Origin of the sequence: Curtobacterium sp. RIT-PI-V (assembly GCF_025642935.1) — a bacterium.
GTDB lineage: Bacteria > Actinomycetota > Actinomycetes > Actinomycetales > Microbacteriaceae > Curtobacterium.
The window spans coordinates 56,392-168,940 of sequence record NZ_JANZKM010000005.1 but is presented as its reverse complement, the minus strand read 5'-3'; the positions used below and the strand labels follow the sequence as shown (position 1 = coordinate 168,940).

Annotated in this window: 105 protein-coding genes and 2 tRNA genes (1 of these 107 cut by a window edge); 80 read left to right on the top strand and 27 right to left on the bottom strand. The window is 71.0% G+C overall.

Annotated features, from left to right (window positions below; all coding sequences use genetic code 11):
- From OGL88_RS05950 to OGL88_RS05915, 8 genes are all read left to right on the top strand, one after another.
- On the top strand, positions 1-1,227 hold a 1,227-nt coding region (locus OGL88_RS05950), incomplete at its 5' end, for a hypothetical protein (RefSeq protein WP_263090506.1).
- 132 nt (positions 1,228-1,359) lie between these two features.
- Positions 1,360-1,734, top strand: coding sequence for a ribosome silencing factor (gene rsfS / locus OGL88_RS05945; RefSeq protein WP_263090504.1), 375 nt, complete (start codon positions 1,360-1,362; stop codon positions 1,732-1,734).
- Positions 1,735-1,842: 108 nt separating this feature from the next.
- Positions 1,843-1,918, top strand: a tRNA-Ala gene (locus tag OGL88_RS05940).
- A 78-nt stretch (positions 1,919-1,996) separates the two neighbouring features.
- A complete protein-coding gene (locus OGL88_RS05935) occupies positions 1,997-2,920 on the top strand; it encodes an aldose 1-epimerase family protein (RefSeq protein WP_263090503.1) in 924 nt (307 codons plus the stop codon).
- A complete protein-coding gene (locus OGL88_RS05930) occupies positions 2,899-4,440 on the top strand; it encodes an anthranilate synthase component I family protein (protein WP_263090501.1) in 1,542 nt (513 codons plus the stop codon). Before OGL88_RS05935 ends, OGL88_RS05930 begins: the two co-directional genes overlap by 22 nt.
- Positions 4,441-4,506: 66 nt before the next feature.
- Positions 4,507-5,361, top strand: a complete 855-nt coding sequence (locus OGL88_RS05925) for a hypothetical protein (RefSeq protein WP_263090499.1) — start codon at positions 4,507-4,509, stop codon at positions 5,359-5,361.
- Positions 5,362-5,439: 78 nt separating this feature from the next.
- Positions 5,440-7,062 carry a DNA polymerase Y family protein gene (locus OGL88_RS05920; RefSeq protein WP_308202605.1) on the top strand — a complete coding sequence of 541 codons (1,623 nt, stop codon included), beginning with the start codon at positions 5,440-5,442 and terminating at the stop codon, positions 7,060-7,062.
- A gap of 22 nt (positions 7,063-7,084) precedes the next feature.
- A complete protein-coding gene (locus OGL88_RS05915) occupies positions 7,085-10,501 on the top strand; it encodes an error-prone DNA polymerase (RefSeq protein ID WP_263090496.1) in 3,417 nt (1,138 codons plus the stop codon).
- Positions 10,502-10,537: 36 nt separating this feature from the next.
- Here OGL88_RS05915 and OGL88_RS05910 read toward each other — a convergent pair whose 3' ends face one another.
- Both OGL88_RS05910 and OGL88_RS05905 read right to left on the bottom strand, forming a co-directional pair.
- Complete coding sequence (locus tag OGL88_RS05910) at positions 10,538-12,049, bottom strand: sensor histidine kinase (protein WP_263090495.1); 1,512 nt, start codon at positions 12,047-12,049, stop codon at positions 10,538-10,540.
- Complete coding sequence (locus OGL88_RS05905; RefSeq protein WP_111084549.1) at positions 12,046-12,723, bottom strand: response regulator transcription factor; 678 nt, start codon at positions 12,721-12,723, stop codon at positions 12,046-12,048. Before OGL88_RS05905 ends, OGL88_RS05910 begins: the two co-directional genes overlap by 4 nt.
- 225 nt (positions 12,724-12,948) lie before the next feature.
- On the opposite strand from OGL88_RS05905, the gene OGL88_RS05900 reads away from it, so the two are divergent.
- The gene (locus OGL88_RS05900) at positions 12,949-13,302 is read left to right on the top strand and encodes a hypothetical protein (RefSeq protein WP_263090492.1); all 354 of its coding nucleotides are present in this window, start codon (positions 12,949-12,951) and stop codon (positions 13,300-13,302) included.
- Positions 13,303-13,332: 30 nt separating this feature from the next.
- On the opposite strand, the gene OGL88_RS05895 is transcribed toward OGL88_RS05900, so the two are convergent.
- The gene (locus tag OGL88_RS05895) at positions 13,333-14,406 is read right to left on the bottom strand and encodes an FUSC family protein (protein ID WP_263090490.1); all 1,074 of its coding nucleotides are present in this window, start codon (positions 14,404-14,406) and stop codon (positions 13,333-13,335) included.
- Positions 14,407-14,486: 80 nt separating this feature from the next.
- On the opposite strand from OGL88_RS05895, the gene OGL88_RS05890 reads away from it, so the two are divergent.
- Positions 14,487-15,731, top strand: a complete 1,245-nt coding sequence (locus OGL88_RS05890; RefSeq protein ID WP_263090488.1) for a phosphotransferase — start codon at positions 14,487-14,489, stop codon at positions 15,729-15,731.
- A gap of 682 nt (positions 15,732-16,413) precedes the next feature.
- Positions 16,414-18,540: a DEAD/DEAH box helicase gene (locus OGL88_RS05885; RefSeq protein ID WP_165901102.1), complete on the top strand. Its 2,127-nt coding sequence runs from the start codon at positions 16,414-16,416 to the stop codon at positions 18,538-18,540.
- A 167-nt stretch (positions 18,541-18,707) separates the two neighbouring features.
- On the opposite strand, the gene OGL88_RS05880 is transcribed toward OGL88_RS05885, so the two are convergent.
- Positions 18,708-18,980 carry a mycoredoxin gene (locus OGL88_RS05880; protein WP_123293947.1) on the bottom strand — a complete coding sequence of 91 codons (273 nt, stop codon included), beginning with the start codon at positions 18,978-18,980 and terminating at the stop codon, positions 18,708-18,710.
- Positions 18,981-19,039: 59 nt separating this feature from the next.
- On the opposite strand from OGL88_RS05880, the gene OGL88_RS05875 reads away from it, so the two are divergent.
- A complete protein-coding gene (locus tag OGL88_RS05875) occupies positions 19,040-20,575 on the top strand; it encodes a CYTH domain-containing protein (RefSeq protein WP_263090486.1) in 1,536 nt (511 codons plus the stop codon).
- Between the two features lie 76 nt (positions 20,576-20,651).
- Here OGL88_RS05875 and OGL88_RS05870 read toward each other — a convergent pair whose 3' ends face one another.
- Together OGL88_RS05870 and OGL88_RS05865 are read right to left on the bottom strand one after the other, a co-directional pair.
- Positions 20,652-22,796 (bottom strand): S9 family peptidase, encoded by a 2,145-nt coding sequence (locus OGL88_RS05870; RefSeq protein WP_263090485.1) that lies wholly within the window; start codon positions 22,794-22,796, stop codon positions 20,652-20,654.
- Positions 22,797-22,836: 40 nt separating this feature from the next.
- Positions 22,837-24,147 carry a Fic family protein gene (locus OGL88_RS05865; protein WP_263090482.1) on the bottom strand — a complete coding sequence of 437 codons (1,311 nt, stop codon included), beginning with the start codon at positions 24,145-24,147 and terminating at the stop codon, positions 22,837-22,839.
- 73 nt (positions 24,148-24,220) lie between these two features.
- Between OGL88_RS05865 and OGL88_RS05860 the strand changes: the two genes are divergently transcribed.
- Positions 24,221-25,420, top strand: a complete 1,200-nt coding sequence (locus OGL88_RS05860; protein ID WP_263090480.1) for an amidohydrolase — start codon at positions 24,221-24,223, stop codon at positions 25,418-25,420.
- Positions 25,421-25,531: 111 nt separating this feature from the next.
- Here OGL88_RS05860 and OGL88_RS05855 read toward each other — a convergent pair whose 3' ends face one another.
- Complete coding sequence (locus OGL88_RS05855) at positions 25,532-26,422, bottom strand: aminodeoxychorismate lyase (RefSeq protein ID WP_263090478.1); 891 nt, start codon at positions 26,420-26,422, stop codon at positions 25,532-25,534.
- Positions 26,423-26,468: 46 nt separating this feature from the next.
- Positions 26,469-26,819, bottom strand: coding sequence for a tryptophan synthase subunit alpha (locus OGL88_RS05850; RefSeq protein WP_263090476.1), 351 nt, complete (start codon positions 26,817-26,819; stop codon positions 26,469-26,471).
- A 64-nt stretch (positions 26,820-26,883) separates the two neighbouring features.
- On the opposite strand from OGL88_RS05850, the gene OGL88_RS05845 reads away from it, so the two are divergent.
- Complete coding sequence (locus tag OGL88_RS05845; RefSeq protein ID WP_263090475.1) at positions 26,884-27,402, top strand: 8-oxo-dGTP diphosphatase; 519 nt, start codon at positions 26,884-26,886, stop codon at positions 27,400-27,402.
- A gap of 30 nt (positions 27,403-27,432) precedes the next feature.
- Here the strand turns inward: OGL88_RS05845 and OGL88_RS05840 are convergent, their stop codons facing one another.
- Genes OGL88_RS05840 through OGL88_RS05830 form a run of 3 tightly spaced genes read right to left on the bottom strand, consistent with a single transcriptional unit; the run spans position 27,433 to position 31,076 of the window.
- The gene (locus OGL88_RS05840) at positions 27,433-27,720 is read right to left on the bottom strand and encodes a hypothetical protein (RefSeq protein ID WP_263090472.1); all 288 of its coding nucleotides are present in this window, start codon (positions 27,718-27,720) and stop codon (positions 27,433-27,435) included.
- 28 nt (positions 27,721-27,748) lie between these two features.
- A complete protein-coding gene (locus tag OGL88_RS05835) occupies positions 27,749-29,335 on the bottom strand; it encodes an ABC transporter permease (RefSeq protein ID WP_263090470.1) in 1,587 nt (528 codons plus the stop codon).
- Positions 29,336-29,387: 52 nt separating this feature from the next.
- Positions 29,388-31,076 carry a cation:proton antiporter gene (locus OGL88_RS05830; protein WP_263090468.1) on the bottom strand — a complete coding sequence of 563 codons (1,689 nt, stop codon included), beginning with the start codon at positions 31,074-31,076 and terminating at the stop codon, positions 29,388-29,390.
- Positions 31,077-31,193: 117 nt separating this feature from the next.
- Between OGL88_RS05830 and OGL88_RS05825 the strand changes: the two genes are divergently transcribed.
- The 3 genes from OGL88_RS05825 to OGL88_RS05815 all read left to right on the top strand — a co-directional run bounded on the left by OGL88_RS05825 (position 31,194) and on the right by OGL88_RS05815 (position 34,412).
- Positions 31,194-32,450, top strand: coding sequence for an inorganic phosphate transporter (locus OGL88_RS05825; RefSeq protein ID WP_123673409.1), 1,257 nt, complete (start codon positions 31,194-31,196; stop codon positions 32,448-32,450).
- Complete coding sequence (locus OGL88_RS05820; protein ID WP_205464249.1) at positions 32,450-32,746, top strand: hypothetical protein; 297 nt, start codon at positions 32,450-32,452, stop codon at positions 32,744-32,746. The genes OGL88_RS05825 and OGL88_RS05820 overlap by 1 nt, the downstream gene beginning before the upstream one ends.
- Positions 32,747-32,921: 175 nt before the next feature.
- Positions 32,922-34,412: an aspartate ammonia-lyase gene (locus tag OGL88_RS05815; RefSeq protein WP_263090464.1), complete on the top strand. Its 1,491-nt coding sequence runs from the start codon at positions 32,922-32,924 to the stop codon at positions 34,410-34,412.
- 21 nt (positions 34,413-34,433) lie between these two features.
- On the opposite strand, the gene OGL88_RS05810 is transcribed toward OGL88_RS05815, so the two are convergent.
- Both OGL88_RS05810 and OGL88_RS05805 read right to left on the bottom strand, forming a co-directional pair.
- Positions 34,434-35,519 (bottom strand): YihY/virulence factor BrkB family protein, encoded by a 1,086-nt coding sequence (locus OGL88_RS05810; RefSeq protein WP_263090462.1) that lies wholly within the window; start codon positions 35,517-35,519, stop codon positions 34,434-34,436.
- Between the two features lie 191 nt (positions 35,520-35,710).
- The gene (locus OGL88_RS05805; protein WP_263090460.1) at positions 35,711-37,030 is read right to left on the bottom strand and encodes an MFS transporter; all 1,320 of its coding nucleotides are present in this window, start codon (positions 37,028-37,030) and stop codon (positions 35,711-35,713) included.
- Positions 37,031-37,099: 69 nt separating this feature from the next.
- Between OGL88_RS05805 and OGL88_RS05800 the strand changes: the two genes are divergently transcribed.
- The 3 genes from OGL88_RS05800 (at position 37,100) to OGL88_RS05790 (ending at position 40,624) form a co-directional block, all read left to right on the top strand.
- A complete protein-coding gene (locus OGL88_RS05800) occupies positions 37,100-37,471 on the top strand; it encodes an FKBP-type peptidyl-prolyl cis-trans isomerase (protein ID WP_111084569.1) in 372 nt (123 codons plus the stop codon).
- Positions 37,471-38,307, top strand: a complete 837-nt coding sequence (locus tag OGL88_RS05795) for an aldo/keto reductase (RefSeq protein WP_263090457.1) — start codon at positions 37,471-37,473, stop codon at positions 38,305-38,307. The genes OGL88_RS05800 and OGL88_RS05795 overlap by 1 nt, the downstream gene beginning before the upstream one ends.
- A 73-nt stretch (positions 38,308-38,380) precedes the next feature.
- Positions 38,381-40,624, top strand: coding sequence for a HelD family protein (locus OGL88_RS05790; RefSeq protein WP_263090455.1), 2,244 nt, complete (start codon positions 38,381-38,383; stop codon positions 40,622-40,624).
- A 151-nt stretch (positions 40,625-40,775) separates the two neighbouring features.
- On the opposite strand, the gene OGL88_RS05785 is transcribed toward OGL88_RS05790, so the two are convergent.
- From OGL88_RS05785 to OGL88_RS05775, 3 genes are read right to left on the bottom strand one after another with little or no spacing between them, the layout of a single operon-like run.
- Positions 40,776-41,051 (bottom strand): protealysin inhibitor emfourin, encoded by a 276-nt coding sequence (locus OGL88_RS05785; RefSeq protein WP_194648099.1) that lies wholly within the window; start codon positions 41,049-41,051, stop codon positions 40,776-40,778.
- 28 nt (positions 41,052-41,079) lie between these two features.
- Complete coding sequence (locus OGL88_RS05780; protein ID WP_263090454.1) at positions 41,080-42,129, bottom strand: M4 family metallopeptidase; 1,050 nt, start codon at positions 42,127-42,129, stop codon at positions 41,080-41,082.
- A gap of 41 nt (positions 42,130-42,170) precedes the next feature.
- Complete coding sequence (locus OGL88_RS05775; RefSeq protein WP_263090452.1) at positions 42,171-43,226, bottom strand: glycoside hydrolase family 6 protein; 1,056 nt, start codon at positions 43,224-43,226, stop codon at positions 42,171-42,173.
- A 143-nt stretch (positions 43,227-43,369) separates the two neighbouring features.
- Here OGL88_RS05775 and OGL88_RS05770 point away from each other — a divergent pair, with 143 nt between their 5' ends.
- The 8 genes from OGL88_RS05770 to OGL88_RS05735 all read left to right on the top strand — a co-directional run bounded on the left by OGL88_RS05770 (position 43,370) and on the right by OGL88_RS05735 (position 48,513).
- Positions 43,370-43,816, top strand: coding sequence for a VanZ family protein (locus tag OGL88_RS05770; protein ID WP_205464257.1), 447 nt, complete (start codon positions 43,370-43,372; stop codon positions 43,814-43,816).
- Between the two features lie 102 nt (positions 43,817-43,918).
- Complete coding sequence (gene rpsO, locus OGL88_RS05765; protein ID WP_070416523.1) at positions 43,919-44,188, top strand: 30S ribosomal protein S15; 270 nt, start codon at positions 43,919-43,921, stop codon at positions 44,186-44,188.
- Positions 44,189-44,341: 153 nt separating this feature from the next.
- Positions 44,342-44,959, top strand: coding sequence for a CE1759 family FMN reductase (locus OGL88_RS05760; RefSeq protein WP_263090445.1), 618 nt, complete (start codon positions 44,342-44,344; stop codon positions 44,957-44,959).
- A 126-nt stretch (positions 44,960-45,085) separates the two neighbouring features.
- A complete protein-coding gene (locus tag OGL88_RS05755; RefSeq protein ID WP_263090443.1) occupies positions 45,086-45,439 on the top strand; it encodes a hypothetical protein in 354 nt (117 codons plus the stop codon).
- Complete coding sequence (locus tag OGL88_RS05750; protein WP_263090441.1) at positions 45,436-46,383, top strand: FAD:protein FMN transferase; 948 nt, start codon at positions 45,436-45,438, stop codon at positions 46,381-46,383. Before OGL88_RS05755 ends, OGL88_RS05750 begins: the two co-directional genes overlap by 4 nt.
- Entirely contained in the window at positions 46,383-46,973 is a 591-nt protein-coding gene (locus tag OGL88_RS05745) for a ferric reductase-like transmembrane domain-containing protein (RefSeq protein ID WP_263090440.1), read from the top strand. Before OGL88_RS05750 ends, OGL88_RS05745 begins: the two co-directional genes overlap by 1 nt.
- Entirely contained in the window at positions 46,970-48,265 is a 1,296-nt protein-coding gene (locus OGL88_RS05740) for an NADH-ubiquinone oxidoreductase-F iron-sulfur binding region domain-containing protein (RefSeq protein ID WP_263090439.1), read from the top strand. Before OGL88_RS05745 ends, OGL88_RS05740 begins: the two co-directional genes overlap by 4 nt.
- Positions 48,262-48,513 carry a ferredoxin gene (locus OGL88_RS05735; RefSeq protein ID WP_263090436.1) on the top strand — a complete coding sequence of 84 codons (252 nt, stop codon included), beginning with the start codon at positions 48,262-48,264 and terminating at the stop codon, positions 48,511-48,513. The genes OGL88_RS05740 and OGL88_RS05735 overlap by 4 nt, the downstream gene beginning before the upstream one ends.
- Before the next feature lie 10 nt (positions 48,514-48,523).
- On the opposite strand, the gene OGL88_RS05730 is transcribed toward OGL88_RS05735, so the two are convergent.
- Positions 48,524-49,738: a coiled-coil domain-containing protein gene (locus OGL88_RS05730; RefSeq protein ID WP_263090434.1), complete on the bottom strand. Its 1,215-nt coding sequence runs from the start codon at positions 49,736-49,738 to the stop codon at positions 48,524-48,526.
- A 281-nt stretch (positions 49,739-50,019) separates the two neighbouring features.
- On the opposite strand from OGL88_RS05730, the gene OGL88_RS05725 reads away from it, so the two are divergent.
- Positions 50,020-52,287 carry a polyribonucleotide nucleotidyltransferase gene (locus OGL88_RS05725; RefSeq protein WP_205464264.1) on the top strand — a complete coding sequence of 756 codons (2,268 nt, stop codon included), beginning with the start codon at positions 50,020-50,022 and terminating at the stop codon, positions 52,285-52,287.
- A 164-nt stretch (positions 52,288-52,451) separates the two neighbouring features.
- On the opposite strand, the gene OGL88_RS05720 is transcribed toward OGL88_RS05725, so the two are convergent.
- Positions 52,452-52,979, bottom strand: coding sequence for a YbhB/YbcL family Raf kinase inhibitor-like protein (locus OGL88_RS05720; RefSeq protein ID WP_263090430.1), 528 nt, complete (start codon positions 52,977-52,979; stop codon positions 52,452-52,454).
- 308 nt (positions 52,980-53,287) lie between these two features.
- Entirely contained in the window at positions 53,288-53,935 is a 648-nt protein-coding gene (locus OGL88_RS05715; RefSeq protein WP_263090428.1) for a TetR/AcrR family transcriptional regulator, read from the bottom strand.
- A 246-nt stretch (positions 53,936-54,181) separates the two neighbouring features.
- Here OGL88_RS05715 and OGL88_RS05710 point away from each other — a divergent pair, with 246 nt between their 5' ends.
- Entirely contained in the window at positions 54,182-55,516 is a 1,335-nt protein-coding gene (locus OGL88_RS05710; RefSeq protein ID WP_263090426.1) for a M16 family metallopeptidase, read from the top strand.
- Positions 55,517-55,524: 8 nt separating this feature from the next.
- On the top strand, positions 55,525-56,127 hold the full coding sequence (locus OGL88_RS05705) for a histidine phosphatase family protein (protein ID WP_111084585.1): 603 nt from the start codon (positions 55,525-55,527) through the stop codon (positions 56,125-56,127).
- Here OGL88_RS05705 and OGL88_RS05700 read toward each other — a convergent pair.
- Positions 56,124-56,603: a GNAT family N-acetyltransferase gene (locus OGL88_RS05700; protein WP_263090422.1), complete on the bottom strand. Its 480-nt coding sequence runs from the start codon at positions 56,601-56,603 to the stop codon at positions 56,124-56,126. The genes OGL88_RS05705 and OGL88_RS05700 overlap by 4 nt on opposite strands.
- A gap of 23 nt (positions 56,604-56,626) precedes the next feature.
- Between OGL88_RS05700 and OGL88_RS05695 the strand changes: the two genes are divergently transcribed.
- Together OGL88_RS05695 and OGL88_RS05690 are read left to right on the top strand one after the other, a co-directional pair.
- Complete coding sequence (locus tag OGL88_RS05695; RefSeq protein ID WP_263090420.1) at positions 56,627-57,373, top strand: 4-hydroxy-tetrahydrodipicolinate reductase; 747 nt, start codon at positions 56,627-56,629, stop codon at positions 57,371-57,373.
- 4 nt (positions 57,374-57,377) lie between these two features.
- On the top strand, positions 57,378-57,848 hold the full coding sequence (locus OGL88_RS05690; protein WP_374114422.1) for a tetratricopeptide repeat protein: 471 nt from the start codon (positions 57,378-57,380) through the stop codon (positions 57,846-57,848).
- 7 nt (positions 57,849-57,855) lie between these two features.
- Here OGL88_RS05690 and OGL88_RS05685 read toward each other — a convergent pair whose 3' ends face one another.
- Positions 57,856-58,776 (bottom strand): TIGR01777 family oxidoreductase, encoded by a 921-nt coding sequence (locus OGL88_RS05685; RefSeq protein ID WP_263090418.1) that lies wholly within the window; start codon positions 58,774-58,776, stop codon positions 57,856-57,858.
- Positions 58,777-58,813: 37 nt separating this feature from the next.
- Between OGL88_RS05685 and OGL88_RS05680 the strand changes: the two genes are divergently transcribed.
- The 14 genes from OGL88_RS05680 to dapF all read left to right on the top strand — a co-directional run bounded on the left by OGL88_RS05680 (position 58,814) and on the right by dapF (position 73,616).
- Positions 58,814-59,644 (top strand): thymidylate synthase, encoded by an 831-nt coding sequence (locus OGL88_RS05680; RefSeq protein ID WP_111084589.1) that lies wholly within the window; start codon positions 58,814-58,816, stop codon positions 59,642-59,644.
- Positions 59,644-60,144 carry a dihydrofolate reductase gene (locus OGL88_RS05675; RefSeq protein WP_263090414.1) on the top strand — a complete coding sequence of 167 codons (501 nt, stop codon included), beginning with the start codon at positions 59,644-59,646 and terminating at the stop codon, positions 60,142-60,144. Before OGL88_RS05680 ends, OGL88_RS05675 begins: the two co-directional genes overlap by 1 nt.
- A 237-nt stretch (positions 60,145-60,381) precedes the next feature.
- Complete coding sequence (dapA, locus tag OGL88_RS05670) at positions 60,382-61,359, top strand: 4-hydroxy-tetrahydrodipicolinate synthase (RefSeq protein WP_111084638.1); 978 nt, start codon at positions 60,382-60,384, stop codon at positions 61,357-61,359.
- A gap of 49 nt (positions 61,360-61,408) precedes the next feature.
- Entirely contained in the window at positions 61,409-63,085 is a 1,677-nt protein-coding gene (locus OGL88_RS05665; protein WP_111084591.1) for a ribonuclease J, read from the top strand.
- Between the two features lie 119 nt (positions 63,086-63,204).
- On the top strand, positions 63,205-66,111 hold the full coding sequence (locus OGL88_RS05660; RefSeq protein ID WP_263090410.1) for an FtsK/SpoIIIE family DNA translocase: 2,907 nt from the start codon (positions 63,205-63,207) through the stop codon (positions 66,109-66,111).
- A gap of 5 nt (positions 66,112-66,116) precedes the next feature.
- On the top strand, positions 66,117-66,761 hold the full coding sequence (gene pgsA / locus OGL88_RS05655) for a CDP-diacylglycerol--glycerol-3-phosphate 3-phosphatidyltransferase (RefSeq protein ID WP_263090408.1): 645 nt from the start codon (positions 66,117-66,119) through the stop codon (positions 66,759-66,761).
- Positions 66,758-67,303, top strand: coding sequence for a CinA family protein (locus OGL88_RS05650; RefSeq protein WP_263090405.1), 546 nt, complete (start codon positions 66,758-66,760; stop codon positions 67,301-67,303). Before pgsA ends, OGL88_RS05650 begins: the two co-directional genes overlap by 4 nt.
- A gap of 154 nt (positions 67,304-67,457) precedes the next feature.
- The gene (locus tag OGL88_RS05645; protein ID WP_027464765.1) at positions 67,458-67,766 is read left to right on the top strand and encodes a helix-turn-helix domain-containing protein; all 309 of its coding nucleotides are present in this window, start codon (positions 67,458-67,460) and stop codon (positions 67,764-67,766) included.
- Positions 67,767-67,843: 77 nt separating this feature from the next.
- A complete protein-coding gene (locus tag OGL88_RS05640) occupies positions 67,844-68,068 on the top strand; it encodes a DUF3046 domain-containing protein (protein ID WP_111084594.1) in 225 nt (74 codons plus the stop codon).
- A gap of 282 nt (positions 68,069-68,350) precedes the next feature.
- Positions 68,351-69,412, top strand: coding sequence for a recombinase RecA (gene recA / locus OGL88_RS05635; protein WP_205464271.1), 1,062 nt, complete (start codon positions 68,351-68,353; stop codon positions 69,410-69,412).
- Positions 69,409-70,275, top strand: a complete 867-nt coding sequence (locus tag OGL88_RS17995; RefSeq protein WP_263090401.1) for a regulatory protein RecX — start codon at positions 69,409-69,411, stop codon at positions 70,273-70,275. Before recA ends, OGL88_RS17995 begins: the two co-directional genes overlap by 4 nt.
- A 26-nt stretch (positions 70,276-70,301) precedes the next feature.
- Positions 70,302-71,795 carry a tRNA (N6-isopentenyl adenosine(37)-C2)-methylthiotransferase MiaB gene (gene miaB / locus OGL88_RS05625; protein WP_263090399.1) on the top strand — a complete coding sequence of 498 codons (1,494 nt, stop codon included), beginning with the start codon at positions 70,302-70,304 and terminating at the stop codon, positions 71,793-71,795.
- On the top strand, positions 71,782-72,729 hold the full coding sequence (gene miaA / locus OGL88_RS05620; protein WP_263090397.1) for a tRNA (adenosine(37)-N6)-dimethylallyltransferase MiaA: 948 nt from the start codon (positions 71,782-71,784) through the stop codon (positions 72,727-72,729). Before miaB ends, miaA begins: the two co-directional genes overlap by 14 nt.
- Positions 72,726-73,616, top strand: a complete 891-nt coding sequence (gene dapF / locus OGL88_RS05615) for a diaminopimelate epimerase (RefSeq protein WP_263090395.1) — start codon at positions 72,726-72,728, stop codon at positions 73,614-73,616. Before miaA ends, dapF begins: the two co-directional genes overlap by 4 nt.
- A 160-nt stretch (positions 73,617-73,776) precedes the next feature.
- On the opposite strand, the gene OGL88_RS05610 is transcribed toward dapF, so the two are convergent.
- Entirely contained in the window at positions 73,777-74,388 is a 612-nt protein-coding gene (locus OGL88_RS05610; protein WP_263090393.1) for a class I SAM-dependent methyltransferase, read from the bottom strand.
- Positions 74,389-74,449: 61 nt separating this feature from the next.
- Between OGL88_RS05610 and hflX the strand changes: the two genes are divergently transcribed.
- Positions 74,450-75,988: a GTPase HflX gene (gene hflX, locus OGL88_RS05605; RefSeq protein WP_111084601.1), complete on the top strand. Its 1,539-nt coding sequence runs from the start codon at positions 74,450-74,452 to the stop codon at positions 75,986-75,988.
- Between the two features lie 164 nt (positions 75,989-76,152).
- Here hflX and lexA read toward each other — a convergent pair whose 3' ends face one another.
- Positions 76,153-76,797, bottom strand: a complete 645-nt coding sequence (gene lexA, locus OGL88_RS05600) for a transcriptional repressor LexA (RefSeq protein WP_111084602.1) — start codon at positions 76,795-76,797, stop codon at positions 76,153-76,155.
- A gap of 235 nt (positions 76,798-77,032) precedes the next feature.
- On the opposite strand from lexA, the gene OGL88_RS05595 reads away from it, so the two are divergent.
- The 15 genes from OGL88_RS05595 to OGL88_RS05525 all read left to right on the top strand — a co-directional run bounded on the left by OGL88_RS05595 (position 77,033) and on the right by OGL88_RS05525 (position 91,193).
- Positions 77,033-77,410, top strand: coding sequence for a LysM peptidoglycan-binding domain-containing protein (locus tag OGL88_RS05595; protein ID WP_263090368.1), 378 nt, complete (start codon positions 77,033-77,035; stop codon positions 77,408-77,410).
- A 75-nt stretch (positions 77,411-77,485) separates the two neighbouring features.
- Positions 77,486-78,592: a histidinol-phosphate transaminase gene (locus OGL88_RS05590; RefSeq protein WP_263090366.1), complete on the top strand. Its 1,107-nt coding sequence runs from the start codon at positions 77,486-77,488 to the stop codon at positions 78,590-78,592.
- Positions 78,589-79,191: an imidazoleglycerol-phosphate dehydratase HisB gene (gene hisB, locus OGL88_RS05585; RefSeq protein ID WP_111084605.1), complete on the top strand. Its 603-nt coding sequence runs from the start codon at positions 78,589-78,591 to the stop codon at positions 79,189-79,191. Before OGL88_RS05590 ends, hisB begins: the two co-directional genes overlap by 4 nt.
- Positions 79,188-79,823, top strand: a complete 636-nt coding sequence (hisH, locus tag OGL88_RS05580) for an imidazole glycerol phosphate synthase subunit HisH (protein WP_205464276.1) — start codon at positions 79,188-79,190, stop codon at positions 79,821-79,823. Before hisB ends, hisH begins: the two co-directional genes overlap by 4 nt.
- Before the next feature lie 111 nt (positions 79,824-79,934).
- Positions 79,935-80,681 (top strand): bifunctional 1-(5-phosphoribosyl)-5-((5-phosphoribosylamino)methylideneamino)imidazole-4-carboxamide isomerase/phosphoribosylanthranilate isomerase PriA, encoded by a 747-nt coding sequence (priA, locus tag OGL88_RS05575; RefSeq protein ID WP_111084607.1) that lies wholly within the window; start codon positions 79,935-79,937, stop codon positions 80,679-80,681.
- 4 nt (positions 80,682-80,685) lie between these two features.
- On the top strand, positions 80,686-81,513 hold the full coding sequence (locus OGL88_RS05570; RefSeq protein ID WP_263090361.1) for an SseB family protein: 828 nt from the start codon (positions 80,686-80,688) through the stop codon (positions 81,511-81,513).
- 90 nt (positions 81,514-81,603) lie between these two features.
- A complete protein-coding gene (locus OGL88_RS05565; RefSeq protein ID WP_111084609.1) occupies positions 81,604-82,479 on the top strand; it encodes a ParA family protein in 876 nt (291 codons plus the stop codon).
- The gene (locus tag OGL88_RS05560) at positions 82,463-83,266 is read left to right on the top strand and encodes a segregation and condensation protein A (RefSeq protein ID WP_263090356.1); all 804 of its coding nucleotides are present in this window, start codon (positions 82,463-82,465) and stop codon (positions 83,264-83,266) included. Before OGL88_RS05565 ends, OGL88_RS05560 begins: the two co-directional genes overlap by 17 nt.
- Complete coding sequence (gene scpB, locus OGL88_RS05555) at positions 83,256-83,957, top strand: SMC-Scp complex subunit ScpB (protein ID WP_263090355.1); 702 nt, start codon at positions 83,256-83,258, stop codon at positions 83,955-83,957. The genes OGL88_RS05560 and scpB overlap by 11 nt, the downstream gene beginning before the upstream one ends.
- Positions 83,958-85,230: 1,273 nt before the next feature.
- Entirely contained in the window at positions 85,231-86,022 is a 792-nt protein-coding gene (locus OGL88_RS05550; RefSeq protein ID WP_240347709.1) for a pseudouridine synthase, read from the top strand.
- A gap of 126 nt (positions 86,023-86,148) precedes the next feature.
- Positions 86,149-87,261, top strand: a complete 1,113-nt coding sequence (locus tag OGL88_RS05545; protein WP_263090353.1) for a prephenate dehydrogenase — start codon at positions 86,149-86,151, stop codon at positions 87,259-87,261.
- Positions 87,262-87,500: 239 nt separating this feature from the next.
- A complete protein-coding gene (gene cmk, locus OGL88_RS05540; RefSeq protein WP_111084641.1) occupies positions 87,501-88,157 on the top strand; it encodes a (d)CMP kinase in 657 nt (218 codons plus the stop codon).
- 108 nt (positions 88,158-88,265) lie between these two features.
- Positions 88,266-89,786: a ribosome biogenesis GTPase Der gene (gene der / locus OGL88_RS05535; protein WP_111084613.1), complete on the top strand. Its 1,521-nt coding sequence runs from the start codon at positions 88,266-88,268 to the stop codon at positions 89,784-89,786.
- A gap of 113 nt (positions 89,787-89,899) precedes the next feature.
- On the top strand, positions 89,900-90,535 hold the full coding sequence (locus tag OGL88_RS05530; protein ID WP_263090350.1) for a hypothetical protein: 636 nt from the start codon (positions 89,900-89,902) through the stop codon (positions 90,533-90,535).
- Between the two features lie 136 nt (positions 90,536-90,671).
- Positions 90,672-91,193 carry a hypothetical protein gene (locus tag OGL88_RS05525; RefSeq protein WP_123293894.1) on the top strand — a complete coding sequence of 174 codons (522 nt, stop codon included), beginning with the start codon at positions 90,672-90,674 and terminating at the stop codon, positions 91,191-91,193.
- Positions 91,194-91,300: 107 nt separating this feature from the next.
- Here the strand turns inward: OGL88_RS05525 and OGL88_RS05520 are convergent, their stop codons facing one another.
- Positions 91,301-93,448 carry a RecQ family ATP-dependent DNA helicase gene (locus OGL88_RS05520; protein ID WP_263090349.1) on the bottom strand — a complete coding sequence of 716 codons (2,148 nt, stop codon included), beginning with the start codon at positions 93,446-93,448 and terminating at the stop codon, positions 91,301-91,303.
- Between the two features lie 135 nt (positions 93,449-93,583).
- Positions 93,584-95,065: a hypothetical protein gene (locus OGL88_RS05515; protein WP_263090348.1), complete on the bottom strand. Its 1,482-nt coding sequence runs from the start codon at positions 95,063-95,065 to the stop codon at positions 93,584-93,586.
- Positions 95,066-95,135: 70 nt separating this feature from the next.
- Here OGL88_RS05515 and OGL88_RS05510 point away from each other — a divergent pair, with 70 nt between their 5' ends.
- The 4 genes from OGL88_RS05510 (at position 95,136) to OGL88_RS05495 (ending at position 98,685) form a co-directional block, all read left to right on the top strand.
- Positions 95,136-95,966, top strand: coding sequence for an endonuclease/exonuclease/phosphatase family protein (locus OGL88_RS05510; RefSeq protein ID WP_263090346.1), 831 nt, complete (start codon positions 95,136-95,138; stop codon positions 95,964-95,966).
- The gene (locus OGL88_RS05505; RefSeq protein WP_263090345.1) at positions 95,963-96,544 is read left to right on the top strand and encodes a hypothetical protein; all 582 of its coding nucleotides are present in this window, start codon (positions 95,963-95,965) and stop codon (positions 96,542-96,544) included. Before OGL88_RS05510 ends, OGL88_RS05505 begins: the two co-directional genes overlap by 4 nt.
- A gap of 158 nt (positions 96,545-96,702) precedes the next feature.
- A tRNA-Pro gene (locus OGL88_RS05500) sits at positions 96,703-96,776 on the top strand.
- A 160-nt stretch (positions 96,777-96,936) separates the two neighbouring features.
- Positions 96,937-98,685, top strand: a complete 1,749-nt coding sequence (locus OGL88_RS05495) for an IS30 family transposase (RefSeq protein WP_263090343.1) — start codon at positions 96,937-96,939, stop codon at positions 98,683-98,685.
- Between the two features lie 283 nt (positions 98,686-98,968).
- On the opposite strand, the gene OGL88_RS05490 is transcribed toward OGL88_RS05495, so the two are convergent.
- Positions 98,969-100,441, bottom strand: a complete 1,473-nt coding sequence (locus OGL88_RS05490) for a GH32 C-terminal domain-containing protein (protein WP_263090342.1) — start codon at positions 100,439-100,441, stop codon at positions 98,969-98,971.
- A complete protein-coding gene (locus tag OGL88_RS05485; protein ID WP_263090341.1) occupies positions 100,442-101,491 on the bottom strand; it encodes a LacI family DNA-binding transcriptional regulator in 1,050 nt (349 codons plus the stop codon). It abuts the gene before it with no gap.
- Positions 101,492-101,628: 137 nt separating this feature from the next.
- Between OGL88_RS05485 and OGL88_RS05480 the strand changes: the two genes are divergently transcribed.
- The 13 genes from OGL88_RS05480 to OGL88_RS05420 form a co-directional block, all read left to right on the top strand.
- A complete protein-coding gene (locus tag OGL88_RS05480; protein WP_131847228.1) occupies positions 101,629-103,035 on the top strand; it encodes an ABC transporter substrate-binding protein in 1,407 nt (468 codons plus the stop codon).
- The gene (locus OGL88_RS05475; RefSeq protein WP_263090340.1) at positions 103,035-103,982 is read left to right on the top strand and encodes a carbohydrate ABC transporter permease; all 948 of its coding nucleotides are present in this window, start codon (positions 103,035-103,037) and stop codon (positions 103,980-103,982) included. Before OGL88_RS05480 ends, OGL88_RS05475 begins: the two co-directional genes overlap by 1 nt.
- Positions 103,979-104,887 (top strand): carbohydrate ABC transporter permease, encoded by a 909-nt coding sequence (locus OGL88_RS05470; protein ID WP_131847224.1) that lies wholly within the window; start codon positions 103,979-103,981, stop codon positions 104,885-104,887. The genes OGL88_RS05475 and OGL88_RS05470 overlap by 4 nt, the downstream gene beginning before the upstream one ends.
- 47 nt (positions 104,888-104,934) lie before the next feature.
- Positions 104,935-106,311 (top strand): glycoside hydrolase family 32 protein, encoded by a 1,377-nt coding sequence (locus OGL88_RS05465; RefSeq protein ID WP_263090339.1) that lies wholly within the window; start codon positions 104,935-104,937, stop codon positions 106,309-106,311.
- A 61-nt stretch (positions 106,312-106,372) separates the two neighbouring features.
- Positions 106,373-107,275, top strand: a complete 903-nt coding sequence (locus tag OGL88_RS05460; RefSeq protein WP_263090337.1) for a carbohydrate kinase family protein — start codon at positions 106,373-106,375, stop codon at positions 107,273-107,275.
- The gene (gene tatC, locus OGL88_RS05455) at positions 107,272-108,087 is read left to right on the top strand and encodes a twin-arginine translocase subunit TatC (RefSeq protein WP_263090335.1); all 816 of its coding nucleotides are present in this window, start codon (positions 107,272-107,274) and stop codon (positions 108,085-108,087) included. Before OGL88_RS05460 ends, tatC begins: the two co-directional genes overlap by 4 nt.
- A gap of 40 nt (positions 108,088-108,127) precedes the next feature.
- Positions 108,128-108,340, top strand: coding sequence for a twin-arginine translocase TatA/TatE family subunit (locus OGL88_RS05450; RefSeq protein ID WP_263090332.1), 213 nt, complete (start codon positions 108,128-108,130; stop codon positions 108,338-108,340).
- A gap of 35 nt (positions 108,341-108,375) precedes the next feature.
- Positions 108,376-108,702 (top strand): hypothetical protein, encoded by a 327-nt coding sequence (locus OGL88_RS05445; RefSeq protein WP_131847214.1) that lies wholly within the window; start codon positions 108,376-108,378, stop codon positions 108,700-108,702.
- Positions 108,692-110,281 carry a glycoside hydrolase family 32 protein gene (locus OGL88_RS05440; protein ID WP_263090327.1) on the top strand — a complete coding sequence of 530 codons (1,590 nt, stop codon included), beginning with the start codon at positions 108,692-108,694 and terminating at the stop codon, positions 110,279-110,281. Before OGL88_RS05445 ends, OGL88_RS05440 begins: the two co-directional genes overlap by 11 nt.
- A gap of 245 nt (positions 110,282-110,526) precedes the next feature.
- Positions 110,527-111,117, top strand: coding sequence for a universal stress protein (locus OGL88_RS05435; protein ID WP_228506158.1), 591 nt, complete (start codon positions 110,527-110,529; stop codon positions 111,115-111,117).
- Positions 111,102-111,857 (top strand): 2,3-bisphosphoglycerate-dependent phosphoglycerate mutase, encoded by a 756-nt coding sequence (locus OGL88_RS05430; protein WP_171907745.1) that lies wholly within the window; start codon positions 111,102-111,104, stop codon positions 111,855-111,857. The genes OGL88_RS05435 and OGL88_RS05430 overlap by 16 nt, the downstream gene beginning before the upstream one ends.
- Positions 111,858-111,946: 89 nt before the next feature.
- Entirely contained in the window at positions 111,947-112,357 is a 411-nt protein-coding gene (locus OGL88_RS05425) for a CrcB family protein (protein WP_055962328.1), read from the top strand.
- Positions 112,354-112,549, top strand: the 5' portion of a protein-coding gene (locus OGL88_RS05420) for a fluoride efflux transporter FluC (RefSeq protein ID WP_055960823.1). 176 nt of this gene lie beyond the right edge of the window; 196 of the gene's 372 nt are visible here — the first part of the coding sequence; its start codon is at positions 112,354-112,356; its stop codon lies off the right edge, out of view. Before OGL88_RS05425 ends, OGL88_RS05420 begins: the two co-directional genes overlap by 4 nt.

Genomic DNA, 112,549 nt, shown 5'->3' with positions numbered 1-112,549 from the left:
GTCCCCGCAGCCGGGGTGTCGCCGTTCCCGCCCGCCTCGGCGACCGAGATCGTGCCCGGCAGCGGTGGCCTCACCCGCCGTCAGATCCGCCAGCAGCGCGCCGCCCAGAACCAGGCGGTCCTGCCGGTCCCGCTGCAGAACCCCACGCCGCAGTCCTCCGACCGCACCGTCGAGGACGTCCTCGGCTCGGTCGACACCATCGAGCCCGCCTCGGCGCCGCGCGCCACGGACGAGCCGTCCGGTTCCGAGACCCCCACGGTGCTCGACGAGGCAGCGGTCGCCCAGGCCACCGAGGCCGACGGTTCCCCCGACGCCCTCGAGCCGCTCGACGAAGCCGCTGCGCACGCCGAGGAGCCCCGGCGCCACCGGTCGACCTGGTCGCCGCCCGCCGACGGCGGCGACGACACACCGGACGCACAGCCCGCAGCCGACTCCACGGACGAGGGCTCCGCAGGGACGCCCAGCGACCAGGCGCGCACCGGCCAGGCGAGCACCGACCAGACGGGCACCGACGCGATCGCCACGGACGCACCGGTCGACGTCTCCGCGCCCGAGCGCCCCTCGGGCACGCCGCTCCCCGGGATCCCCGACGGTGCACCGTCGACACCGGCGGTGTTCCCGCTGTCCCTCGACCCCGAGGACGACGACACCAACGAGGTCCCCATCCCGGAGCCCGCACGGACCGAGCCCCCGAAGGTCCCCGCGTCCTTCCAGCGGCCGGCCGAGCCGAAGCCGGTGACGACGGCCTTCGAGCCGCCCGTCGGGCACTGGTCGCAGCAGGCGCACGGCTCGAACGACGCCGAGGTGCACGACGACTCGACCGGCACCCGCCGGATCGCGGTGACCGACACCAACGCGATCATCCTGCCGAACTCGGCCCTGGCCGACCCGACCGGAGCACTGAACGCGACGGGCGAGGTGATCCTCACGGGGTCCATCGACCTGCCCGCGTCGCTGTCCTCGACGGGGTCGCACCGACCGATCGACGGTGCCGAGGTCGACCGCCTGCTCGAGCAGCACGACGAGCAGCCGGAGACCGACGCGAGCCCGGTGCGCGCCAGCCGCGCGGTGTCCAGTCACACCTCGACCCGCCAGGTCGTCCTCGCCGCCGCGAAGCCGAAGGAGTCGCGCACGCCGCTCATCCTCGGTGTCACGGTCGGCGCGGTCGGACTGGCAGCGGCAGGTGTCATCATCACCGCCCTGCTCACCACCCACATGGGCGGCTGACCGCTGCCGTCCCTGACGTCCGTCCTGCACCACCCCGCCGCCCCCGGCCTGGCCGCTGTCGGCGGGGTGGCTTATGATCGTGACCCATCAAGCGATCCGGCTCCCTGCCGGGTCGACGACCGGAAGGAATCCGTGACCGCCTCCACTCGCGCACTGGAACTCGTGCAGGCCGCCGCTCTCGCGGCGGACGCCAAGCAGGCCGAGGACCTCGTCGCGCTCGATGTGACCGGGCCGTTGCAGCTCACGGACGTGTTCCTGCTCGCAACCGGTCGGAACGAGCGCAACGTGCAGTCCATCGCCGATGCGGTCGAGGAGCGCCTCCTCGAGCTCGGTGCCAAGACCCTCCGCCGCGAAGGCCGGAGCGAGGGCCGCTGGGTCCTCATCGACGTCGGCGACATCGTGGTGCACGTCTTCCACGACGAGGACCGTCAGTACTACTCGCTCGAGCGGCTCTGGGCAGACTGCCCGACCGTCCCGCTCGAGCTCCCGGTGGACCACACCGCCTGATCAGCGACGCGCCCGGGTGACGGCTTCGATTTCGTTGCCCGGCGTTCGCATGGTGTACGCTTCTATGGTGCCTCCGGGGAACCGGTCGGCACAGAAGCAACACAATCTGGGTCTGTGGCGCAGCTGGTAGCGCACCTGCATGGCATGCAGGGGGTCAGGGGTTCGAGTCCCCTCAGATCCACCAACAACCCCCGTCGTTCCCCGGAACGGCGGGGGTTTTCTCGTGGTGCGGGTGGCCACGCGTGCCCGATACGCTGAGCGCATGAGCAACGATGCGCCGCTGTCCGGAACCCCGCTGACGATCTCCGCCGCCGGGTACACGGCCGACATCGCCACGGTCGGTGCGACGCTGCGGACCCTGCAGTACGAGGGTCGCGACCTGATCGTGCCGTTCGCCGCCGACGAGGTCCGACCGGCGTTCCGCGGTGCCGTCCTCGCTCCGTGGCCGAACCGCGTCGTCGACGGCGAGTACTCGTTCGGTGGCGTCGACCACGAGCTCGCGCTCACCGAACCGGCACGGCACCACGCCCTGCACGGACTGGTCGCCTGGACCGACTTCCGGGTCGAGGCGCAGGAGTCCGACCGCGTGGTGCTCGCCACCACCGTGCAGGCCCAGGCGGGCTACCCGTACCGTGTCCAGGTCCTGGTCGAGTACCGGTTGGACGACGCCGGCCTGCACACGACGATCACCGGCACGAACTCCGGCGCGGACGACGCCCCGTGGGGGACCGGCCCGCACCCGTACCTGGTCGCCGGCGACGGCACGGTGGACGACTGGACGCTCACCCTGCCCGCGGCCGAGGTGCTCGAGGTCACGCCGGACCGGCTGATCCCGACCGACCTGGTCCCCGTGCACGACGAGTTCGACCTGCGCACCGCCACACGCATCGGCGACCGGTTCATCGACCACGCCTTCACGGGCTTCGACCGCGACGCCGACGGGGTCGCGGCCATCGCCCTGACCGCGACGGACGGCCGGGGTGTCCGCGCGGCCTTCGGTCCGGAGTGCCCGTGGGTGCAGGTGCACACGGCCGACCACGTGGTCCCCGAGTACCACCGCGCCGGGTTGGCGGTCGAGCCGATGACGTGCGCCCCCGACGCCTTCAACGACGGTGCCGACCGCGGTCTCGTGGTGCTCGCCCCCGGTGCGTCCCACGCCGCCGCATGGACGATCTCGGCGATCTGACCGGTCCGTCGGCCGGCGTCCGCATCGAGGTCCGCCGGCTCGATCCGGTCCCCGACCTCGTCGCGCTGGCCGCCGCGGTCGACGGTGACCTGGTGTGGCTCGACTCCGCGCTGCCGGACGGTGCACCGGACCGAGCCCGGCCGCGTGCCCGCTGGTCCGTGCTGGCGTGGACGGACGGGCCGTTCCGGGCCCGGTTCCGTCACCAGGACCGGCAGGCGTCCGTCGAGGTCGCCGCGCCCGCTGCCGGCTGGTTCGGTCGGTCCTCCACCGACGACCGTCCCGCCTTCGCTGTGCTGGCGGAGCTGCTGGACCGAACGCCGCAGCTGCCCGAGCCGATCGCCGGCTGCGGCTTCGCGCTCGGCTGGATGGGGTTCCTCGGGTACGAGCTCGGTCGCGAGTCCGGCGGCCCGGACCGGACCGCCGACGGTCACGCCGACGCCGACCTGCGGTTCGTGGACCGCGCCGTGGTCGTCGACCACACCGGCGGCGCCTGGGCGCTGACGCTCGTCGCCGACGCGGAACCGGCGGCCAGTGCGCAGAACCGGGTGTGGCTCGAGACGGTGACCGGGGCGCCGTCGCGGGCCGACGTGGCGGACGCGGCCACGGGCCTCCCGGCCGGGGTGTCGTCAGCGGTCGGACGCGTGTCGCGTGCCGACCACGAACGCGCGGTCGACGCGTGCCGCGCCGAGATCCGCGAGGGGAACGCGTTCCAGGTCTGCCTCACCACCTCCTTCTCCGTGCCGGATGGGGACCGGGAGGCCCGGGTCGGCCCCGGCGCGGACCCGCACCTGGACGACCCGCACCTGTCCGACTACTTGCGGATGCGGGCGTCGGACCCCGTCCCGTTCGGTGCGTACCTGCGGCTCGGCCCGCTGCGCGTGGCGAGCCGGTCGCCGGAACGGTTCCTGCGGATCGACGCGGACGGGAGCGTGCTCGCCGAGCCGATCAAGGGCACGCGGCGCCGCCTCGCCGACGCTGCCGCCGACGCGGCCGTGCGGGTCGAACTCGCGCTGAGCGCCAAGGACCGTGCCGAGAACGTGATGATCGTCGACCTGCTGCGGAACGACCTGCTGCGGACGGCGACCCCCGGGTCGGTGCACGTCGATCGGCTGTGCGCGATCGAGACGTACACGAGCGTGCACCAGATGGTGTCCACGATCGGTGCCGTGCTGCCGTCGGGGACGTCGCCGGCGGACGTGGTGCGGGCGGCGTTCCCGCCGGGGTCGATGACCGGTGCGCCGAAGATCAGCGCGATGGCGATCGCCGACCGGCTCGAGGGTGCGCCGCGCGGGGTGTACTCGGGGGCGATCGGGTACTTCTCGGCGAGCGGGGCGGTCGACCTGTCGGTGGTGATCCGGACACTGGTGACGGTGGTGGACGCCTCGGGCCGGGTCCGGTCGCGGACGCTCGGGGCCGGGGGAGCGGTGACGTGGTCGTCGGTGGCGGCGGACGAGGCGGACGAGGTCGTGACGAAGACACGGTCGGTGCTGGGTGCGGTCGGGGCGACGACGACGTGGTGAGCTGACCGAACACGCGTTCGACCCGATTGTCCACGGATGTCGGACGCGATTGACATCATCGAACACATGTTCGAATATGAGGGCATGCAGACGGCGGCGGCACTCCGGTCGCCCGGCCCGGACCGGGTCGGGCGGGGCGGTGCTGCACGCGGGGGTGCGGGTGCGGCGCGCGGGAACGGCGTGGGTACTGCGCGCGGGGGCGGCGCCGACCACCTCGGAGACGCTCGGGCGGCGCTCGACCGGATCACGTCCCTGCGGTCCCGGGTCACCGACATGGAGTCCACCCGCGTCGACACCGCTGGGCTCCCGACCGCCTCTGCTCTCGAACCGCTGCTGCCCGGCGGGGCGATCCGGGTCGGCGGCACCTACGCCGTCCCCGAGTCGGTGCTGCTCGCGATCACCATGCTGCAGGCGGCCTCGGCGGCCGGTGCGTGGTGTGCGGTCATCGGGGTGCCCTCCTTCGGGATCGAGGCGGCCGCCGCCGCGGGCATCGACCTCGAGCGGCTCGTGCTCGTCCCCGACCCGGGCGACCAGTGGCTCGCGGTGACCGCGGCGATGGCCGACGTCGCCCAGATCGTGCTCACCCGGCCGCTCGGCCGGGTGGTCCCGGGTGACGTTGCCCGGCTGTCTGCACGGCTCCGGCAACGCGGCGGTGCCCTCGTCGCGCTCGGGTCCTGGCCCGGTGCCGATGTCACGTTGCGGATCACGTCGTCGGTGTGGAGCGGCATCGGACAGGGCCACGGGCACCTGACCGAGCGTCGCGCCACCGTGACGGCGACCGGTCGCGCGGGTGCGGTGCGCCCCACGAGCGCCGAACTGCTCCTGCCCGCGGCCGACGGCACGGTCCGGGCAGCCACCCCGGTGCCGAAGGTGGGCTCCGGCGACACCCGGGTGCTGCGGCCCGTCGCGGTGGCGTCGTGATCGCCGCGGTGCTGCGGCCCGTGGCGGTGGCGTCGTGATCGCCGTGGTGCTGCTGTGCGTGGCGGTGGCGTCGTGATCGTGCCGGGGCGTGTCCGGGCCGACGCGATCGCCCGCGGCGGGGCGCTGCCCGAGCCGCCACCGACCCGGACCATCGTGCTCTGGTGCCCGGACTGGCCGGTGATCGCGGCGGCCCGCGCGGCCGGTGCGCCGCCGGATCAGCCCTTCGCCGTGGTCGCGAAGGGCCTGGTGTTCGCGAGCTCCGCGTCCGCACGGCAGCACGGCGTCGTCCGGGGCCTCCGGGTGCGCGAGGCACAGGCGCGCTGTCCGGAGCTCGTCGTCCAGCCCTACGACGACGCGCTCGACCACCGTGCGTTCGAACCCGTCATCCGCGCGGTCGAGGCGGCCGTCCCCGGGGTCGAGGTACTCCGTCCCGGCACCCTCGCCCTGCGTGCCCGGGGGCCGGCGCGGTACTACGGCGGCGAGCGGGCGGCAGCGGCGACCCTGGCGGGGATCGCGGCCGACCACGGTGCCCCGGCGGTGCGGGCCGGCGTGGCGGACACCCCGTTCGCAGCGGAGCAGGCAGCACGGGCCCGGCCGGTGCGTCCCGGCGAACGGGTACGGATCGTGCCGGTCTCCGGCTCGTCGGACTTCCTGGCGGCCCTGCCCCTCGGTGTGCTCGGCGACCCTGAGCTCGCGACCGTGCTCGACCGGCTCGGCATCACCACGCTGGGCGCGTTCGCGTCGCTCAGCGACGAGCAGGTCCGCGACCGGTTCGGGGTCGCCGGGGCGTTCCTGCACCGGCTGGCGGGCGGACGCGATCCGCGGGAGATCTCGGCGCGCGCGATCCCGCCCGAGCTCCGGATCGAGGCCGCCTTCGAGCCCCCGCTCGACCGTGCCGACCAGATCGCGTTCGCGTTCCGGCGCTCCGCCGACGACTTCGCCGCACGCCTCCGTGCCGCGGGGTTGGTCGCGACCACCATCCGGGTGGGGATCGTCGACGAGCGGGACATCCTGCTCGAACGCACGTGGGCACACCCCCGCTGGTTCGACGCCGCCGACGTCGTCGACCGGGTGCGGTGGCAGCTCGCCGGCGGGGTCGACCCGACCGGGCTCGAGGCCCCGGTCACCTCGGTCGTGCTCGAGCCGGTCGCCGTCGACGACATGGCGAACCACGAACGCGGACTCTGGGGCTCCGGGCCGGACGAGCGCGTGCACCACGGGCTGGCCCGGATCCAGGGCATGGTCGGGCACGACGGGGTGGTGAGCCCGCGAGTCGGCGGTGGACGGACCCTGTCCGAGCGGGTGGTACTCGTGCCGTGGGGCGACGCCCCGCCCGGCGGCGAGCGTGCCCTGGCCACCGTGCGCGACCGACCGTGGCCCGGCAACCTGCCCGGGCCGCCGCCCGCCACCGTCCTCGAGCGTCCCCGGCCGGTCGACGTGGTCTCCGGCGACGGCGCGAGTGTCGACGTCGACGACCGCGGTGTGCTGTCCGGCGCGCCCGAACGCTTCCGCGCCGAGGGGGACCGGGGCGGCGGGTTCGCACCCGTCACCGCCTGGGCCGGCCCCTGGCCGCTCGTCGTGCGGTGGTGGGAGTCGGGCGGTCGACGACTGCACCGACTGCAGCTCGTCGACGCCGAGGGTCGTGCCTGGTACCTGGTGCTGGCGGACCACCGGTGGTGGGCGGAGGCGATCGCCACGTGAACCGATCCAGGAGCAGGACCTGATGGGCTACAGCAACCCACCCGTGCCGTGGTCGCAGTTCGAACGCGCCCTGTCGGACAAGCGCAGTCCGGGGACGGCGAAGGCCGGCGACGGCGGGGACAGCCCGGCGTGGTCGCGGAAGCGCGAGCGCTACGTGCCGACGGCCCTGGACACCGACGGCGCTCCGGTCGTGCCGTACGCCGAGCTGCACGCGCACTCGGCCTTCAGCTTCCTCGACGGAGCCAGCCAGCCCGAGCAGCTGTTCGAGGAAGCCGCACGGCTGCGCCTGCACGCCCTCGCGCTCACCGACCACGACGGCTTCTACGGTGCCGCCCGGATGGCCGAGGTCGCCGAAGCGTACCCGCAGGTCGGCACCGTCTACGGCACCGAGCTCTCGCTGGGTCTGACCGAGCCGCAGAACGGCGTCCCCGATCCGCAGGGCTCCCACCTGCTCCTGCTCGCCGACGGGCAGGACGGCTACCACCGGCTCGCGGGCGCGGTGACGAGTGCGCACCTCGCGGCCGGGTCCGAGAAGGGCAGCCCGCGGTACGACCTCGACGAGCTCGCGGGTCGGGCCGACGGACACTGGCGGGTGCTCACCGGGTGCCGGAAGGGCACCGTCCGGCAGGCGCTCGAGCAGGGCGGGGAGTCCGCGGCGGAGACCGCGCTGCGCGTGCTGCTCGACCGCTTCGGCGGCGGCAACGTCGTGGTGGAGCTCCTCGACCACGGCGACCCGCTCGACAGTGCGCGGAACGACGTGCTCGCGACCCTCGCCGAGCGGTACACGCTGCCCCTGGTCGCGACCGGCAACGTCCACTACGCCACACCGGACCGGTTCCCGGTGGCGACGGCGCTGGCCGCGGTCCGGGCCCGGCGCAGCCTCGACGAGATCGACGGGTGGCTGCCGGCCGCCGACACCGCGCACCTGCGCTCCGGCGCCGAGATGACCCGGCGGTTCGGGCGGTACCCGGGGGCGATCGAGAACACCGTCACGCTGGCCGACGAACTCGGGTTCCGGCTGCGCACGGTCAAGCCCGGGCTGCCCGACCTCGACGTGCCGGACGGTCACACCGCGATGTCCTGGTTGCGGGAGCTCACCTGGACGGGTGCACGTCGGCTCTACCCCGGTAGCGCCGACGGCGTGGACCCGCAGAAGCGCGAGCGCATCGAACGCGAGCTCGCGGTGATCGAGGACAAGAACTTCCCCGGCTACTTCCTGATCGTGCGCGACATGGTGCAGTACGCCCGCGGCCGGGGGATCCTCTGCCAGGGGCGGGGCTCCGCCGCGAACTCCGCGGTCTGCTACCTGCTCGAGATCACCGCGGTGGACTCGATCCGCTACGGCCTGCCGTTCGAGCGGTTCCTGTCGGCGATGCGCGACGAAGAACCCGACATCGACGTCGACTTCGACTCGGACCGCCGCGAAGAGGTGATCCAGTACGTCTACGAGAAGTACGGCCGGTACAACGCCGCCCAGGTCGCGAACGTCATCACGTACCGCCCGAAGGGTGCCGTCCGCGACATGGCGAAGGCCCTCGGCCACAGCCCGGGGCAGCAGGACGCCTGGTCGAAGCAGGTCGAACGGTGGGGCTCGGTGACCGAGAGCCAGGACCACGACATCCCGCCGGCGGTCGTCGGGCTGGCGAGCGACGTCCTGGGCTTCCCGCGTCACCTCGGCATCCACTCGGGCGGCATGGTGCTCACCGACCGGCCGGTGGGCGAGGTCGTGCCGATCGAACACGCGCGGATGGACGGCCGCACCGTGCTGCAGTGGGACAAGGACGACTGCGCCTTCATGGGACTCGTGAAGTTCGACATGCTCGGCCTCGGCATGCTCGCGGCGCTGCAGTACTCGTTCGACCTGGCGGCGGAGCACTGCGGGGAACGCTGGGAGATGCACTCCATGCCGAAGGAGGAACAGGGCGTCTACGACCAGCTCTGCCGAGCCGACACCATCGGGGTGTTCCAGGTGGAGTCCCGTGCGCAGATGGGCACCCTGCCCCGGCTGCTCCCACGGCGGTTCTACGACCTGGTGATCGAGGTCGCCCTCGTCCGCCCCGGCCCGATCCAGGGCGGTGCCGTGCACCCCTACATCCGGCGTCGGACCGGCGAGGAGCCGATCACGTACATCCACCCGTCGCTCGAACCGGTGCTCGAACGCACCCTCGGGGTGCCGCTGTTCCAGGAGCAGCTCATGCAGATGGCGATCGCGGTCGGCAACTGCTCGGGCGACGACGCCGACCTGCTGCGGCGGGCGATGGGATCGAAGCGCGGCCACGAGAAGATCGACCGGCTGCGCGACAAGCTCTACGCGGGCATGTCGGACAACGGCATCCACGGCGAGGACGCCGACGCGATCTACGCCAAGATCCAGGCGTTCGCGAACTTCGGCTTCGCGGAGAGCCACTCGATCAGCTTCGCCCTGATCGTCTACGCGAGCGCCTGGATGCGCCTGCACTACCCGGGGGCGTTCCTGGCCGCGCTGCTCCGGGCACAGCCGATGGGGTTCTACTCACCGCAGACCCTGGTCGCCGACGCCCGTCGGCACGGCGTCCAGGTGCTCCGACCGGACATCCTGCGCTCGGGTGTCGACGCCACGCTCGAACCGCTCGGCGACGACCAGGTGGTGCCCTCGTGCGGTGACGACGCCTGCCTGCGCACGGAGCAGCCGCCGGTGCTGCCCTTCGACAAGGCACTGCCCGACGACACCGCACGGCACCGCCGCGACGGCGCCTTCGCGGTCCGGCTCGGACTCGCCGAGGTCGCCTCGCTCAGCCGGAAGAGCGCCGAGAAGATCGTCGCCGAGCGTGACGCGAACGGTCCCTTCGCCGACATGTCCGACCTGGCCCGCCGGGTGGGGCTGACGACGGCGCAGCTCGAGGCGCTCGCCGCCGCCGACGCCTTCGCCCCGTTCGACATCGACCGCCGCGGGGCGATGTGGTCGGCGGCCCAGGCCGCTGCGGAGCACGCCGACCAGCTGCCGGACACGCAGGTCGTCGTCCAGCCGCCGCTGTTCGGGCAGATGACGAGCGGTGACGTCCTGATCGCCGACATGTGGTCGACGGGCATGACGACCGACGACCACCCCGTCCGGCACGTGCGCGACCGGCTCGCCGCCCGCCGGGTGCTCAGCGTGCAGGACACCGCGACGGCCGAGACCGGGCGGCGGGTCGAGATCGGCGGGATCGTCACGCACCGGCAACGTCCGGCGACGGCGTCGGGGATCACGTTCATGAACGTCGAGGACGAGACCGGGCTGGTCAACGTCATCTGCAGTGTCGGGGTGTGGGGGCGCTACCGCCGGGTCGCCCGGGAATCCCCGGCGGTGATCGTCCGGGGCATCCTCGAGCGGTCACCCGACGGCGTGGTCAACCTGGTGGCGGACCGGATCGAGCACCTGTCGCTGTCCGTGCGTACGCGCTCGCGGGACTTCCAGTGAGCGGTCGCGGGCGAGGGGCGCGGAACGGGCGCGCGGCTACTCGACCTCGGGCAGTCGCACCGTGACCTCGAGTCCGCCGGAGCGCACGTTCCGCAGCGACGCCGTCCCGCCGGCGCGCTCGGCCACCGCACGGACGATCGCGAGACCCAGCCCGGATCCACCCGGCAGGGCGTTCGCACCGGTGGCCGGATCGGGGTTCGGGCGCGACTTCCGGGCCTCGTCCGGTCGGGTGAACCGGTCGAACGCGACCGGGATGAACGACTCGGGGACGCCGGGGCCGTCGTCGGTGACCTGCAGGACGCCCTCGCCCCCGGTGCTGCGCCAGGAGACGAAGATGCCGCCGCCGCGGGGGAGCGCCGACACCGCGTTGCCCGCGATGTTCGTGACGAGCTGCGCCATGCCGCCGGTGTCGAGCCGGTAGCGGGGTTCGTGGGTCCCACCGCCGATGCCCGGCCCGGAGCCACCGACGGCCACCGGTGCCTCGAGGTCGAAGTCGACGGTGACGTCCTTGGCCGACGCGATGAGCCGGACCCGGTCGACGGCCGCCATGACCTCGTCACCGAGGTCGGACCAGCCGGTCTCCGGGCGCTGGTCGCCGTCCTGTTCCCGCCGTTCGGACTCCTCGATCCGGGACAGTGCGAGCAGGTCGTTCGCCAGCCGGGACAGCCGGGCGACGCTGTGCTTGGCGCGCTCGATGTGGGCGGCCAGGGCAGCGGCGTCGTCGCCGTCGAGCGACGCCAGGTCGAGCTGCGTGGTCAGGATGGCGAGCGGTGTGCGGAGCTCGTGGCTGGCGTCGGACACCATCTGCCGCTCCCGCTCGGTGGCCTGGCGCGTGCGGGCGAGGAAGGCGTTGAGGGTCGTGGCGAGGGACGCGAGTTCGTCCTGCGCGGGGCCGACGGGCAACTCGGCCCGTTCGGGCGCGACGGACAGCCGCTCGGCCTCACGGCGCATCCGGTTGACAGGGCGGAGCGCCGCGGTCGCCAGGACCCAGGAAGCGATGCCGAAGGCGAGCAGGATCGCGACGCCGGTGAGCGACAGGGTCGAGGTGAGGTCATCGACCACGATCGCCTCGGCCTGCGAGTTCCGGGCGGCGACGACCGTCCACCGGCCGGCCTGGTTCACGGGGTGTTCGACGACCACGCGGTACTCGGACCCGGACACCCGGATGATCGAGGTGCCGGCCGCCGTGGAGGTCAGGCTGCCGAGGGCGCTCTCCACCCGGGTGGGCATCGTCGAGAGCACGATGTCGCCGGACGGTGAGACCACGGCGACGAGCTGCGCGTTGCCCGGCGGGGACAGGTCGGGGTCGCTGTCCACCTCGAGCGTGGCGACGTACGGGTCGGCGTCGGCGTCCAGCAGGGTCCGGGTCGCGCTCGCGACGACGCTGACCACCTGGAACCGCATCACCAGCACCAGCAGCACGATCACGACCGCGGCGATCGCCGTCGAACCGATCGTGATCCGTGCCCGCAGGGACAGCAGGCGCAGGGGGCGGACCAGACCGCGTCGTGGGCGGTCCGGCCCCGGGCGAGCGGAGGCCCCGCTCACGCCCCGAGCAGATCCAGGCGGTACCCGCGGCCGCGGACGGTCGCGATCGCGACGGTGGCCTCGTGGGCGACGAGCTTCTTGCGGAGGTACGAGATGTACTGCTCGACGACGTTCGGGTCGACGTGCTGCGAACCGTCCCAGACCTCTTCGAGGATCTTCGGCCGGTCGACCACGCTGCCGGCGGAGCGCGCCAGCAGGCGGAGCAGCGCGAACTCGGTCGGGCTGACGGCGACGCGCTGCCCCTTGATCGAGATGCGACGGGCCTCGGAGTCGATCGAGACGTCGCCGACCTCGATCGTGCGTGGTGCCCCGGCGGACTCGCGGCGACCGAGGGCGCGGAGCCTGGCGGTGAGCTCGGCGAACGCGAACGGCTTGGTGAGGTAGTCGTCCGCACCAGCGTCGAGGCCGAACACGCGGTCGTCCACGGCGTCGCGCGCGGTGACGAGCAGGATCCGCACGGGGTCCTCGCGTTCGCGGATCCGTCGTGCGAGCTCGAATCCGGACATGCCGGGCATCATCACGTCCACGACGGCCAGGTCGAACGCCTGCTCGCCGAGGGCGATGAGTGCCTCGACCCCGTTCTCCACCGCCGTCACGCGGTACCCCTCGGCAGCGAGACCGCGCTCCATCAGGGCACGCATCTCGTCGTCGTCCTCGACCACCAACAGCCGCATAGTGGACCTCCTCGGACCCATCGTGGCATCGAACGGGCGTCGAGGGTCGATGCCCGGGCCGAACTCACTGAATCTCGTCACAGGAGCGGGTACCGTGGCTGCCAGAGCACCGGGCAGAACGGTCTGTCCCGCGTTCTAGGGACATGAGGACTTCTTGCTTCATTGGTAGGATCACCCGGCGGACAGCGCTTACCCGAAGGGCGGTCCGTTGCAGCAGGGGGCACCATGAACGACCCGATCGACCACGCGTCCGTCGACCACCCGTCCGTCGACCATCCGTCCGTCGACCACCCGGCCATCGTCCGTCTCCGCGCGGAGCTCGATGCCGCGTGGAAGGGCATCGGCGCACTCGGCCAGATGGAGGGCGTCCGCCGCGACCGCGTGGTCGCCGAACTGCGGACGGCCGTCCCCGACGTCGCGAGCCGCGCGGCGCGCGAGGTCGGCTCCGAGGCCGCCGTCGCGGAGATCAGCCGGTTCGCCGACGTGGGCGTGCCCGGCGCCGACCCCGCCGTGCCGGCCGCGGTGATCTGGGACGACGTCGTGCAGACGGCGGCCGAAGCCGCACGCGCCACGCGCTGACCAGCACTGGCACGCCGCGCCCGACCGGCGTCAGTCGTCCTCGCCGAGCAGCTCCTCGCGCACGCGCCGGACGTCCTCGAGCAGAGCGCCGATGAGCACCCAGTGCCGTGAGTTCGGTCGCACGATCTCCATCGGTGCCGTCAGCGCGGGTTCGGCGGTCGACACCTCGGCATCGTGCCCACCGGCACCCGCAGCGATCGACGGGTCCAGCCGCGTCGACTCGACCCGGGCGCTCAGAGCGCGGACGTCCGCGCCGATCCGGGCCACCTCGGTCGCGATGCCGCCGACCACCGGGTCGGCGCGCAGGTCCGGTGCGGTGTTGTCGTGGATCGCCCGGGTCATGCCGGTGACGCGCGTGACCAGGACGCGCAGGTGCTCGGTGATGGCGACGTCGCGGTCGAGGATCGTGCGGTGCCGTCCACCTCGTGGGTTCATCGTCAGGGACTCGCGGGCCGCGTTCAGCGATGCCTCGGTCTTCGCGTGCTGCTGCCGGAGCGCACGGGCCCGCACCAGGGCGTCCTGCCAGCGGTCGCGGTCCCACCCCTCGGTCAGGCCGATCGCGACCCGTTCGAACGCCACGGCGGTGTCGCGGGCGAGTCGGGCGACGGCGAGGTGCGCGGGCTCGAGCAGGACCGGCGGGATGATCAGGGCGTTCACGACGAGGGCGACGACCGCACCGATCACGGTCTCGAGGATCCGGTCGGCCGAGTAGTTCGGCGTGACGACCCCCGCGGTGAGCACGAGCATCCCGCTGATGCTGACCTGGGTGGCCGAGGTCGGGGTCAGCCGGAGCACCCAGGCGATGAGGATGGCGAGCACGACCACGAGCAGGACGACCCACACCGAGTCGCCGAGCAGCAGGTGGAACCCGGTGGCGAGCAGCACGCCGAGCACGACCCCTGCGCTCCGCTCGAGGCCCTTGACGAACGACTGGTTGATGCTCGGCTGCACGACGAGCAGCGCAGCGATCGCGGCGAAGGTCGGGAACGGACCCTGGATCAGCAGCCGACACAGCAGCACCGCCGCGACGACCGCGACCGCGGTCTTCACGACCTGCAGGAACGGCGTGCGACTGGAGCTGCGGAGACGCGCGACCGGGTTCACCTCGACCACGCTAGCCACCGCCCGCACGCCGAGCCGTGCACGAACGCGACGAAAACGTCCGGACACGGTTGACTGATGTCGTGTGGCCCAACCATGAGCGCGTCATCCCGCAGGCCTTCGCCGGCTCCGGGACCTCCGTCGTGGCCGCACGGGCGCACTCCGTCGAGCCCTCGGGCAACGGCTACCTGTACGGCTACGAGGTCGACACGGTCGACCGGAACGGCCAGCGCGCCACCGTCCTGACGTACGTCGACACCGGCGGCGCGCACGACCAGAACAGTGCGATCGTCACCGATCCCGCGACCGGCGAACCCGTCTCGGTGTGGGCGTACCCGAACGACCCGGGTCTTCCGGTGCTGCCGCAGGTGACCTACCGCGACGCGGTCGCCGAGCTCCTGACGACGCTCGGCATGCCCGTCACCGACCCGGTGCTCACGGTGGCCGCGTACCGACCGGGCAAGCGTGCGGTGGTGCGGGTGGACGCCCCCGAACGCACCCTGTTCCTGAAGATCGTCCGTCCGCACCGGGTCGCGCCGATCGTGGAGTCGCACGAGCAGTTCGTGACGGCGGGCCTGCCGGTGCCCCGAGTGCTGTCCAGCCGCGGCGACGGGCTCCTCGTGCTCGAGCGGATCCGCGGCGTGCCGGCCGGCAGTCGCATCCTCGACATCGCCGACGACCCGCGGTTCGTCGCGTCCCTGGCCGCCCTGAGCGGTCGGGTCGCGACCGTCCCGATGACCCAGCAGGCCCGCGCCGACGCGATGGACCACGCCGACTGGCACCGCCGTACGCTCATCGCCGCGTTGCCGCAGGACGCCGACGAGATCGACCGCCTGTACGACGCCATCGGCCGCCGGTCGATCGGTTGGACGAGTGCCGCGAAGCAGGTCGTGCACGGCGACCTGCACCTCGAGCAGGTGTTCGTCGACGAGGACGAGCCCTGGCGCATCTCCGGACTCCTGGACATCGACACCGCCGGCTGGGGCTTCCCGGTCCGCGACATCGGGGCGGTCGTCGCGCACCTGGTCGTCACCGGCCTCTGGCACCGATCGCGCGGAGACGCCGACCGCGGAGCCGCGGCCGAGCGTCTCGCCGACGCGATCGCCCGCGACTGGGTCGCCCGCAACCCGCGCGAGGCCGACCGCATCGGGCCCGCCATCGGCGCACAGCTGCTGGCCCACGCCGGCGGCCAGGCGACCACCGGCTCCGCGAACGGCATCCAGACGGCCGAGCAGCTCCTCGCGGCGACGCGGGCTGCGTTGGCCGAGGCATCTCCGGTCCCGCCGGTGGCCGGTCTGGTCCGCCCGCGGTCCGCGCCCCGCGTCTGACGGGGTTCCACGGCACGCCACGCGCCGAGCGCCCAGGTTTCACGACATGCCGCGCGCGGTGCGCCGAGGTTCCACGACATGCCGCGCGCGGTGCGCCGAGGTTCCACGGACGGCTCCGAGGCGGCGTGAGGTGCCGAGATTTCGGAACCCCGGGCGCGGCGGTGCATGCGACCCGTGGCGGTCGGGAGGCGCGTGGCGGGCCCGCCCCGGGCCTCCCGGTCGGCCGTCGCGAACGTTCCAGATCCCGTGGGACGCGCGCGGGAAGGGGACGCTCGGGCCGCAACGGCCAGGAGGCGCGACGCGCGCGGGCGACGTGGAGTCGCCGCTGTCGGGGGTCGGGGAGTAAACTTAGCGCGCACGCACCGCGTTCCCGCGTGCCGCGTCGATTCCGGACGCAGCCGTCGATCACTTGATCGACGCGGGAACCGGGCCGTGATCGCCCCGCGGGGGCGTCACGTGCGTGTGACGACGCCGGATCCCGGCGCGGACCGTCGCACCCGGCGCCGAGCAGGCGCTCGCGGTGGAACGGTCCGCGGGACTCCACCGGACGTCCCGAAGCGGGGACCGGCGATGCGGTGGGCCACGGTGGCCCGCAGCCGAACCGGAGCCGTGTCAGGCCCCGGTGCAGGACTTCCGCCCCACGGGCGGCTCGCCCCGATGTGTGGGCGGAACAGGAGGAGCGTTGGCTCGATCAGGCACCCGGCGAGCTGCCGGCGGGACGCGGACTGCGTCACGTCGGACGAGGCCGCTGGACAACGACGGCGTGATCCCCGTCCTCGCCCGCGCGGTGCGCGAGGTCGAGGCGGCGGCGCAGCGCGGACCGCTCAAGGCGACGAACCGGACCAAGTTCCAGGCCGTCGCACTGCTCATGCGCGAAGAGCGCGCACGGGTGAAGGGCGACACCGACCTCACCGACTCGCAGCGCGCCGAGCAGCTCAAGCGGCTCGACGGCGTGGCGACGATCCTCGCGAAGACCGCGGCCCGCGACACCAGCGTCATCCAGCTGCTGGCGGAAGAGGTCCAGGTCTCCGAGGCGACCCGCGCCGTCAAGCGCGACATGATGATCGCCGGCGGCATGGAGCTGCAGCCGGAGGACCTCGTGATCGCGGCCGAGCCCACCCCGGTCGCCGAGACCCCGGTGCGCGCCGTCACCCCGCAGGCGGTCGTGCAGCGTCAGCTCGCGAACCCGTTCCTGCCGCCGGACTTCGCGCTCGCCGACCAGCCCGTCGCGCACCCGCGTCGCCTGGCGAACTGGGAGCTCTTCGGTCCGCTGTTCAAGTCGTTCGAGTACGGCGCAGGCGGGGGAGCGGCGACGATGCCGCTGCCCGAGCCGACCTCGCTGCACTCCCGCTCCGGCACCACCCTCATGAAGCACCAGGCCGAACTGGTCGCCGCCGCGTCGCAGGGGCACCGCACGTTCCTGCTCGCCGACGAGCCGGGCCTCGGCAAGACGGCGCAGTCGCTGCTCGCCGCCGACGCCGCGAACGCGTTCCCGCTGCTCGTCGTCGTGCCGAACGTCGTCAAGACGAACTGGGCGCGCGAAGCCGAGCGTTGGGTGCCGAACCACCGCGCCACCGTCATCCACGGGGACGGCAACGACCTCGACGGGTTCGCCGACATCATCATCGTGAACTACGAGATCCTCGACCGGCACGCTGGCTGGCTCGGCGGCTTCGGCTTCAAGGGCATGGTCGTCGACGAGGCGCACTTCATCAAGAACAAGGACTCGCAGCGCGCCCGGTTCGTGCTGCAGATCGCCGACCGCATCCGGCAGCGCACCGCAGCACCGTTGCTCATGGCGCTGACGGGCACCCCGCTCATCAACTCGGTCGAGGACTTCCGCACCATCTGGGAGTACCTCGGGTGGATCGACGACAAGAAGCCCCGCGCGAAGCTCATGAACGAGCTCGAGGAGATCGGGTTGACTCCCGCCGACCAGGGCTTCTTCGTCGAGGCCCGTCGTGCCGTCATCGACCAGGGCATCGTCCGACGCCGAAAGGTCGACGTCGCCGCGGACATCCCGGCCCGCCGGATCGCCGACATCCCCGTCGAGCTCGACGGCGACGAGGGGCGCTCCATCCGCGACGCCGAGCGCGAGCTCACCGCGAAGCTCGTGCGCCGGTACCACCAGGCACTCGACGCCCGCACCGGGCAGGACCCGGTCGTCGGCATCGACCACAAGCTCGTCCGCCAGGTCGCGCGCTGGGAGCTCGAGGACCAGGACGCCTCGTCGACCGGCGAGAACGTGTTCTCGATGGTCCGACGTATCGGTCGCGCCAAGGCCCAGCTCGCAGCGGACTACGCCGCGCAGCTCGCGTCGAACGTCGGCAAGGTCGTGTTCTTCGCGAAGCACCTCGACGTGATGGACCAGGCGGAAGAGGTCTTCGCCCGCCGGGGTCTCCGCACCGCCACGATCCGCGGTGACCAAACGGCCACGCAGCGCACGGCACAGATCGACTCGTTCGTGAACGACCCCGACGTCGCCGTGATCGTCTGCTCGCTGACCGCGGCCGGCGTGGGCCTGAACCTGCAGGTGGCGTCCAACGTCGTGCTCGCCGAGCTGTCGTGGACGAGCGCCGAGCAGACCCAGGCGATCGACCGCGTGCACCGCATCGGGCAGGAAGAGCCCGTCACCGCGTGGCGCATCATCGCCGCGCAGACGATCGACACCAAGATCGCCGAGCTCATCGACTCGAAGGCGTCCCTGGCCGCCCGCGCGCTCGACGGTTCGGACGAGGAACTCGTCGACTCCGGCGACATCCAGCTCGACGCCATGGCCGCGCTGCTCACCGAGGCGCTCGGGGGCTAGTCCCGGGGCGCACGGCGCGCGGGCGCACGGCACGCGGCGCCGGGTGCGCGGCGCGCGTCCGTTTGGCACAACCAAAGTCCGTCCGAACCACGTGATCATGCGGTTCGGACGGACTTCGGTTGTTCGGGGCCTCGCGGCGCGGGCCTCGCGGAGCGCGCCGCCGCCGCTCAGATGCGGGACTGCACCTCGGCCAGCGAGGGGTTCGTCGCGGTGCTGCCGTCGGGGAACACGAGCGTCGGGACGGTCTGGTTGCCGCCGTTGACCTCGGCGACGAGTTCCGCCGTGCCAGGGGTCTGCTCGATGTCGACCTCGGTGAAGGGCACGCCGGCCTTCGTCATCTGGTTCTTCAACCGGGCGCAGTAGCCGCACCACGTGGTCGTGAACATCGTGACGCCGCCGGCTTCGGGGGTGAACTGCTCGCGGGTGATCGTGTCGCTCATGGCGCCAGGCTAACCCCGTGGTGCGGGGAACTCACCGAAGCCCTGGTAGACAAGACCGTGTGAGTGACACCCACCTCGAGATCGAGCGCACCTACGACCTGCCAGAGGGCGGTGCCCTGCCCGACCTCGTCGGCGCCGGTGGCATCCTCCGCACCGAGCACCAGGAGCCGTTCGAGCTCGATGCGACGTACTGGGACACCGAGCGGTACGACTTGGTGGCGGCGCGGGTCACGGTCCGCCGGCGGACCGGTGGCCCCGATGCCGGGTGGCACATCAAGCGCTCCGAGTCGGACACGGTCCGCCACGAGCAGCACTTCCCGTTGACCGACGACGCGGACGCAGTGCCGACCGAGGTCCTCGCAGCGCTCTTCATCGAGCGTCGCGGCCGTGGCCTGCGCCCCGTCGTCCGCATCACGACCACCCGCACCGTCACCCGCCTGCTCGACGAGGACGGCGACCAGGTCGCCGAACTCGCCGACGACCAGGTGACCGCGCAGCGCCTCGACGACAACGCGCCGGAGACGCCGCGCACGTGGCGCGAGGTCGAGGTCGAGGTCGAGGCCGTCGCCGACGTCGACCCGCAGGTCGCCCACGAACTCTTCGCGGCCCTGGACGGACGCTTCGCGGCCGTCGGTGCCTGCCCCGCCGCCGTCGCGTCCAAGCTGGCACGCGGGCTGGCAGGAGCACCGGCACCGCGCCTCCAGACCGAGGAGAAGCCGGCCAAGGGCACGACCGCACGCGTCCTCGCGAAGCGGCTGCGGAAGCTGCGCGCTGCGCTGCTCGGCCAGGAGGCGCGACTCCGGTCCGGCGACGCGGCCGACCTCCGCCAGACGGCCGAGACCGCCCTCGAGATCGCCTCGATCCTGTCGGCGTACCGTCCGGCGTTCCCCGCGGGCCCTGCCGTCGACCGGGCCGCGGAGGCGGCGGACGGCCTGGCGGCCGTGACGGCTCGCGCGGCACTCAACGAGTACCTCATCGACCGGCTGCCGCGCGCGTCGACCCCGGCGCAGGACGACCTGGTCGACTCGATGACCCGTGAACGCATCCTGGCCTCGACCCGTGAGCGTCGTGACCAGTCGGTGCGGGACGTCGTCGCGTTCGTGCACGGCGAGCCGTTCCTCGAACTGCTCGACGCGCTCGACGACGCCGTCGAACGCCCGACCCCGACCGAGTGGTCGCTCCGTTCCCCGAAGAAGGTGGCGCAGGACGTCGGCGCCGTCGTGAAGCCGCACATCCGCGAGCTCGTCCGGGCCGCGGTCGCCGACGACACCTCGGACACCGCCGCCGAGCGCGAGGCCGCTGACCGTGCGACCACCGAAGCCGCCTGGCAGGGCACGATGCGGGCGCGGATGGCGATGGACGTCCTCGGCGACGACGCGTTCCCGCACGCACTCTGGAAGCGGATCGGTAGCGCGGCCGACGTGCTGACCGAGCGCGTCCGGTCGCTGCACGCCCTCGACGCACTGCGGACCAACGCCGCGATCGCCGAACGCGGTGGCGAGGGCACGTTCGGGTACGGCGTGCTCGCGGGGGACCGGGTGCGCCTGGCCGAGGAGTCCTACGACGAGGCGGTGCACGCGCTCAACCGCGTGTGAGGCGCGGGCGTTCGCTTGGTGAGCAGAAATGGTCGGGTGCCTGCGGGCAACCCGACCATTTCTGCTCACGAAGTCATCACGCGGCGGGCTCTTCGTCTGCCAGCCCGAGCACGTCGAGCAGCCAAGCGAGCTCGAACGCCCGCTCCTTCCACGAGGCGTACCGCCCGCTCACGCCGCCGTGGCCCGCGGACATCTCGGTCTTCAGCAGCACCGGCGCCCCGACCTCGCGCAGCTTCGCGGTCCACTTCGCCGGCTCGACGTAGAGCACACGGGTGTCGTTGATCGACGTCACGGCGAGGATCCGCGGGTACTGCACGTCGTCGCGGACGTTCTCGTACGGGGTGTACTCGCTCATGTAGCGGTAGACCTCGGCGTCGTGCAACGGGTCGCCCCACTCGTCCCACTCGATGACGGTCAGGGGCAGGTCGGGGTCGAGGATGCTCGTGAGCGCGTCGACGAACGGCACCGCGGCGACGATCCCGGCGAACCGGTCCGGCGCGATGTTCGCCACCGCACCCATCAGGAGCCCGCCGGCGCTGCCGCCCTCGGCCACGAGCCGGTCCGCGGTGGTGCGGCCGGACTCGATCAGGTGGTCGGCGACCGCGACGAAGTCGGTGAACGTGTTCTTCTTCGTCAGGGTCTTGCCGTTCTCGTACCAGTGCCGGCCCATCTCGCCGCCACCGCGCACGTGGGCGACGGCGAAGACGACGCCGCGGTCGAGCATCGACAGGCGCATGACGCTGAAGCCCGGGTCGATGGAGTGCTCGTACGAGCCGTAGCCGTACAGGTGGAGTGGCGAGGGGGCGTCCGCGTCGACGGCGTCGCGGCGCCACACGAGCGAGATCGGCACGCGGGTGCCGTCCGACGCGGTGGCCCAGTCGCGCTCCTGGGCGTAGTCGGCGGGGTCGTAGCCGCCGAGCACCGGCTGGCGCTTCAGGACCGTCACCTGGCCGGTCGCCAGGTCCAGGTCGCTGACCTCGGACGGGGTGACGAACGAGGTGAACCCGATGCGGAGCGTCGGCTGGTCCCACTCGGGGTTGCCGCCGAGGCCGGCCGAGAACAGTGCTTCGTCGAAGGGGACCTCGTGCGCGTCGCCGTACCCGTCACCCTCGATGGGGATGATCGCGATGCGGGGGAGCGCCTCGGAGCGGTACTCGAGCGCGAGGTGCCCGGCAAAGGCGTCGACGGACTCGATGCGGCGCTCGGTGTGGTGCGCCACCACGACCCGGCGGTCGCGCTCGGACGTGGGGTCGTCGGAGGGGACGTCGACGAGCTCGAAGTTCTCGGCACCGTCATTGTGCAGCACCAGGAACCGGTCGCTGCCGCCGACGATGGCGTGCTCGATCTCGTACTCGACGCCGTCGCGTCGCGGCCACACGACCTGGAACTCGCCGGTCGGGTCGGCGGCGTCGAGCACCAGGGCCTCGGACGTGATCTTCGACCCGAGCTCGATGACGATGTACTGCGACGACCGGGTGACGCCGACACCGACCCAGTAGCGGTCGTCCGGTTCCTCGAAGACCAGGACGTCGTCGGACGCCGCCGTGCCGACGGCGTGCCGCCAGATCTTGTCCGGACGCCACGACTCGTCGACCGTCGGGTAGAAGACGTACCGGCCAGCCGGGTCGAACGTCGCGCCGGCCCCGGTGTTCGGGATGGCGTCGCCGAGGTCGGTGCCGGACGCCAGGTCACGCACGTGCAGGGTGTACCGCTCGTCGCCCTCGACGTCGATGCCGTAGACCAGGCGGGTGCCGTCATCGCTGATGTCGTAGGTGCCGAGGGAGAAGAACTCGTGGCCGTCGGCCAGGGCGTTGCCGTCGAGGACGACCTGCTCGCCGGGGAGGGTCGACTCGCCCTCGACGACGGCCGGCGGGGTCCAGTCGTTGGCACCGGCGATCGGCGCGCGGCAGTGCACGCCGTACTGGCTGCCCTCGGCCGTGCGGGTGAAGTACCACCAGTCGCCCATCCGCACCGGCACCGAGAGGTCGGTCTCCTGCACACGGTTCTTGACCTCGGCGAAGACGCGGTCGCGCAGCGGGGCGAGGTGGTCGGTGGCGGCGTCGGTGTAGGCGTTCTCTGCCTCGAGGTAGGCGAGGGTGTCCGGCGACTCCTTGTCACGCAGCCACTCGTAGTCGTCGACGAAGTCGATGCCGTGGTGGGTCCGCGTCACGGGCCGCTTGGCGGCGGTGGGCGGGGTGGCCTGGGAGTGCTCGATGCTCACCGTCCCACCCTATGCGCACGGCCCCGTGGCGAGACGGGCGTCACGCCGCCGCCCGGAACCGGTCGGACCGGGTCCGCCCGGCCACCCCCGCGCGGACCCGCTGCTCGAAGGCCTCGAGCTCGTCCGCGACGGCCGGTGCGACCCAGGCGCGGTCACGCCGCCGCTCGGTGACCGGACGCAGTACTCCGGCGCGGACGAGGTCTGCGGCCACGGAGCCGGCCAGGTCGTCGTCGACCGGTCCGTCGTCGACACCGGCGAGGAGGTCCTGCAGTCGGGCCTCGGTCAGGACCGGGTCGTCGGAGAGCGCCCGCCCGACGACCGCGTGGGGACTCGTGGCACACGGACCCGCCATCCGGTCGGCCGCGTGCTCGTCGAGCAGCAGGGCGGTCACGGTCGCCTCGTCGCACACGGTGCCGATGGCGATCGCGACGTCTGCCACGAGGGCGTCCACGACCCCCTCGCGGTACCGCTCGAGGTGCCGGAAGTACCGGCCCCGATCCGCTGCGAGCGCGGTGGCGATCGGCGCGGTCACCGTCGTCGTGACACCTCGCCGCCGCAACACGGCACTGATCACCGCCCGTCCGATCCGGCCGTTGCCGTCGGTGAACGGGTGGATCGACTCGAACTGGGCGTGCCCGATCGCGGCCTGGGCGATCGGGTGCAGGTCCGTCCGGTGCAGGAACGCGAACAGGTCGGTCATGAGCGGCGCGACGAGCTCCGGCGGCGGCGGGACGTACGTCGCCAGCCGCGGGGTGTCACCGCCACCGATCCAGTTCTGGACGCTGCGGTAGCGCCCGGCGTACCGCCCGTCGACCGGGTCGTCGCGCAGGAGCAGCCGGTGCGCTTCGAGCAGCGCGGCCTCGGTGATCACGCCCGTGTCCGCTGCCGCGACCAACCCCTCGATCGCACCGGCGGCGCGGACGACGACGGTCGCACTCGGGTTCGCGCGGATGCCCACGAGTGCTCGGGCGCAGTCGTCGAGTGACGCGGACTCGTCCTCGATCCGCGACGAGGCGACGGCCTCGGTCCGACCGATCACCGACCCGAGGGACGCGAGCCGGGAACCGTGGTGGACGTCGAGCGACCGGAGCGCCGTGGCCGCGCGGTCGAGCAGCGCCTCGGTCCGGGCATCGGGCACCCACCGAGCACGAGCGATCCTCGGTGGCAGCGACACCCGGACCGACGTGGTCATCCGGTCGGCACGGGAACCCCGGCGGGCGCTGCGCCACGGACGCTCCGCGCTGCCGTGCACGGGCCATCCGCGGTGCACGAGGACGCCGCTGTGCGCGGTCTTGCCGTCGAGCGCGGTCGAGCCGTCGTGGACGTCCGGGGTCTCGTTCCGATGCACCATGCCGGGAGCGTAGGGACCCCGGACGCCCGACGCCAGGAATTCGTATTTCGCTGATCCGCGTAGCGTTGGTGGCATGAGCAACTCCTTCGCGATCACCGGTGCCCACGTCGTCCCCGTCTCCGCTCCCGCCTTCGACGGCGGCGCGGTCGTCGTCGAGGGCGGCCGCATCACCGCGATCGGCCCGGATGTCACACCGCCCTCGGGGATCACGGTCGTGGACGCAGCCGGTGCCTGGCTCGTCCCCGGGTTCGTCGAGTCGCACGGTCACGTCGGCATCCACGAGGAGGCGAACGGCGAGGCCGGCAACGACACGAACGAGATGACCGGCCCGAACATGGCCGGGGTCCGTGCGATCGACGCGATCGACATCGACGACGAGGGCTTCCGCGACGCGCTCGCCGGGGGCATCACGAGCATCGTCGTGAAGCCGGGGTCCGGGAACCCGATCGGCGGCCAGACCGTCGCCGTCAAGACCTGGGGCGGGCGCACCGTCGACGAACAGCTCATCTCGGACTCGGTGAGCATCAAGAGCGCGCTCGGCGAGAACCCGAAGCGGGTGTACGGCGGCAAGGGCCAGACGCCGTCGACACGTCTGGGCGTCGCGAAGATCATCCGTGACGCCTTCGTCGAGGCCCAGAACTACCGCGCCGCCCGTGACGCCGCCGCCGCGAAGGGTGAGCCGTTCGCGCGTGACCTGACGAAGGAGGCACTCGTCCGGGTCCTCGACGGCGAACTCGTCTGGGACCAGCACACCCACCGCCACGACGACATCGCGACCGCCATCCGGCTGTCCGAGGAGTTCGGCTACCGACTCGTCGTGAACCACGGCACCGAGGCGCACAAGATCGCCAGCCTGCTCGCCGAGAAGGACATTCCGGTCATCTACGGCCCGCTGTTCACGAGCCGCTCGAAGGTGGAGCTCCGTGACCGGGGGATCCCGAACCTCGCCGCCATCGCCGCCGCCGGCGTCCGGGTCGCGATCACCACCGACGCCCCCGTCGTGCCGATCGGCATGCTCGTCGACCAGGCGACGGCCGCGGTGAAGGAGGGCCTGCCCGCCCAGACCGCGCTCGAGGCGCTCACGGTCAACCCGGCCGAGTTCCTGGGCTTCGGCGACCGAGTCGGTCGGCTGGCCGTGGGGCACGACGCCGACCTCGTGCTCTGGGACGGCGATCCGCTCGACGCGACCAGTCGCGCGACGCGCGTCTGGATCGACGGCCGCCAGGTCTTCGAGTGGGCGGACGGCGTCGGCACCACCACCCCGCGCTGGTAGCGGGGGAGAGCCGCCAGGCCCGGATCGCGACGTGCCCGCACGTCGGGATCCGGGCCTGGCGTCCGTGGCGCCGGGGGCGCTGGGTGGTGACGGCCGGCGGACCCGGCGGGCTCAGACCTCGCGTGCCAGCAGGAACTCGTTGATGCGGTCCGTCAGGTCCGCGTCGATCGCGCGGGCGTCGCCGTTCACGGAGCGGATCGGCGCCGCCTGCCGGACGCTCGACACGAGCCAGAGTGCGTCCGCAGCCTGCAGGTCGGCGAGCGTGACGAGCTCGTAGGCGGTCTCGATGCCCTGCTGGTCGGCGAAGCGGAAGACGTCGGCCTGGGTGGTGCCGGCCAGGATCCCGATGTCGGTGCGCGGCGTGACGAGCCGGTCGCCGACCTTCAGGATCAGGTTGGCGCGCGTGCCCTCGAGCACGTAGCCGTCGCTCGACACGAACAGGGCGTCGTCGGCACCGCGCCGGGCGGCCTCGCGCAGGGCGGCCATGTTGACCGCGTACGACAGGGTCTTCGCGCCCTGCAGCAGCCACGGCGAGGTGCGCTCCACGTCGTGGCGGTAGCCGCGGTCCAGCACGACGACGGAGATGCCCTCGGTGCGCGCGGCGGTCGAGTCGACGGACGGCGCGGCGTACACCCAGCCGGTCGGACGGTCGGTGCCCTCGACGCCACGGGTCAGGACGGTCTTCGCGAAGGCCTCGCGGACCGGGTCGAGCCGGGCGCAGACGGCCTCGATCGCCTGCCGCCAGGCGTCGGGGTCCGGCGCGGGCAGGTCGAGCATCGCGGCGGAGCGGCCGAACCGGTCGAGGTGCGCCTCGAGGGCCTGCGGACGACCGTCGACCACCGTGATCGTCTCGAACACGCCGTCGCCCCGGGTGATGCCGAGGTCCTGCACCTGCAGGTGCTCCTCGAGCGGCTTCGCCCAGGTGAAGGCGTCCGCTGCGGGGTCGTGCGGCGCGGCGTCGCGGGAGGGCTGGTTGAGGATCGCGAGCACGGTTTCGGTCATGCGCCCATCCAACCGCACGTGCGTCCGCGCACGTTGTGCGTGGACGTCAGCTCGCGTCGGGCAGCGCGCCCATGAGCTTCCACACCGCCTGGGTGAGCTCGGGGTGCTGCAGCGCGATCCGGCGCAACCGGTGGTACTCCTCGCCGAGGACGGTGCCCTGACCGGACGCGGGGTGCATCGACCACTGGGCGTGCCGCTTGCCGATCGCGGCGTCGAGGTCGACCGCGTCGGCCCGCAGGATGAGCACGACCTGCTCGTCGACCGAGGGGAGCGTCGGCATGAACTCCCACGGGTCCTCGCCCTGGCGGCTCCGGTGCTCGACGAGCATCGAGATCTCCTCGGCAGCCTCGGCGCGCAGCACTTCGAGGCTGCGCCCGGTCCTGCGGGGCTCAGCCATGGTGCCCCCGCAGCACGCCTGCCATGGGAAGAGCGTACGACACATCTTCGGCCAGACTGGACGGGTGACCCCGCGCGACGAGAGCAAGTCCCAACACCCCCGAGTGGTCGTCGTCTACCTGCTGCGCGACGGCGAGAGCGGACCCGAGGTCCTGCTCGGGGAGAAGCGCCGCGGCCTCGGCACCGGCCGGCTGGTCGGCCCGGGCGGCAAGCGCGAACCCGGTGAGTCGGCGGTCGAGACCGCCGTGCGCGAGGTGCGCGAAGAGGTCGGCCTGCGTCTCGAGACGGTCGACCTGGAGGCCCGTGGCACGTTGGACTACCGGTTCCCGTACCGGCCGTCCTGGTCCCAGGTCTCGGACGTCTTCGTGTGCCGCCGTTGGCAGGGCAGCCCGTCGGGCTCCGACGAGCTCGAGCCGCGGTGGATCCCCGTCGCCGACGTCCCCTACGAGGCGATGTGGGACGACGCGAAGTACTGGCTGCCGGCGGTGCTCCGCGGGGGGTCGGTGCGTGCACGCTTCACGTTCGCCGACGACGACGCGACGGTCGCGGGCTTCACCGGGACGGGTGTCGAGTCACCCGCGTAGAGCGGGTCAGCGGGTCAGCGGGTCTGCGGGTCAGCGGGTCTGCTGCGTGCGGGTGCTGCCGGTGCGTGCTTCCTCGGCCGCGGCGATGACCTCGGCGTCGCCGCTGCGACCACCGAGGGGCCGGACGAAGAAGTCGATGATCCCGAACACGATCGCGCCGACCATGGCGAACATCGCCCAGCCGACGAAGAGCCCGGCGGTGTTCCGGCCGTCGGCGGGTGCGAGCACGATGCTCGCGACGTAGAAGCCGACCGTCAGCACGAGGAGCACGACGACGATGGTGACGAGGACGCGGTGCCAGGTGATGCGGGGGCTCATGCCCCCCAGGATACGCGCCGCCGACGCCTCACCGGTCCGCGTGGCGGCCGTGCGGCGGCTCGTCCGACGTGTCGACGCGGGCCGACGTGTCGGACCGAGCCGGCGCCCTGGAGCCCTCGGTGCGTGGGACGGGACGCGTGCGCGGTCCGGTCCCCGCGCCTCCCGGCCGCTGCACCGGGCCGGTGCGGTCCCCGGTCCGCACGACGGGGATGCGGCCGGTGGGGGTGGTCTCGGTCTCGAGGCCGTCGCGGCCGCCCGTGAAGACGTCACCGCCGACGCGGGCGTCCTCCCAGTCGTCGTCGCTCAGGACGCTCAGGGTGCCGGTCTCGGTGGACTCGAGGCCGTGGCGCTCGAGCTCGGCGTCGCGTTCCTTGCCCAGGAACTCGCGGTTGGCGGTGTTGGCGTCCTGGAACATCGTCGTCCGGCCCGTGACGATGGCGCGGATGCGTCGGCGTTCCCACCACTTCTTGCCGAAGTACATGAGCACCAGGCCGGCCGCGGCGTAGCAGCCCATCGTGATCAGGCCGCGGGCCGGGCCGGGGCCGACGCCGTAGACCTGGTGCTTGATCATGTCGACCATGCTCGACCCGACGACGACGTTGTTGAGCCAGGCGAACGGCTCCGGCATGAACCACTTCGGGTACGCCCCGCCGGACGACGGCATCGACAGGAACACGAAGCAGATCATGGCGGGTGCGGCGATGAACCGGCCGACGAAGTAGCTCAGCCCGTTGACGGCGAGACCGATCGCGACGATCCACCCCCACGCGATGAGGACGAGCTGGATCCAGTGGCCGTGGATGGCGCCGACGACCGGACCGGCGAGGGTGTTCGTGATCAGGGAGATGACGAGGCCGCCGACGACGATGACGGTCATTCGGGTGCGGTGCCGGAGCGGACCGCCCATGATCCCGATGAACATCGCGACCATGTAGCCGCCGATGCACCAGGCGAGCATGACGTACATCGGGACGGTGCCGTACTCGTCCCACGCGGGCAGGGCAGCGAGCTCGGTGGTCTTCGGGGTCGCGACGCCGATGCCCGTGAGCACCGCGCTCAGTGTCGCCGGCACGAGGCTCGCGACCTGGAACTGGTGTGCGCTCGCCTTGAAGAACTCGTTCGTGGACGGGTCGTACGCGACCGCCATCGACCCGGCGAGCACGTCCCGCTTCGCCGCAGCCAGGGAGTCGTAGGTGTGGAACACGAACTCGCCCGGCAAGGCCTTCTGCGCCGCGGCGACGAGGGTCGGGTCACTGCCGATCAGCGCGATCGGGACGTCGTGCGGGTGCGGGGCGTGGAACGCGAAGACGTAGCAGAGGCAGAAGCCGACGATGAAGAACAGCGGCATCCACAGCTGCAGACCGATCAGCTGGAGCGACGGGTGCAACGTCGAGTACCAGCGGCGGTACGCACCGTGCTGCTGTGGCTCCGGGACGGGGGCCTGGCGACGCGGTGCAGCCCGCGTGGAGCCTGCGACCTTCGCACCGCGGCGGGGCTTCGTGCCACGGGCCGAGGGGCGGGTGCTGCGTGGCTTCGGGGCCGACGTCGGCCGGGACGCTCCGGGACGGTCCGGGGTGTCGTTGTTCTTCGGGACGTCGTTCCGCGGCGTGCTCACTCGGCGTTGTGCTCCTGTACTCGATCGGAGCGCCAGGATACGCCCGAGGCCCTCAGGAGCGGCTGCGTGAGGCCTGCGCCGAGTCCATCGCGAGTTCTTCGGCGTCGAGGGTCACGAGCACGCGGCGCATGACCTCTTCGTCGAGGTTCCCCTTCTCACGCTCCTCGAGCACGATCTCGCGTCGTCGGTCGAGCAGCTCGCGCCGGATGTCCTGGATCTGCGAGCCGCGCAGACGCATCGGGGCGTTGCGCTCCTCGACCTCTTCTTCCTCGGCGTCCTGGCGGAAGGTCTCGACCTGTCGCTCGAGCCGTGCCTTCAGCCGGTTCACCACCGAGTCGACGGCGACGTCGCCGTACTGCTTCGACCAGTCCGGACGTCGCTTCTCGAGCAGATCGATGGCGGCCTCGGTGGTGCGCTGGTTCAGTCGCATCTCGCTCCGGACGTCCTCTTCGCCCTCGGCCGGGTCCTGCACCTTGAGCGCACGGATGACGAAGGGCAGCGTCAGGCCCTGCAGCAGCAGGGTGCCGACGGTGACGAAGAACGCGATGATGAAGATCGTGTCCTGCGCGGGGATCTGCGTCGGGCTCGCGACCACGGACACCGCTGCGGCGAGGGTCACCACGCCGCGCATGCCGGTCCACGAGATGACGGTGAGCTCGCGCCAGTTGAGCTTCGGCTCGGCCGTGCCGCGCATCCACCGCAGCGACGGGTGGCCGCGGGAGAGCTTGATGCGCAGCGGACGGAGCCATCGCCCGTTGAAGCGGTTGCGCACGTACGACTCGAAGATGAAGAGGGGCCGCACCAGGATCACGACGCCGAGCACTACGGCCGCGGCGGTGAGCGTCTGGCCGAGACTCCGCTCGCTCTCGACCAGGTCCTGCACCACGGTGTTGAGCTGCAGGCCGATCAGGGCGAACACGAAGCCCTCGAGGATGACGTCGATGCTGGTCCACAGCGGACGCTCCTGCAGGCGGGTGGCGTAGCCCTCCTTCGGGGAGTTGTAGCCGATGTACAGGCCGGCCGTGACGACCGCGATGACGCCGGAACCGGAGAGGTCCTCGGCCAGGATGTAGGCGACGAAGGGCAGCAGGATGCTCATGATCGTCTCGACCACGGGGTCGTTGAGGCGCATCCGGATCCAGTGCACGACGACACCGAGCACGATGCCGACGGCCAGGCCGACGCCGATCGCCAGGCCGAAGATGCCGAGGTCCTGCCAGATGGTGAGCGACGTCCCCGCGATGATCAGGGTGAACACGCGCACCAGGGTCAGGGAGGCTGCGTCGTTGATCAGGCTCTCGCCGGACAGCACCGTCATCACCCGGCGGGGGAGCCCGAGCTTGCGACCGATCGCGGCGGCGGACACGGCGTCCGGCGGGGCGACGATCGCACCGAGCAGGATCGCCGCGGGCAGGGTCATGTCCGGGATCAGGAAGTAGGCCACCGCGCCGACCACGAGTGCCGTCACGATGACCAGGAAGATGCCGAGACGCCGGATCTGCTTGATCGACGTGCGGAAGCTCTGCCACGACACGTCGAGCGCCGCCGAGTAGAGCAGCGGCGGCAGGATCACCGTCAGGATCACCTCGGAGTCGATCTCCATCGCGGGGAGCCCCGGCAGGAACGACGCTGCGAGCGCGACCGCCGTCACGAGCAGGGGAGCGGGGAGCCCCTTCGCCCGCGCGAACCCGGTCACCGCGAGCGATCCGACCAACAGGATGAGGAGCTCGACGGTGTCCATGGGACTCATTCTCGCATCGGCATGGTTCCGAATCTGAACGAGTCTGAAGCTCTGGTGAACAGCAGGTTGCGGATCAGGTTTGCTCCGGAGGCCGTCGATGGGGAACACTGGCCCGCGGTGGACATCACACTCATAGTCGTCCTGGTCATCGCGTTGGCCCTCTTCTTCGACTTCACAAACGGTTTTCACGACACCGCCAACGCGATGGCGACTCCGATCGCGACCGGGGCCATGAAGCCCAAGGTCGCGGTCACGGTCGCCGCGGTGCTCAACCTCGTCGGTGCGTTCCTCAGCACCGCGGTGGCGACCTCGATCTCGCACGGCCTCATCAACGAGGGCCCGGGCGGCGTCGCGATCTCACCGGAGATGATCTTCGCGGGGCTCATCGGAGCGGTCGTGTGGAACATGATCACGTGGCTCCGCGGGCTGCCCTCGTCGTCGTCGCACGCGCTGTTCGGCGGACTGATCGGCGCCGCGATCGTCGGCGCCGGGTTCCAGTCCGTCAACTACGTCGCGCTGCTGACGGTCGTCATCATCCCGGCCTTCGCGTCGCCGGTGATCGCATCGCTCGTGTCGTTCCTGTCGACACGCATCGCGTACCGGATCACGAAGCGCCCGGTGTTCCCGAACGAGCGCGGTGGCTTCCGCGTCGGGCAGATCTTCACCTCGTCGATGGTGTCGCTCGCGCACGGCACGAACGACGCGCAGAAGACGATGGGTGTCATCACGCTGACGCTGATCGCGTCGGGGGCACAGTCGTCGAACCAGGGCGTGCAGTTCTGGGTCGTCGTCGCCTGTGCCCTGGCGATCGCGCTCGGTACCTACACGGGCGGGTGGCGCATCATCCGCACGCTCGGGTCCGGCATCACCGAGATCCGGGCCACCCAGGGCTTCGCGGCCGAGGCATCGACCGCCGCGACGATCCTGGCGTCCAGCCACCTCGGCTTCGCGCTCTCGACCACGCAGGTGTCCTCCGGCTCGATCATCGGTGCCGGGCTCGGCCGCCGCGGCTCGAAGATCCAGTGGTCCACCGCCGGCAAGATCGTCATCGCCTGGTTCATCACGCTGCCGGCCGCCGCAGCCGTTGGCGCCGTGGCATCGGGCATCGCACGCCTGGGCGTCATCGGCCTGGTCATCGACGCGATCGTCGGTGCCGCGGTGATCCTCGGCCTGTACCTGTGGTCGCTCCGGAAGCCGCACGAGCAGGCCTCGGCCATCGAGGTCGACGTGGCCGCGAACGCCGTGTACACCCGCAAGGAACTGCGCGACCTGCAGCGCAAGAAGCGCGCCGACGCCGTCGCGGACCGCCGCGCAGCGCTGAGCCGCGAGCGCACGCTCCGCCGCATGGCCGCACGCAAGGGAGGCCGTCGCTGATGGGAATCGACTGGTTTGCGTTCCTCACCGTGGCGCTCGTCGCCGTGGTCTCGTCGTGCTTCGTCGTGGCGGTGTACTCCGTCGGTCTCCGGTTCTGGAGCGCCGCGGACACCCGCGCCGGCAAGTTCACCGTGAAGGACGACGGCACGATCGGTCCGGCGACCGCCGGGTTCCCGAACCCCGACGGAGCGACGACCGCGGTGCGTGCCTTCCGTGCGCTCGCGATCCTCTGCTACGCGGTCTGCGGCGCCGTCGTGCTGTACGGCATCTACCTCATCGTCCCCCAGTTCCACTGACGCGGGGCGGTCGCCCGCTGGCGCGACGCGCGCTTCGTGAGCAGAAATGGTCGGGTGCGTTCCGGCGACCCGACCATTCCTGCTCACCATGTGCGCGCTCCCGCCCGCCACGCCCCCGGGCGCACACCCCGAGCTCGTTCCGGACCGGCCGGACGGACTGGGCTAGCCTCGACGTGTGACCGGCAACGAAGCAGCACAGGCCCCCACCGGGGTGCAGACCCGTACCGAGAGCGACTCGCTGGGGTCGCGCGAGGTCCCGATCGACGCGTACTGGGGCATCAACACCCTGCGGGCCCTGGAGAACTTCCCGATCACGTCCGTGCCGATCTCGGTGTACCCGGACCTCATCGAGGCCCTCGCCACCGTCAAGCAGGCGGCAGCGCGGGCGAACCGGGCGATCGGTGTCCTCGACGACGAGCGTGCCGACGCCATCGACCGTGCTGCGCAAGAGGTACGGGACGGCGCCCTGCGTGAGCAGTTCGTCGTCGACATCGTGCAGGGCGGTGCCGGCACGAGCACGAACATGAACACGAACGAGGTCCTGGCGAACCGGGCCCTCGAGCTCCTCGGCCGCGAGCGGGGCGACTACGGGTACCTGCACCCGATCGACCACGTGAACCGCAGCCAGTCGACGAACGACACGTACCCGACGAGCATCAAGATCGCGATGATCTTCTCCGCCCGGCGGCTCATCGAGCAGCTCGAACAGCTCTCCGCGGCGTTCGCCGAGCGGGGGAACGCCTTCGCCGACGTGCTCAAGGTCGGCCGGACGCAGCTGCAGGACGCCGTGCCGATGACCCTCGGGCAGGAGTTCACCGGCTTCTCGCACACGATCCAGGAGGACGCCAACCTGCTCCGCAAGGTCCTGCCGCTGCTGGCCGAGATGAACCTCGGCGCGACGGCGATCGGTACCGGGATCACCGCGGACCCGCTCTACCGCGACGAGGTCCGCCGGCAGCTGCAGGACGCCAGCGGCATCGACGTCGTGACGGCACCGGACCTGATCGAGGCGACGAGCGACGCCGGCGCCTTCATGACGTTGTCCGGCACGGTGAAGCGCAGTGCCGCGAAGCTCTCGAAGATCTGCAACGACCTGCGGTTGCTCGCGTCGGGGCCGCAAGCGGGCCTCGGCGAGATCACCCTGCCGGCGCGCCAGGCGGGCTCGTCGATCATGCCGGGCAAGGTGAACCCGGTGATCCCCGAGGTCGTGAACCAGATCGCGTTCGCCGTGGTCGGCGCCGACACCACCGTGACGATGGCGGCGGAGGGCGGTCAACTCCAGCTCAACGCGTTCGAGCCGATCATCGCGCACTCGATCCTGCAGTCGCTGCAGTGGATGTCGCGGGGCTGTGCGACGTTGCGCGAGCACTGCGTGACCGGCATCGAGGCGAACGAGGCGAAGCTCGCGGCGCAGGTCGACACGAACGTCGGGGTGGTCACGGCCTTGACCCCGTACATCGGCTACGCGGCCGCGGCGTCGATCGCGCACACGGCACTGACCACGTCGACGCCGATCTCGACGCTCGTCGTGGCTGCCGGCCTGATGGACGAGGACCAGGTGCAGCGCGTGCTGAGCCCGGCGCGGCTGTCCGGCATCGAGCTCGCGACCGGCGCGATCCCGGTGGTCACCGAGGAGATGCTGGACCAAGCGGCACGCGAGCGCTGACGCGCAACCAGCGCAACCGCCTCAGGGCATCGGTGCCTCGCCGACGCGCACCTGCTGGGCCACGTCGCGCAGGTGCTCCTCGGCCGGGGTCGGCTCGGCGTCCTCGTCGGCGGCGACCTGGGCGGCAGCGGTCCGGACGTTCCGCGCCGCGGCGATGTCGGCGTCCCGCCAGCGTGCGAGCGTGAAGTTGCGGGTGACGTCGCGCAGCGGCAACCGGATCGACTCGTCGGCCTCGATGCCGGCCAGGAGCTGCCGCATCCGGATCACCTCGGAGTCGAGCTCACCGCCGACCACGAGCACGAAGTTCGAGATGTACAGGTACACGAGCAGCAGGATCCCGCCGCCGAGCCACCCGTACGCGCGGTTGCCGCCGCCGATCGTCTCGACGTAGACGGCGAAGCCGAGGGTCGCCAGCGCCCAGGTCACGATGGCGAACGCGGCACCGGCGGACACCCACCGCAGCTGCGGCGTCTTCACGTTCGGGGTCGCGTAGTACAGGACCGCGACCATCACGACCAGGTCGACGGCGAGCACGGGCCACTTCACGACGTTCCACACGTCGTCGATCCACGGCGCCCAGCCGAACGACGCGACGATCGCCGCCGAGATCGTCGGGGTACCGAGCAGGATCACGATCGCGATCGCCCCGCCCGCCATCACGAGCAGGGTCACGAGGAGCATCATGCTGCGGAACTTCCAGATCCGACGACCCTCTTCGACCTCGTACGAGGTGTTCATCGCCCGCCCGAACGCCGTCGCGTACCCGGACAGCGACCACAGCGTCAGCACGACGCCGGTCGCGAACCCGAGCCACGGGTTGTCGAGTGTCAGCAGCTGACGCAGCGGGGTCTCGAGGTGCTCCGCCGTCTCCGGCCGAAGGATGAACCCGAGCACGCCGATGATGTCGGCCAGGCTGTCGCCCTTGCGGTCGACGATCGACAGTGCGGACACCACGGTCAGCGCGGTGGGGAACACGGTCAGCAGCGCGAAGAACGTCAACGACGCCGCCGCGTCGACGACGCGGTGCCGGATGACCGAGTGGTAGGTGCGCCGGACGACGGCGCGGACTCCCGTCCGCTGGAGATCGCGCGATGCGCTGTCCGGCATGCGTTGTACGGTACCCGACACGTGACGGCCTGGAGGCGCGGGGCGGCGCCGCCACGCGCCTCCAGGCCGGCCCTTGGTCGCGTCCGGCGGCCGCTGCCGAGACTCGGGCTGAGCGACAGGTCACGCGCTCCGCGGGCCGAGGACTGTCGCTCAGGCCGAGACTCGGCGCAGTGGGCCCGAGTCTCGGCGGGTCAGTTGGCGTGGGGGTGCAGGGCGTCGTACCGGCGGAAGGAGGGGACCAGGCGGAGGAGCAGCGCGACGAGCGCCACGATGAGCACGCCGCCGATGATCGGCGGGTACGCGATGCCGGCCGCGACGACCAGACCCGCGTAGAGGTCTCCGAGCCGCGGCCCACCGGTGACCACGACGATGAAGATGCCCTGCAGCCGGCCGCGCATGCCGTCCGGCGACGCCGCCTGCAGGATCGTGTTCCGGAACACCGAGCTGACGTTGTCCGCACCGCCGGCCGCCGCCAGGAACAGCGCCGCCAACCCGAGCGCGGGCAGGATCCCGACCGAGAACGACTCGCCCGAGCGTCCGCCGAGCACGTGCGCGAACGCGATGACGACGCCGAACGCCGCGATCGCGCCGCCGTACGCCGTGATGGCCCAGCCGACCGCCTCGCCCTGGCGGCGCACGTGCCCGAGCGGCCCGGAGAAGACGCTCGACAGCAGGGCGCCGATCGCGTAGGCGGCCGTGAGCGTGCCGACGGTGATCGATCCGCCGCCGATCACGAGCGCCCCGATCGCGGGGAACAGGACGCGGGGCTGGCCGAACGTCATCGCGACGATGTCGAGCACGAACGTCATGGTGATGTTGCGCGACCTCCGCAGGAACCGCGCGCCCTCGACCAGGGAGCTCAGCCCCGGGCGGAGGGCACCGTGGTCGGCCGCCATCCGCGGCAGCGTGAACACCCCGAGGAACGCGAACGTGAACAGGACGACGTCGATCGTGTAGGTCGGCGCGAACCCGACGCTCGCGATGAGGACACCGGCGACGGCCGGTCCGACGGTGACCTGGAACCCGGAGGCGATGCCGCCCAGGGCGCTCGCCGCGGGCAGCAGGTCGGTGCCGACGAGTCGCGGGACGATCGCCGAGCGCGAGGCGTTGCTGACGGTCGCGGCGACGGCGTTCACGGTCGCCAGGACGTAGAGCAGTGCGACGCTGTGCAGCCCGAGCCACGAGTGGGTGGCGATGAGGGCGACCGCGACCCAGGCGATGATCGACGACACGAGCGCGACGGTACGGCGGTCGAAGGCGTCGGCGAGCATGCCGCCGTACAGACCGGCGACCACCATCGGCAGCAGGGCGATGACCCCCACGAGCGCCACGGCGAAGGTGGAGTGCGTGATCTCGTACACCTCGAGCCCGACCGCGACCGTGGTCATCTGCGTGCCGATCCCGGCGATGGCGGTGCCCGCCCAGAGCCGCGCGAAGGCGGGGGATCGGCGGAGCGGGGTGAGGTCGGCGAGCAGGCGGCGGCGCGGCGGTGCGGGAGTGGGTCGTGTCACGGTGGAACCATTCTGCGGCCTGTGTGGCCGTTGCGTCTGCCGTTGCCGCGCTCTGGTTGACTGGATCGCATGACTGACCTCAACAGCAAGCCCGAGTTCGACGCGCCCGAGGGCCCGGCCCCCACCGATCTCGTCATCACCGACATCGTCGAGGGTGACGGCGACGTCGCGAGCGCCGGGTCGACCGTCAAGGTGCACTACGCCGGCGTCGAGTACGAGACCGGCGAGGAGTTCGACAGCTCGTGGAACCGCGGTGAGCCCATCGACTTCCCGCTCGCGGCGCTCGTGCGCGGTTGGCAGGAGGGCATCCCCGGCATGAAGGTCGGCGGTCGCCGCAAGCTCGTCGTCCCGCCGGAGCTCGCCTACGGTCCCGCCGGTGGTGGCCACTTCCTGTCCGGCAAGACCCTGATCTTCGTGATCGACCTGCTCGGGGTGCGCTGATGCAGGTCGGTGCCCCGACCATCGAGCTGAACGACGGCCACCGGTTCCCGGAGCTCGGCCTCGGCACCTACGGCTTGAACGGTGACGAGGGTGCGGCCGCGGTCGGCACCGCGATCGCGAGCGGCTACCGGCTGCTCGACACCGCACTGAACTACGGCAACGAGGACGCCGTCGGCCGCGCCGTCCGCGAGTCCGACGTCGCGCGTGAGGACCTCGTCGTCACGTCGAAGCTCCCCGGCCGCCACCACGGCTACGACGAGGCGCACCGTTCGATCGACGAGACCCTGGGCAACCTGGGGCTCGACCACGTCGACCTGTACCTGATCCACTGGCCGAACCCGTCGGTGGACAGGTTCGTCGACACGTGGAAGGCGTTCGTCGACCTGCGCGACAGCGGCAAGGTCCGCTCGATCGGCGTCTCGAACTTCACCCCGGAGCACCTGCGTCGCATCATCGACGCGACCGGTGTCGCCCCGGCCGTGAACCAGGTCGAACTGCACCCGTACTTCCCACAGGCGGAACTGCGGAAGGTGCACCAGGAGCTCGGCATCGTGACCGAGAGCTGGAGCCCGCTCGCGGTCCGGTCGGAGCTCCTCACCGAGCAGCCGATCACCGACGCCGCAGCGGCCCACGACGTGACCCCCGGCCAGGTCGTCCTGCGGTGGCACGTCCAGCTCGGCGCCGTGCCGGTGCCGAAGTCGGCCGACTCCTCCCGGCAGCGCGAGAACCTCGACGTGTTCGGCTTCGAGCTGACCGACGCCGAGGTGCAGGCCATCTCCGGCCTCGAGCGCGGCCGGCTCTGGGACGCGGACCCGGACACGCACGAAGAGATGTGACCGACGACCCTTCGGGAACTGCGGGGCTCCAGCGGGCAGTACACTGGATTCCCCTCTTCCCGAAGGGTTGCGTGTGTCCGAACCGACCGAGATCGACCGCGAGCGCGGCTACGTGGACGGCCTCTTCCGCCGTCTCGACGAGCTGACCGCCGAGGCCGAGCAGCGTCTCGCCGAGACCCGTCGTCAGGCGGTCGGCGGGAACCACCAGAGCCGCAGCGAGCGCGACGCGTACGCCCGACTCTACGAAGACACCGTGGCGACGCTCGAGCGCGTGGGGGACCGTCTGGTCTTCGGCCGGCTCGAGGTCTCCGAGCCCGACAGCTCCGAGGACGCCTTCCGGTACATCGGCCGCGTGGGCCTCCGTGACGCCGACCACCGCCCGCTGCTGCTCGACTGGCGTGTGCCCGGTGCCAGCGCGTTCTACCAGGCCACCGCGGCGCACCCGATGGGGATGCGGTCGCGTCGCCACCTGTCGCTCGAGGGCCGTCGGGTCGTCGGCGTCGAGGACGAGGTGTTCGACGCCTCGCTCTACGACGACGAGCGCACCCACCTGCAGGGCGAGGGGGCGCTGCTGGCCGCGGTGACCGCCGAGCGCACGGGCCGGATGACCGACATCGTCGCCACCATCCAGGGCGAGCAGGACCGCATCATCCGTTCCCCGCTCGAGGGCGTCCTGATCGTGCAGGGCGGGCCCGGCACCGGCAAGACCGCCGTGGCGCTGCACCGCGCCGCCTACCTGCTGTACTCGTACCGCGAGCGGCTGCGGGGCTCCGGCGTCCTGATGGTCGGCCCGTCGCCGGCGTTCCTCACCTACATCGAACAGGTCCTGCCGTCGCTCGGCGAGACCGGCGTCGTGATGGCCTCGCTCGGTTCGCTCTACCCGGGTGTGCACGCGACGACGCACGACCCCCGCGACGTGGCCGCCGTGAAGGGTGCTGCGCAGACGGCTGCACTCCTGCGCCGCGCCGTGCGGTCCCGCCAGGTCGTGCCGACCGAGTCGGTGACGCTCGACGTCGAGGGCGAGCGGCTCGTGGTGCCGCCGCAGCTCGTGGCCGACGCGATGAAGCGTGCACAGGACCGCGGCAAGCCCCACAACGCCGCGCGCGTGACGTTCAACAAGCTCGCGCTCGACGCGATGACCCGGCTGCTCGCCGAACAGCTGCGCGAGCGTGGGACGACGGTGGACGAAGCCGACGAGAAGGTCCTGCGCGAGGACATCCGGAGCTCGTACGACGCCCGGGTGCTGCTCAACACCGCGTGGTTGCCGCTGCCCCCGGGGAAGTTCCTCGAGGACCTGTACGCCCGTCCGAACTGGCTCGCCTCGCTGACCCCGGACTGGACCCCGGAGCGCCGTGCCCTGCTGCAGCGCGCACGCGGTGGTGCCTGGACGGTCGAGGACGTCCCCCTGCTCGACGAGGCCGCCGAACTGCTCGGACCGTTCGACCCGACCGGTGGCGCCGCCAAGCGCGCGGCGAAGGCCAGCCGGAACCGCGACATCGAGAACGCGCGGCAGGCGATCGAGAACATGGGCGTCGAGGGCATCGTCACCGCCGAACAGGTGGCCGGCTCGTTCGCCGAGGGCGGTGACCCCCGCTCGACCGCGGAGCGCGCCGCCGACGACCGCGAGTGGACCTACGGGCACATCGTGGTCGACGAGGCGCAGGAGCTCTCGCCGATGCAGTGGCGCGTGCTCGCACGCCGCAACCCGCTGCGGTCCTTCACGATCGTCGGCGACATGGCGCAGGGATCCTCGCCCGGCGCCGCACGCACCTGGGACGACGTGCTCGGGGCGCTGGCCCGCCGACGCCGCGGCCGGGCGCCGCTCGTACCGCTCGACCACCGCATCGAGCAGCTCACCGTCAACTACCGCACCCCGCGGTCGATCGTCGAGGCCGCCGGCGTCTTCGCCGACGGTGCCGGCCTGACCGTCACCCGCAACGAGGCCGTGCGCGACGGCGACCCCGTCGAGCGCGTCCGCGTCGCCCGTGCCGACCTGCTCGACACGGTCGTGTCGGTCGCCGACGCCGAACGGTCGCGGATCGGTGCCGGCACCATCGGCGTGATCGTCCCGGAGTCCGAGGTCGATGCCGTCCGGCAGCGCCTCGCCCGCACCGAGGCCGACGTGCGCGGGCTCGCCTCGCCGCACGCCGGGTCGCTCACGGTGCTGACCGGGGCGGACGCCAAGGGCCTCGAGTTCGACGGCGTGCTGCTCGTCGACCCCGACCGCGTCGGAGGCGACGCTGCGCGCCCGGCGGCCGCGGTCTACGTCGCGATGACCCGTCCGACGCGGCGCCTGACGGTCATCGACGTCGCCTGACCCGCGGGTCGCGCGCTTGCGCGGCCACTTCGTGAGCAGAAGCGGTCGGGTCGGCAGCGCGGACGCGACCATTCCTGCTCACGATCCGCGGCGGTACGGTGGCGCGGCGCGGACGGGAGGCCCGTGGCGCGTCCGGCGCGGGCGTCCCGCCTCAGGACGGGTCGCCTGCAGAGCGGACGCGCGCGACGAGGTCGGCCCACGCGCCGTCGAGGCGGCGACCCGGGATCGTCACGGTCGTGCGCTCGACGGTGATCGTCCACGTGAAGTCGTCGGGGACCGGCGGCCCGGCCGAGGCGGTCGCGGGGGTCCGGGGGAGCGCGTCGACGACCTCGGACCACGCCGCGGGGTCGGCGCTCGTGTCGGTGTCGACCCGCCAGTGCCGCGTGGTACCGGCGAAGCCCCCGGAACGACGGACCTCGATGCGCATGCTCCCGACCGTACGCCGGACGACGTGCTCAGTCGAGGACGCCCACCGTCCGCCAGGCGTCCTGCACCGCGGTGTGCTCCGCGGACTCGGCGCCGAACCGGGCCCCAGCGGCGTCGATCGTCACGGCGGCGAAGCCGGCGAAGTCGATCGAGGCGGTGACGGCGTCCGAGGTCAGGGCGTCCCACCACACGGCACCGGCGCCCTGCCAGGCGTACCCGCCGATCGCGGTCGCCGCCAGGAAGAACGCGTGGTTCGGGATGCCGGAGTTCGTGTGCACCCCACCGGCGTCGTCGGTCGTGACGACGAAGCCGGCCATCGTCGCGGGCTGGGGGTCCTTGCCGAGCACCGGGTCGTCGTAGGCGGTGCCGGGTGACCGCATCGAGCGCAGGGCGTCGCCGTGCACGGCATCCGTGAAGAGCCCCTCGCCGATGAGCCAGCTCGCCTGCTCGGCGGTCTGCCCGGCCGCGTACTGGGCGACGAGGGAGCCGAACACGTCGCTGATCGACTCGTTGAGCGCCCCGGACTGCCCCTGGTAGGTGAGATCGGCGGTGTACTGCGTGACGCCGTGCGCCAGTTCGTGCCCGATGACGTCGAGCGCGATCGTGAAACGCCGGAAGACCTCGTCGTCGCCGTCGCCGAACACCATCCGGCTGCCGTCCCAGTAGGCGTTGTCGTAGTCCTGCCCGAAGTGGACCGTGGCGTCGAGGGGGAGTCCGGCGCCGTCGATCGACACCCGGCCGAAGACGTCGAGCCAGAAGGCGTGGGTCGCGCCGAGGCCCGCGTACGCCTCGTCGACGGCCGCGTCGCCCGTGTCGGGGTCGCCCTCGCTCCGGACGACCGTGCCGGGCAGGGTCGTCGTGCCACGGGCATCGGCGATCGTGCGCTGGGGCGACCGGTCGACCGTGCCGCTGACGCCGCGCGGGGCGGCCAGGTGCTGGTGCTTCGGGGTCTGCACGAGCTCGAGCGAAGCCAGGGCGGTGCGCGCGGCCGAGGCCGCCCGGGGGTACTCGGCCGCCTGGGCCACGGCGTGGAGCAGGTAGGGCGGGACGACGGAGCGCCGGCTGTCGGTCGGGGTCATGCGCTCATGCAACCACCGGGCACCGACACCCCGACCGTGGGTCAGTCGCGCGTGCGGTTCTCGACCAGGCCGAGCGCGTACGACTCCCACCACTGCCCGGCGGCCGGTCCGCCGTTGCACGTGCCGTCGCTGAGCCCCGGCGTCTTGACCCAGAGCAGGGCGTCGAGCCGGCTCGATCCACCGGTGACGTGCGGATCCTGGCCGAGGCCCGCACCTTCGGGGTTGCACCAGGTCCCGCGCCAGCCCTGACCGTTGCGGGACACGTCGATGACGAAGTGCGGATCACCACCGATCGCGTCGGCGAGTTCGTCGGCGTAGGCGCGTTCCTGGTCGACGCGGTAGAAGTTCGACACGTTCGTGAAGAAGCCCTGCACCTCGTCGACACCCGCCCGACGCAGCCAGTCGGCCATCGTCGCGGTCGGGACGCGGTTCTCGTTGCCGCCGTCGAGGTACACCGTCAGTCCGTGCCCGGTCAACGCGTCCACGGCCTCGCGGAGCAGGGGGAGCCGGGAGTCGCGGAGGCGCTCGCAGTTCTGGATCTGTGCGATCGCGTCCGGTTCGACGAGCACGACGGCCTTCGAGCCGGCCATCGCGCGGACGGCGGAGCGGACCCACGGCAGGTAGGCGTCGTCGGTCGTGCCGCCCTTCGAGTAGCTGCCGCAGTCGCGGTCCGGCACGGTGTACAGGACGAAGACCGGGGTGGCCCGCTGCTGCTCGGCGTTCCGGACGACGGTGCGGATCGTCGCGCGCGTCTCGGACCGCGAGGCGTCCGTGAGCCAGGTCGCGATCGGCTGGTCGGCGATGCGGGCGATCTGCGCCGCGGTGTCGTCGTGGCCGGCGGCGCGGGCCTGGCGCTCGCGGATGCCCGGCTGGTTGACCGCGGACGGCTGGTGCGCGAGGCCGCCGGGGAACGCCTGCTCCACGGTCTTCCGCGTCACGACGTCCCGTCCGCTCGTCGGCGCGTCGGCATCCGGCTCGCTGCCGTGCGGTACGACGACCACGAGCGTCGTGACGACCGCCGCGACGCCGACGACCGCGGCCGTGATCCACAGCCACTGACGTCGCGCGGGCGCACGCTTCCCCTGGTGCTCCGGCATCCGGCGGTCCTCCCTGTTCGCACCCATGCTGACAGGTGCGGGGGAGTCCTGACCAGGACGCCGGGGTGTTCGTCCAGGTCAGCCGACGGGTTCTGCCAGGAGCGCTCCAGCGGGCGTGCAGGGCGGTGCCACAGACTGGCGGGATGTTCCGTCGACTCCTCCTCCTCGCCGTGACCGCGGCGTACGCCTGGGTGATCTGGCGGATGACGCTGACCCCGCAGGTGTTCACCTCGGCACAGAACTCGTTCGTGCTGCACGCGATCGCCTGGGTGCAGCAGCTGCCGCACGGTGCCTGGTTCACGTACGAGCGCACCGAGTTCCTGGCCAACATCGCGATGTTCGTGCCGGTCGGCATGCTCGCCGCACTCTGGCTGCCTCGGCGCTGGTGGATCCTCGGGGCCCTGGTCGCGGTCGCCCTGTCGACCGGCATCGAGTTCGCGCAGGCCACCTACCTGCCCTACCGCGTCGCCGACCCCCGCGACGTGCTGTCGAACGGCCTCGGCGGTCTGCTCGGCGCGACCCTCGTCGGACTCGTCCGCAGCCTGCTGCCGGCCCCGCGTCGTCGTCGCCTGCGCCCCAGGACCGCCTAGGACTCTGGTAGTCTTGCGCGGTTGCCGTCGAACGGCCGCGGACAAAGAGCGCTCGTGCATCAGGCACGGGCACCGCGCAACGGACTGAAAGGGGATCTACGCATGGCACTTGACGCGAAGGTCAAGCAGGAGATCATCGAAGAGTACGCGACCCACCCGGGCGACACCGGTTCCCCCGAGGTCCAGGTCGCCGTTCTGACGCGTCGTATCAACGACCTGAACGAGCACCTCAAGGAGCACAAGCACGACCACCACTCGCGTCGTGGTCTGCTGCTCATGGTCGGTCAGCGTCGCCGTCTCCTCGGTTACCTCTCCGACGTCGACATCGCCCGCTACCGTGCGCTCATCGAGCGCCTCGGCCTGCGCCGATAAGGTACGAGCCGCTGGTCGACGCCTCACGGCTTGACCGAACGCCCCGGTCCTCCTCGCGAGGACCGGGGCGTTCTCCGTTCTGCGGGAATGGTTGCGCGCGGCACACGGTTCGGTACGATGTTCATGCAAACGCATCGAAAGTCGGGAACCACCATGACCACCATCGCCGTCGTCTCCGCCGGACTCTCCGAGCCCAGCTCCACCCGCCTGCTCGCCGACCGCCTGGGCGAGGCCGCCGTCGCCGCGCTCGTCGCCGAGGGAACGCCCGCGCACGTCCTGCACGTCGAGCTCCGGCCGCTCGCGCACGAGATCACCGACGCGATGCTCACCGGCTTCGCGGCGCCCGCGCTGTCCGCCGCCATCGCCGCGGTGGTCGAAGCCGACGCCGTCGTGTTCGTCACGCCGATCTTCACGGCCGGCGTCAGCGGTCTCGCGAAGTCCTTCCTCGACGTCCTCGACAAGGACGCGCTCGTCGACCTGCCCGTCCTGCTCGGCGCAACGGGCGGGACCTCGCGGCACTCGCTCGCCATCGACCACGCCCTGCGTCCGGTCTTCGCGTACCTCCGCACAGCGGTGGTGCCGACCGGCGTGTTCGCCGCGACCGACGACTGGGGGAGCGACGGCGACGCCGCGGCCCTGGACGGACGCATCCGCCGGGCCGGAGCGGACCTGGCGTGGGCAATCCGGGCCTCCCGGCGGACCCCGCAGGAAGCCGACGCGCTCCCCGCGACCGCGGACTTCGCGAGCCTGCTCGGTGGCCTCGGCCACTGATCCCGATCGCTGACCCCGTGACGCGCTCTTAGGCGGACCACAGGGTTCGTGGGGTCGGAGTGCGGCCGGCTGGCGGCTCACTCATCGGTGGGCTCGGGAACCTCGTCATGACGACGAGGAGGACCGATGGACACCAGAGGCAACGGCAAGCGATCCGCACGGGTGACGAGTGCGCTCGTGAGCCTGGGCGGACTCGCGGTCGCGACGGTCACGGGTGCCGGGCTGTGGTTCGGGCACGAGCAGGCCAGCACGACGACGACCGACACGTCCACGAGCACGAGCACGAGCACGACGACGGACTCCGGTTCGGGTACCGGGACGTCGGGCGACGCCACCACCGACTCCGGGTCCTCGTCCTCCTCGTCGTCGAACGACACGTCGACCGACACGTCGACCGACAGCGGCACGAGCAGCAGTGACACCGGCGTCTCGCAGGGCACCACCGGTGGGTCGTCCGACACGACGACGACGGGGTCGTGACCGTGCGCGCCACCGCCGAGTGGGACCTCTGGACCACCACCGCCCGGGTCGTCCTCGACCACCGCGACCGCCGCCACCTCGCCGCCGCCGAGTCCTGCGTCCGCGACGTCACGGCCGCCGTCGACGCCGCGTGCAGCCGGTTCCGCGCCGATTCCGAACTCGTGGCCCGCGCCGAGGACCTGGTGCGCGGCACCGAGGTCTCGCCCCTGCTGGCGACGCTCGTGCACCAGGCCGTCGACGCCGCACGGCTGTCCGACGGGGACGTCGACCCGACGCTCGGACGGCGCATGGTCTCCCTCGGGTACGACGCCGCGTTCGCCGACGCACCACCGGTTGCGTCACCCGACGCCGTGGCCCGATCGCTCGACGACCGCCCGGCGTGGCAGCGGATCCTGCTGTCCGGCACGTTCCTGCGGGTCCCCGAGGGCGTCACGCTCGACCTCGGCGCCACGGCGAAGGCCGCCGCCGCCGACATGGCGGCCGCGAGCATCACCGCGCGGCTCGGCGTCGGTGCCCTCGTCTCGCTCGGCGGGGACGTCGCCACGGCCGGCCCGGACCCCTCCGGCGGCTGGCAGGTGCGCGTGCAGGACCTGGCGGACGATCCCGTCGACCACGTCCGCATCGCCTCCGGGTGGTCCGTCGCGACCTCGAGCACGCAGAAGCGCCGCTGGGAGCAGGACGGGACCGCGCGGCACCACATCCTCGATCCGCGGTGGGGCCTGCCCGCCGAACCGGTGTGGCGGTCGGTGACGGTCGTCGCCCCCTCGTGCACCACCGCCAACACGATGACCACCGCCGCTGTCGTCCGGGCGCACGGCGCCGTGGAGTGGCTCCGGCAGAGCGGCCGTGCGGCCCGGCTCGTCGCGGCCGACGGCTCGGTGCTGCGACTCGGCGGCTGGCCCGACGACCAGGTCGACCACGTCGACCGGGCGGACGCCGCCTGATGGACACCGCGCTCTGGGTGATCGGCCGAGGCACGGGCGTCGCCGCCGTCGTGCTCCTGACCCTGACGGTCCTGCTCGGCATCGTGACCCGCGGCGGACGACCGCTCCCCGGCCTGCCGCGGTTCGGCGTGCAGCTCGTGCACCGGGACGTCGCCCTGGCGTCCACCGTGTTCGTCGCCGTGCACGTGGTGACGCTGCTGCTCGACACCGAGGCCGAACTCCGCCTGCTGGACACCGTCGTGCCGTTCGTCGGTGCGTACCGCTGGTTCTGGCTCGGGCTCGGCACCCTCGCGGTGGACCTGCTCGTGGTGCTCGTCGTCACGGGGATGCTCCGCCGGGTGATCGGTCCGCGGGTGTTCCGCGCCGTGCACTGGGCCGCCTACGCCATGTGGCCGGTCGCGATGGCGCACGCGATCGGCACCGGGACCGACGGCACGTCCGCCTGGTTCCTGGTGGTCGCCGGGGTCTGCGCCGCCGCCGTCCTCGGCGCCGTGGCCTGGCGCTGCTCCGCACGCGTCACCGAGTTCCGTTCCCCACCGACGGGACGCCCGCGCCCGATCGAGCCGCAGCCGATGGAGGCCCTCCGATGACCCTGACCCACCCGCTCACCGTGTCACCACCGACCGGCGCGCAGCGACTCCTCGCCGCCCCCGGCCCCGGACTCGACGCCCACCTCCGCACGCATGGGTCGCTGCCGCACGTGGGACCCGGGATCATCGACGAGATCGGTCTCGCCGGCGTCGACGGCCGCGGCGGCGCAGGGTTCCCGCTCGCCCGCAAGCTCGACGCCGTGGCGGCCCGCACCCGTCGCGGCGGCCGCGGCGCCCCGATCGTCATCGCCAACGGCGCCGAGGGGGAGCCCGCCAGCCGCAAGGACGCCGTCCTGCTCGAACGCGCACCGCACCTGGTGCTCGACGGCATCGTCGTCGTGGCGCAGGCGATCGGTGCGACCGAGGCCGTGGTCGCCACGAGTGCACGGCTCGCCGACCGGGTCCGGCAGGCACTGGCCGAACGCACCGACGGCCGGCGCGGCACCGGCACCGACGGCCAGCGCGGCGCCGGCACCGACCCGGTCGCCATCGAGGTCCGGGCCCTGCCGCACACCAGCTTCGTCGCCGGGCAGGCCACGGCGCTCGCTTCGGCCGTCGTCGGAGGACGAGGCCTTCCGGAGGACCGTGTCGTGCGGCTCGCCGACCGTGGACCGAGCGGTCACCCGACCCTCGTGTCGAACGTCGAGACCCTCGCTCAGGCGGCACTCGTCGCACGGTACGGGGCGGCCTGGGCGCGGAGCGTCGGCAGCGCGAGTGCTCCCGGCACCCGTCTCGTGACGGTCAGCGACGTGACCGACCCGGGTGGTGCCGTGGTGCTGGAGACCGCCGGGGGTGCGCCGCTCGGGCAGCTGCTGGGGGCCTCCCGGCTGCCGGCGGCCGACCCGCGACGGACGCGAGCCGTCCTGCTCGGCGGGTGGGGCGGCACCTGGGTGCCGGCCGCAGCGCTCGACGCGCCCTTCGACGTCGACGGGCTCGCACCGTGGGGTGCGGCGCCCGGGGCGGGCGTGCTGGCCGTGCTCGACGACCGGACCTGCCCGGTCGGGGTCACCGCAGGCCTCGCCGCAGCGCTCGCCGGGGCGTCCGCCGGCCGCTGCGGGCCGTGCGTGAACGGGTTGCCGCGGATCGCCGACGTGGTCGCGGACCTGGCCTCCGGGCGTCGGTCGGGGGACCTGGCCGGCGAGGTCCGACGGGTCGCCGCCCTCGTCGACGGACGCGGGGCCTGCCACCATCCGGACGGCGTCGCACGGATGGTGCGGAGTGCGCTGGACGTGTTCCACGACGACGTGCAGGCGCACCTGCGCGGCGCGTGCCTGGTCGGGGGACGAAAGTGAGCGGCGTACCGGGCGGCGCCACCGCCGGCAGCTCCGTCGCCCTGCACGTCGACTGGACCCGCTGTCGGGGACGCGGCCTGTGCACCGAACTCTTCGCCGAGCGGCTGGCGCGCGACGAGTGGGGCTACCCGATCGCGCGGGACGGCGGCGGCACCCGCGACGTCCCGGTGTGGCCGGACGAACGCGCCGCCGCTGCGGACGCCGTGGCCATGTGTCCGCTGCAGGCGTTGCGGCTGGTGGCGCGGTGAGCCGGGGTTCTCAGTACCAGTGCGGGTTGACGCTCATCTCGTGGCCCCACGCACCGCACGGCGACCCGTACGCGCTCTTGATGTAGGCGAGTCCCCAGTTGATCTGGGTGTTCGCGTTCGTCCGCCAGTCCGCCCCGGCCGCCGACATCTTGTCGGCGGGCAGCGACTGCGGGATGCCGTAGGCCCCGCTCGAGGCGTTCAGCGCGTTCGCCCGCCAGCCGGACTCCTGCGTCCAGAGCGACACCAGGCAGGAGAACTGGTCGTCGCCCCAGCCGTACGACCCCAGAGCACTCCTGGCGTAGGCCTGCGCGGCCGCGGGGTCCACGACGACCCCGCCGGTGCTCGGGTAACTGGTGCCCGAGCCGCCGCTGGCGCTGCTGCTGCTGCCGCCGCTGCCGGTGTCGACGCTCGCCGAGGCTGCTGCCGCCTGGGCCGCGGCGGCCGCCGCGCGCTTGCGCTGCTGTTCGGCCTTCTGCGCCGCGACCTTCTGCCCGAGCTCGTACCCGGCGGCCTGCTTGGCGGTGGTGTCCCGGAGCGACGCCAGCTGCGCGTACAGCTCGTCGCTGTGCTGCTCGGTCGACTCGACCGCGGCGTTCGCCACGGACTCGGCGGACTTCGCCGCCGCGGATCGTTCCTCGGCCGCCTGCGCACGCGTCGCGCGCTCGGTCTCGGCGCGTTCGGCCTGCTCGTGCAGTGACGATGCCGTGCCGGCCGCGACGAACGCCTCGTCCATCACGCCGGACCACGTGGACGACAGCTGGTCGAGCGCGCCCAGCTGGTAGAGCAGCTGGTCGGGCTTCCCCGAGGTCGCGATCCGGGTGGTCATCTGGTTCGTGCTGCCGTCGCGGTACAGGTTCGCCGCCAGTTGGCCGGCACGCGCCTGGGCCCGGTCCGCCGTCTCCGTCGCGTGCTGCGCCTGGGCCTGGAGGCTCGTGGCGGCCTGGGTGGCCTCCGCCAACTCCGCCTCGGCCGCGTCCGCCTTCGACGAGGCCGTCAGCGCGGCCTGCGACTTCGCCGCCGCCTCGTCCTGCGCCGACTGCAGCGCGGCCTGCACCTTGGTGACCTCGGCGCGCTTGGCGGTCTCGTTCCCCTTGGCCTGCTGCACGTCCTGCCAGGTCGGGTACTCCGTCGCGGACGCCGGGACAGCGGTGAGGACCGGGGCGACGAGCGCGCCGACGACCACGGCGGCCGCGACGAGCACGCCCCGCGAGGGGGTGAGACGCATGGCAGCAGGCTACCGAGGCTCGCCCGGCCGTCAGCGAGCCGCGCCGCCGATTCCCTGTGGACTGGTAAAGTCCATCGTGTCCGAGGACCGTTTCCCCGGATGTTCGACACAACACTGCGCAGGCCGGGCACGGAGCTGGTCATCGGTGGTGGCTCGCGGGCCGGAACGGTTTCCCGAGTGCTTCTACTGCTGGCCAGACATGCGTCCGGAACGATCGGCGCGCACGCACCATCGAGTGCCGTCGCCACGGCCTGCCGAACACACATCAAGGAGGCACCCTTTTGGAGGGTCCCGAGATCAAGTTCGCCGAAGCCGTCATCGACAACGGCAAGTACGGCAAGCGCACCGTCCGGTTCGAGACCGGTCGGCTCGCACAGCAGGCGCAGGGCGCGGTCGCCGCGTACCTCGACGAGGAAACGATGCTCCTCTCGGCCACCAGCGCCGGCAAGCACCCGCGTGAAGGCTTCGACTTCTTCCCGCTGACCGTCGACGTCGAGGAGCGCTCCTACGCCGCCGGCAAGATCCCCGGCTCGTTCTTCCGCCGCGAAGGCCGCCCGTCGACCGAGGCCATCCTGGTCTGCCGACTCATCGACCGGCCGCTGCGCCCGTCGTTCGTCGACGGCCTGCGCAACGAGGTCCAGATCGTCATCACCGTCCTGAGCATCGCTCCGGACGAGTTCTACGACGCGCTGGCCATCAACGCCGCGTCCGCGTCGACGCAGATCTCCGGTCTGCCGTTCTCCGGCCCGATCGCCGGTGTGCGCCTCGCGCTCATCGGTGACCAGTGGGTCGCGTTCCCGAAGGCATCGCAGCTCGCCGACGCCGTCTTCGACCTCACGGTCGCCGGCCGTGTCGTCACCGACGAGGCGGGCAACGAGGACGTCGCCATCATGATGGTCGAGGCCGAGGCCACCGAGCACAGCTGGGAGCTCATCCAGGGCGGCGCCACCAAGCCCGACGAGGCCGTCGTCGCGCAGGGTCTCGAGGCGGCCAAGCCGTTCCTCAAGTCCCTCGTCGACGCCCAGGCGAAGCTCGCCGCGCAGTCCGCCAAGGAGATCCAGGACTACCCGGTCTTCCCGCCGTACGCGCCCGAGGTCTACTCGGCCGTCGAGGCCCTCGCGCTCTCCGAGCTCGGCGACGTCTACAAGATCGCCGCCAAGACCGAGCGCCAGGACGCCGACGACGCACTCAAGTCGCGCGTCAAGGAGGCCATCGCGTCGAAGGTGTCGGCGGGCGAACTGCCCGAGGTCGCCAACTCGCAGGTCAGTGCCGCCTACAAGTCGGTCACGAAGAAGGTCGTCCGCGGCCGCATCCTGACCGAGCAGGTCCGCATGGACGGTCGCGGCCTCGCCGACATCCGTCCGCTCGACGCCGAGGTCGCCGTGATCCCGCGCGTCCACGGTTCGGCGATCTTCCAGCGCGGCGAGACGCAGATCCTCGGCGTCACCACGCTGAACATGCTCAAGATGGAGCAGCAGATCGACTCGCTGTCGCCCGTCACGAAGAAGCGCTACCTGCACCACTACAACTTCCCGCCCTACTCGACCGGTGAGACCGGCCGTGTGGGTTCGCCGAAGCGTCGCGAGATCGGGCACGGCTTCCTCGCCGAGCGCGCCCTCGTGCCGGTGCTGCCGACGCGCGAGGAGTTCCCGTACGCCATCCGTCAGGTCTCCGAGGCGCTCAGCTCCAACGGCTCGACCTCGATGGGTTCCGTCTGCGCCTCGACCCTCTCGCTGCTCAACGCCGGTGTGCCCCTCAAGGCCCCGGTCGCGGGCATCGCGATGGGCCTGGTGTCCGACACCGTCGACGGCCAGACCCGCTACGCGGCGCTGACCGACATCCTCGGTGCGGAAGACGCCCTCGGCGACATGGACTTCAAGGTCGCCGGTACCTCGGAGTTCGTCACCGCGATCCAGCTCGACACCAAGCTCGACGGCATCCCGTCGACGGTGCTCGACGCGGCGCTGAAGCAGGCCAAGGAGGCCCGCTCGGCCATCCTCGGTGTGCTGAACGAGGCGATCGACGCCCCCGACGAGATGGCGGACACCGCTCCTCGCGTCATCTCGGTGCAGATCCCCGTCGACAAGATCGGCGAGCTGATCGGCCCGAAGGGCAAGACGATCAACGGCATCCAGGACGAGACCGGTGCCGACATCTCGATCGAGGACAACGGCACCGTCTACATCGGTGCCGTCGACGGACCGTCGGCCGAGGCCGCCCGTGCGTCGGTCAACGCGATCGCGAACCCGACCAACCCGGAGATCGGGGACCAGTTCCTCGGCACCGTCGTGAAGATCGCCACGTTCGGCGCCTTCGTGTCGCTGCTCCCGGGCCGTGACGGTCTGCTCCACGTCTCCGAGGTGCGCAAGCTCGCCGGTGGCAAGCGTGTGGAGAACGTCGAGGACGTCCTTGGCGTCGGCCAGAAGGTCCTGGTCGAGGTCACCAAGGTGGACGACCGCGGCAAGCTGTCGCTCGCGCCGGTCGTCGCCGAGGAGTCGGACACCGACTCCAGCGGTGCCCGCGAGGAGTCGACGGACGCCACCGTCTGATCCACCCCTGGCACACGAACGGCCGTCGTCCCTTCCGGGGCGGCGGCCGTTCGTCGTTGCGGATCTAGCGCTGGCCCGAGTCTCGGCCTGAGCGACACTTCTCGGGCGCCGGAGCGCGAGAAGTGTCGCCGAGCGCGAGACTCGGACCGGCGCCGGGCGCGCGATCAGGCGGCGGCGGTCTCCTGCGTGCCGACGAGCTGCGCGCGGCCGAGCAGGTGCTCGCGCAGCACGAACCCGACGACCGCGGGGGTCGCGTCGGCCGGCGCCTCGAGCAGCGGCACGTCGAGGGCGCTCAGCGTGAAGAAGTAGCGGTGCACGCCGTGGCCGGCGGGCGGAGCGGCGCCGAGGAACGTGTCGGTGCCGAACTCGTTGCGGCGACGGAGTGCCTCGGCCGGCAGCAGGGCGTCGTCGGTGCCAGCGCCGGCGGGCAGCGAGGTCGCCGCGCCCGGGATGTCGGTCAGGCTCCAGTGCCAGAAGCCCGAGCCGGTCGGGGCGTCGGGGTCGTACACGGTGAGGACGAAGCTCTTCGTGCCCTCGGGAGCGCCGGACCACTCGAGTGCGGGGGAGCGGTCCTCACCGCCCACGTCGGTGCCGCGCGCCGAGGTCGGCAGGGCGCCGCCGTCGGTGAAGTCGGGGCTGGTCAGGGTGAACGAGGGGACCTCGGGGAGGTTCCAGTTGGGGTCGTTGGCCATGTCCCCAGCCAACACCCGCAGCCTCGGTCTGCGCTCGGTGCGCGGAAGGTCGCGCGGGGTGCGCGGGTGCGCGGGTGCGGACGGGAGGCACGGTGCCAGGCCGGCGCGGGCCTCCCGTCCCTCAGGCGGTCGCGCCGGGCTGGCGCCGACGGCTGACGCGACGAGGTCGACGTCGTACGACGTCGAGGCTGTCGTTCGTGCGCGCCCGCAACTGTTGCGGCCGCGGTGGAGCGACAAAGCCGACGTCGTACGACAGCGGTGATGTCGTTCCGCGTCGGCGGCTCCCGTGCGTCGGCGGCAGCCGAGCGTCAGGCGGCGAGGACGCGGTCGACGACGCGACCGAGCGCGGCCGTCGCCGCGATGGCGTCGCCGGCGTAGGCACCGGCCATCGCACCGTCGCGCGCGAGCATGAGCTCGTCGGCGCCGTCGCCGGGCAGCTGGTGGCCGGACTCCTGCAGCAGGGTGGCGAGCCGGTCGGTGTACCAGTCGCGGTGGGTGGCGACCACCTCGCGCACGGGATCGCGGGGGTCGTGGTACTCGGCGGCGGCGTTGAGGAACGCGCACCCGCGGAAGTCGGGGTCGTTGACCTCGTCGGCGAGGGCGGCGACCCACGCGCGGACCGCTGCGGCGGGGGAGCCGGCGTCGGTGACGAGCTGTTCCATCCGTTCCTGCACCCGCTCGTGCTGCGTGCGGATGTAGGCGAGGATCAGGTTGTCCTTCGACCCGTAGTGCTTGTAGAACGTCGCCTTCGTGACGCTCGCCTCGGAGATGAGGCGGTCGACGCCGACGCTGTGGATGCCCTCTTCGTAGAAGAGTCGCGTGGCCGTCTCGAGGATGCGGACCTTCGCGCCGCCGGAGCGGGGAGTCGGGGGGACGCTCGACCCGTCCGGCGACGCGAGGTTCGTGCTCGGACCGAGGAGACGCTGGACGGCCGGTTGGGGGGAATCGACCGTCACAGCGTGGCTCCTTGGTTCATCGGCTCCGCGGACGAGTGGGGGGACTCGTGGCCGCGAGGACTGATGTCCCGAGCCACCGGATCGGAACTTAGGGGGGCTTTCGATCCGGTGTGAACGACTGTACCACAAGGAGGACAGACAGACGAGTCGGTCTGTCCGCAATTTCTGTACCCCTCTTCGAGTGACAGTCCGCGGGCCTGTTGAAACTGGGCGGTGGGCTCCGGAGCATCAGTAGGCTCGTCTGCGATGAACCAGCCAGTGCCACTGCCGCTCGGGGCCCCGGACACGTCCTTCCTGACGTCCGGAGGAGCCTTCGTCCGCCGCACCGTGCTGCCGTCGGGTGTCCGTGTGCTGACCGAAGCCGTGCCCGGTGCCGCTTCGACGAGCATCGGGTTCTGGGTCGGCGTCGGTTCGCGCGACGAACGCGACGGCCAGTTCGGATCGACCCACTTCCTCGAGCACCTGCTGTTCAAGGGCACCGAGACCCGGTCGGCGCTCGACATCGCGATCGCGTTCGACTCGGTCGGCGGCGAGCACAACGCCGCGACGGCCAAGGAGTACACCTGCTACTACGCACGGGTGCGGGACGCCGACGTCCCGATGGCCGTGCAGGTCATCGGGGACATGGTGACCGGCTCGGTGCTCGACCCCGAGGCGTTCGCCGTCGAGCGCGGCGTCATCCTCGAAGAACTCGCGATGGCCGCCGACGACCCGGCTGACGTCGCAGGTGAAGCGTTCTTCGCCGCGGCCTTCGGCGGTCACCCGCTCGGTCGCCCGATCGGCGGGACCCCGGACAGCATCCGCGCGGTCCAACGGGACGAGGTCCTGGCCCACTACCGCGAGCACTACGCACCGAACGGCATCGTCGTGACCGCCGCCGGTGCCGTCGACCACGACCGGTTCTGCGACGCGGTCGCCGCCGTGTTCCACGACGCCCCGCACGCCGAGCCGCTCGCGCGCCGCACGCCGCAGACCGTCGCCGACCCCATCGAGCCCAAGCTGTCGGTGGTCCACCGTCCGACGGAGCAGGTCAGCATGCTGCGCGGCTCGCAAGGACTCGACCTGCGCGACGACCGCCGGCCGTCCCTCAGCGTCCTGAACGCCGTGCTCGGCGGGGGCATGAGCTCCCGGCTGTTCCAAGAGGTCCGCGAGCGACGCGGTCTCGCCTACGCGGTGTCGTCCTTCGCGCCCGCCTACCTCGACAACGGCGCCTTCGGCGTCTACGCGGGCTGTGCGCCCGACAACGTCCCCGGGGTCATCGAGATCATCGACGCCGAGTTCCGCCGCATGGTGGACGACGGCATCACCGACGACGAGCTCCGCCGCGCGAAGGGTCAGATCGAAGGCGCCCTGACGCTCTCGCTCGAGGACTCCGACGCCCGGATGACCCGCCTCGGCCGGTCCGAGCTCGGCACCGGCGAGTACACCGACCTGGCGACCGCACTGGAGCGTGTCGACCGGGTCACCACCGACGGCGTGCTCGAACTCGCCCGCGACCTCCTGACCCGCCCGACGATCACGTCGGTGGTCGGGGCGGTGCAGCAGGACGAGCTCGCCGCAGCGATCCGGATGGGCAGCTGAGCACGGACATGTCGCACTACCTGTACCTCGTCCGGCACGGCGAACACCAGGACGCCGAGCACGGCCTCCGCGACGGCAAGCTGTCGGAACGCGGCAAGCGCCAGGCGATGCTCGTCGCCGACCGGCTCGGCGGGCTGCCGTTCGACGGCGTGTACCACTCCCCGTTGGAGGCCCCCAGCGAGACCGCCGCGTTCCTCGCGCAGCGCCTGCCGTCGATCCAGCCCGAACCCTCGACGCTGCTGTTCGACTGCGTCCCCTCCGGCCCGACCCCGGACATGCCGCACGCCTACCAGGGCTGGTACGGCGGCGTCACGGAAGAGGAGATCATCGCCGGCCAGGCGCAGATGGGCGACGCCGTCTCCGAGTGGTTCACCCCAGCGCGCGAGGATCGGCACGACCTGCTCATCACCCACAACGCCGTGATCGGCTGGTTCGTGCGCGAGGCGTTCCAGGCACCCGAGTGGCGGTGGATGGGCACGAACGTCGCGCACACCGCGCTCACGATCATCCGGATCCGTTCCGCGAAGCCTGCCGAGGTGGTCGCCCTGAACGACCTGGCCCACCTGCCGGTGGAACTCCGCACCGGGCTGCCGGTCGACCAACCCGTCTAGCGGGAGACCGGCTTGCGGTACCAGGCGGTTGCATTCGGGTTGTCGTTGAACGGCGCGACGCGCTCGTAGCCCCGGCTGCGGTACATCGCGCCTGCGGCGACGAGCGAGTCGTTCGTGTCCAGCACGATGGCCGTCGCGCCCAGCGCGGCGCCTTCCCGTTCGAGCGCGTCCATCAGCGCCGTCGCCACGCCCTTCCCCCGGCCCGCTGGGGTGACGAAGACGTGCTTGACCTCGAACCGGACGTCGTCGCCGTCGTCGGGGATCCGCCGCAGGCCGCCGCAGCCGACCGCGACCCCGCCGTCGTACGCCACCGCGAAGACCCCGTTCGGCGGCGTGAACTCGGCCGCCGGGGTGCGCTTGCGCGCGTACGCGCCCTGCGCACTGGGGAACGTCGCCTCGCGCTCGTCGAGGTACGCGTCGAGCAGGACGTCGACCTCGGGCAGATCGGCCGGCACGGTCCTGACCTCGACTGACATGCGTCGATCCTAGGATGGACCGCATGGTCACTCCCGTCGCCGTCGTCGGCGCCACCGGTCGTCTCGGGGGCCTCGTGGCCTCCGTCGTCGAGGAACTCCCGGAGTTCGAGCTCGTCGCCCGCCTGTCGTCGAAGGACGGTGCCCACGAAGCGCCGCCGTCGGTGTTCGGCGGTGCCGCGCTCGTCGTGGACGTGACGGTGCCGGCGCTCAGCCCCGCGATCGTCGAGAACGCGCTGTCGAGCGGGGCGAACGTCCTCGTCGGCACGTCCGGATGGTCCGCCGACCGTCTCGCGAAGCTCCGCACCGCTCTGCAGGAGCGTCCCGACCAGGGTGTCCTCGTGGTCCCGAACTTCTCGATCGGGTCGGTGCTCGGCACCCACCTGGCCACCATCGCGGCGCCGTGGTTCCCCTCCGCCGAGATCGTCGAGACGCACCACGCCGGCAAGATCGACTCGCCGTCCGGCACCGCGGTCCGCACCGCCGAGCTCATCGCCGAGGCCCGTCGCGACGTCGGCCCGGTCGAGGCCCCGCACGTCGACCAGCGCGCCCGCGGCCAGCAGGTGGCGAGCGTACCGATCCACTCGCTCCGGCTGCCCGGGGTGAAGGCCGTGCAGGACGTCCTGCTCAGCGGCCCCGGCGAGACCCTGACGATCCGGCACGACACCAACGACGACGTCGCCTACGTCGCCGGGATCCGTGCAGCGCTGTCCGCCCTCGGATCCGCCCGCGGGCTCACCGTGGGGCTCGGCAGCGTCCTCGGCATCGGCTGACCCGGTGGGACGTGCAGCGCGGGCCGGCCGCGCGATCCGGTCGCCGTTCTGGGGCGCAGCGCTGATGACCCTGCTGTTGGCGCTCTACATCGTGCTCGTCGGGCAGCGGGCCGTGGCGTTCATCGCCACCGGCATCCCGATCGGGATCGGCATCGGCGTCGCCCTGTTCGTCGTCGCGGCGATCGGGGCGCTGCTGCTCGTGCTCGAGTTCCGCTTCGGCATCCGGATCACCCGGCTCGGCTCCCGGCTCGAGGCCGAGGGTGGTGCACCGGAGGACGTCGTGCCCGTGCGTCCGTCCGGCCGTCCGACGCGCGAGGCCGCCGACGAGCTCTTCCCGCAGTACAAGGCCGCCGTCGAGCAGGACCCGGCGGACTGGCGTGCCTGGTACCGGCTCGGGGTCGTCTACGACGCAGCCGGGGACCGCAAGCGTGCTCGTGCCGCGATGCGGACGGCCCTGTCGCGGTCGAGCGCCTGAGACCTGGTCAGAGGACCGCGTCGACCGCGTCCACCGCACGCGTGTACCGGAACGCGTAGCCGGACTCGAGCAGCTTCGTCGGCACCATCCGCTGACTCGACAGCAGCATCTCGTCGGCGGCGTCCTGGAGCGCCAGGCGCAGTGCGAACTCCGGGATCCGGAACAGGTACGGCCGGTGCAGGTCCTCGGCGACGCGCTTCGTGATGCGGTCGGCGACGACGGCTTCCGGACCGGCGAGGTTCACCGGCCCGCTGACGCCGGACGCCGACGGGCTCGTCGCCAGGTGCACGATCGCACCGACCTCGTCCTCGAGCGCGATCCACGGCCAGTGCTGCCCGCCGGTGCCGAGGCGCCCGCCGAGCCCCGCCCGGGTGAGCGGGATGAGGGGTGCGAGCGCGCCGCCGCCCTCGCCGATCACGATGCCCGTGCGCAGGGTCACCACACGGACGCCGTCCGGGGCAGCGTTCGCCGCGGATTCCCACGCGGTGCAGACGTCGGCGAGGAACCCGGTGCCGGGCGCCGCGTCGTCCTGCAGGACGTCCGCCGGGCGGTCGCCGTACACGCCGGACGCCGATCCGGACAGGAACAGCGCCGGGGGAGTGCTGGCGTGCCGCATGGCCTCGACCAGGGTGTCGGTCGCGTCGACGCGGGAGCGCCGGATCTCCTCGCGGTACTTCGCGGTCCAGGGCAGCTTGCCGATGTTCGCCCCCGCCAGGTTGATCACCACGTCGGCACCGTCGACGATGGCCGGGTCGAGCGGCCGGCGACCCGGGGCCCACCGGAACTCGGTGGCCGTGTGCGGCTCGCGTCGGACGAGCGTGGTCACGTGGTGGCCCGCCTCGCGCAACGCGCGGACGAGCGGGGTGCCGATGAAACCGGACGCGCCGGCGATCAGGATCGAGAGCGGCTGTTCCGCCTTGTCTGCCATGCGTGCCACGCTACTCACCCGACGTAGGCTTCTGTGTGTGAGCGACAGCGAGACCGTGCAGCCCGACCCCACCGTGCCGACCCCGTACGAGGACCTGCTCCGCCGGGTCCTCACCGAGGGCACGCCGAAGGGTGACCGCACCGGCACCGGGACCCGCAGCCTGTTCGGCGCGCAGCTCCGCTACGACCTGTCGAAGGGCTTCCCGCTCGTGTCCACGAAGCGCGTGCACTTCAAGTCGATCGCGTACGAGCTGCTCTGGTTCCTGCGCGGCGACGGCAACGCCACCTGGCTGCAGGAGCACGGTGTCCGGATCTGGAACGAGTGGGCGGACGAGGACGGCGACCTCGGCCCCGTCTACGGCGTGCAGTGGCGCTCGTGGCCGACCCCGTCCGGCGAGCACGTCGACCAGATCGCCCAGGTCATCGACCAGATCCGCACGAACCCCGACAGCCGCCGGCTCATCGTCTCGGCGTGGAACGTCGCCGACATCCCGGACATGGCGCTCGCCCCGTGTCACGCGTTCTTCCAGTTCTACGTCAACGACGGCAAGCTCTCGTGCCAGCTCTACCAGCGCAGCGCCGACATGTTCCTCGGTGTCCCGTTCAACATCGCGTCGTACGCCCTGCTGACCCACATGATCGCCGCGCAGACCGGACTCGAGGTCGGCGACTTCGTCTGGACCGGCGGCGACTGCCACGTCTACGACAACCACGTCGAGCAGGTCGAGGAGCAGCTGTCCCGCACGGCGTACGCCCTGCCGACGCTCGAGCTCGCGCCGCGCGACTCGATCGACGACTACGAGTACGAGGACTTCACCGTCGTCGGCTACCACCACCACCCGGCGATCAAGGCCGCGGTCGCCGTCTGATGATCGGCATGGTCTGGGCCCGGTCGACCGACGGGGTCATCGGGGCCGACGGCGGCATGCCCTGGCACGTGCCCGAGGACCTCGCGCACTTCAAGCAGGTCACCGGCGACGGCACGGTGCTCATGGGCCGTCGCACCTGGGAGTCCCTGCCGGAGCGCTTCCGCCCGTTGCCCGGTCGGCGCAACGTGGTGCTCACCCGTGACGCGTCCTGGACCGTCGACGGGGCCGAGGTGGTGCACGACCTCGCGACCGCGCTCGACGGTGCCGACGGTGCCGAGCGCCCCGTCTGGGTCATCGGCGGCGGCCAGGTCTACGCCGCAGCGCTGGACCGTGCCGACCGGGTGTCCGAGACCGTCATCGACGTCGACGTGCCCGGCGACACCGTCGCACCGACGCTCGGCGCGGCGGCCGGCTGGACGCTCACCGACGAGGGCCCGTGGCAGGTGTCCCGCACGGGGACCCGCTACCGCTTCCTCGAGTGGCGCCGCAGCGCGTCCTGAACGACAGCGGCTCGCGGTGCCCCGTGCTCGCGGGCGTCGCGCCTGTGCTCGCGCCCGCTCGCGGGCGTCGCGCCCCAGTGAGTCGGGGCGCGACGGCCGTGGCGGGGCGCGACGCGGGCCGGGACCCGGGCGTGAGCGGCGGGACGGACGTGATCCGGGCCTCCCGTCCGCGCCGCAGGCAGGCGACCGTCCACCCGGACGGCGGCCATCGCGCGCATCCCCGGTACGCTGGTGCCCGTGTCCCCGCGTGAGAATCCCTTCGGTCAGGTCCTCGTCGCCCTCGTGACCCCGTTCACGGCCGACGGCGAGGTCGACTGGCCCGGCGTCGAGCAGCACATCGACGACTGCATCACCGCCGGCGCCGACGGCATCGTCGTCACCGGCACCACGGGCGAGACCAGCACGCTGACCGACCCCGAGAAGCTCCGTCTGGTCGAGGTCGGCAAGTCCGTCGCCGCGGGCCGCGCGAAGATCATCACGGGTGGCGGGTCGAACGAGACCGCGCACGCGATCCACCTGTACAAGCAGAGCGAGAAGGCCGGCGCGGACGGCGTGATGATCGTCACGCCGTACTACAACAAGCCGACCCAGTCGGGCGTGCTCACCCACTTCCGGATGATCGCCGACGCCACCGACCTGCCGGTGATCCTGTACGACATCCCGGGGCGCACCGGCATCCCGATCACGTACGAGACGATCGTGCGGGCGTCGCACCACCCGAACATCCTCGCCGTGAAGGACGCCAAGGGCGACTTCGCCGAGGTGTCCCGCGTGCTCAACAACACCGACCTCATGTACTTCTCCGGCGACGACACCAACGTGCTCCCGCACCTGTCGATCGGCGCGACGGGCCTGATCGGCGTCACCGCGAACATCACGAGCACGCCGTACCGCACCATCATCGACGCCGTGAACCGCGGCGACCTGGCGACCGCCACCGCCGAGCACAAGCGCGTCGAGCCACTCGTCCGCGCCGTGATGACCCACGTGCCCGGCACCGTCGCGGCGAAGTACATCCTGCACGGGCTCGGCCGCATCGGCAGCCCGCGCGTCCGTCTGCCGCTCGTCGGCCCCGAGGACTCCGAGGCGTACGCCATCGAGACCTCGCTCGAAGCCGTGCGCGACGTGCCCGGCGCCGACTTCTCGAACTTCCGCCCCGACCGCAACGCTGCGGCCGGCGGCGCTCTGCCAAAGGTGCCAGGCACCACCCGCTAGCGAACACCGCGGCGCGCTCCTCGCGCGTCGCCTGAATCCGTAGGACCGAATGCCCACACAAGTCTCCACACCGCAGCCGCTCGAACCCGGAACCCTCCGCGTCATCCCCATCGGGGGACTCGGCGAGATCGGTCGCAACATGACCGTCTACGAGTACGAGGGCAAGCTGCTCATCGTCGACGCCGGCGTGCTCTTCCCCGAGGAGCACCAGCCCGGGGTCGACCTGATCCTGCCGGACTTCGCGCCGATCCGTGACCGTCTCGACGACGTCCTCGGTGTCGTGCTCACGCACGGCCACGAGGACCACATCGGTGCCGTCCCGTACCTGCTGAAGCTCCGCGACGACATCCCGCTGATCGGCTCCACGCTGACCCTCGCGCTCGTCGAGGCCAAGCTCAAGGAACACCGGATCAAGCCGTACACGCTCGTCGTGGCCGAGGACCAGACCGAGCAGCTCGGCCCGTTCCACCTCGAGTTCGTGGCCGTGAACCACTCCATCCCGGACGCCCTCGCCGTCTCGATCACGACCCCCGCCGGTCGTGTCCTGCACACGGGCGACTTCAAGATGGACCAGCTCCCGCTGGACGACCGCATCACCGACCTCCGTGCGTTCGCGCGTCTGGGGGAGCAGGGCGTCGACCTGTTCCTGCCGGACTCCACGAACGCCGACGTGCCCGGCTTCACCGCCCCTGAGCGCGACATCGGCCCGGTGCTCGAGAACATCATCACGCGCGCCCGCAAGAAGGTCGTCGTGGCGAGCTTCTCGTCGCACGTGCACCGTGTGCAGCAGGTCCTCGACGCCGCCGCGGCCGCGAACCGCAAGGTCGCGTTCATGGGGCGCTCGATGATCCGCAACATGACCATCGCCGCCGACCTCGGCTACCTCCGCGTGCCCGAGAACGTCCTCATCGACACCAAGAAGGCGAAGAACGTCCCCGACGACCAGATCGTCTACATGTCGACGGGGTCGCAGGGCGAGCCGATGGCCGTGCTCGCGCGCATGGCGAACCTCGAGCACCAGATCGAGATCGGCGAGGGCGACACCGTCATCCTCGCCTCGTCGCTGATCCCGGGCAACGAGAACGCCGTGTACCGCGTCATCGACGGGCTGACGAAGCTCGGCGCGAAGGTCGTGCACAAGGGCAACGCCAAGGTGCACGTCTCCGGACACGCCTCGGCCGGCGAACTGCTCTACTGCTACAACATCCTGCGCCCGCGCAACGTCCTGCCCGTGCACGGCGAACACCGTCACCTCTACGCGAACGCCGACCTGGCGATCCAGACGGGTGTGCCGCCGCGCAACGTGATCCTCGGGCAGGACGGTATCGTCGTCGACCTGAAGGACGGCGTCGCGACGGTCGCCGGGCAGCTCGACATCGGCTACGTGTACGTCGACGGCTCGACCGTGGGCGAGATCACCGACGCCGACCTCAAGGACCGCCGCGTGCTGTCCGAAGAGGGCTTCATCTCGGTCTTCGCCGCGGTGGACTTCACCACCGGCCAGTGCGTCATCGGCCCGGAGATCCAGTCGCGCGGCTTCGCCGAGGACGACTCCGTGTTCGACGACGTCCGTCCGCAGATCGCCAAGGCGATCGCCGAGGCGGCCGCCAACGGCACGCGCGACTCGCACGCGTTCGCGCAGGTCGTCCGCCGCACGGTCGGCCGCTGGGTCAACACCAAGCACCGCCGTCGTCCGATGATCGTCCCGGTGGTCATCGAGGCGTAGCGCGTCCGTCGCGTCAGTCGCGTTCATCGCGGTCGACCGGGAGGCCCGTCCAGCGTCCGTCACGGATGCTGCGGCGGGCCTCCCTTGGTTTGTCCTGGGAGGGGATTAGGGTTCTGCCCATGGCCGGAGGCACCAAGTCGACCACGCGCTCGCGCGCGTCCACGTCGTCCCGTGGGAACGGGACGCGCGGTTCGTCGCGCACCCAGGCCACGACGAAGAAGCTGCCGCAGGCGGCACCGACCCCGGTGTTCCGCGAGCAGAACCCGCTCGTGACGTTCTGGCTCGCGATGGCGCACGGCGTCGGCGCGATGTTCCGACTGCTCGGCAAGGAGTCCCTCGAGAAGGACCAGCGGCGTGACGGGTTCCCGTTCCTGCTGTTCGTGCTGGCCATCGCCGGTGCGGTCGTCGAGTGGCTCAACCCGACGAACGGCGTGTCGGTCGCACTCGACGCGTACACGTTCGGCGGGCTGTTCGGCCGGCTGGCGTTCGCCCTGCCGGTGATCATGATCGTCTTCGCCGGATGGCTGTTCCGGCACCCGGCCTCGGTGCACGACAACACCCGGATCGGCATCGGCCTCGGGATCCTGCTCGTCGCGATCGCCTCGCTCTGCCACGTCTTCGGCGGGCAGCCGAGCGCAGCGGACGGCATGCCCGCCCTGGCTGCGGCCGGCGGTGTGCTCGGCTGGGTCGTGATCGGCTGGCTCGTCACGATCGCGACCGCGTGGGTCGCGGTCCCGGTGGCGATCGTGCTGCTCGTGCTCTCCCTCTTCATCATCACCAAGACGCCGCCGAACAAGGTCGGCCGTCGGCTGCACGAGCTGTACGCGTACCTGTTCGGCGCCCCTGCCCCGGCCGCCGAACCCGAGGTCGAAGCGGCAGCAGCGGCGCCCGCCACCCGCACAAAGACGGCCAAGCGCGGCAAGAAGGGCGACACCGACTTCCAGCTGTTCGACGACCTCGGCTTCGGCGAGGAGCAGGCTGCTGTCGACGGTGACGCCGGCGGCGACGTGCCGTGGTGGCGGCGGAACAAGTCCGGGCGCGAAGAGGACCCGGCGTACGACAGTCCCGTCCTGCCCCCGGCCACCGGTGTCGCGCCGACGGCCCCGCCCGCCGCGGCGGCTGCACCCGCTGGCCCGGTGGTCAACCCCAACGCGGGCGCTGCTGCCGGTCTCGTGGACCTGACACCGGCCGAACCCGCCTCGGTCAACCTCAACGACTCCGTCGAACAGGACCTGCAGGTCGCCGAGCAGGCCCTGCGGGACTTCGGCACCGATGTCCCCGCGCGTCCGGAGCCGACCGCGGCGATCCGCCCCGCGGTGCCCGAGGTGGTCGCGGCCCCCCTCGTCGAGGACCCCGTCGTCGACGAGCCCGAGGAACTCTCCGCTGCGGCGACCGACGACGACCCCTCGAAGCCGTACCGCCTGCCGGCCGCCACCACCCTGAGTTCCGGCACCCCCTCGGTCGCCCGCAGCCAGGCGAACGACGACATCGTCGCCGCCATCACCGGTGTCCTGACGGAGTTCAAGGTCGACGCGAAGGTCACCGGGTTCTCCCGCGGCCCGACGGTCACCCGCTACGAGATCGAGCTCGGCCCGGGCGTCAAGGTCGAGCGCGTCACGGCACTGTCGAAGAACCTGTCCTACGCGGTGGCGTCCAACGAGGTCCGGATCCTCTCGCCGATCCCGGGCAAGAGCGCCATCGGCGTCGAGATCCCGAACTCCGACCGAGAGATCGTGTCCCTCGGCGACGTGCTGCGGTCGAACGCGGCGCGGAAGTCGAAGCACCCGATGACGATCGGCGTCGGCAAGGACGTCGAGGGCGGCTTCGTCGTCGCGAACCTGGCGAAGATGCCGCACCTACTCGTCGCCGGTTCGACCGGTTCCGGCAAGTCGGTCTTCATCAACTCGATGATCACGTCGCTGCTCATGCGCGCGAAGCCGTCCGAGGTCCGCATGGTCCTCGTCGACCCGAAGCGCGTCGAGCTCTCGATCTACGCCGGTGTCCCGCACCTCATCACGCCCATCATCACGAACCCGAAGAAGGCAGCCGAAGCGCTGCAGTGGGTCGTGAAGGAGATGGACATGCGGTACGACGACCTGGCGTCGTTCGGGTTCCGCCACGTCGACGACTTCAACAAGGCGATCGAGAACAACGAGATCGTCCTGCCCGCGGGCAGCGAGCGCAAGCTCAAGCCGTACCCGTACCTGCTCGTCGTCGTCGACGAGCTCGCGGACCTCATGCTCGTCGCCCCGCGCGACGTCGAGGAGTCGATCGTCCGCATCACCCAGCTCGCCCGTGCCGCCGGTATCCACCTCGTGCTCGCGACGCAGCGCCCGTCGGTGGACGTCATCACCGGCCTGATCAAGGCGAACGTGCCGTCCCGCATCGCCTTCGCGGTGACGAGCGTGACGGACTCCCGCGTCATCCTCGACCAGCCCGGCGCGGACAAGCTCATCGGCCAGGGCGACGCGCTGTTCCTGCCGATGGGGTCGTCGAAGTCCCTGCGCGTGCAGGGAGCGTGGGTGCAGGAGGGCGAGGTCGCCGAGGTCGTCCAGCACGTCACCCGCCAGGCCCAGCCCGAGTACCGGCAAGACGTCCAGGCCGTGGTCGAGCGCAAGGAGATCGACGCCGACATCGGCGACGACCTCGAACTGCTGCTCGCGGCGGTCGAACAGGTCGTCTCGACGCAGTTCGGCTCGACCTCGATGCTGCAGCGCAAGCTCCGGGTCGGCTTCGCCAAGGCCGGTCGCCTGATGGACCTGATGGAGTCCCGCGACATCGTCGGGCCGTCCGAGGGCTCGAAGGCCCGCGACGTGCTCGTCACCACCGACCAGCTACCCGCGGTGCTCGCGAAGCTCCGCGGCGAGGAACCACCGGCTGCTCCGGCGCCTGTGGCCCCCGTGCCCGGCCCGAGTGACGACGGCGACCGCTACGGCGCCGACCCCGTGGGCGACATGACCCGCGGGTACGATGAAGTGCACGACGAGCCCGATGAGGACGCGTGGGGACTGACGGGCAGGGAGTGAAGGCGATGACCGCCTCGGACGGCACGGACACGACACACGGCGCGAAGTTCCCCTGGCGCGGGCGACTGCTCCGCAAGGGTCCCGGCCCCGCATCGACGGCGAACGTCGCGAACATCATCACCGTGGTGCGCATCCTCATGGCGCCGCTGTTCTTCGTGCTGCTCCTCGCCGACGCCGGCGACGACGGCCCGTTGCGCATCTGGGCGGCCATCGTGTTCGTCGTCGCGATCGTGACCGACAGCGCCGACGGCATCATCGCCCGGCGGCAGAACCTGGTGACCGACTTCGGCAAGCTCGTCGACCCGATCGCCGACAAGGTCCTGATCGGCGGCGCGCTCGTCGCCCTGTCGATCCTGGCCGAGCTGCCCTGGTACGTGACCGTGCTCATCATGGTGCGCGAGATCGGCATCACGGTGTTCCGCTTCGCAGTGCTGTCGGACCGGGTGATCCCGGCCAGTCGCGGCGGCAAGATCAAGACCGTGCTGCAGGCCGTCGCCCTGACGTCGGCACTCTTCCCGTGGTGGGAGCTCGTCGGTGACTGGGCGCACTGGGTCAACGTGGTGCTGATGAGCGCCGCCTTCCTGGCGACCGTGCTCAGCGGCATCGACTACCTGTACCAGGCTTGGAAGCACAACCGGACCACCGCGTGACGCAGGCCGACGACGCGACCGGCGCCGTGCCTCCCGGCCCTGTCGACACGGTCGACGCGATCGCGCAGGACCTGGTCGCCGACCTGACGCGTCGCGGTGCGACCGTCGCCGTGGCGGAGTCGCTCACCGGCGGGTTGGTGGTGTCGACGCTCGTCGGTGTTCCGGGGGCGAGCGCCGTGGTGCGCGGGGGAGTCGTGGCCTACGCGACGCCCGTCAAGCACACCGTGCTCGGGGTGTCGTCGGCGTTGCTGGCCGCCAACGGGGCCGTCGATCCCGAGGTCGCGCGGCAGATGGCGGTCGGTGTCCGCACCGCGCTGTCCGTCGACGGTGAGCCGGCGACGTGGGGGATCAGCACGACCGGCGTGGCCGGGCCCGATCCGCAGGACGGCAAGCCGGTCGGTACCGTCTTCATCGGGATCGCATCGGCGGACGGCGCCACCGCCTGGGAACTGCACCTCGACGGGGGCCGCCAGGCAATCCGGACGGCCACCGTCTCCGAACTCCTGACACGGATGTCGTCCGTGGTCCGGGGCCGGGAATAGGTCTCGTTTCCACTGGGTTACATCTCACGCAATCTCCAGCAGGACGGCAGCCAGCCTGGTTAGCATGCTCGAACCGGCAACGCTACTGTTGCTGAACCCGAACTCGATCCTCCGGATCGGGCGGGCGCGGAGACGACAGAGAGGAGGAGTTCTCATGGTTCTCGTTCGTCAGGAAATCGGCGATGTGCTTCGGGACTTCCGCTTGCAGAAGGGCCGGACCCTCCGTCAGGTCGCGTCCAAGGCCAGTGTGGCTCTCGGGTACCTCAGTGAGGTCGAGCGTGGTCAGAAAGAGGCCAGCTCGGAGATCCTCGCGTCCGTCGCGGACGCGCTGGACACCCCCATCTCCACGATCATGCGCGAGGTGGGCGACCGCCTCGCGATCGTCGAAGGACTCACTCCCGTCCCCGACACGCTCCCGGACGACCTCGTCGCCGAGTTCGACAACGACCTCGCAGTGCGCTGAGCGCCTCGCACTGAACGCCCCCGCCGGAACCTCCCGGCGGGGGCGTTCTGCGTTCGGAGACGCTTTAGGCTTGTCGGATGCGGGTGAGTGAGTTCTGGCGTGCCGTCGACCAGGTGTTCGGCGAGGCCTACGGGTCCGTGGTCAGCCGTGACGTCGTGCTCGAGGACCTCGGTGGCCGCTCGGCCGTGGACGCCCTCGCCGCCGGCATCGACGCCCGTCGGGTGTGGGATGCCCTCTGCGACTCGCAGGACGTCCCGCTCGACCGGCGGCACGGCAAGGGCTTGGCCGAGCCGCAGAACTGAGGCGGCAGCGCTCCGTCGCGCCACCGCCGCCGCCCGAAACTGTGTTCGGCGTGTTGCTCGAACGGGTGTTCGATCGGTGGTACGTTCCTCCACAGCGGCGTCGCCCGGGTGTTCCATCCACAGATCGCGTGACCGTCGGCAGTGATGTCGGTGGCCAGCCATAGGTTGATGGACATCGGGAACAGCCCGAAGCCTTGTCGCAGAACCATCGGCCTTGCACCACCGGCCGGCGTGGACGCGACAGCCTACAGGCGGCCGAACACGAGCACGAAGGAGCACCCCATGCCATCACCGGCAGACCGCGAAAAGGCCCTCGAGACCGCACTCGCACAGATCGACAGGCAGTTCGGCAAGGGTGCGATCATGCGCCTCGGTTCGGACGAACGCGCACCCGTCAACGTCATCCAGACGGGGTCGGTGGCGCTCGACGTCGCGCTCGGCATCGGGGGACTGCCCCGCGGCCGCATCGTCGAGATCTACGGCCCGGAGTCCTCGGGTAAGACGACCCTCACCATCCACGCCATCGCCAACGCCCAGCGTGCCGGTGGCATCGCGGCCTTCATCGACGCCGAGCACGCGCTCGACCCGGAGTACGCCAAGAAGCTCGGTGTCGACATCGACGCCCTGCTCGTGTCGCAGCCGGACACCGCCGAGCAGGCGCTCGAGATCGCGGACATGCTCGTTCGCTCGGGCTCGATCGATCTCATCGTGATCGACTCGGTCGCAGCACTGGTGCCGCGCGCCGAGATCGAGGGCGAGATGGGTGACTCCCACGTCGGTCTGCAGGCCCGCCTCATGTCCCAGGCGCTGCGCAAGCTCGCCGGTGGGCTGAACCAGACGCAGACCACGATGATCTTCATCAACCAGTTGCGCGAGAAGATCGGTGTGTTCTTCGGTTCCCCGGAGACCACCTCGGGCGGTAAGGCACTGAAGTTCTACGCGTCCGTCCGCCTCGACATCCGTCGCATCGAGACGCTGAAGAGCGGCACCGACGCGGTGGGCAACCGCACGCGTGTCAAGGTCGTCAAGAACAAGATGGCGCCGCCCTTCAAGCAGGCCGAGTTCGACATCCTGTACGGCGTCGGCATCTCGCGCGAAGGCTCGCTGCTCGACTTCGGTGTCGACCACGGCATCGTCAAGAAGTCGGGTGCCTGGTACACCTACGACGGCGACCAGCTCGGGCAGGGCAAGGAGAACTCGCGTTCCTTCCTGATCCAGAACCCCGAGACGGCTGCTGAGATCGAGGGCAAGATCCTCGCCAAGCTCGGCGTCGGTGGCGCCAAGGCGGAAGAGGCCCCGGTCGAGTCGATCGCGCCGAAGCTCGCGGAGCGCAAGGGAGCGTGAGCACCGACCACGACGACGACGGCCTCGCACCGGTGACCGACCTGTTCGGTGCGAGGTCCCGTCGTCGGGCCCCGGCAACTGCGGAGCCCACCCCCGAACCCGAGCCGACAGTGCCCAGCGTTCCGGAGCCCGTGCTCGAGGACGATGCGGACACCCCCGTCCCACTGCCGATCCGGGGGCCGCGTGCACAGGCCGACTGGGTCTCGCCGGTCATCGGCGACGGTTCCGGTCGGAGCACGCGGGCCGAGCAGGACGGCTACGACGACGACGGGGCAGACGCCACGACGGCGTCGGTCTTCTCGATCGCCGGTGGCGAAGAACTCGACCCTGCGGACGCTCCGCGCCCCCTGGACGAGCAGCGCGCCGACGCCGAGCGGCTCAGCATGCGGGCGCTCGGCCGCAAGGGCATGAGCGAGTCCGAGATGCGGACACTGCTCGCCCAGCAGGACCTCGACCCCGACGTGGTCGAGCACGAGATCGAACGACTCACCCGTGTCGGGCTGCTCGACGACGTCGCCCTCGCCACCGACCTGGTGGACCGCCTGCACGCCCGCAAGGGTCTGGGGCGGCAGGGCGTGGTCACCGAGCTGCGTCGTCGTGGCATCGACCAGATCGCGATCGACACTGCGCTCGACGAAGCCGCGGACGACGAGGACGACGAGTTCATCCGGGCCCAGGAGCTCGCCGACAAGCGTGCGCCGCAGATGCGCGGGCTCGACCGTGCGACCGCCGAGCGTCGGCTGTCGGGGTTCCTGATGCGCAAGGGCTACGGCTCGGGCGTGGTGCGGATCGCCGTCCAGCGGGCCCTCGACGGCGGCGGACGTCGGCCTCCGACGGGCCGCGGGACCGTGCGCTTCGAGTAGTCGCCCCGACCTACACTGGGACGACCATGGCCACCGTCGCAGCGCGCCAGCGCACCTACGAAGTCCGCACCTACGGGTGCCAGATGAACGTGCACGACTCCGAGCGGCTGAGCGGGTCGCTGCAGGCGGCGGGCTACACGGCTGCGGACGGCGAGCAGGCCGACGTCGTCGTGATGAACACCTGTGCGGTGCGCGAGAACGCCGACAACCGTCTGTACGGCAACCTCGGGCAGCTGGCGGGCATCAAGCGCGACCACCCCGGCATGCAGATCGCCGTCGGAGGGTGCCTGGCGCAGAAGGACAAGAACGTCATCCTCGAGAAGGCGCCTTGGGTAGACGTGGTCTTCGGCACGCACAACATGGGCTCGTTGCCGACGCTGCTCGAACGTGCGCGGCACAACGACGAGGCGCAGATCGAGATCCTCGAGGCGCTCGACGTGTTCCCGTCGACGCTGCCGACCAAGCGGGACTCGACCCACAGCGGGTGGGTGTCGATCTCGGTCGGGTGCAACAACACATGCACGTTCTGCATCGTCCCGTCGCTCCGCGGCAAGGAGAAGGACCGCCGCCCGGGTGACGTCCTCGCCGAGATCCAGGCGCTCGTCGACGACGGCGCGATCGAGGTCACGCTGCTCGGGCAGAACGTGAACTCGTACGGGGTCGAGTTCGGCGACCGTCAGGCGTTCGGCAAGCTGCTGCGCGCGGCCGGCACCATCGACGGCCTCGAGCGCATCCGCTTCACGAGTCCGCACCCGGCGGCATTCACCGACGACGTCATCGACGCCATGGCCGAGACCCCGAACGTCATGCCGCAGCTGCACATGCCGTTGCAGTCCGGGTCCGACCGAGTCCTCAAGGCCATGCGCAGGAGCTACCGCAGCGAGCGATTCCTCGGCATCCTCGACCGGGTGCGCGCGAAGATCCCGAACGCGGCGATCTCGACCGACATCATCGTCGGTTTCCCCGGCGAGACGGAAGAGGACTTCGCGGACACCCTCCGCGTCGTCGAGCAGGCACGGTTCGCCAGCGCCTTCACGTTCCAGTACTCGATCCGCCCCGGCACCCCGGCGGCGACGATGGACGACCAGCTGCCGAAGCACGTCGTGCAGGAGCGGTACGATCGGCTCGTCGCGCTGCAGGAACGCATCACCGCTGAAGAGAACGCCGCGCAGGTCGGCCGGAGCGTCGAGGTCCTCGTCGCGACGGGCGAGGGACGGAAGGACGACGCGACCCGCCGGTTGTCCGGACGCGCCGAGGACTCGCGGCTCGTGCACTTCGCCGTGCCGGAGGGCTCCGCGGTCCCGCGACCCGGCGACGTCGTGACGGTCGAGATCACCCGAGCAGCTCCGCACTTCCTGATCGCCGACGACGACGCTCCGCTGCGCATCCGGCGCACCCGGGCGGGCGACGCCTGGGACCGCGCCGAGGCCGAGAGCTGCGGCGTGCCGACCCCGGCGGCGCCCGGCGACGGTCCGCGTCCGGTGTCGCTCGGGCTGCCCACGCTCCGTGTCGGGCGCTGACGCCTCCCTCGGGGTGGACGAGGTGATCGCCGTCGTCGGGGCGACGGGGACGGGCAAGTCCGACCTCGGGATCGCGATCGCCGAACGCCTCCGCGCCGCCGGCCGGAACGCCGAGATCGTCAACGCCGATGCGATGCAGCTGTACCGCGGCATGGACATCGGCACCGCGAAGCTCCCGCTCGACGAACGGCACGGCATCCCGCACCACCAACTCGACGTGCTCGAGGTCACCGACGAGGCGAGCGTCGCCGCCTACCAGGTGGCCGCCCGAGCCGACGTGGACCGCATCCGCGCCGACGGCGGTGTCGCCGTGCTCGTCGGCGGCAGTGGTCTCTACGTGTCCTCCGTCCTGTTCGACCTGGCGTTCCCCGGCACCGACCCGGAACTCCGCGCGCAGCTCGAGCGCGAGCACGACGAGCTCGGTCCGGGCATCCTGCTCGAGCGGCTCCGCCGCATGGACCCGGCGGCCGCAGCGACGATCGATGCACGCAACCCACGGCGGTTGATCCGGGCACTCGAGATCGCGAGCCGATCCGAGGTCGTGACCCCGAGCCTCCCGTCCGCGCCCCGCGTCTGGCGACCGTCCCGGATCCTGCACCTTCGACGGGATCGTGAGCAGCTGGTCGCGGCGCTGCACGCGCGTGCGGCGGGCATGTTCGCTGCCGGGCTCGTCGACGAAGCGGCGGCGCTGCGCGAGCAGGGCATCGAAGACGGGAAGACCGCGCGGGCCGCGATCGGGTACTCGCAGGCGCTCGACGTGCTGCGGGGGACGTCGACGACCGAGGCGGCGGTCGAGGCGACCGGCATCGCGACGCGCAAGTACGCCCGCCGGCAGGTGTCGTGGTTCCGTCGATACGCCGACGCCGAGACCCTCGACGTCACCGGAGCCGACCGCGGGGACCTGTCGGAACTGGCCCGTAGGATCGTCCCGTGACCGAGCTGCACTTCACCAAGGGCCAGGGGACCGGCAACGACTTCGTCCTGTTCGCCGACCCCGACGCCACCGTCGATCTGACCCCCGAGCGGGTCCGTGCGATCGCGGACCGACGCTTCGGTGTGGGCGGCGACGGCGTGATCCGTGCGGTGCGGTCCGAAGCGATCCCCGAAGGACGTGCCCTGGTGGCCGTCGAACCCGCCGCGACGTGGTTCATGGACTACCACAACGCCGACGGCACGATCGCCGAGATGTGCGGCAACGGGATCCGGGTGTTCGCGCGGTACCTGACCGAGTCCGGCCTGGTCGAGCTCGCACCCGGCGAGACCCTGACCGTCGGCAGCCGCAAGGGCCTGGTCGACATCCAGCGGACCACGAACGGCTTCGCTGCCGACCTCGGCCGGTGGGGTCTGGGCATCGAGGGCGGCGGCTCCGACGACGTCATGGTGCGCGCCAAGAACCTCGACGGCGCCCGGCCAGGCGTCGGCATCGACGTCGGCAACCCGCACGTCGTCGTCGCCGTCGCGACCGAGGACGAACTCGCCGACCTCGACCTGACCTTCCTGCCCGTGCTCGACCCGGCGCCCGAGCACGGTGCCAACGTCGAGTTCGTGCTGCCCGGTGACCCGCTCATCAACGACGGCGTCGGCGAGATCACGATGCGGGTGCACGAGCGGGGCAGTGGCGAGACGCTGTCGTGCGGCACCGGTGCGGTGGCTGCTGCGCTCGCGACGCGGTACTGGGTCGGCTCTGGTGCGCCGGACACCTGGCGCGTGCGGGTGCCGGGCGGCGTGGTGACGGTGCGGATGTTCGCGGCGGAGGACGGCGAGCACGTCTCGCTGTCCGGGCCGGCCGAGCTCGTGTTCTCCGGGGACTTGACGGTCTGACGCTGGGCGGGGCGCCGGGGGCGGGGCGCCGCGCCCCGCTGGGGCGGCGCGCGTCGTTTCGTGAGCAGAAATGGTCGGGTGCCCTGCGGCGACTCGACCATTTCTGCTCACGAAGCTGGACCGGCGCGGCGCGACGCGGTGCGCGCCGTGCGCCGCCTGCTTACGCGGTCCGGTGCACGCGGATGACGCGGAACCCCTTGTCGGTGGACGCCCGTGCGACGTGGAACCCGGCCCCGAGCGCACCGACGAGCCACTTCTGCAACGAGTCACCCCCGAGGTCCTTCGACACCACGAGCCAGGCGTCGCCCTCGACCTCGAGCCGGGGCAGCCACGTCAGCAGGATCTCGTGGAGTTCGTCCTTGCCGACGCGGATCGGCGGGTTCGACCAGATCGTCCGGAACCGCAGGTCGTCCGGGACGTCGTCGGGCAGGGCGATGGTGACGTTCGAAGCACCGGCGGCCTCGGCGTTGGTCCGAGCGAGCCCGAGCACCCGTTCGTTGACGTCGACGCCCCACACCGAGGCGTCGGGGGAGTGCAGCGCCATCGTGATCGCGATCGGGCCCCAGCCGCATCCGACGTCGAGCAGGGCGCCGTCGTGCGCGGGCGGCGGGACGGAACCGAGCAGCACGCGGGTGCCGCGGTCCAGGCCATCCGGGCTGAAGACCCCTGCTGCCGTGGTCAGCGTGAGCGACCGGCCGGCGAGGGTGACGTCGATCTGGCGTTCGCGGGTGTCCGATGACGGGTTCGCGGAGAAGTAGTGGTCGTTCGCCATGGATGAACCGTAGCGGGAACCCGGTGTGTCCGAGGCCCGCCGGAGGTACCCTGTGGACAGGATGACGGATACCCATCAGCAGAACGACCAGACCAACGACGACAGCGCAGACGGTGTCGTCGAACGGGTGTTGCGCAACGCCGACCGCCGCGCAGCATCGTCCATCTTCGCCCCCGCCCAGGCGATCCAGACCCGCTCGGTCGACGAGCACGGGTGGGACGGCGACGGCGACCAGTACGACCGTGAGGACCGGGCGGCCCTGCGCCGCGTCGCCGGCCTCTCCACCGAGCTCGAGGACGTCACCGAGGTCGAGTACCGCCAGCTGCGGCTCGAGCAGGTCGTCCTGATCGGCGTGTACCCGCACGGTGACGCGCAGGACGCCGAGAACTCCCTGCGGGAGCTGTCCGCCCTGGCCGAGACGGCCGGCGCGGTGGTCCTCGACGGACTCCTCCAGCGTCGACCGAACCCGGACCCGGCGACCTACCTCGGCAAGGGCAAGGCGGAAGAACTCGCGATGGTCGTCAAGGCCACCGGCGCCGACACGGTGATCGCGGACACCGAGCTCGCCCCGTCGCAGCGCCGTGCGCTCGAGGACGTCGTGAAGGTCAAGGTCATCGACCGCACGGCCGTGATCCTCGACATCTTCAGCCAGCACGCGAAGACCCGAGAGGGCAAGGCCCAGGTCGAGCTCGCGCAGCTCCAGTACCTGCTGCCCCGACTGCGCGGCTGGGGTGACTCGATGTCCCGGCAGGCCGGTGGTCAGGTCTCCGGCGGTGCGGGTATGGGTTCGCGTGGTCCCGGTGAGACGAAGATCGAGCTCGACCGACGTCGCATCCACACCCGCATGTCGAAGCTCCGCCGCCAGATCGCCGGGTTCCGCCCCGCGCGCGAGGCGAAGCGCGCCGACCGCCACCGCAACGAGGTGCCGAGCGTCGCGATCGCCGGCTACACGAACGCGGGCAAGTCCTCGCTCCTGAACCGTCTGACGAGCGCCGGGGTGCTGGTGCAGAACCAGCTGTTCGCGACGCTGGACGCCACGGTCCGCCGGACCGAGAGCACGAAGGGCCGCGAGTTCACCTTCGTGGACACGGTCGGCTTCGTCCGGAACCTGCCGCACCAGCTGGTCGAGGCCTTCCGCTCCACCCTCGAGGAGGTCGGCGAGGCCGACGTCATCGTGCACGTGGTCGACGGCTCGCACCCCGACCCCGGGGCGCAGCTCGCGACCGTGCGCGAGGTCATCGGCGACGTCGGCGCGCACGACATCCCCGAGATCGTCGTGTTCAACAAGGCCGACCTGATCGACGACGCACAGCGCCTGGTCCTGATCGGGCTCGCGTCGGACGCCGTCTTCGTGTCGGCCCGCACGGGCGAGGGCATCCCGGAGCTCCTCCGCACCATCGAGGAGCGCCTGCCGGAGCCCGACGTCGAGCTCACGGTGGTCGTGCCCTACGACCGCGGTGACCTCGTCTCCACGCTGCACGACGCCGGCGCGGTCGACTCCGTCGACTACGTCGAGGACGGCACCCGCCTGCGCGTGCGTGTCTTCCAGCGCCAGGTCGCGGAGCTCGATCCGTACGTGGTCGCTCCCGTCACGTCATGACGGTCGGCACCGATTGACGGCCGGGAGGCCCGCCCCGCGTCCGTCGCGCGGGTCCGGTCCGGCCGCGGTTCCGTCCAACGCCGCATGACCAGAATCGGCTCGAACCACGAGATCTCGTGGTTCGAGCCGATTGTTGTCGTGCGCCGGTCAGTGCCCGGCGTGCTTCACAGGGAGCGGAGGACCGCGACGACCTTGCCGAGCACCGACGCCGCGTCGCCGAGGATCGGCTCGAACGCGGTGTTGCGGGGGAGCAGCCACGTGTGGCCGTCACGCTGGCGGAAGACCTTGACGGTGGCTTCTTCGTCGAGCATGGCGGCGACGATGTCACCGTTCTCGGCGGTCTGCTGCGAGCGGACGACCACCCAGTCGCCGTCGCAGATCGCGGCGTCGATCATCGACTCGCCGACGACCTTGAGCATGAAGAGGTCGCCGGTACCGACGAGCTGCCGGGGGAGCGGGACGATCTCGTCGACGTGCTGCTCCGCCGTGATCGGGACACCGGCGGCGATCCGGCCGACCAGGGGCACGAGCGTGGTGGCGTCGACGTCGGGACCGGTGACGTCCGGGGTGGGCTCGTCGACCAGGACCTCGAGCGCACGCGGACGGTTCGGGTCGCGGCGGATCCAGCCGCCGAGCTCGAGCTGGCCGAGTTGGTGGGACACGCTCGACAGCGAGGAGAGCCCGGCCGCGTCGCCGATCTCACGCATGCTCGGCGGGTAGCCCCGCGAGGCGATGGACGCGCGGATGGCGTCGAGGATCGTCTGCTGCTTCGCGGTCAGCGGCTTCTGGCCCCGCAGTTCGTCCACCACGTCGTCTCGCTTTCGTCGGTGCTGAGCGGCCGTGGCGGGAATGTCGGTGGTCCCCGTTTGACTTGTCCCAGTCGATCGAAACAGTATCCGACCGGTCAACCCCGGACAAACACCTGTTCGAGCGTGTCGCAAGAAAACCCCGCAGAAATCCTCTCCCAGGACTTGTGCGTCGTCTGATTCGAAACTATGTTCGGTACACGACTTCGGTTCACCCGAACGGGAAGGCAAGAACGACATGAGCACCATCGCCATCGCTGACATCCAGCGCACCGCGGCCCCCGCCGCGCGCGTCCGCCTGCGCCTGACGCGCCGCGGCCGTATCGTCTTCACGACGCTCGCCGCGCTCCCCCTCCTCATCGTCGTCGCCTTCTTCGTCCTGAACGGCGGGCAAGCATCCGCCGGTGACGCCGCCGCTGGTGGCGCCCGGACGCAGTTCGACACGGTCACGATCCAGCCGGGCGAGACGCTCTGGCAGCTGGCCGAGGACACCGCGCCGAACGCCGACCCGCGCGACTTCGTGCAGGACGTCATCAGCCTCAACGCCCTCGACGGCTCCGGGCTGCAGGCCGGCGAGCAGATCGCCATCCCGACGAAGTACACCTCCGGCCAGTAGCTGCCGGACGTGGTCGACGGCAGTCCCGTCCGGACGGCTGGTCGTCCGGTGGTCACAGCGGCCTACGATGGATCGGTGGCATTCACGCTCGAAGACCTCCCGATCCGAGACGACCTCCGCGGTCAGAGCCCGTACGGCGCTCCGCAGAAGCACGTGCGCGTTCAGCTGAACGTCAACGAGAACACGCATCCCGTGCCGGACGACGTGGCCGACGACATCGTCGCCTCGATCCGACAGGCGCTCGCGACGGTCAACCGCTACCCGGACCGCGAGTTCACAGAGCTGCGCGAGTCGCTGGCCGGGTACCTCGGGCACGGTCTGTCGGCAGAGCAGCTGTGGGCGGCGAACGGCTCGAACGAGGTCCTCCAGCAACTGTTGCAGGCCTTCGGCGGTCCGGGGCGTTCCGTCCTCGGGTTCCCGCCCACCTACTCGATGCACTCGATCTTGGCGTCCGGCACCGGCACGGCTTGGATCCCGGCGCAGCGCGACGACGAGTACCGCATCTCGCCCGAGACCGTCGTGGCGGCGATCGAGCAACACCGGCCGGACATCGTGTTCTTGTGCGGGCCGAACAACCCCACGGGCACACCGTTGCCGATCGAGACGATCGAGGCCGCGTACGCCGCGACCAACGGCATCGTGATGGTGGACGAGGCCTACGCCGAGTTCATGCCGGCCGACGTGCCGAGCGCCCTCACGCTGCTGCCCGGGCGTGAGCGACTCGTGGTCTCCCGGACCATGAGCAAGGCGTTCGCGTTCGCCGGTGCACGGGTCGGCTACATGGCGGCACACCCCGCCGTGATCGACGCCGTCCGGCTCGTGCGGCTGCCGTACCACCTGTCCGTCCTGACGCAGGCGGCCGCGGTCGCGGCACTGCGCCACGCGCCCGAGATGCTCGCGATGGTCGACGACATCAAGCTGCAGCGTGACCGGATGGTGACCGAGCTGCAGGCCATGGGCTACCGGACGTACGAGACCTGGTCGAACTTCGTCCTGTTCGGTGGGGTCGCCGACCCGCACGCCGCGTTCGAGTCGCTGCTCGAGCGGGACGTCATCGTGCGCGACCTCGGGATCCCGAACCACCTGCGGGTGAGTGCCGGCACCGAAGAGGAGACCACCGCGTTCCTCGACGCCATGCGGCAGGTCGCCGCCGAGCAGCCGCCGGTTAGGGTTGGGGCATGACCGCCCGTACCGCCTCGATCAGCCGCAGCACGAGCGAATCGAGCGTCGAACTCGAGCTCGACCTCGACGGCACCGGCTCGTCCGACATCTCGACGAGCGTGCCGTTCTTCGACCACATGCTGACCGCGTTCAGCAAGCACTCGCTCATCGACCTGCGCGTGCGCTCGACCGGTGACACCGACATCGACGTGCACCACACGGTCGAGGACACCGGCATCGTGCTCGGACAGGCCCTCAAGCAGGCCCTCGGTGACCGCTCCGGCATCGGCCGCTACGGCGACGCCCTCGTGCCCCTCGACGAAGCGCTGGCCCAGGCGGTCGTCGACGTCTCCGGGCGTCCGTTCCTCGTGCACTCGGGTGAGCCCGAAGGGTTCGAGTTCCACCGCATCGGCGGTCACTTCACCGGGTCGATGATCCGCCACGTGTTCGAGGCGATCACGTTCAACGCGGGCATCACCGTGCACGTCAGGGTGCTCGGTGGCCGCGACCCACACCACATCGCCGAAGCCGAGTTCAAGGCGTTCGCGCGTGCGATGCGCAAGGCGGTCGAGCTCGACCCGCGCGTCGACGGCATCCCCTCCACCAAGGGCGCACTGTGACCGCGAAGCCGAACGTCGTCGTCCTCGACTACGGGTCGGGCAACGTCCACTCCGCCGCCAAGGCACTCGAGCGCGCCGGAGCCGAGGTCACGCTGACCTCCGACAAGCAGGCGGCGCTGCGTGCCGACGGCCTGCTCGTGCCCGGGGTCGGGGCGTTCGCCGCGGTCATCGACCAGCTCGAGGGCGTCCAGGGCGGCGAGATCGTCGACCACCGTCTGGCCGGCGGCCGTCCGGTGCTCGGCATCTGCGTGGGCATGCAGGTGCTGTTCTCCCGCGGCATCGAGCGCGGAGCCGACGTCGACGGGCTCGGGCAGTGGCCCGGCACCGTCGAGCAGCTCCAGGCCGAGGTCCTGCCGCACATGGGCTGGAACACCGTCCAGGCGCCAGAGGACTCCGTGCTGTTCGACGGACTGCACGACGAGCGGTTCTACTTCGTGCACTCGTACGGCGTGACCGACTTCCCGCTCGACGCCTACGGTCCGTTCCGCGCTCCCGGCCTGACGTGGGCCGAACACGGGCAGCGGTTCATCGCCGCGGTCGAGAACGGGCCGCTCACCGCGACCCAGTTCCACCCCGAGAAGTCCGGCGAGCCGGGCATCCGCCTGCTGACCAACTGGGTGCGCTCGCTCTGAACCCGGCCCGTGACGGGCGCGACTGCGCCGCCGGACGCGCCACGGGCCTCCAGGCCGAATCCCGCACCTCCTCCACCGCACCTTCTCCACCGTGACGAAACCGACAGGACCATGACCGACCTCACCGACACTTCGCCCCTCGTCCTGCTGCCCGCCGTCGACGTCGTCGACGGCCAGGCCGTCCGGCTGACCCAGGGCGAGGCGGGGAGCGAGACCGGCTACGGCGACCCCGTCGCCGCCGCGCGCACCTGGCGCGACCAGGGCGCGGAGTGGATCCACCTGGTGGACCTCGACGCGGCCTTCGGGCGGGGCGACAACCGCAAGGTGATCGCGCACGCGATCCGCGAGGTCGACGGCGTCTCCGTGGAGCTGTCGGGCGGCATCCGCGACGATGCCTCGCTCGAAGCCGCGCTGGCCACGGGGGCCGCACGGGTCAACCTCGGCACGGCGGCGCTCGAGAACCCGGACTGGGCCGCTCGGGTGATCGGCGAGTACGGCGAGCAGATCGCGGTCGGGCTCGACGTGCGTGGAACGACCCTCGCCAGCCGCGGCTGGACCGAGGACGCCGGCGACCTGTGGGAGGTGCTCGACCGGCTCGAGGCCGCGGGGTGCGCCCGCTACGTCGTCACCGACGTCACGAAGGACGGCACGCTGCAGGGCCCGAACGTCGAGCTGCTGCGCCAGGTGTGCGACCGGACCGACCAGCCCGTCGTGGCCTCTGGTGGGATCTCGACGCTCGACGACCTGCGGGCGCTGCGCGAGCTCGTGCCGTTCGGGCTCGAGGGCGCGATCATCGGCAAGGCGCTGTACTCCGGGGCGTTCACGCTGCCGGCCGCACTCGACATCGCCTCGGAGTAGCGGCGTGGCGGGGATCTCCAACGGGCGCGGAACCGGTCCGGACGCGGCAACCGGTCCCGACGACGCGCACACCCCGGGTGGCGCGGCGGACTCGGCCGGCTTCACGTGGGAAGGCCGCACGTTCGACCACCACGACACCGCCTTCGCCGACGACGACGGACTGGCCGATCCCGCGCTGACCGCGGCGATCGCGGGCGTGGCCGCCGGCGGATCGCAGGCGGCGGTCGTCGAGGCACTGCGCTCCGCCCGCCTGCTCATCCCGCTCATCGCCGAGGCCGGCGACCTCGGCGAGACCGCTGCCGGCAAGGTCGTGGACAAGACCCAGGAGCTCTCGATCGTCACGGTCGCAGGGCCCGACGGGCGGAGCGTGATGCCCGCGTTCACCTCGGTCGACGCCATGCACACCTGGGACGCCGATGCCCGGCCCGTGCCCGTGGAGTCACGCCGGGTGGCGATGGCCGCGGCGAGCGAGGAGACGCAGCTCGTCGTGCTCGACCCGAAGTCGGTCACCGAGTTCGTGCTCCGCCGTCCTGCGGTGTGGGCGCTCGGTCAGGACCTGCCGTGGACCCCGTGCTTCGAGGACCCCGAGGTCGCCCAGGCGTTCGCCGACTCGGTCGTGGGGGAGCGCAGCGTCGCCCGTGTCGAACTGGCCCCCGGTGACCCGGTCGGACGTTTCGCCGGCCCGGAGCTGACCGTCGGACTGGCGTTGCACCCGGGGCTCGACCGTGAGCAGGTCGGCGAGCTCGTCGGACGCCTGCAGCAGCGGTGGTCGACGGACGCCGTCATCGCCGAACGCGTCGACAGCATGCGCGTGGCCCTGCGGGCAGCCTGAGCCGCGTCCGCCCTGCCACGCGCAACGCAGACCCGGCCGCGCGCGGCGGTGCGGCCCCGGGCCGGCCGACGTCGCCGGTACGATGGCCGGGTGAGCACGAACCCGACGACCAACCCCACCGGCGCGACCTCCATCGGTCCGACGGGTCGTCCTGTCCGGGAGTTCCCCGTGCCCGAGGAACTCGACAGCACCGGCCCCGCGCGCATCATCGCCCTCTGCAACCAGAAGGGCGGCGTCGGGAAGACCACCACGGCGATCAACCTCGGAGCAGCACTGGCGGAGTACGGCCGCAAGGTCCTGGCCGTCGACTTCGACCCGCAGGGTGCGCTCTCCGCGGGCCTCGGCGTCCGCACGCACGACATCCACACCGTCTACGACCTGCTCATGGGCGCCGTGAAGGACCCGATCCAGGTCATCCAGCCGACGAACACCCCCGGGCTCGACGTGATCCCGGCGAACATCGACCTGTCCGCGGCCGAGGTGCACCTGGTCAACGAGGTCGCCCGTGAGCAGATCCTGGCGAGCGTGCTGCGCAAGGTCGCGAACGACTACGACGTGATCCTGGTCGACTGCCAGCCGTCGCTCGGCCTGCTCACCGTCAACGCCCTGACCGCGGCACACGGTGTGCTGATCCCGCTCGAGTGCGAGTTCTTCGCCCTGCGCGGTGTCGCCCTGCTCATCGAGACGATCGACAAGGTGCGCGACCGCCTCAACCCGGCGCTGACGCTCGACGGCATCCTGCCGACCATGTACGACTCGCGCACCCTGCACTCGCGCGAGGTCATGGAGCGCGTCGTCGACACCTTCGACGACCGGGTCCTCGACACCGTCATCGGGCGCACCGTGAAGTTCCCGGACGCCACGGTCTCCGCTCGACCGATCACGCAGACGGCGCCCGACCACGCCGCCGCCCACGCCTACCGGCAGCTCGCACGAGAGCTCGTCCAGCGTGGCGCCGTCGCCTGAGTCGGGGTTCCGGGTCCGGCTCACCAACTTCGACGGCCCGTTCGACCTCCTGCTGTCGCTCATCACGAAGCACGAGCTCGACATCACCGAGGTCTCGCTCGGCGTGGTCACGGGGGAGTTCATCCAGTACGTGCGTCAGGCCGAGTCGGCGGACGAACTCGACGAGGCGAGCGAGTTCCTCGTCGTCGCCGCGACGCTGCTCGACCTGAAGATCGTCGGGCTGCTGCCGCAGGGCGAGCTCGTCGACGCAGAGGACGTCGCCCTGCTCGAGGCCCGCGACCTGCTGTTCGCGCGGCTGCTGCAGTACCGGGCGTTCAAGCAGGCCGCCGACTGGTTCGGCGAACGCTGGGGTGTGGAGTCGCGTCGGCACGTCCGGAGCGTCCGGCTCGAGGAGCGGTTCCGCGCCCGCACGCCCGAGCTCGTGTGGACGCTCTCGGTGCAGGACTTCGCCGCGCTGGCAGCGCTGGCGTTCGCCCCGCGGGAGATCCCGACCGTCGGCCTCGACCACCTCCACGCGCCGCTCATCAGCATCCGCGAGCAGGCCGCGATCGTCGTCTCGATCCTGCGGACACGCGACGGCGAGGGCGTCTCGTTCCGCGAACTGGTCGCGGGCGTCGACCAGACGGGTATCGTGGTGGCTCGCTTCCTCGCGATCCTGGAGCTGTACCGGAACGCATCGATCTCGTTCGAACAACTCGAGCCGCTCGGGGAACTCACGCTCCGATGGACCGCCGAGGACTGGTCCGACGAGAGCCTCGCCAACCTGGGAGCCGACTATGACGGATGACGTGCACGACACGTCCAGCGCCGAACCCGGCGGCGCCGACGAGATGGCCGATGCCCGCGCGATCGAGCACGAGATCCACGCGCGCGCCGAGCAGGACCACGGCCCGCAGGCACACCCGGCGATCCCGATCGACCGCCAGATCGAGGCGATCCTGATGATCGCGGACGAGCCCCAGTCGCTCGTCGCGCTCGGCACCGCCGTGAACGCCCCCGTCCCGGCCGTCCGCCAGGCCGTCGAACGCCTCGTCGCGGACTTCGACGGCGTCGACGGCACCACCCGCCGCGGGTTCGAACTCCGCGAGGTCGGCGGCGGCTGGCGCTTCTACGTCCGCCAGGACCTGGACGCCGTCGTCGAGCAGTTCGTCGAGGCCGAGCGTCCCTCGCGCCTGTCGCAGGCCGCGCTCGAGACCCTCGCGGTCGTCGCCTACAAACAACCGATCACGCGATCCCAGATCGCGTCGATCCGCGCCGTCAACGTCGACGGCGTCGTCCGAACGCTGGTCGCGCGCGGTCTCATCGAGGAGTCCTTCACCGACTCCGAGACCGGCGCCATCAACTACGTCACGTCCGATCTGCTCCTGCAGCAGCTCGGCATCAACTCGCTCGACGAGCTGCCGCTCATCTCGCCCCTCCTGGACGACGGTGCGGACGGCTTCGGGCAGAACGAAGGGATCCCCGATGGCCGGGTTTGACGACCGGGGGCGCGGCGCGCCCCGAGACCGAGACGACCGCAACGGACGCTCAGGAGGCCCGGATCGCCCCGGGCGTTCGGCTCCCGGCCGCGGCGGGGCCGGCTCCAGTGCCGGTGGCCGCTCCGGCGGGTACGGTCGCGACGACCGCGGGGGCGCACGCCCGCCGCGTGACGACGACCGTCGTGGCGGCTACCCGCCGCGCGACGACCGTGGTGGGTACCGGGGGAACTCGGCTCCGCGTGATGACCGTGGTGGCTACCGGGGTCGTGACGACCGCAGCTCGGCTCCGCGTGATGACCGTGGTGGCTACCGCGGTCGTGACGACCGCAGCTCGGCTCCGCGTGACGACCGTGGCGGGTACCGGGGCAACTCGGCTCCGCGCGATGATCGTGGTGGCTACCGCGGGCGCGATGACCGCGCCGGCGGCGGCGACCGTGGTGGCTACCGCGGGAACTCGGCTCCGCGTGACGACCGTGGTGGCTACCGTGGGCGCGATGACCGCAGCTCTGCTCCGCGCGATGACCGTGGTGGCTACCGCGGGAACTCCGCGCCGCGTGACGATCGCGGTGGCTACCGTGGGCGCGACGACCGCAGCTCGGCTCCGCGTGACGACCGTGGTGGCTACCGGGGTCGCGACGACCGCAGCTCCGCGCCACGCGATGACCGTGGTGGCTACCGCGGCAACTCGGCTCCGCGTGACGACCGTGGTGGCTACCGTGGGCGCGATGACCGCAGCTCCGCGCCACGCGATGACCGTGGTGGCTACCGCGGCAACTCGGCTCCGCGTGACGACCGTGGTGGCTACCGTGGGCGCGATGACCGCAGCTCTGCTCCGCGCGATGACCGTGGTGGCTACCGGGGCAGCTCCGCTCCGCGTGACGACCGTGGTGGGTACCGCGGCCGCGACGACCGCAGCTCGGCACCCCGCGACAACCGTGATGACCGTGGTGGGTACCGCGGCCGCGACGACCGCAGCTCGGCGCCCCGCGACAACCGTGACGACCGCCGCGGCCCCGACGGCCAGCAGAGCCGCGTGTGGCACAACGGCCGCCGCTACGTCGGCGGCACCACGAGCGTCCGCAACAGCGACCGCCCCGGCAAGGGTGGCAACACCGCCAACAGCCGCACCACGCCGAAGCCGAGCGGTGAGCGCGACAGCCACGGCGCCCCGGTGGAGGGCACGCCCGAACGGCCGATCATCGAGGACTGGGACGCGGCGGACGGGACGACGTCTGCCGGGGCCGAGCCGGGCCTCCAGGCAGAGGGGGAGCGCCTGCAGAAGGTGATCGCCGCTGCGGGCGTGGCATCTCGCCGCGTCGCGGAGAACCTGATCGTCGAGGGCCGCGTGACGGTCAACGGGCAGGTGGTGGACGCCCTCGGGCGTCGTGTCGACCCCGCGACGGACGCGATCTCGGTGGACGGTGTGCCGGTGCAGATCGACTCCTCGCGGCGGTACATCGTGCTGAACAAGCCGACCGGTGTCGTCTCGAGCCTGCAGGACGAGCGCGGTCGCCGCGACCTGACCGAGTTCGTGGACCGCTACGAGGAGCGCCTGTTCAACGTCGGCCGCCTGGACACCGAGACCTCCGGGCTGCTCGTCCTGACGAACGACGGCGACCTGGCGCACGTGCTGGCGCACCCGTCGTTCGGGGTGCAGAAGACCTACATCGCGAAGGTGCACGGCAACGTGAACCCCGCCGTGGTGCAGCGTCTGACCGAGGGCGTCGAGCTCGAGGACGGTCCGATCAAGGCCGACAAGGTGCGGTTGCTAGAGTCCTCGCGGGGTGAGTCGCTCGTCGAGATCACGCTGCACTCCGGCCGCAACCGGATCGTCCGTCGCATGCTCGAGGCCGTCGACCACCCGGTCCTCGAACTCGTCCGCCGCTCGTTCGGGCCGCTGCACCTCGGCAGCCTGCCGCCGGGCAAGATGCGTGAGCTGGGCACGGTCGAGGTCGGCAAGCTGCTCGGCACCGTCCGCGACGCGAAGCCCTCCGCTCGTGACGACCGCGACGTCGCCCTCGACCAGGGCGACGACGACGAGTGGGACGACGAGACCGCGGACTGACCGCGACCGGCTGCGACCGGCCTGCGACCGGCCTGCGACCGACCCTCGGGCCCTGACCGACACACGGGCCGTGACTAACATCCGGGCGTCGACCGACGCCCGGGTGTCGGTCGGTAGGCTTGCCCGGTGACCGACCTGACCCCGCCCGACATCGACCGCCGCGTGCGCGGCCCGGTGCGGGTCGTCGGCACCGGGCTCCTCGGCACCTCGATCGGTCTGGCGCTGCGCGAGAAGGGGGTCGACGTCGTCCTCGACGACGTCTCGCCCGGTGCGCTGGCGCTCGCCGTCGACTACGGGGCCGGCCGCCGGCCCGAACCCGGCGACCAGCCCGAACTCGTGGTGGTGGCGGTCCCGCCGGACGTCGTGGCGACGGTCGTCGCCCGCGAACTGTCGGCGTACCCGGATGCCATCGTGACCGACGTCGCGAGCGTCAAGGCCGGACCGTTGGCCGAGCTCGTGGCGGCCGGTGCCGACGTCACCCGCTACATCGGGTCGCACCCGATGGCCGGACGGGAACGCAGCGGGCCGAGCGCCGCCCGCGCGGATCTGTTCGTCGGCAGCCCCTGGGTGATCGCCGGTCACGACGCCATCAGCTACCAGCGCGCCGCCGTGGTCGAGGACCTGGCGCTCGATGTCGGCGCGACCGTCGTGCCGATGGACCCGGCGTCGCACGACCTGGCCGTGGCCTACGTCTCGCACGTGCCGCAGCTCGTGTCGACGCTGATGGCCTCGCGGCTGCGTGACGCCCCCGACGGCTCCCTCGGCCTGGCGGGCGGTGGCGTCCGCGACGTCACCCGTGTCGCCGCGAGCGACCCCGGCCTGTGGGTGCAGATCATCGGCGCGAACGCGGCCAACGTCCGGCGGGTGCTGTCCGACCTGCGCGACGAGCTGAGCGGCGTGATCGGGGCGCTCGACGACCCCGCCGCCGCCGGGGCACCGCGCACCCTGGCCGAGACCATCGCCGCCGGCAACCGTGGTGTCGAACGGCTGCCCGGCAAGCACGGCACCACCAAGCGCTTCGCCCAGGTGGTCGTCCTCGTCGACGACACCCCAGGGCAGATCGCCGCGCTCCTGACGTTCATCGGGGAGATCGGCATCAACCTCGAGGACATGCGCCTCGAGCACTCACCGGGCGCGCAGATCGGCATCGTCGAGGTGTCGGTCCTGCCCGAGCAGGAACAGCGACTCGTCGAGGAACTCGAGGGTCGCGGATGGAGGATCGCAGCAGCATGGGCCTGAACGACACGAACGCAGCGACGAACGACTCCGGCGTGATCGGCGACTCCGGCGTCACCGGCGGGCCGGACGGTCCGGACTCCGGTCTGCCGACCCCGACGCCCGGTGACGGCGCTCGCGGTGGCGCGGACGGCGGCCCGCTCGGCGGTCCGGCCGGCGGCCTCGGCGAGCCCGGTGGCGAGCCCGGTTCGACGAGCGCCCCGGTACCGGCCGGTCTCACCGACGGCGCCTACGTCGCGAAGATCGTCATCGCGGTCGACGGCCCCGCGGGCAGCGGCAAGTCGAGCGTCTCCCGCGCGGCCGCCCGAGCCCTCGGCTACGGCTACCAGGACACCGGTGCCGCCTACCGCGCCCTCGCCTGGCACGCCCTGCAGCAGCGGGTCGACCTCGACGACGCGGCGGCGATCCTGGCGAGCTGGGACACCTTCGACTACGCCATCGGCACCGACCCCGACGACTACTACGTGCGCGTGGGGGAGACCGACGTCACCGACGCGATCCGCACCCCGGACGTGACGGGCGCGGTGGCCCACATCGCGAAGCTCCCCGACGTCCGACACCGCCTCGTGCAGCTGTTCCGGAACGTCATGCGGAAAACCGACGCACCGGGCATCATCACCGAGGGTCGGGACATCACCACGGTGGTCGCACCCGACGCCGAGGTCCGGATCCTGCTGACGGCCGACGAGTCCGTTAGAATGGCCCGGCGCTCGGCGGAGGTCACGACCCAGTCGGCCGCAGAGACCTCCGCCGCACTCGCTCGTCGAGACGCGGCGGACGCGAAGGTCGTCGACTTCATGAACGCCGCAGACGGCGTCACGACGCTCGACTCCACCGACCTCGACTTCGACCAGACCGTGCAGGCGGTCGTCGACCTGGCCCGCGCGGCCACGCACTGACGCACGACCGGACGGCCTCGGCCGCCTGGTCACACCACGGCCGGATCTCCGGCCCGGCCGGGAACGGCCACCGACACCGCGGCTCCGGCCGCTCGCGAGGAACCCACCATGGCTCAGTTGGACAACCCGGACAACGACGACTTCCCCCAGTACGACGACGCCCTCGGCGAGCGGCTCGCCGGGCTCGACGAGGCCGAGGCCGAGCAGCGGGCGACCGCGCTCCGCGCCGGACTCGAGGAGTACGACCTCGAGGACGAGGACCTCGCCCTGCTCGAGGCGGGTCAGGTCGGCGAGGACGGCGTCCACTACCTGCCCGCCTACCCGGTGCTCGCGATCGTCGGCCGCCCGAACGTCGGCAAGTCCGCGCTCGTCAACCGCATCCTCGGTCGTCGTGAGGCCGTCGTGCAGGACGTCCCCGGCGTCACGCGTGACCGCGTCAGCTACAAGGCCGACTGGAACGACAAGCGCTTCACGCTCGTCGACACCGGCGGCTGGGAGCCCGGCGCCGAGGGCATCAACGCCTCGGTCGCCGCGCAGGCCGAGGTCGCGATCGACCTGGCCGACGCCGTGCTGTTCGTCGTCGACGTCACGGTCGGGATCACCGCCACCGACGAGCACGTCGTCAAGATGCTCCGCGGCACCGACCGCCCCGTCATCGTCGTCGCGAACAAGGCCGACGACGAGCGCCGTGAACTCGACGCCTACGAGCTCTGGAACCTGGGGCTCGGCGAGCCGCACCCGGTGTCGGCGCTGCACGGCCGTGGCGTCGCGGACCTGCTCGACCTCATCATCAAGACGCTGCCCGACACCTCGGCCGTCGCCAAGCAGGAGGTCGGTGGCCCCCGCCGCGTCGCCATCCTCGGCCGTCCGAACGTCGGCAAGAGCTCGCTGCTCAACAAGGCCGCCGGTGAAGAGCGCGTCGTCGTGAACGACATCGCCGGCACCACCCGCGACCCGGTGGACGAGCAGATCGAGCTCGGCGGCAAGGTGTGGCGCTTCGTCGACACCGCCGGCATCCGGAAGCGCGTCCACATGCAGCAGGGCGCCGACTTCTACGCCTCGCTCCGCACCACCGCGGCGCTGGAGAAGGCCGAGGTCGCCGTCGTCGTCCTCGACGTCACCGAGCCCGTCTCCGTGCAGGACCTGCGCATCATCGACCTGGTGCTCGAGTCGGGTCGTGCGCTCGTCCTGGCCTACAACAAGTGGGACCTGCTCGACGACGAACGGCGCCGCTACCTCGAGCGTGAGATCGAGCAGGACCTGGCGCACGTCGCCTGGGCCCCGCGCGTGAACATCTCCGCCCGCACCGGCCGTCACCTCGAGAAGCTCGTGCCGGCGCTCGAGACCGCCCTCGCGTCGTGGGACACCCGGATCCCGACGGGCAAGGTCAACGCCTTCATCGCCGAGCTCGTCCAGGAGCACCCCCACCCCGTGCGCGGCGGCAAGCAGCCCCGCATCCTGTTCGGGACCCAGGCGTCGAGCCAGCCGCCGACCTTCGTGCTCTTCACGTCGGCGTTCCTCGACCCGCAGTACCGACGGTTCATCACCCGTCGACTCCGCGAGGTCTGGGGCTTCTCCGGCACCCCGATCAACGTCAACATGCGCGTGCGCGAGCGCCGGAAGCGCTGAGTCGCAGCTCCGTCACACACAACGCGTCCCGTCTGCACGGGGCGCGTTGTGCGTTCGCGTTCGGCCGGGAGGCCCGGAGCGCGTCCGCGGCGTCCGCGCGGCATCATGGGAGCGTGCGCATCGGGCGGTGGGGAACGGATCGACGTCGGCTCGCCCTGGTGGGCGTCCTCGTCGCCGTGGTCGTCGTCGGCTCGGTGTCACTCTGGACGGTCTCGCACGCACCGTCCGAGGACGACACCGTCACCCGCTCCGACCGTGCCGCGCCTGAACCCGCGCAGTCGCCGACGGAGGGGCTGCGACCCTCGAACGGCCTCGGCGTACCCCTGCCCGAGGCGTCCCCGGCCGTGCAGCCCGTCGATTCGTCGCCGATCGAGCCGTGGTGGCGCCGTGTCCCGCCGGTCTCCGGGGACATCGTCGGCATCGACGGCGCCGCTGCCTCTGGCCACGTCCACATCGCGGGGAACACGGGTGACGCCACCCTCGCGGTGGACATCTCGCACCTGAAGACGGGAACGACGGGCCCGGTCGACGTCGTGTTGTCCGGTGGGACGGTCACCGGTGGGAAGGACCCGGAGTGGACGCCGGCCGGGGAGTCCTTCGACGTCTTCCAGGCCGCCGGCGTCGAGGAAGGGCTGACCGTCGTGCTGAGCGACCCGTGGACCCTGCCCGACGAGGTCCGCTCCCTCGTCCTGCTCGATGCGGCGACCGGCACCGTGCTGGGTGGCGCGGCGCTGGTGCCGAGCGACTGAGCCGGCTGGCCCTGGTAGTCCTCCGCCGATCCGGAACGACATCGTCGACGTCGTGCGACCTTGATGACGTCGTTCGGGGTCGGCGTCGGTACCCGCGCGGTACGCCGGCGGTCGCTCGATGCGGCACGATGTACTGGTGACGCAGCGCAACGACGGACTCGGTGGCCTCGCCGACCGCCTGTGGTGCCGGCTGCGGCTCGACCGGCTGGCCGGAGGTCGCCAGGGCGGGTACGTCATCCGTCAGGACATGCTCGAGCACCCCGACACCGTGCGTTCCTTCCGGTGGATCCGGTGGCTGCTCGTCGCGGAGACGATCGTCGGACTCGCTGCCATCGTCGTGGCCGTGCTGCTGACGCGCGCGGGGGAGACCGTGCCGTGGGCGGTGTGGTTCCGGGCGACGGTCGTGCTGCTCATCACCCTGACGCTCTACGTGTTCGCGTGGCGGGCACAGCTCGGGTACTACTGGGCGTACCAGCGAGTGCGGTTGTTCAGCCGGATCTTCCCGATCGTGACACTCATCGTGGCGGCGATCCCCGGGCTGTACCCGTTCTGGATGGTGATCGAGCAGATCGTGTTCTCGCTGCTCATGATCGGCATCGGCGACGTGCTCACCACCGACCACATGCGCGCCACGTTCCCCAAGCCCGCCCGCCGCTAGCCCCGCCCGCCCGCGCCGGACGCCGACGCCGACGCCGACGCCGAACGACACTGTCGATGTCGTACGACGTCGAGGAAGTCGTTCCGAGTCAGTACGCGCGCGCAGCGCTAGGCGACCGTGGCCAGCGCGAAGGGCAGCACGGCGGCGGCCCCGGCACGCCGGAGTTCGCGGCCCGCGACGGTCATCGTCCACCGGCTGTCGACCAGGTCGTCGACGAGCAGCACCGGGCCGTCGTGCGACTGCAGTGCTTCGGCGAGCGAAGGCCCGACCTGGAACGTGTCCCACACGCCGGACAACCGGTACGCGCTGTTCGTCGCACCGTCGCCGCGGGGTGTGCCGCCGTTCCGGTCGAGCGTGCCGAGGAACTGCAGCCGCCCGATCGTCGACAGCGCCTGGGCGAGCGACCCCACGAGCTGCGGCCGCGACCGCGAGGACATCGCCACGACCCCGGTCGGCCGGGTCTCCCACGGCCAGTCCTTGAGCGCCCGGACACAGCCGTCGACGAGCTCGCGGGAGATCGGAGCGTCGGGCGTCGACGGCGAGAACAGCGCACGGAGCGGCCCACCCCAGCCGAGGTCGGTGAGACGAGCCACCGCGCGGCCGGGCTGCACGAGCTCGTCGGCGCCGATCTTGCCCCGTACTGAGACGCCGAGCGACGACATGCCCGACGGCCACTGGGCACGCGGGGCGATCTCGACACCGACCTTGTCGAGCGCGGCAGCCGCACCGGACGAGTCCGAGTCGGAGACCGCGGTCGGGAACCACGCCCCGGCGCAGTTGTCGCACCGACCGCAGAGCTCCGCGGACGGGTCGTCGAGGTCCTGCTGCAACAGCTGCATGCGGCAGGCCGAGGTGGACTCGTAGTCGAGCATCGACGCGGCCTCGGCAGAACGTGCCGCAGCGACCCGTTCGTACCGCGGGGCGTCGTACTGCCACGGCTGCCCGGTGGAGACCCAGCCGCCGGTGACGCGTCGAACCGCTCCGTCGACGTCGAGCACCTTGAGCAGGAGTTCGAGGGTGGAGCGCTTGATGTCGACCAGGCCCTCGAGCGCGACCGTCGACATCGCGGTGTCGGTGGACAGGGCGCCGAGCACCGCGGAGGCCCGGGCCTCGGTCGGCATGGACGCGCTGGCGAAGTACTGCCAGATCTCACGGTCCTCACGACCGGGCAGCAGCAGCACGTCGGCGTTGTCGGTGGCACGACCCGCACGACCGATCTGCTGGTAGTAGGCGACGGGCGACGAAGGCGCGCCCACGTGCACGACGAACCCGAGGTCCGGCTTGTCGAACCCCATGCCGAGCGCACTCGTGGCGACGAGGGCCTTCAGCTCGTTGCCCTTGAGCTGCTGCTCGAGCTGCTCCCGCTCGTCGGTGTCGGTGCGCCCCGTGTAGGCCCGGACGGCGTACCCGTTGTCGCGCAGCAGTCGAGCGATGTCCTCGGCAGCCGAGACCGTGAGCGTGTAGATGATGCCGCTGCCGGGCAGGTCGCCGAGGTGCGCGAGCAGCCAGCCGAGCCGCTGCCGGGCGTCGGGCAGCGTCAGCACACCGAGCCGCAGGGACGCCCGGGCGAGCGACCCGCGGATCGTGAAGACCGGGTCGGCCGGGCCGGCGGTGAGCTGCTCGGCGACGTCCTCGACCACGCGCTCGTTCGCCGTCGCGGTGGTCGCCAGGACGGGCACGCCATGAGGGAGCGAGCGGATGAGTTCGGCCAACCGCCGGTAGTCCGGTCGGAAGTCGTGGCCCCAGTCCGAGATGCAGTGCGCCTCGTCGACCACGAGCATGCCCATCCGGGCGATCAGGGTCGGCATCTGCTCGTCGCGGAACTTCGGGTTGTTCAGGCGCTCGGGGGAGACGAGGAGCACGTCGACCTCGTCACGGGCGAGCGCCGCCTGGGTCTCGCCCCACTCGTGTGCGTTCGCCGAGTTGATCGACACCGCACGGACCCCCGCGCGGGCAGCTGCCGCCACCTGGTCACGCATCAGGGCGAGCAGCGGCGAGACCAGGACGGTCGGGCCACCACCACGGCGCCGGAGCAGCAGCGTCGCGAGGAAGTACACGGCGGACTTGCCCCACCCGGTGCGCTGCACGACCAGGGCGCGCTGCCGGTGCTCGACCAGGGCCGAGATCGCCTCGAGCTGGCCGGGGTGGAAGACCGCGTCGGGGCGCCCCGTGAGCGCAGCGAGCGCCTGCTGTGCCTCGGCGGCGATGTCCGCAGACGGCGAGACGACAGACGGAGCGGCGGTGGGGGTGTCCATGCCCCCATGCTGTCAGGAGCAACCGACGAAACGCGCCCCCTCCCTCGCAGGCTCGGTCGGCGCGCCCCGCGCAACGCTTCGCGTCGCCGCTGAGCGGGGCGCGCCCGTCTGTGGACAACGCTGACAGGCGAGCCGCTACTGGTACGTGACCAACGACGGCGTCGGCTGCACGTCCGCCATCGTCTGCCCGGGCGTCAGCATGGGCGTGTCCTCGTCGTAGAAGTTCTTCCAACCCCAGTGCAGGCCCTCCGGAGCGCCCTCGTGCAGCGCCTTCCACGTCGCTTGCTTGTCCGGCTGCGACCCCTGCCCATCGACGTGCACGAGCATGTCGAGCTCCGGGTGCGTCTTCAGCGCCGACCGGTCTTGGATCATCGAGAGCCGGAACTGGTGCAGCACGAGGGCCTTCGGCGGCAGCCCTTCCTTCTTGACGAGCGACGCGAGCCACGAGGACACCTCGTTCACCTCGGACGCCGACACGCTGCCGATCTGCTGCAGCGGCACCTGGTCCTTCGTCAGCCGCCACTCCGGGTCGAGGGCGAGCCAGACCCCGGGCTTCTTCAGCAGCGACTCGTACTTCTTGGCCTGCGACAAGAAGTCCGAGCGGCCCGGCTGCAGGTCGATGATCACGGGCATGTCGGCGTCGTGCGCGGCATCGACGTAGGGCTCGAGCGTCGACACCGGCAGCTCGGTCGAGTAGTCGCCGTCTGCCCCGGCGTCACCCGCGGCGACGGTCGCGATGACCTCCATCGCGGGCGTCACGGGTTCGTCCGACTCCGGCCCGTACGGCTTCGCGACCTGCTCGGCACGCTGGACGGTGGCCTCCGGCCCCTGCTCGCCGAGGACCCCGAGCGCCGGCGCCCCGGGAGCCCCGTACAGCGCGACGTAGCGGTGTCCGTCGAACGGGCGCTGGCCGCCGTGCGCGAGCTGGAAGCCGCCCTCGGCCGCCCGCACCGTCCACTCCGGGTCCGGCAGCGCACCGAACGCCCTGCCGACCAGGACCGTCTGGTGCTGCTTCCGCTCGTGCAGCGCCGTCACCGCGTCGGGCGCGGCGGCCGGGTCGGTCACGCCCTCGGGCATGGCCACCACCTTCGCACCAGCGGCCTTGGCGGTCGCCACGGCCGCAGCGTCCGCGCTCGCGTCCGCCACCACCACGGTCGCCTGCCGGGAGGCCCGGGTCGACTCCGGCGCGTCGCCACCGTCGGGCACCTTCCGCTGTTCGACGTCGGTGTCGACCGACACGTCGCCCTCGGCCTGGTACCAGTCGGCACCGAGCCGGTCGAGCTCGCCGGCGACGGCCGCGCCGGCCTCGGCGCCCTTCGCGGTCAGCAGCACTGGGACGTGGGCGCTCGCCGCGGCCTTCGCTGCGTCGGAGATCGCGTCGGCATCACCGGCCGCCGCGACGATCGCGCCGGGAGCACTCGCGAAGAGCGCCTTGCTGACCCGCACCGACCGTGCTGCGGCGTCGGAGGCACCGGCGACCGTGACCGTCTCCGCCGTGGCCTTCACGAGCGTCGGGCGGCTCGTGTCCGGGCCGCTCGAGGTGCACCCGGCGGCTCCGAGCAGCAGTCCGGAGACGGCGATCGCGACGAGGACACGAGGGGTGGAACGAGAACGCATCGGGCCACCCTACGAGCCACGCGGAGAGGTCCCTGGGAATCCGACGGGTGTCGTCTCGTAGAAGGGAGGCATGCCCCACCACCCCGACGACCACCCGCTCATCGGAGCCGTCCGGTCGCCCGAGGTCCACTGCATGACCCTCAACGTGCGCCGCCGCGTGCCGAGACCGTCCGCACACCAGGACGCATGGGAGCGTCGCCGTGATGCCATCACCGCGCTCGTCACGTCCGAAGCACCCACCGTCCTCGCCGTCCAGGAGGCCCTCCCCACGCAGGCAGACGACCTCACGGCCGGCCTCGGGTCGGGTTGGGAGCCCGTCCTGGTCGGGCGCGGCGCGCGCGGCGGTGGGGAGCAGGTCGGGCTCTTCCTGGACCGCTCGCGGCTCGACGTCGTCGAGCAGCGCACCTGGGCGCTGTCCCGCAGGCCGAACCGTCCGGGCTCGCGTTCGTGGGCCACGTCCTTCCCGCGGCACGCCGTCGGCGCCGTCGTCGACGACCGCGCGACCGGCGTCCGGTTCCTGGCGATCGCGACCCACCTCGACGTCGCATCGCCGTGGGCTCGACTGCGGTCCGCCGAGCTCCTCGGCCGGATCGTGCGACAGCGCGGCCTGCCCGCTGTCGTGATGGCCGACTGGAACAGCCCGGCGGGGTCCGCACCATGGCGAGCACTGGCGGACGCTGGCGTCGTCGACAGCTGGGGGCGGGCCTCCTGGCAGGTGGGTGCGCCGTACGGGACGTACCCGCACTACGGGAGTCCGCGTGTCGGCGGCCGGCGGATCGACGGCGTCCTGGTGACGCCGGACGCGACCGTCGACCGGGTGGCCGTGTCGAACCGGCGGCCGGGCGGGGTGTGGCCCTCCGACCACGCGGCCGTACACGCGGTCGTGCGGTGGGCGTCGTGATCCGGGCGCTCGGGCCGACGTTCCTGCGGCCGCGGTTCCTCGTGGCCGACGTCGTGCGTGCCCTGACGCTCGTCAGCCTGGTCGTCGCGAGCATCGGGTGGGGCGGAACCGCGCTGCCGGTGATGGCACTGTCGTTGCTCGGGGTCGTGGTGCCACGGATGCTCGGACTGCGACCGGCGTTCGACCTGGCAGTGTGCGTGCTCGTGCTCCTCGCGGGGTGGTCGAGCGTGCTCGAGTGGTACACGAGCGTGTTCCTGTGGGACAAGTTCATGCACGTCGTGCTCACCGGGCTGCTCGCCGCGGTGTTGTACGTCATCGGTGCCGACCTGCGCGCGGTGCCGGCGCCGGACGGGGAGCGCCGGGTGGTCGTCGCGGTCCTCGGGCTGTGCGCCGGGCTCGCGATCGGGGCGGCGTGGGAGATGGGGGAGTGGCTCGGACACAACTTCGTCGACTCGGCGATCTTCGTCGGGTACGACGACACCATCGGGGACCTGGCGGCGGACGGGGCCGGGGGGCTGCTCGTCGGGCTCGGGTTGCCGTCGTTGGCGGCGCGGCGTGAAGTGGTGCGGCCGGGGTGACGGTGTCGCTCGGGTCGTCAGGGCGGCTCCGGACGCTCGTCCGGTCCGACTCGCCGTGGCGCGGAGGGGGTCTGACGTCCGCTATGCTGGACCGGTCGCTCGCGCTCCGGTCGGACGTGGGCGAGGGTCCTCAGGGATCCTGAGTTCTCCGGAACTCGCGGGCTGTGGCGCAGCTTGGTAGCGCACTTGACTGGGGGTCAAGGGGTCGCAGGTTCAAATCCTGTCAGCCCGACCGAACGGCCGGCTCGGACATCGTCCTGAGTCGCCACGACGAAGAAGCCCACCGAGGATCTCGGTGGGCTTCTTCGTTTCGGTGGCTGTCGTGGGGTCGTACGCATGGGGCTCCCCGGATTCACTTGATCGACGCAACACCTTCCTCCGAGGTGTTGCCCTTGTACTTGTCCCTGTCGTCTCCGCAAGCTGTCCGGTTCCTCGCCCTGATCCGGGAGGGGCGCGGTCTCAAACCTTCCGCCCGAATCGCTGGCATCGGCAAGGGGACCGGGTACCGGTTCCTGCGCGAGCGGTATCTGCAGCTGCGCCGTTCCGGTTCTGACCCTGCAGCAGCGTTGACCGTCGTCGGTGTGACGAGCAGTCGCGTGGCCTCGTGGGAAGCGCGTCTGAACCTCGACGGCAGGCATCATCTGCGCGTCGAGCTGAGCGTCGAGGAGCGGTTCTGGTCGGCGTTTCACGCGGGTGCATCTGTCGAAGATGCCGCGGTGGAATCCGGGCTGGGCCGCGCGACCGGCTACCGGCTCGTCCGACGTCGATTCGACGAGCTCCGGGAGGGAAGGTCCGTCGCGTCTGTCGCCGTCACGCTTCGGCTGAGCGGGAAGCGCGCTGACTTGCTTGAACGGGAACGGCAGAGCCGGATCCGCCGTAACCAGAGCGCCGCCACCGCCGCGCTGCGCAAGGCGTTGGCTGCTTCGGCGCGCGTTGCTGAGCTGTCACGGACGACGTCGCGGCGAGGGCGAAAGGCCCGTGACGTTGAGGACGAGTACTGGCAGCTGATGCGGCAGGGCATGAGCAACATCGACGCCTGCAGACTGCTTGGCATGTCTCGACGCTCTGGCAACCTGATTCGCCAACGAGCCGGCTACCGCATCCCGCCAGCGAGCCCTATCGAGCCGGCGTCGTCGGGACGTTACCTGGCGCTGCGGGAACGGCTCGAGATCGCCGACCTACGCCGACTGGGGCTCTCGATACGCCAGATCAGCGTCCGTCTGGGCCGGCACCCCTCGACGATCAGTCGCGAGCTCCGTCGGCACCGGACGGGAAGCGGGGACTACTTGCCGCACCTTGCTGACGATGACGCCAGGCGCCAACGCGCTCGTCCGAAACCGCACCGCCTCGTCGCCGATGCCGCTCTTCGGCGGCTGGTGCAGCGGAAGCTGAACCGGTTCTGGTCACCGGAGGAGATCAGTGGCTGGTTGCGAAAGACCTATCCCACCGACCCGACCATGCGCATCTGCCACGAGACCATCTACCGAGCCCTGCTCCTCCGGGACGATGCTGGCCTGCACAAGCGCTACACGGGCAAACTCCGCACCGGACGTCGAGTCCGACGCACCAGGTGGAACAACCCCATCGGTCGAGGATCCCGGATCCGGAACATGGCCAGCATCACCGAGCGTCCCGCCGACGCAGCCGACAAGCAGACCGCCGGCCACTGGGAAGGCGACCTCATCGTCGGTGTCGGCTCAGTGTCCGCGATGGCCACCCTCCGCGAACGCACCACCCACTACGGCATCGTCCTGAACCTCCCGAACGATCACACCGCGCGCAGCGTCAACGCCGCGATCACGGAAGCGTTCGCCGCGATCCCCAAGCACCTGAAACGGTCGCTGACCTGGGACCAGGGCGTCGAGATGGCCGCCCACGAACAACTCACCGCCACGACCGGCGTCCCCGTGTTCTTCGCCGACCGTTCCAGCCCCTGGCAGCGCGGCGCGAACGAGAACTTCAACGGACTCCTCCGGCAGTACTTCCCCAAGGGCACCAACCTTGCTCTCCACAGCCCCAGCCACGTCGCCGCGGTGATGAATGATCTCAACAACCGCCCGCGAAAGCGCCTCGACTACGACACTCCAACCCAACGATTCAACGCCGAGAAGCGCCGCAACACAGCCCTCCAGCTACCCTGAATCCAGCCCCAAATCGACCATCTGTTGCGTCGACCATCAGAATCCGCCGCACCGTCACCGGAACCTATTTCGGACCACCTATCTGAGACGCGTCGAACCCAGGCAGAATCTCGGCTCCTTCGCGCGGTCCCGCTGTCTCGGAAACCGATTGACCTCCGAGCGTGGTGGTCGAGTTCATGCCTGACCTCCGAGCCTGGACCCTCAAGTCGATCTGGAAGTAACGCAACGAACGAAGTGCGCCTGCCCCGTGATGCGGTGCAGGCGCACTTCGTCGATGCTGGCGCTAGCGAGTACTGACCGTCAGACGATCAAGAGTGAACACGCCGTCCTGCACGAAGACACCGACGCGCCCCGCGGGGCGATCGTAGAGGCGCGCGCTCAACGCGACGGCCCCGTCGACGACGGCGACACAGACGTCCCCGTCCAAGTGCACCTCGAGGTGATGCGCGCCGGCCGCAAGCTTTACAGGGCGCTCGAGCTCGACGGCGTGCGGAACGTCGCCGAGGATCTGCCACTGCTCCCCACCGGTGCTGCCGCGCGGCCAACGGTCCAACACGAGCCGGTTCCGATCCGGCTCGAGGCGGAGTGCGTACCCCTGTTCGCCATCGTCGCTGGTGCGCAGGAGCACCCCAACCGACCTGGTGTCCGCGTCGAGCGTGAGGTCCACGGCCACCAGCGCCTCGGACGGGAGTTCCGGCCCGATCCAAGCCGCGTATCGGGTCGTTGCGCCAGCACCCACCGCTGCGGCAGGATCGTTGACCGGTTCGAGGCGCGCCGTGATGTCGACCTCGTTCGTGTACGCGGCTTTAATGCCCTCTGGAAGGTCGAACCGCAACGTCCCGTCGGCGCGCTGGTGGGCCTGCAGCGTCGCCATGGTGCCGGCCCACTGCCACGCGCCGCCATCACGCCGGTCCTCCTTCGACGCGATCCACCCGACAAAGTACCGGCGGTCGCCGAGCGCGACGGTCTTCGCGGCGTAGAAGGCTCGGCCGTCGACGGTGTCATCAGCTGGCGCGAACCATGGGCCGTCCGGTGACTTCGCGATGCGGTAGCGGGTGCAGAATGCGTCGGAGAACTCCGAGTACACCAGGTACCACCACTCATCCCACTGGAATACGTCAGGGCACTCCTGCGTGATGAAGCGGTGCGGTTCCCAGATCGGCTCGGCATCCCGCCACGTGACGAGGTCATCGGACTCGAGCCGTGCCACGACGCCGGAACGCCGATACGGCTCGTCCGGTCGCCGAGTGGCGAGGAGCATCTGCCAGGGCCGGTCGGCATTGGGACGGAAGACGAAAGGGTCTCGCCAGTCTTCGGGGGAGTAGCCAGCGAGTGCGGGGAAGTCCCACTCGGGATGCTTGGTCCAGTCGGTCAGATCACCGGATGACGTCGCGTGCGCGACAACCTGCGCGTCCTTGAAGCCGCCATCGGGTCCGGTCTTGATACGGGGATTGTGCCCCGTGTAGAACAAGTGCAGCGTTCCCTCCTCATCACGAACAACGCTGCCGGTGTAGCAGTCAAAGTCGCTCGCGTCGGGGCCACCGGAGGGCAGTACGACGCCCTTGTCGGTGAAGGTGACGAAGTCGGTTGTGGTCACGACCGCCCAGGGCATGCCCGTTGCTCGCTTGAGCGGCGGAGCGTCCGGCCGTTCGTCGAGCAGGTAGAACAACCACGCGGTGCCTTCGTGTTCAAACGGGATGACGTCGCCGACGTAGCCGTTCGGGGGCTGGAAATGGGTGCTGGACGGGAGCGTCATTCAAGTTCCTTCGGGTCGTGGGGCCGCAAGCGAGCTGCGGGCGACGTATTCGCAGGGCACGAGGTGTCGGCCGGGCTGTTCCGCCTCCGCTAGCAGCAGAGTTCCGGCTTCAAAGCCCATCTGCTGGTGCGGCAGCGCGACGGTGGTGAGCGGTGGGTGCATCTGGTCGGCGAGGTCGGGTTGGTCGTCGAAGCCGACGATGCTGATGTCCTCCGGGCATCGCATTCCCAGTGCCTGAGCCGCCATCAGCGCGCCGACCGCCATGCGGTCGTTGCCGCAGATGATCGCCGTCGGACGGATGACCACGTCGTCGAGGGCCTCTACCGCGAGGTCATAGCCGGATCCCACCTGGAAGGTGCCGAACGTGATGCTGATCTGTGTCGACGGGATGCCCGCGTCGGCGGCGGCGCGGTCGAGTCCGCGCTTTCGTTCTTGGCAGGCGTAGTCGTCCTCAGGGCCGCCGAGGAAGGCGACGGTGGTGTGGCCGGCTGCGAAGACGGCGGCGGCGGCGTCGTACCCGCCCTGGTACTCGTCGGCGAGCACGGTGACTGCGGGTGCGTCCTCGGGTGGGAAGCAGTTGACGAAGACCGTTGGGACCGCGTCGAGTCCGGCAACCGGGGTGACGTACTCGGGCCCGGGCGCTGCGTAGACCAGGCCGGCGACTCCTTGCTGGACGAGGTTCTCGACGGCCGCTTTGCCTCCGTCGGACGTCTGCGCGGTCTCGACCACGAAGCACACGTACCCGGCCTCCTGCACGGCCTGCTGCACGCCGAGCACGATGTGACCCGCGTAGGGCTGGGAGACAAGCCGGTCGGCGATCACACCAACTGTGTAGGACCGATTCGATCGCAGCGACTGCGCCGCCCGGTTGGGCTGGAAGTTCAGCTCCTTCGCGGCCTCGAGGACACGAGTGCGCGTCTCAGCAGCGATTGAAACGTCCCGGCGATCGTTAAGGACGAACGACACCGTCGGCTGGGACACGCCAGCGTGGCGCGCGACGTCCTTCATGGTGACGCGCTGTGACTGCGTTGTGCGCTTGCGGTTCGCCATTGAGCCTCCTCCGTTGCCATCATCATGCCAGAAGCAAATACGTATTGCGTCCGCTCTGCATGCTGTGTACGCTCGCCGTGCAAATACGTATTGGCCCCGACCTAGCGGGGTCACGATCGCTCAGAGAGGAGCGACCCATGGCGAACGGATTCAGCACCCCGATCGACCGGCGCACGCTGTTCAAGTTCGGTGGCGCAGGCCTCGCGCTGGCCGGCATCGGATCGCTGGCTGCTTGCTCAACCACCGGCGGCGGAGGCAGCACCTCCGGCACGGTGAAGATGCTTTACTTCGGTGAGCAGAGCGCAGCGACGGCCCTGCAGAAAGCCATCGAGCCGAAGATCAAACAGCTCGACAAGAAGGCGAGCCTGCAGGTCACGGCGATTAACGGGACTGACTGGAACGACTTCCTCGCGAAGGTCCTCACGCAGATCGCCTCGGGTGACGTGCCAGACATCGTCAGCGTGGCAACCGAGGGGCAGCAGCTGCTGGCGTCGAAGAACCTCCTCACCCCGCTCGACGACTACGTCACGAAGAACCTCTCGGACCTGCACACCTACTTCACCGGGGCCCACCCGGCGCTGCTCGAGTCGACGATGTACCAGGGGCACCTCTACACGCTGCCCGACAGCTTCAACGCGGGCAGCATGTTCTACTCCACCGACCTGTTCGACAAGGCCGGCCTGTCCCGCCCGACGAGCAAGTGGTCGATGGACGACTTCCACTCCTCGGCTGAGAGCATCGCAAAGGTCGGCGGCGGCACCTACGCCTTCGACTGGGTCGTTCGCCTCTGGGGCAGCTGGACCTCGTTCCTCTACGCCAACGACGGGAACCTGCTCGAGGAGGGCAAGTACTCCGGCGGCGACTGGCTGTGGAACAGCAAGGCCTTCTCCGACAACCCGATCGGTGTCTCCGGACGCAAGGGCGGCTGGAAGTGGGGCGACCCCACGGCGAACTCGGATGCCGCCATCGAGGCGCTGCAGTACGTCATCGACCTGCAGAAGTCCGGTGCGTCCCCGTCGCCCGACGTTGGCGGTGGCGCCACGCTGCAGGGTCTGATGGCATCCGGACGGATCGGTATGACCATCGGTGGCGGCTTCTGGGCCGGTGGCCTCCACAACGCCGGGATGAAGAACGGCAGCTTCGATGTCGTCGAGTTCCCCACGTGGAAGAGCAACAAGTCGCTCTTCGGCGCCGGCGGCTACGGCATCTTCAACTCTTCCAAGAACAAGGAACTCGCGTTCGAGGTCATCAAGGTCATGGTGCAGCCGGAGAGCTTCGACGCCCTTTGGCCCGGCAACGTCACTACACCGGCACAGAAGTCGCTGATGACCGCCGAGCGGTACAAGACAACCGGGCCGGAGCACTGGTCGGTGTTCTACGACCAGCTCGACAACTCGGTGCCCATCTCCGCACCGCCGTACTACAACGCCCTCGCGACCGCCCTCAACCAGCGCACCACCCAGGCGATCTCGTCCGGGAACGCCAAGAAGGCGCTCGACGGCCTCCAGGCAGACATCGAGAAGGCAGCCTCGCAGGCTTCGTGATGACAGCAGCAACAGAAACACCCATCCGGCGGGCGGCCAAGGTCGCAGCCCGCCGGCCGGCGGCCAAGCGTGCCCGCCGACGTGAGTCCACGTTCGGGTTCCTGATGATCGGGCTCGCGGTGATCTTCGTCGCCGTGTTCACCTTCATCCCCATCCTCGCTTCCCTCGGGCTCTCGTTCACCTCGTGGGACGTCATCAGCAGCCCCAAGTGGGTCGGGTTCGACAACTACAAGCGGCTCTTCACCGACGGGCCGGTCCTAGCGTCGTTCGGTGTGACCGTCGCCCTCGCGATCGCCATCGTCGTGCTGCAGATCTCGCTCGGCCTGCTCCTGGCGGTGCTGGCGAACAACCGGAAGCGCAACGCCACCCGCGTGTTCTTCCGCACGTCGTTCTACCTGCCGCTGTTGGCTTCAACCGCCGCCGTGTCGATCTTCATGGGCTACATCTTCGACACCAAGTTCGGCCTCATCAACTACTACCTGAACGAGATCGGGCTCCCCGGGGCGCACTGGCTGAACGATCCCTTCTGGGCGAAGGTCACGGTCGTGATGGTGGTGGTTTGGCAGCAGGTCGGCTTCACCTTCGTGCTCTTCGTCGCCGCACTGCTCGCGGTGCCCGTCGACGTGCAGGAAGCTGCAGCGATCGACGGTGCCGGCCCCTGGCGGACTCTGTTCCGGATCAAGATCCCGCTCATCAGCCCCACGATCCTGTTCGCGACCGTGATCGCGATGATCAACGCGATGCAGCTGTTCGACCAGCCGTTCATCATGACCAAGGGCGGCCCCGGCACCGCGACGACGACCGCGACGATCTCCATGTACCAGGCCGGCTTCCAGAACCTGCAGTTCGGGTTTGCCTCGGCCATCGCGATCCTGCTGCTGGTCATCATCGGCATCATCACCGGGATCCAGTTCATCGCCGCACGAAAGCTGGTGTTCTACCAATGACGACCACTGACACCCTCAACCCGTTGCACGCCCCGGAAACCGTCGCGCAGCCGGCCGTAAGCCACATCGTTCGGCGCCGCAAGCCCGTCGCCAAGGTGGGAAGCATCCTGGGGATGATCATCCTGATCATCGCCGCCGTGTTCGCCCTTGGGCCACTGCTCTGGACGCTGACCACCTCGCTGCGCACCCCGGCGGAGTCGTTCCAGAACCCGCCGCAGTGGATCCCGCTCTCGTGGGACTTCGGCAACTACGCGGCGGTGTTCAACCAGATCCCGATCGGGCAGTTCTTCGTCAACAGCGTTCTCGTGACGTTGCTCATCGTCGTCGGACAGACCATCACCTGCACCTTGTCCGGGTACGCCTTCGCGATGATCAGCTTCCCCGGGAAGAACACCATCTTCGGCATCTTCCTCGCCACGATGATGGTGCCGATCCAGACGATCATCATCCCCGTGTTCGTCATCCTGAAGGACTTGGGGCTGACCGGTTCCATCGCGTCCCTGATCGTCCCCGCGCTCGGCAGCGCATTCGGGACGTTCCTCATGCGCCAGTACTTCATGCAGATGCCCAAGGAGCTCGGGGAGGCGGCCCGCATCGACGGCGCGAGCCAGTTCGGGGTGTTCTGGCACGTGTACTCGCGGATGGCCAGCCCGGCGATCGCGACGCTGGCGATTCTCAACTTCTCCGGCTTCTGGGCCGAGTACTACCGGCCGCTGATCTTCCTCAACCAGCAGGACACCTTCACCCTGCCGCTCGGGCTCGTCGGCCTGCAGGGGAACCTCGGCACCGGATCGATCTCAGTCGTCCTCGCAGGCGTCGTGCTGACCATGATTCCGAGCGTGCTGCTGTTCATCTTCGCGCAGCGGTACTTCATCGAAGGCGTCACCGCGGGGTCGTCCCGATGACCGACCTCCACGCCCTGCCACCAGCACCCCAGGAAGCCGCACCCGCCGTGACCGCAGCAGACCACCTCCTTCCGCAGTTCCACGTCCGACTCCCTCGTGGGTACGTCAACGATCCGAACGGCCCCATCGACATCGGCGGGCAGGCGCACCTGTACTTCCAGTCCCGGCCGCGGGTGGACCTCGAGATCCCTGTCGAGTGGGGCCACGCCACCAGCGACGACCTCGTGCACTGGACGCTCCACCGGCCGGCGATCGTCCCCGTCCCCGGTGGCGCCGACTCCGGCGGCGCGTGGTCTGGTAACACGGTCCTGCACAACGGCACCGTCCGCGCCTACTACTCCGGCAAAGTCGATCACAGTCCGTTCCAGTCGGTCCTCCTCGCGGAATCCACCGACGGCGGCAACACCTACGGCGCCCCCGTGCAGGTCGTCGCCGACCCTTCCGTGGACGAAGCGATCACCATGTTCCGCGACCCATTCGTCTGGCAGACCGACGACGGCTGGTCGATGGCGGTCGGCGCGGCGGCCAGGAATCACACCGCGTCCGTCCGCCACTACCGATCCGTCGACGGCATCAGCTGGAGCCACGCGGGCGATCTGGTGTCGATGGCACGCGACACGGTCAACGGCATCGATACCGGCGAAGGGTGGGAGTGCCCACAGATTCTCACCGTCGACGGCATCGACATCGCGATCGTGGCGTCCTGGTCCCACGCCGACGGCCCGGGCGAGGTGGTCGCCATCCCGCTGGCCGTGTCTCCTTCGCCGTTCAAAGTCGATGAAGGGCAGCACTTCTACGCAGCTTCCGTGATGCGGACCAGCTCGTGGGGGCCGGTGCTCTTCGGATGGGTCACCGAAGGCCGAACCGAGCAGTGGACCGAGCAAGCAGGCTGGTCCGGCGCGATCTCTCTACCGCGCCGGGCGTGGATCACGAACGGTCGACTCGGCACCGAACCCCACCCCGCAATCGACGCCCTTCGCGTCGGCAGCTCGCAGGCTGCAAACGGTGCTCGCATCGGCGCGCAAGCCGAAATCGTGCTGCCCGTCGCCATCACTGGCTGCATCCGGCTGCGCTTCTCCGATGCCGAATACCTCGACATCACGGTCGACGTCGATGCAGACACCCTCACCGTCGACCGGGCGCACGCCAGCACGGATCACCGCGCTGACCCGAGCCCCGCGGTGATTTGTGCTCCCTACGACCGGACCGCGGACCGGCCCGCAGTCCGAGTGCTGCTGGACGGATCGGTTCTTGAACTGTTCACCAGCGCAGGACGTTCCGTCACCACGCGCGTCTACCCGACGCAGGCGCCGCCGTGGAGCGTGGAAGCCCCAAACCAGGCGTTGGCGTGGCATCTCAAGCCGAGCGTCACAACTGTTTCAGCTCCCGCCGCCGACGCCACGGCTGGATCCGCCTCGATCTAGCGGAGCGGCGCCGACAGGTTCGCCGACACCACCTCGTTCCCAATCATCGAAGGAGATGACTGTGCATCGAATCACCGTTGCGGGAGAAGCCCTCGTCGACATCGTCCACGACGACGCCACACGGGAGATCCCCGGCGGAAGCCCCGCGAACGTCGCCCTCGGGCTCGGACGGCTCGGCGCGCCAGTCGAATTCGCCACGTGGCTCGGTGATGACGCTCACGGCCGCCAGATCGCCGATCACCTCGAGGCGTCAGGGGTCGAGCTGGTTCCCGGCGTCTTCGGTGCCACGCGAACTTCGGCGGCGACAGTCCGCCTCACACCCGACGGTCAGCCCAGCTACGAGTTCGGCATCGAATGGGACCTGCCGCACCTGCCGCACGCGCCTCGATGGCTGCACACTGGATCGATCGGCGCGTTCGTGCAGCCGGGAGCGGGAAAAGTGCGAGAGCTCGTCCAGCGCACCGCAGCCGCTGGCGGCATTGTCTCGTTCGATCCGAACATCCGGCCCGCGCTCCTCGGGGACGCTGCAGCTGAGCGGGTCTGGTTCGAGCAGCTCGCTGCAGACGCGACTGTGCTGAAACTCTCCGACGAGGACGCCGCCTGGCTCTACCCGGGCGACAGCGCCGACGTCGTCCTCGACCGGCTCTTCGAGCTCGGCGTGACGCTGGCCGCCATCACTACCGGTGCCGCCGGCGCAACGCTCGCTACCACTCGAGAGCGGATCGCCGTGCCCAGCGAACGCGTCGATGTTGTCGACACGGTCGGGGCCGGCGACACGTACATGGCCACCCTCATCTGGCAACTCCAGGACACCATCGGCACGCTCGACGCCCTGGACTCCATCGCGCTGACACGACTCGGGCAGGTCAGCGCCAGCGCCGCGGCGATCACCGTGAGCCGTCGTGGTGCGGATCTACCAACCGCCGATGACGTGCTTACAGCACTGGGCGAGCCCACCAGATGAGCGCCCCGTCCGTTCCCCGCGGGACGACGCGGCAGGAGCGCCCCGCCGCCGGAACGATGTCACTCGGGCAGCACCTCAACGAGCTCCGGAAGCGGCTCTTCCGCGCAGTGCTCGCCATCGCAGTCTCCGCGGTCATCGGCTGGTTCCTCACACCGTTCGTGCTCGATCAACTCCGCGCACCCGTTACCGAGCTCGCAAACGCCGGCGGCGGTCACACCGCGGAACTGAACTTCCCCGCCATCAGCGGCGCCTTTGATTTGCGCCTCCAAATCACGATCACCATCGCGGTCGTCATCGCCAGCCCTGTCTGGCTGTACCAAGTCTGGGCGTTCATCGTTCCTGCGCTGGTGCGGAAGGAAAAGCTCTACGCCGTCGGGTTTGTCGGATCCGCGATTCCCCTCTTCCTTGGCGGATGCTGGTTCGGCTGGTACGTCCTGCCGCACATCGTGCAGATCCTCGGCAGCTTCGTCGCCCACCAGGACACCTCGATCGTCGACGCGAAGGCCTACTACGACTTCGCCGTGAAGCTTGTCCTCGCCGTCGGCATCGCGTTCGTCCTGCCGGTGTTCCTCGTCCTGCTCAACTTCGTCGGGGTCCTCACCGCGAAAGCGATCCTCGGTGCATGGCGCATCGCCGTGCTGTGCATCCTCATCTTCACTGCACTCGTCACACCGTCCGCTGACATCGCGTCGATGTTCTTGCTCGCCATCCCGATGGGCGTGCTCTACCTCGCAGCGTGCGCGGTCGCCTGGCTACACGACCGCCGTCTCGCCCGGCGCCTCTCGACGGCTTCCTCAACCACCACCCCGTGACGTAGCGTCCGCTGCGCCGCCTGCACACGAAGGACTCATCATGCTCGGCAACCTCACCGGAATCCACCTGCTCATCATCCTCGGCATCGTCATACTGCTCTTCGGCGCCACCAAGCTGCCCGCGCTGGCAAAAGGGCTGGGACAGTCGCTCAACATCTTCCGCAGCGAGATCCACGCCGGCGACAACAAGAAAAGCTCCGACCCGGCCAGCGCCCCGGTCGTACACGACGGCACCGTGCCGTCCCACGAGTGAGTCGCTCCCCGGCGGGCTGACGAAAGGAAAGCACCGTGGACCTCGAGAAGCTGCTCGTCATCGCCGCCATCGCAGGGTTATGTCTGGGACCGGCTCGGCTAGCCGCCCACACCAAGCAGCTCACCGCTCTCTTGCGTCAGCTGCGGGGATGGGCTGACACGACTAAAGCGCAGATCGAAGAGCAGACCGGGGTCGACATCGACTGGTCCGAACTCGATCCGCGCCGCTACGACCCGCGCCGCATCATCCGCGACGCTCTCACGCAACCCCAGACACCACACGAACCCGCCGTCCAACCAACGGCGCTCACCCACACCGCAGGACCAACCAACCCTCGAACCGGAGTCAACGATGACCTCTGAAATTCACCGCCGAGCCCTCTTCCAGGGCGCCGGAATCGGCGCCCTGGCGCTGTTCGCCACCGCGGCACCCGCTGAGGCCGCCCAGGCCGCCACCGCAGGATCCGCTTCAACGTCAGCCACCGCAGCGACATCATTCCGCGCGAAGTACCACATGACCCCGCCGGCTGGATGGCTGTCCGACCCGCAGCGACCGGTCTTCACCCGTGGCGCCTACCAGCTCTACTACCTGCACTCCGATGTCGACAACGGGGACGGTGGGTGGGACCACGTCTCCACCACCGACGGCATCAACTTCACCTTCCAGGGCACCGTCATCCCCCTGCAGACCAACCTGCCCACCTGGACCGGCTGCACCCTGATCGACACGAACAACACCGCCGGCTACGGCGCCGGCGCCGTCATCGCGCTAGCCACCCGCCCCACCGGAGGCGTTCGGAAATACCAGGAGCAGTACCTCTTCTACTCCACCGACGGCGGCTTCACCTTCACCGCCCGACCGAACCCCGTCATCGTCAACACCGACGGACGCGTCGCAACCACCGACGCGCAGATCTCCAACGCCGAGTGGTTCCGCGACCCCAAGGTGGCCTGGGACGACGCCCGCAACGAATGGGTCTGCGTCATCGGCCGGCAGCGCTACGCCGCGTTCTACACATCGAGGAACCTCATCGACTGGACGCTGCAGCACAACTTCGACTACCCCGACCACAACCTCGGCGGCATCGAATGCCCCGACCTCTTCCAGATCACAGCAAATGACGGCACCAAACACTGGGTCCTCGCCGGCAGCATGGACGCCTACAACGAGGGGCTGCCCTGCACGTACGCGTACTGGACCGGCTCCTGGAACGGCACCACGTACACGGCGGACAACCTCACCCCGCAATGGCTCGACTGGGGGTGGGACTGGTACGCGGCAGTTACCTGGCCTGCCAACGAAGCGCCGACAACAAAGCGGTACGGCCTCGGCTGGATGAACAACTGGAAGTACGCGAACCGGCAGGTGCCCACCGACGCATCCGATGGGTACAACGGCCAGAACTCGATCGTCCGCGAGATCACGCTGCAGAAGCAGACCGATGGTCGCTACACCCTCCTCAGTGCACCGATCGCGGCGCTCAAGGGCACCGCGAAGCGGACCGTGCCGATCGCGAACCAGACCGTGAACGGTTCGGTGGTGTTGCCCTACAACGGCCGCGCGTACGAGATCGAGCTCGACGTCACGTGGACCAATGCCACCAACGTCGGAGTCTCGGTCGGACGCTCGACGGACGGGGCGCGACACACCAACATCGGTAAGTACGGGAGCGACCTGTACGTCGACCGCGCGCCGTCCGACCGTGCAGGATTCGCGTTGGCGCCCTACACGCGGGCTGCAGCACCCATCGATCCGGCCGCCCGCGCCGTGCACCTCCGCATCCTCGTCGACACGCAAAGCGTCGAGGTGTTCGTCAACGCCGGCTACACGGTCCTGTCCAACCAGGTGAACTTCGACGCCGGCGACACAGGTATCTCGCTGTACTCCGACGGCGGCCCCGCCACCTTCTCCAACATCACCATCCGCGAATACGGAAGCTAGCACGCGCAGGGCGAAAGGCGGCAGCTGCCTTTCGCCCTGCGGCGGCTTCTGCGCTGCCCGCCAGCCGGTCGCTCCCCGGGCGCATCCGCGACCTCGGGGGAGGGGCTCGAAAACTGTGGGCAGCTTCGCTCCGTGTCGTCGGAATCGCTTCCTTCGGTGTCGGGACGTCGCGGGTGCGCGAGACGGCCCGCGTGACTTGGGGTTCGGGTGCATAATGGTGGTGTCTTCGGACCCGGTAGTGGGGCTTGCCGGACCCAACCTCGACAGTTGTCGACAACAGTCCCTATCTCAGCTGGTCGCGCTTCTGCGCGCCTGAGGTAGGGAGTGTCATGACAGCACCAATCGGTTCCGGACCGGTCGTCGTCGGCGTCCTGCCCGGCCTCGCTCCGGGGGTCATCGAGGTTGCGTCGTCTATCGCGCGGCGCTTCGGTACGACGCTGGTGTGCGTCAGCGTGGATGCATCGCTCTTCGATGCCGGTACGCGCTCGGACGGGTCGGTGATGGTGGAACCGATCGACCCTGACACCGCTGACACGACACCGCAGGGCTTGTCGGACAGTGACAAGGCGGCAGTACGTGCTGCCGCAACGACCTACGGCGTCGACGTCACGTTCGTCCCGGGTGTCGGGGATCCGAGCCGGGCACTGTCGCAGGTGGCCGAAGACCGCGACGCGGCGATGCTGGTCGTCGGGGCCAGGACGGGAGCGGGTCGAATCGCGGAGTTCTTCACGGGGTCGGTCGCGGTACGGCTGACCCATCAGCAGCACCGTTCAGTGCTCGTAGTGCCCGTTGATCCGGTCGGGTTCGATGCCCCACTGCCGTGGGACACCCCGTGACCGGCCAGCTTGTTCTGCTCCGCCACGGACAGAGCACTGCGAACGCTGCCGGTACCTTCACCGGCTTGCGAGACGTCGCGCTGACCGAACAGGGCAGCGCCGAAGCGAATCGGGCTGGGTTGCTACTTCTGCATGCCGGCATCCGACCGGACCTCGTGCTCACGTCGACGCTCGAGCGGGCGCTCCACACGGCGGAGCTCGTCACCGACGTCCTCGGACGTGATGCGCCGATCGAGTCGACGTGGCGGTTGAACGAGCGGAACTACGGCGCCCTCACCGGCATGTCCAAGCAGAATGCGCAAGCGGCGTTGGGGGCGGAGCAGTTCTTCGCTGTTCGTCGGACCCGCACGGGACGGCCACCACGCATGTCGATCCGCGCGTGGCTGGCGCTCCGGCGGACGCCGGCGCTTCGTGGACTGCCGTGGGCGGCACTTCGTCGAACCGAAACACTCTCCGACGTCATCCGCCGGGTCCAACCCGTCCTGTCGCACAGCATCACCCCGGCACTCCGCGACGGGCAGACAGTGCTCGTCGTCGCGCACGGCAACTCACTGCGGGCACTGTGTGCCTGCATGGACGGCCTAACTGACGGTGAGCTCGCGGACCTGAACCTCCCCACGGGCGAACCCCTGATCTACCGGTTCGACGGCGACGGTGGGTTCTGTCCGCGGGGTGGGGAGTACCTGCATCCGGCAGCACGAGCAGCAGCGGCAGCGGTCGCTGCGGAAGGTGGAACATGACCTCCCGAACGGACACGCACCTGCCCGATGGGCAGCTCCCGCCCGACCCAGACATCGACGCCAACGACCCGGAACGTATCGACCGGCCAGTGCATCTGCGGTGGCGGTACCTCGGTGTCGTCGCACTCGGCGGCGCCATCGGTACCGCCGCACGCGACGGACTCAGCACCGCGTTCCCCGCTCAGCAGGAGGTGTCCTGGGCGATCTTCTGGATCAACATCGCCGGCGCGCTCCTACTGGGTGTGCTGCTGGAACACCTCGCGCATCGCGGACCTGACGAGGGTCGCCGCCGGACACTGCGCCTGCTTCTGGGAACCGGTGTCCTCGGCGGGTTCACCACCTACAGCACCCTCGCGACCAGCACCGCGGTGTTGTTCCTCGCTGGCCGCGGGTTGGCCGGCACCGGGTACGCGCTCCTGACGGTCCTCGCCGGCGCGATCGCCACCGGTAGCGGCCTCGCGATCGCGGGTTTGGTCCGACCGAACGGGGCCACATCATGAGCGCCCTGGCCTTCCTCAGCGTCGCGGTCGCTGGCGGTGTCGGCGCGGCCGCACGGTTCTTCGTGGATGGTGCGATCAACCGGGGTCGGCAGTTCCGGCTCCCGGTCGGGACGCTGACGATCAACATCACCGGCTCGTTCCTGCTGGGCTTGATCACCGGCGCCGCCGGTCACCTCGGCGCCACCCCCGTCG

What these genes read in the sequence shown, in the direction of transcription:
- hisB (WP_111084605.1), top strand. Translation starts at nt 78,589, where the DNA reads ATGACCGCCCGTACCGCCTCGATCAGCCGCAGCACGAGCGAATCGAGC.
- OGL88_RS05880 (WP_123293947.1), bottom strand. Translation starts at nt 18,980, where the DNA reads ATGAGCGACACGATCACCCGCGAGCAGTTCACCCCCGAAGCCGGCGGC.
- OGL88_RS05740 (WP_263090439.1), top strand. Translation starts at nt 46,970, where the DNA reads ATGACCCTGACCCACCCGCTCACCGTGTCACCACCGACCGGCGCGCAG.
- OGL88_RS05900 (WP_263090492.1), top strand. Translation starts at nt 12,949, where the DNA reads ATGAACGACCCGATCGACCACGCGTCCGTCGACCACCCGTCCGTCGAC.
- OGL88_RS05855 (WP_263090478.1), bottom strand. Translation starts at nt 26,422, where the DNA reads ATGACCGAAACCGTGCTCGCGATCCTCAACCAGCCCTCCCGCGACGCC.
- OGL88_RS05830 (WP_263090468.1), bottom strand. Translation starts at nt 31,076, where the DNA reads ATGGACACCGTCGAGCTCCTCATCCTGTTGGTCGGATCGCTCGCGGTG.
- OGL88_RS05800 (WP_111084569.1), top strand. Translation starts at nt 37,100, where the DNA reads ATGACTGACCTCAACAGCAAGCCCGAGTTCGACGCGCCCGAGGGCCCG.
- OGL88_RS05810 (WP_263090462.1), bottom strand. Translation starts at nt 35,519, where the DNA reads ATGCCGGACAGCGCATCGCGCGATCTCCAGCGGACGGGAGTCCGCGCC.
- priA (WP_111084607.1), top strand. Translation starts at nt 79,935, where the DNA reads ATGACCGACCTCACCGACACTTCGCCCCTCGTCCTGCTGCCCGCCGTC.
- OGL88_RS05925 (WP_263090499.1), top strand. Translation starts at nt 4,507, where the DNA reads ATGTTCGAATATGAGGGCATGCAGACGGCGGCGGCACTCCGGTCGCCC.
- OGL88_RS05660 (WP_263090410.1), top strand. Translation starts at nt 63,205, where the DNA reads ATGGCCGGAGGCACCAAGTCGACCACGCGCTCGCGCGCGTCCACGTCG.
- OGL88_RS05695 (WP_263090420.1), top strand. Translation starts at nt 56,627, where the DNA reads ATGGTCACTCCCGTCGCCGTCGTCGGCGCCACCGGTCGTCTCGGGGGC.
- OGL88_RS05490 (WP_263090342.1), bottom strand. Translation starts at nt 100,441, where the DNA reads ATGACGCTCCCGTCCAGCACCCATTTCCAGCCCCCGAACGGCTACGTC.
- OGL88_RS05760 (WP_263090445.1), top strand. Translation starts at nt 44,342, where the DNA reads ATGACCACCATCGCCGTCGTCTCCGCCGGACTCTCCGAGCCCAGCTCC.
- OGL88_RS05610 (WP_263090393.1), bottom strand. Translation starts at nt 74,388, where the DNA reads ATGGCGAACGACCACTACTTCTCCGCGAACCCGTCATCGGACACCCGC.
- hflX (WP_111084601.1), top strand. Translation starts at nt 74,450, where the DNA reads ATGACGGATACCCATCAGCAGAACGACCAGACCAACGACGACAGCGCA.
- OGL88_RS05450 (WP_263090332.1), top strand. Translation starts at nt 108,128, where the DNA reads ATGCTCGGCAACCTCACCGGAATCCACCTGCTCATCATCCTCGGCATC.
- OGL88_RS05675 (WP_263090414.1), top strand. Translation starts at nt 59,644, where the DNA reads ATGATCGGCATGGTCTGGGCCCGGTCGACCGACGGGGTCATCGGGGCC.
- OGL88_RS05515 (WP_263090348.1), bottom strand. Translation starts at nt 95,065, where the DNA reads ATGCGTTCTCGTTCCACCCCTCGTGTCCTCGTCGCGATCGCCGTCTCC.
- pgsA (WP_263090408.1), top strand. Translation starts at nt 66,117, where the DNA reads ATGACCGCCTCGGACGGCACGGACACGACACACGGCGCGAAGTTCCCC.
- OGL88_RS05755 (WP_263090443.1), top strand. Translation starts at nt 45,086, where the DNA reads ATGGACACCAGAGGCAACGGCAAGCGATCCGCACGGGTGACGAGTGCG.
- OGL88_RS05510 (WP_263090346.1), top strand. Translation starts at nt 95,136, where the DNA reads ATGCCCCACCACCCCGACGACCACCCGCTCATCGGAGCCGTCCGGTCG.
- OGL88_RS05935 (WP_263090503.1), top strand. Translation starts at nt 1,997, where the DNA reads ATGAGCAACGATGCGCCGCTGTCCGGAACCCCGCTGACGATCTCCGCC.
- OGL88_RS05480 (WP_131847228.1), top strand. Translation starts at nt 101,629, where the DNA reads ATGGCGAACGGATTCAGCACCCCGATCGACCGGCGCACGCTGTTCAAG.
- OGL88_RS05720 (WP_263090430.1), bottom strand. Translation starts at nt 52,979, where the DNA reads ATGGCCAACGACCCCAACTGGAACCTCCCCGAGGTCCCCTCGTTCACC.
- OGL88_RS05710 (WP_263090426.1), top strand. Translation starts at nt 54,182, where the DNA reads ATGAACCAGCCAGTGCCACTGCCGCTCGGGGCCCCGGACACGTCCTTC.
- tatC (WP_263090335.1), top strand. Translation starts at nt 107,272, where the DNA reads ATGAGCGCCCCGTCCGTTCCCCGCGGGACGACGCGGCAGGAGCGCCCC.
- OGL88_RS05645 (WP_027464765.1), top strand. Translation starts at nt 67,458, where the DNA reads ATGGTTCTCGTTCGTCAGGAAATCGGCGATGTGCTTCGGGACTTCCGC.
- OGL88_RS05850 (WP_263090476.1), bottom strand. Translation starts at nt 26,819, where the DNA reads ATGGCTGAGCCCCGCAGGACCGGGCGCAGCCTCGAAGTGCTGCGCGCC.
- rpsO (WP_070416523.1), top strand. Translation starts at nt 43,919, where the DNA reads ATGGCACTTGACGCGAAGGTCAAGCAGGAGATCATCGAAGAGTACGCG.
- miaB (WP_263090399.1), top strand. Translation starts at nt 70,302, where the DNA reads ATGGCCACCGTCGCAGCGCGCCAGCGCACCTACGAAGTCCGCACCTAC.
- OGL88_RS05865 (WP_263090482.1), bottom strand. Translation starts at nt 24,147, where the DNA reads ATGGTGCATCGGAACGAGACCCCGGACGTCCACGACGGCTCGACCGCG.
- OGL88_RS05440 (WP_263090327.1), top strand. Translation starts at nt 108,692, where the DNA reads ATGACCTCTGAAATTCACCGCCGAGCCCTCTTCCAGGGCGCCGGAATC.
- OGL88_RS05470 (WP_131847224.1), top strand. Translation starts at nt 103,979, where the DNA reads ATGACGACCACTGACACCCTCAACCCGTTGCACGCCCCGGAAACCGTC.
- OGL88_RS05745 (WP_263090440.1), top strand. Translation starts at nt 46,383, where the DNA reads ATGGACACCGCGCTCTGGGTGATCGGCCGAGGCACGGGCGTCGCCGCC.
- OGL88_RS05795 (WP_263090457.1), top strand. Translation starts at nt 37,471, where the DNA reads ATGCAGGTCGGTGCCCCGACCATCGAGCTGAACGACGGCCACCGGTTC.
- OGL88_RS05775 (WP_263090452.1), bottom strand. Translation starts at nt 43,226, where the DNA reads ATGCCGGAGCACCAGGGGAAGCGTGCGCCCGCGCGACGTCAGTGGCTG.
- scpB (WP_263090355.1), top strand. Translation starts at nt 83,256, where the DNA reads ATGACGGATGACGTGCACGACACGTCCAGCGCCGAACCCGGCGGCGCC.
- OGL88_RS05770 (WP_205464257.1), top strand. Translation starts at nt 43,370, where the DNA reads ATGTTCCGTCGACTCCTCCTCCTCGCCGTGACCGCGGCGTACGCCTGG.
- OGL88_RS05785 (WP_194648099.1), bottom strand. Translation starts at nt 41,051, where the DNA reads ATGCGCATCGAGGTCCGTCGTTCCGGGGGCTTCGCCGGTACCACGCGG.
- OGL88_RS05860 (WP_263090480.1), top strand. Translation starts at nt 24,221, where the DNA reads ATGAGCAACTCCTTCGCGATCACCGGTGCCCACGTCGTCCCCGTCTCC.
- OGL88_RS05485 (WP_263090341.1), bottom strand. Translation starts at nt 101,491, where the DNA reads ATGGCGAACCGCAAGCGCACAACGCAGTCACAGCGCGTCACCATGAAG.
- OGL88_RS05705 (WP_111084585.1), top strand. Translation starts at nt 55,525, where the DNA reads ATGTCGCACTACCTGTACCTCGTCCGGCACGGCGAACACCAGGACGCC.
- OGL88_RS05730 (WP_263090434.1), bottom strand. Translation starts at nt 49,738, where the DNA reads ATGCGTCTCACCCCCTCGCGGGGCGTGCTCGTCGCGGCCGCCGTGGTC.
- OGL88_RS05520 (WP_263090349.1), bottom strand. Translation starts at nt 93,448, where the DNA reads ATGGACACCCCCACCGCCGCTCCGTCTGTCGTCTCGCCGTCTGCGGAC.
- OGL88_RS05665 (WP_111084591.1), top strand. Translation starts at nt 61,409, where the DNA reads ATGCCCACACAAGTCTCCACACCGCAGCCGCTCGAACCCGGAACCCTC.
- OGL88_RS05595 (WP_263090368.1), top strand. Translation starts at nt 77,033, where the DNA reads ATGAGCACCATCGCCATCGCTGACATCCAGCGCACCGCGGCCCCCGCC.
- OGL88_RS05780 (WP_263090454.1), bottom strand. Translation starts at nt 42,129, where the DNA reads ATGACCCCGACCGACAGCCGGCGCTCCGTCGTCCCGCCCTACCTGCTC.
- OGL88_RS05840 (WP_263090472.1), bottom strand. Translation starts at nt 27,720, where the DNA reads ATGAGCCCCCGCATCACCTGGCACCGCGTCCTCGTCACCATCGTCGTC.
- recA (WP_205464271.1), top strand. Translation starts at nt 68,351, where the DNA reads ATGCCATCACCGGCAGACCGCGAAAAGGCCCTCGAGACCGCACTCGCA.
- OGL88_RS05685 (WP_263090418.1), bottom strand. Translation starts at nt 58,776, where the DNA reads ATGGCAGACAAGGCGGAACAGCCGCTCTCGATCCTGATCGCCGGCGCG.
- OGL88_RS05930 (WP_263090501.1), top strand. Translation starts at nt 2,899, where the DNA reads ATGGACGATCTCGGCGATCTGACCGGTCCGTCGGCCGGCGTCCGCATC.
- OGL88_RS05820 (WP_205464249.1), top strand. Translation starts at nt 32,450, where the DNA reads ATGGGAATCGACTGGTTTGCGTTCCTCACCGTGGCGCTCGTCGCCGTG.
- OGL88_RS05475 (WP_263090340.1), top strand. Translation starts at nt 103,035, where the DNA reads ATGACAGCAGCAACAGAAACACCCATCCGGCGGGCGGCCAAGGTCGCA.
- OGL88_RS05640 (WP_111084594.1), top strand. Translation starts at nt 67,844, where the DNA reads ATGCGGGTGAGTGAGTTCTGGCGTGCCGTCGACCAGGTGTTCGGCGAG.
- OGL88_RS05905 (WP_111084549.1), bottom strand. Translation starts at nt 12,723, where the DNA reads ATGCGGCTGTTGGTGGTCGAGGACGACGACGAGATGCGTGCCCTGATG.
- OGL88_RS05915 (WP_263090496.1), top strand. Translation starts at nt 7,085, where the DNA reads ATGGGCTACAGCAACCCACCCGTGCCGTGGTCGCAGTTCGAACGCGCC.
- OGL88_RS05700 (WP_263090422.1), bottom strand. Translation starts at nt 56,603, where the DNA reads ATGTCAGTCGAGGTCAGGACCGTGCCGGCCGATCTGCCCGAGGTCGAC.
- der (WP_111084613.1), top strand. Translation starts at nt 88,266, where the DNA reads ATGGCTCAGTTGGACAACCCGGACAACGACGACTTCCCCCAGTACGAC.